Here is an 81,107-nt window from a genome sequence, read left to right as displayed (position 1 = left end):
TTCACCGTCCAAAGCCGCGGGGCGGCCCCTTAACTCCCAATCACCCAACGGGTGGGGGAGATGTCCGGCAGGACAGAGGGGGGCGCCGTAGAGCGCCGACATTATTTTCTGGAACCATCAATTTTGACAACAAACCAGTTGACCACCAGCCCCCTCCTCGACGCCACCGGCGTCGCCAAGAACTACGGCGCGGTTGAAGCGCTTCGCAACGCGTCGCTCTCCGTGCTGCCGGGCGAGGTCCACGCGCTGATGGGCGCCAACGGCGCCGGCAAGTCGACGCTGGTGAAGATCCTGACCGGCGCCATTCCGGCGAACTCCGGCCGCATCCTGATCCGTGGCGAGGCGCGCGACATTCGCTCGCCCGCCGCCGCGCGCCGCGCCGGGCTGCTGCCGGTCTACCAGGAGCCGTCGCTAATCCCCGATCTCGACGTTCTCTCCAATCTCAGGCTCACCGGCACGCCGGTCGAGCCGTTCCGCGCCTGGGTGCGCGAGCTCGGCATCACCGACCTCGATCTGCGCGACACCGCGCGCGACATCCCGCTGGCCGTGCTGCGCGTGCTCGACCTGGCGCGGGCGCTCGCCGTCGAGCCGGACGTGCTGCTGCTCGACGAGATGACGGCGGCCCTGCCCGCCAACCTCGCCGAAAAAGTGCTGGAAGTGGTGCGCCGCCAGGGCGATGCCGGTCGCGCCGTGATCTTCATCTCGCACCGCTTCGTCGAAATCTCCGCACTGTGCGACCGCGCCACCGTGCTGCGGGACGGCGAGACCGTCGGTGTCGTCGACATCGTACCCGGCGTCGAGGAAAAGATCGTCGAGCTGATGCTCGGCACCCGCATCGTGAAAACTCATGTCGCCGCCCGCAGCGCTGCCGAGAAGGCCGCGCCCGCGACCACCCGGCCGCGCATTTCGGTGCGAAACCTGCGCGTCGGCGCCAAGCTCAGCGATGTCTCCTTCGATCTCGCCGACGGCGAAGTCGCCGGCGTCGTCGCGCTCGAAGGCCAGGGCCAGGACGAGTTGTTCGCCGCCCTTGCCGGCTCGATCCGGCCCTCCGGCGGCACGATCGAAGTCAATGGCCAGCCGGTGAAATTCTCGCATCCGATCGACGCCATCCGCGCCGGCCTAGCCTATGTGCCGGGCGACCGCTCCGAGGCGCTCGCCATGCAGCGCTCGGTGCGCGAAAACATCGCCCTGCCTTTCAGCGCTGCCTTGCGCAACTGGGGTCCGATCAACATGCGCCGCGAACGCGCGACCGTGCTCAGCGCGATCGAGCGGCTGCAGATCGACACCCGCGCGCAAGGCGAGGTGCAGCGCCTGTCCGGCGGCAACCAGCAGAAGGTGACCATCGCCCGCTGGATCGCGGCGGATGCCCGCACCATCCTGTGCTTCGACCCGACGCGCGGCATCGATGTCGGCACCAAGCAGGAGATCTACAAGCTGCTGCGCGAACTCGCCGGCAACGGCAAGTCGGTGCTGTTCTACACCTCGGAACTCGAAGAGGTGCAGCGCGTCTGCGACCGCGTCATCGTCATCTTTGGCGGCCGCCTCGTCGACATTTTTCCGGTCGAGGAAGCCGACGAGCCGGCGCTGATGCGCGCCGCCTACGGCCTGCCGCGCGGCGCCAAGGCCGATATCGGCATATTGGCTGATCCGACCGCGAACACTTCGGCTTCGCCGGAGGCCGCGCCATGAGCCATTTCCTGCGCCGCCAAGGCTGGGTCGTCGGCCTGTTCGCCCTGCTCATCGTCCTGTTCATCGCCACCAGGATCATCCAGCCGGCCTATGGCAGCAATGATTTCGGCTCGCTCGCCCGCGCCGTTCTGCCCTATGCCTTCGCAGTCGCCGCGCAGACGGTGGTCGTCATCGCCGGCGGCATCGACCTGTCGGTCGCCGCCATGATGGCGCTGACCAGCGTCACCGCGGCGTCGATGATGAATGGCGCGAGCGAGGAATACGCGCTGTTCGTGGTGCCCTTCGTGCTCGCCATGGGTTTTGCGCTCGGCGCGCTCAACGGCCTGCTCATCGTCGTCACCCGCGTGCCCGACATTGTCGTCACCCTCGCCATGCTGTTCGTGCTGCAGGGCGCCGCCCTGCTGGTGCTCGACGCGCCGGGCGGCGGCATCGCCGAATGGCTGAAGGCGCTGATCTCCGGCACCGTGCCGATCCCCGGCCTGCCCGACGCCATAGACGCCTGGCTGCCCAAGGCCCTGCTGGTGCTGATCGTCTGCCTCTGCGTCATCTGGATACCGCTCAGGCGCTCGCGCCTGGGCCTCTCCATCTACGCCATCGGCTCGAGCGAACTGGCGGGGTTTCGCTCCGGCGTGCCGGTCAAGCGCACCCGCATCATCGCCTATGCGCTGTCCGGCCTGTTCGCCGCCTTTGGCGGCCTGGCGCTGACCATGAGCACCGGCATCGGCGCCCCCATCCCCGGCCCTTATCTCTTGGCCAGCGTCGCCGCCGTGGTGCTGGGCGGCGTCGCGCTCGGCGGCGGCAAAGGCGGCCTGCTCGGCCCCATCGTCGCCGTCTTCGTGCTGAGGCTGGTGCGCACCGACCTGACGCTGCTCGCCATCGACCCCAATGTCACGGCCATCATCGAGGGGCTGATCATGGTGGCGGTGGTGATGTTCGGGGCGTTTATCACGATGCGGGGGCGGCAATGATGGGTGTGCTGTCGCAGAGAGACGTCGGCGTTCCTTCGCGCCCCCCTCTGTCCTGCCGGAAGACATCTCCCCCACGAGGGGGGAGATCAGCTGTCATCGCCGCTTTCGCCAGCCTTCAACGTTGCAAAAAGGAGCGAGGCGCTGGAGCTGCCAATCTCCCCATAAGTGGGGGAGATGGCCGGCAGGCCAGAGGGGGGCGCCGTAGAGCGCCATCCTCGCAGCACACAACACCAAGAGCCGCCCCATGAGCACCACCGCCATCACCCCGGTCCCCTTCGGCCGCCGCATAAAGCGCTTCATGGCCGATCGCCCGCTCATCCCGCTGATCGTCCTGCTCGCCATCCTGGTTATAATCCTGCAGGTCCTGCGCCCCGGCATCGTCAACGAGCGCTGGATCGCCAACACCATCAAATTCGCCATCCCGCTGGCGATCCTCTCGGGATGCCAGACCATAACCATGCTGACCGGCGGCATCGACCTGTCGGTCGGCACGGTGGCGACGATGAGCGCCTTCATCATGGCCACGCAAGTGGTCAACCAGGATCCGGCGGTGGCGTTCCTCCTGGCGATGATGCCGGCGGTGCTGATCGGCCTCGTCAATGGCATCGGCGTCGGCGTCTTCCGCGTCCACCCGCTGATCATGACGCTGGGCACCAGCCTGATCGGCACCGGCTGCCTGCAGGTCTACCAGCGCACGGTGATCGCGTCGGGCGCAAAAATCCCCGACTTCCTGGCTTGGCTCGGCACCGGCGTGACATGGGGCTTCCCCAACGCGCTGCTTTTGTTCGTGCCGCTCGCCGCCCTCATCGTCTTCACGCTCGCCCGCACCGGCTTCGGCCGCCTGCTCTACGCCGTCGGCGACAATGAGCGCGCGACCCGCCTGTCGGGCGTGCAATACTGGCAGGTCATCACCGCGCTCTACGTCACCTCCAGCGTGCTCGCCGGCATCACCGGCCTGCTCTATATCGGCTTGATCAAGGCGCCGTCGCTGTCGCTCGCCGAACCGCTGGTGCTGCCCTCGGTCGCCGCCGCCGTCATCGGCGGCACCTCCATCTTCGGCGGCCGCGGCGGCTACACCGGCACCATCATCGGCGCCCTGATCCTGACCGTGCTGACAACACTGCTGACCATCCTGCAGATGCCGGAGGGGGCACGGCGGATCTTGTTCGGGCTGATCGTGCTGTTCGTGACGGCGGCGTATTTGCGGATTGTGGAGGAGCGGTAGGGGGCCGAGGCCAGCGCCAGCCCCCACTCCGTCTCGGCTCGCCGAGCCACCTCTACCCCCACGTCCGTGGGGGAGAGGAAATGCCAAGCTTTTCGAGCGAAGAAAAAACTCAACACTGTCGAGGCCGCAACCTCGAAAATTAGCGTTTCCTCTCCCCCACGAATGTGGGGGTAGAGGTGGCTCGGCGAAGCCGAGACGGAGTGGGGGGCACCCTAAGCGATTGCCATCACCCTGGGCGCCTGTGCCCACCCAGAGCTCGCCCGCCCCCCTACTTCAACGAAATCGCCATCCCGCTCAAATCTGCATTCACCTGCAGCCCCACCTGCCGGCCCGTAAGCTCGAGCTGGGCGCCCTTGTCGTTGGTCATGACGATCACCTGCGCCCCCTTGCCGAGCGCGCCGCCACCGCCGGCCGCGCCATAAACGCCGGTCGCATCCCGCACCCTGCGGATATGGCGCACGGTGCCCCGGAAATAGGTCTTGGAAACCCCGAAGGCGAAGCCGCCCGAAACGCCGCCGATCGTGATGGGATAGGAGCGGCCGTGGAAGGTCAGCGTCCCCTCGCCGCCGGAACCGCCGACGAAGAAGGCCGCCTTGTAGACGGCAAAGCGGATCGTGCCGCTATCGGCATGCGCGGCGCTGGCAGCGCTGACGGACACAGTTGTGATGGCCGCAACCGCAAGCGAACGAAAGCTGGACGAGATGGTCATGGTGGGAGCTCCTCAAGTGCGCCGCTTGCCCAGCCGGCAGGCGGCGTCGAATTCGTAACCAACTTGAACAATCTAGCCCGTGATTTGGTTCCAGGCAGGCTGTGACAAGATCCGACGAAACGTGACGTGGTGTACTTTCGGGTTGCGGAGGAGGCGGCGCCTATTTTCTCTTCCTGAGCACTTTTCGCAGCATTAACTTCAGCCGCCTCATCTGGTAATGGCGCCGCAACTTGGCCAGCGCCGACTGGTGGGCGGTGTCGATTGCAGCCAGCGAGTCCGCCTCGGTAGCCTGCGGCAGCGCGAGCAGCGCGTCGGCCTGAAGATCGGCAAAGGGCTTGGGGTCATAGCTGGCGAACGGCGTCGGCGGGTCGCTGAGCACGGTGGGGTTGCTGTTGATCTCGAACACCACCAGCCTGCCGTCGACGAATGTGTAGTCGATGCGTCCATACTGCATATGGGCTTTTTCGAAGACCCGCATGACCGCATTGGCGTCAGGATTCGTATCGATATAGGTCCTGATTTCTTCGATATGCGCCGGCAGCAATTGCTCGGGCGAATTCTTGACGAACCACGATTTCGACATGGCGCAATGCTGGCCGTAGATCGTATCGCCGACCCGAAACGCCGCGTACTTCCTGAAATAACCGTCCATTCCGGGGGTGCCGATCATCTCCACCACCATCGGCCGCACTAGATCGCTACCGTCCAGCCGGGCGATCGCGGCGTCCAGCGCCGGCCGGTCGTGCAGCAGCGGCGGCTCCCTGTAGAGTGCGCCCGTCTCGTCGCGGATGAAAACGGGATAGCGTATCGGCTCTTCCAACTCGTCCGGCCTGAACACACGAAAAGCGTTGCTGCCGTCGGCGTGAAGCAGGCGCAGCAGGTCGAAGCGCTGCAGGCTGGCGGTCGGGTGATTGAGCTGCGTCAGGCCGGTGTTGTCAGCCAGTTCGGCGCTGATGCCGGCCGCGCGGCTCAATTCGTCCGATGTCAGCCGGTCCATGTCGGACCAGATGACCACCCCGGCGCGAACGCCGCGCAGCAGCCCGGCATCCTCGTAGCGCACCAGCCGGAACCACGCCTCCAGGTCAGTCCGGTGATACAGAAGCACCACCGCCTGCGTGTAGGCGTGCTCCCGATGCGCGACGTAAAATATCATGCGTTTCCGTTGTCCGTATGTAATTGCAAAGGGGAACCATGATGATTAGACAGGCTTGTGAAAGCCGTGAAATGGTTCTCGATCCGGCATGCGTCAAACAGGAGATAGAACAGGTTGACGTTTCCGTGAAGCTGCAAACCGCATTGGCAAGAAACTGCCATGCGCCATCAACGCGTTAGAAGTCGAGGCAGCCGACACATGAATTTAGACGATGTTGCGATACCCATCCGCCGGTTAGAGCTGGAAGACATGCCGTTGCTGATGGAGCTTGAGGCTGCCGCCTGGGCAGCCCCGCTGCAGGCGAGCGAAACGACCATCCGCCACCGGCTGGCACTCGGACACACCATGTTCGGCGCGATCGATGGCGATCTGCTTGCCGGCACCATCTGCTTTGCCGAGACCAGCCAGGATCCGCTGGTGCGCGCCGATTTCCCCAGGAATTTCGATGCCTATGCATCGCTGCCGCGCAGCGAGCCGGTTTACGCGCTTTACGCCTACAATCTCTGCGTCCGGCCGAGCCATCGCGGCACCAACACGGCGGTGCGGCTCTTGAAGGAGATGGAGAGCCACGGCCGCCGCCTGGGCGCCAGCTGGCTGATCGGCGATGGCCGCTGCTCGTCCTATGCCGGCTCCTCGGGCGACGAGTATGATCATGTCAAGGCCGATGCGCGGTTCCGCGCCACCATCGACCGCTGGAACCAGACCGGCACAAGACCGCCGCTGGAAGAGATCATCCGCGATCCGCTGCTGCGCATGCACTACCGCGTCTACGGATGCGAGTTCCTCTACGTCATGCCGGACTTCTTCCCGCAGGACGCCACGTCAGGCGGCTTCAGGGTCATTTCAGCCAAGAATCTCAAGGCATGAGATTCGAGCCGTCATGACAGCTCCGCATTTCGATCCGTTCGCGCTCGGCGACGACCCGTTTCCGCATTTCGCCCGCATGCGCGCCGCCGGCGGCATTGCGCGCGGCGTCGCGCCCTATCCCGAGCTGGCCGACGCGCATTATGTGTTCAGCCATGAGCTGGTGTCGGGCGCGCTGAAGCATCCCGCTCTTGTTCAGGCGCCGCCGGGTACATATGAAGAGGTCCGCCGCAAGCTCGTCGACCATGCGCCCATGGCTCTGCTCAGCCGCTCGGTGCTGCTTGCCGATCCGCCTCAGCATGGCGCCTTGCGCCGGCCGGTCGCTGGCTTTTTCTCACGGCCGGCCATCGAAGCGCTGACGCAAGGTCTTCGCGCGCTGAGCCACGAGCTGGTCGAGCGTGCGCTGGCGGATGGCCGCGTCGACGCCGTCGCCGGGCTCGCCGTGCCGGTGTCCTTCTGGCTGCTGCAGGAAATCCTCGGCATCGAGATCGAGGACCCTTGGGCGTTGAAATCGGTGACCCGCCGCATGGCCAGCGCATTCGACCTGCGAAGAGCGCAGCCGCCGGCAGCAAGCGCCGAGGCCTATCGCGAATGCCAGGCTTTTGTCGAGGAGCGGCTGGCTCGACAGGCCTACCGGCCGGACGGAATGGTTGCCGGCATGGTGCGGGAGGTTGCGCAAGGCCGCTGGTCGCGTGAGGACATGGTGGCCAACATCGTCTTCATGCTGTTTGCCGGACAGGAGACTGTCGTCGACGCTCTCGGCAACGCAATTGTTGCGCTGGATCGCTTTCCCGAACAGCGCGCGCTGCTCGAGCGCGGCGCTGTCGACTGGAGCAGCGCGGCGGCCGAACTGCTGCGCTATGGCGCCTCGGTGCAATACGCCGTCGCCCGCATCGCGGCGCAGGACATCGACCTCGGCGACGTCAGGATTGCGGCTGGCGAAGCGGTCGTGCCGGTGCTCGGCAGCGGCAATCGCGACGATGCCGTCTTCGCCGATGGCGACCGGCTGGACCTCACGCGCCCGCCAACCATGTCGATGACCTTCGGCACCGGCCTGCATGTCTGCCTCGGGCAGCATGTCGCCCGTATCGAGATCGCGGCGATGATAGAAGCCCTGTTCACCCGTGCGCCCGGATGGCGGCTCGATGCCGCAAATGCCGAGCGCCGCGCCTCGATGTCGTTTCACGGCATGGCTACCGCGCCGCTGATCCTCAACCCCGCTGCGTGAAAAGCGGCCGCGTCTGGGGCATGACCGCCGGGTCGAGCGACCTGACGATTTCCGAAACCTTTGCCCGCAAGGCGCCCACCGTCGCATCGTCGAGCGGATCGAGAATATCGTTCTGATCTCTCGATACCCGGTACTCGTCCAGCGACGGCGCCTCGCTCGACGGCGTGAAGCCGCCGCCGCGGGCATGCTTGTCGGCCAGTTCCTGCCTCGATTTCACGGCATAGTGGCGGATCCAGCCGATCTTCCATTCCATCGGCATGGCCGCCGGGTGCTTGTCGAGCGTCATGCCGTCGACCAGCGTCCTGCGCAGCGAGATGCGGAAACCGTGCGGGTGCGGCATGAACTGCCCGGGATCCCGCAGCGCCTTGCGCAGCACCGAGGACACGCGGGCAAACGACTTCTTCCAGCGCGCGGTCGGGGCGTCATGCGTGCCGCGCCTTTGAAACCGCACCGTCACCAGTTCGTCGTCATAGGCCTCTTTGCCGTCGCTGCCGAAATTCACCCAGCGAAAGGCGACGCTGCGCACGCCCGGGCGGCTCAAAAGCGAGCGGACCAGTTCGGCTCCGCTCCAGGGCGGCGCGTCGAGCGGCTCGAGGAACTCGTCGGCGTCCATGAAGCCCAGATAGCGATAGCCGTGGAGCAATGCCTGCCAGTAAAGATAGGAATAGGCCCGCCGCTGCGGCAGCACCGTGTCGTGTCGCCAGTCGACCAGCCGGATCCAGCCGGCATCGCGCAACGCCTGGAGCACCGCCGTCTGCGGTCCGGCGCTGCAGTTGTCAGCGATCATCAGGTCGAAGCCATGCAGCTTGTGCCAGGCGACCCACTCGATCACATAGGGCTGCTCCAGCTTCATGATCGCGCAGATCACCGGCCTGTTGACGGAAAACGGAATTCTCATCGCAACGCTTTCCCCGCGCCACCGGCTGCTGCTTGAGGCTCGACCTGCCGGAACGGGATCGCGTCGCCATAAAATGCTGCAAGCTGCTCCGAAGAGCCCGTCCAGTCGCCCATGTCGAACTGGTGGAACCGATAGCGGGGGTCGTCAAGCGGCAGCAAGTCGATATCCGGCCTGATGCGCGGGTCGAATATGCCGGCCACCGGCAGATGGATCGTCCGCGCCGAAGACAACCAACCGGCCAGCCAGGAGAAGCTGCTCACCCCCGTGACGAGATGGCTCGCCCGGCGCAGCGTCTCGAAATCCGTCAATGGCGACGCCTTCGGCGCGAAGACAGCATCGGGAAAACGCTGACGCAGGCGCCGGCAATAATCGTTGTCGTCATGGGTCTGGCCGACGAAGACCGGCTTGCGGCCGCTATCCTTGATGAGCGTCTCGAAGAAGCCGAATGGCATCGGGCAATAGTTGCGGTGGAAGCCGTCGAGGATGTCGCCGGCCCGCACATGGATGACGAGAAAATCGTCGCCATGGGTCGGCGCGGCGACGGCACGCCCGTCGAACAGCCCGGAGACCTCGTCCCGGTCATAATAACCCAGCCGCTGCGCGAAGCCCTTGAAGCGGATGCTCCGCGCCCGCCTGTCGCGGAGCGCGGCTATGATCCCGTCGAGGTCGTAGCGGTGATAGCCGTCGACCCGAAGCAGCCGGTATTTCCACAACAAAGGCGGCCGCACCTTGGCAATGGACCATTCCGGCAGGTCGGCGTCGCAGACATAGCCACCGGGGATACGCTTCGCCAGCACATGGCAAAACATGTACTGGAACATCTTGTTCGCCATGCCGCCAAACGGCTGCATCACGATGGGCACTTGCCGCATTGGACCCCTTTCGCCAAAGACGGTCATTGTTACCCGAGCTGCGCGGGCCGGTCGACTGGCCTCTGACGCCAAGGGCGCATCATGATCGCCGCCGGCAAGCCACCCTCAGGGATAATGCGTCGGCTTTGGCGCGTAGATCTTTGGATCGAAGTCCAGATCCCTCGGCAAGGGCAGGCTTGAGCACTGCAAATGCACCTCGCGTGCGAGCAGCCGGCGCCGCTTCTGCTCATTCTCCTTGATGGCCGCAACGAGCCCCATGCTGTAAGGCCCCAGCACGACGCCGGCGGCCCATCCCGGATGCTCCTTCTCGCGCCGGTCGTAGTTCAAGGCATCCGTGCGGGCCTGCTGGCATTCCGGCGTCGCCCATTTCGGGTCCTGCGGCGAGAGCGAGGCTCCATACTGGACCGGAGACGATACGCACCCTGCCACTGTCGCAGTCAACGCGACGACCATTGCAATTCTCATCCGCAAGCCCCTCCTAATGTAGGAGGCGACTACAAGACGATTCCAGCGGGAAAAAGGCAGCTTCAGGATGCGGATTTTGCAGGGCCGCTCACCCCAGCAGGTTGCGCGCCGTGCGCATGAAGATCTTCGAGCCGATCGGGATCAGATCGTCGGGAAAATCATAGTCGGGATTGTGCAATGACGGGGTGCGCTCGCCCGCGCCGAGGAAGAACATCGCCGACTTCGCCTTGTGGCCGAAAATGCCGAAATCCTCCGAGGCGCGCATCGGCAGGGCTTCCTCGCTGCGCGGCACACCCTCTTCGTCCAACGCGCGGTTGAGATGCTCCACCGCATCGGGCGCGTTGACGCTGGCGACGAAAATCTCATGATAATCGCAGTGCACGGAAAGACGGTGCTCGGCCGCGATCCTGGTGGCCAACGCTTCCGCCGCCGCGACCAGTTCCGCCATGCGCTCGTCGCGCCTTGTACGCAGCGTCGCCCACACCTCGGCGTAGCCGGGCGCGATGCCGAACACGGCCTCGCCCATCGTCGCATGGGTGACGGTGACCATGCTGAAATCATCGTCGGCAAAGGTGCCGCGTCCGAGCGCCGGCAGCAGCGGCATGAGCTCGCTCACCGCCAGCATCGGCGATACGCCGGTTTCGGGCATGGACGAATGCGCGGTCTTGCCGTCCAGCACGATGCGGATGCCGCGCGAGGCGCAGTTGACCACGCCGGGCTTGAGGCGAACCTCGCCGAACGGCACGCCCGGCAGATTGTGCAGGGAGAAAGCAAAATCCGGCGCGATCTCGTCAAAGCGCGCATCGGCGACGACGCCGGCCGCGCCATTGCCGGTCTCTTCCGCCGGCTGGAACATCAAGACGACGCGGCCGCGCGCCGGCCGTTCACGCCCGAGCTGACGGCCGAGTGCGGCCAGGATCGCGGTATGGCCGTCATGGCCGCACATATGCGATTTGCCCGGCACCTGCGAGGCATGGTCGACGCCCGAAAGCTCCTCGATCGGCAGCGCATCGATTTCCGAGCGGAACAGCACCGTAGGCCCTGCCTTGCCGCTGTCATACACCGCTGCCACACCATGGCCGCCAAGCCCGGTCAGCACCTTGTCCGGCCCGGTATCGGCGAGAAAGTCGACAACCTCCTTGGCGGTCTTTTCCTCTTCGTTGGAGATTTCCGGCTGCTGGTGCAGCTTGCGGCGCCATGCCGTCAGCTCGATGATATCGCGATTGGTCAGGGTCATGGCTTGGGCTCCGCTTTGGTGCTGCAGGTTACACAAACACGATAGGGTTTTTCTCACGCCGTGCCATACTGATCAATTCCACTAGTCCATCGGCAAATTCCCGAACCCATGGGTCGGTGCTGGATTCGATCAGTCGCAATTCGCGCTCAAGCTCGCCGAAGCTCGGCTCCTCGATGACGTCTCCAACACCGCTGGCTGAAAGGAGGACCATCCGTTCCAGCGCTGACCCTTCGCCGAGAAGACCGGCAATCAGCTCCCCGAGCGCCGCAATGTGGGCTATGTTTCCGACACGCCAGTCACGCGTTGTGACATCGTCCCAGGTGAGAGTCACGTCTTCGGGATGGATCACCTCGCATTCGCCGTTTTCCGGATCCCGCTGAAAGCGATAGCCGGGGAATTCCCGCTCCATGGTCGAAACGCTTTTAAAAACCGCCAAGTCGAGACCCATGCTCCCTCCCGCCTAACCGAAGATCATCCTTACATTCGGCTCCAACAATCGGTCAAAGCTCTTTTGGACCTATTCTCGAAACATTGGAGAAGAGATGGCCGACCGGTTGCACACTAAGGTCGTCAATCTCATCTCCGACATCTGGCGGCCAATCCTGAGGGGCATGGTGCTCGAGTCCGTGCCAATCTTCAGCAACTAGGCTCCATCCACCCGAAGGAACGGTTTCGGAGCAACAATGGCCAGGCGGTTTGCGTTTCTCTTGGTTCGCGACTTCACGCTGTCGCCGCTGTCGCTGTTCATCGACACGCTGCGGCTCGCCGGCGATGAAGGCGACCGCAGCCGCCGGATCGAGTTCGACTGGGAGATCGTCGGCGAGCGTGGCCTGCCGATCCGGGCGAGTTGCGGTGTCGAGCTGCTGCCGACCAAGGCGATCGGCAATCCGCAGAAGTTCGACAATGTCGTCGTGGTCGGCGGCCTGCTCGACACCAACCGCAGCCTCAGCTCCGAAAAGGAGGCCTTCCTCTTGCGGGCGGCCGAAAAGGGCGTGCCGCTGACGGCACTCTGCACCGGCAGCTTCGTGCTCGCGCGCTACGGTCTGCTCGATGGCTACAGTGCCGCCGTCAGCTGATTTCACATCAAGGATTTCCGCAGCCAATTCCCTGATGTGAACGCCCATGCCGACAGCCTGTTTTCCGTCGATAGGGGCCGCTCGACCTGCGCCGGAGGCACGGGTGCGGCCGACCTTGCCGGCCATTTCGTGTCGCAGTTCATCGGCCGCAAGGCTGCGGAAAAGCCGCCAAGATCCTCGTGCTCGACCGCATCCGCTCGACCCTGGATGTGCAGCCCGTCGGCGATCTCTTTCCGGCCGCGTCGAGCCGAGCGGTGAAACGGGCGCTGCTTCTGATGGAAAGCAATCTCCAGGAGACGCTGTCGGTCGCCGAGATCGCGGGCCGGTTGCATTTATCCCGGCGCCAGCTTGAGCGGCTGTTCGGCGCCGAGCTCGGCATCGGCCCGATGGCCGCCTATCTTGCGCTGCGTGTACATCAGGCCAAGTCGCTGCTGGAGGGGAGCGACTTGGCAATCGGCGACATCGCCTACCGCTGCGGTTTTCCCAATGCCGGCCATTTCAGCCGTGTCTTCCGCCATCAGACCGGTATCACGCCGACCCATCTCAGGCATCCGAACCGAATGTCCGGTGTCTTTGCCGACGGCAAGGGGAGCGGTCCCTAAGCCTATATTGGGGCGTGCGATCTCGCCGTTGGTATGATAATATCATACCAACCTGATAGGAGGGATCCATGTCCGCCACCGAAAAACGCACCTTCAGCCTGCCGGCCGAGCAGGCTGCTTTCATCGACCAGCTCGTTCGGTCCGGCACATACGCGACCAGCAGTGAAGTGATCCGCGCCGGTCTTCGCGCATTGCAGGAACGCGACGCCGCCGTGGAGCGCTGGCTGCGTGAGGAGGTCGCGCCGACCTATGATAGGTGGAAGGCAGACCCCTCCCAGGCCATCCCGGCCGACAAGTCTTTTGACAGCATCCGCGCACATCACGCAGCTCGCCTCAAGGGGAACGTGTGAAGCGCCGGCATGTTGTCCTTTTGCCGGAAGCCCAGACGGACCTGTTATGGATATACGATACGGTCGCTCACGCATCCGGCAACCTCACCGCCCTTCGCTACATCGAGCGGATCGAGCGATTTTGCCTGGGTCTCGACCATGCCTCGGAACGCGGAACCCTAAGGGATGATGTGCGGCCGGGGCTTCGCATCGTGGCTTCGAGCGCCGCCTGACTGTGGCCTTCACCGTAGAAGGCGACCAGGTGGTGATTCTCAGGGTGTTCTACGGCGGCGTCAACTGGGAGGACGAGTTGGCGCCTATCGCTCCGTGAACGCCCGCGCGAACGAGTCCAGCATCGGCCGCGCCAGATATTCGAGGAAGGTTCGGTCGCCGGTGCTGATAAACGCCTCGACCGGCGTTCCCGGGTAAAGCTGCTCGGCTTTCACGCCCTGCGGCAGCGTGTCGGTGATCTTCAGCCTGGCGCGGAAATACGCCTCATGCGTGGTTTCATCGATCAGCCGGTCGGCGGAAATTTGCGTCACCGTAGCCGGGACCTCAGGGGTGAGGCGCGCGTTCAGGGCGGACAGCCTGAGCTTCGCCGGCTGGCCGACGCGAACCAGGTCCACGTCTTTCGGCCGCAGCTTCGCGTCGACGATGAGGCCCGACGCGGTCGGCAGGATCTCCATGATCTTCTGCCCCGGCGCAATCACGCTGCCTTTGGAGTTGTAGATCGAGGATACCACGATGCCGGCTGCCGGCGCCTTGATCGTCGTGCGCCCCAGCACCGCCTCGGCTGCGGTGATCTGTTCGCCGATGTCGGCCAGGCTGGTGCGAACCTCGTCGAGCTTGGTCAGCGCGTCCTCGACGCGCTGCGTGGTCGCGCGCTCGACCTGCGCCTGGGCTTCGACGATCTGCGTCTTGGTCGCTGCGATATCCGCCTCCAGCGCGCCGGCCTGGCCGACCAGATCGGCCTCGCTGCGCAGAAGCTGCGAATATTCGCTGCGGTTGGTGAGACCCTTGTCGAGCAGGCCGGTCTTGATGCCGAGTTCCTTCTTCACGATCTCGGCCTGTTGCTGGATGGCGAGTTTCTGCGCCTCCAGTCCCAGCGCCGACTCACGATGCATGGCGACGCGCTGCGCCAGGATCGACTGCTCGGAGCGGAACCGGGCGAGCCTGGCCTCGAACTCCTTCTGCTGTTCGTGCACCAGATTGTCGAAATCGCGCTGGAACGGCGCGGGTGCTGCTTCGGCGATCGGCGCCAGCCTGTCCGATCCGTCGCGCTCGGCCTCAAGTCGCGCGGCACTTGCCCTGAGCGCGATCGTCTGTCTGGTCAGCCGGTTGAGGTCGGTCTCGGCCGCCCTGCGGTCGAGCAGGACCAGCGGTTCGCCTTGTTGCACGCGGTCGCCTTCATGCACCAGCAACTGCTCGATGATGCCGCCCTCGGGGTGCTGGATTAGGATGTTGCCGCCCGTCGCCGAGATCGTGCCGGAGGTGATCACCGCGCCGGAGAGCGGCGCGTTCGCCGCCCAATAGCCGAAGCAGCCGACGAAGAGCGCTATGGCCACGTAGCCGACGACGGCCATGCGGCGGAAGTCGGTGCGCGGTCGACCTTCGAAGGCGAGGCTCTGCTGCATCATCGTCTATGACCCGAAGCGCACGCTGTGCGGGCGCACGGTCGGCACGAACGAGCCTGTCACCACCGCGCTCCCGGCCTTGCCGGCCGCCGGTTGCCTCAGCACCTCGCTCGCAGGGCCGAAAGCTTCGACCATGCCGTTGCGCAGGACCATGACACGGTCGCAGGCCGCGGCGATCGAAGGGCGATGCGTGATGACGACTGTCGTGACGCTTACACTTCGCGCGGCCGAAAGCATCCCTTCGAGCGCCGCCTCCCCACTGCCGTCGAGATGGGCGTTGGGCTCGTCCAGCACCAGCATGCGTGGCTTGCCGTAGAAGGCGCGCGCCAGCCCTATCCGCTGGCGCTCGCCGCCCGACAGCACGGTATGCGACGGGCCTATCATGGTCTGATAGCCGTCGCGCAGCGTGAGAATCAGCTCATGCGCCTCGGCGCGCCTGGCCGCTTCGACGATCGCGGCGTCATCGGCATCGGGTTCGAAGCGGGCGACATTTTGCGCGATCGATCCCGGGAAAAGCTCCACCTCCTGCGCGAGATAGCCGATATGCCTGCCAAGCTGGGTTTCGTCCCAGCTCCTCAGGTCGGCGCCGTCGACCCTGACCGCGCCGCCGGTCGGCTGCAGCGCGCCCACAAGCAATTTCGCCAGCGTCGATTTGCCGGCCCCGCTCGGGCCGACGATCGCCACCGCTTCGCCGGCGCCGATGGCAAAATTCAACCGCTTGAGGATGGGCTCCGTGCCGAAAGCCGCAGTCGGCGCGATGAAGAACAGATCCTGCACCGAAATCGCGCCCAATGGATCGGGCAGTGCGAGCTTGCGCCCCTGCGCTGGTTGCGCCGCAAGGGCGGTGTCCAGCCGCTTCCAGCATCGCTTGGCGTCGACGATCTGCCGCCAGGATCCGATCAGCTGGTCGAGCGGCTGCAGCGCGCGCGAGGACACCAGCGACGAAGCGAAGATCATGCCGGCGGTCATCTGCCCCTGCAGCACCAGCCACGCGCCGGCGCCGAGGATCGCCAGTTGCAGCATCATGCGCAGCGCCCGCGACGTCGCGCTGAAGATCGCATTGGCGCTTCCGGAACGGTCATGCAGGGTCAGCGCCTCAGTGACGTGCTGTCCCCAGACCGCGGCGGCATTTTGCACCATGCCCATGGCGCGCAGCGTGTCGGTGTTGCGGGCAAAGGCCTGCTCCGCCTGGCTGGCCACCGCCGAGCGTTCCGCCGACATGGCATCGTTCCTGCCGATGGCAAGCTGGTTGGCCACAACCAGGAGAAACAGCAGCACGGCGCCGGCGAGCGTCAGCCAGAACAGGACGGGATGGATGAAATAGAGCAAGGCCAGGAAGACGGGCGCAAACGGCAGGTCGAACAACACCGCCACGCCGCGCGACCTGATGAAGGCGCAAGTCGTGGCAAGGTCGTTCAGCGGCGACAGCCCGCTGCCGGCATGTCTGGCGCCAAGCGAGGCGGCGAATGTCCGCGCGCCCAGTTTCAGGTCGACGGTGGCCGCAACACGTTGCGCGTAGATGGCGCGGACCGCGTCCAGCAGGCCGAGGAAGGCGAGCGCGAGGACCGCCATGGCCGAGAGATAAAGCAGCGTCTCGACGCTGGAGGACGGCAACACCCGGTCATAGACCTGCAGCAGATAGAGCGGGATCACCAGGAGCAGGATGTTGATCAGCAACGAAAATATGCCGATATCGGCGATGCCGCGCAGGAAAACCGGGCGCAGGCCGATGGCCGCATCCCTGAGTGGCGCGCGGTCCCGTGACATCTAGACCGCGTGCTCGGCTGTCGTGCTCAGATGGCTCTGCTGCAAATCGTTCAGCGTATAGGCGTGGATATAGTCGATCTTCATTTGCGCGGGCGTCGCCAGATGGTCGGGCGGCGCGCCGGCTTGACCGCCGACCGCAAGGTCGACCAGCATATACATGGGCTTGTTCATATCGGACGGCGTCGCCGCTTCCGCGACCTGGACGCCATCATAGGTCCAGACCAGCTTGTCCGGCGTCCACAACAGGCCATAGGTGTGATAGCCGTCGGTGTTGGAGACATTCACCGTCGACCCGACCGTGGTGTGGGTTCCCGTCTCATTTGTGTGCGCGGTCATGAGAAGCGCATTCGGGTTCTGCCCATACATTTCGATCACGTCGAGTTCCGGGGGCCATGAACCGTCTTCGGGCAGAAGCCAGAAGGCCGGCCACGCGCCGGCATTTTCCGGGAGATCGGCCCGCATTTCGAAATAGCCATAGGTCTGCGAGAAGGTGTCGTGCGTCGTCAGTATGCCGGAAGTGTATTCGTAATTGTTGATCAGCGGCTTGATGTCGTCGGGCGCATGCGCCGCGGTTATGGTGAGCACGCCGCTTGCGACGCTGAACGGATGGACCGAGCTGGTCGGCGCATAATTGGCGTCGATATACCATTGCAGCTCGCCGTTCTGGGGCTGCGAGCTGCCGTTCTGCGCCCCCCACCAGAAATTGGAATCCCAGATGCCGCTCTGGCCGTTCCACAGGCTCAGCGTGTTGAAATCGTCGTTGAAGGACAGCGTCATGCCGGTCTTGTCGATCGGCAGCTCGAACTGGCCGGGCTGAAACTTGTCGATCGTGGTGTTGTGGAACACCAGCACCTCGCTCGAGCCGAGGTTCAGCTGCACGTTCGATCCCACCTGGACCATATTGGCGTGGACGGCCTCGAACGAGGTGAAGGCATAGCCGTTGAGGCGCACCGTGTCGGTCGCGCCGAAATCGGAGATAAGGTCGCTGCCATTGCCCTTGGTGATGATGAAGGTGTCGGCGCCGGCGCCGCCGATCAGCACGTCATTGCCCTTGCCGCCGTCCAGCGTCTGGCTGCCAGCGCCGCCCGTTATGATGTTGTCCTGACCATTGCCGAAGGCATAGTGGCCGTCGCCGGTGACGACGAGGTTCTCGAAATTGGCGGGCAGCTTGTAGCTCATCCAGGTATCGATCGTGTCGACGCCCGCGCCGTAGTTCTCGACCGCTTTGTTGATCGTCGAATAGAGATGGTAATAGTCGTCGCCCGCGCCGCCATACATGGTGACCTTGACGTTGGTGTCGCCCCAGAAGGAATCGTTGCCCGAGGTGCCGTAGCGGTAAGGCGCGCCTCCAGTCGCCGAGAACCAATGGGTGGAAGCGCCGGTATAGGGAAGTGGAATGCCTTTGGCGTTGAGGACTGTGGTCATTCCGACACTCCTTGCGCGTGCTGCCTTGGTCGTTCGACAACCTTCGAGCGACCATTTCGGATCAACTCTTAAATTGATCCGTCGTTCCAGGGAATCATTCTATAGTACACCAAGGAGATCGTCGCCCATCATTTAATAGATAATGCCGAAGGCGTTAAGCTGATCCTAATACAACTTTGTAGGAGAGACTTACAATTTTAATAAATTGTGAGATCCGCGCCGAAAAGTTAGGCAACCTGTCAATGATGCATGCAATTTGACGCGACACGACCGCCTGCCTGAGGCGGCGGTCGAAGTCGCGGGCGGATGGCCGCGGGCAAAGGGCTCAAGAAAATTTGACAGGCTATGTCGGACCGGGTGAGGTTCACCCGTCCTTGGGGCATCGGACAACGAAACCACAAAGGATACCGAAGAGATGCCAAGCACCGTACGTTTGCACCGCGTTCTGACGACCAGCCCGGAGAAGGTCTACCGCGCATTCACAGAAGCCGACGCGCTGGCGAAATGGCTTCCGCCGAACGGCTTCACTTGCACGGTACACAGCTTCGACGCGAAAGTCGGTGGCGCCTTCAAGATGTCGTTCCGAAACTTCACGACGGGCGGCAGCCATTCCTTCGGCGGCGAATATCTCGAACTCGTTCCCGGCGAGCGCCTGCGCTACACCGACAGGTTCGACGACCCCAATTTGCCCGGCCAGATCGAAGTGACCGTGCTCCTGAAGAAAGTGTCGGTCGGCACGGAACTCGACATCACGCAGGCCGGCATTCCGGACGTTATTCCGGCCGAAGCCTGCTATCTCGGCTGGCAGGAGTCGCTGCGCAATCTGGCAAAGCTCGTCGAACCCGAGATCAATCAGTAGAGCCCATCGGATCGGCGGCGCCGCCCAGCCAGTCCGCGCCGCCGACAATGCCGAGCCGAGGACTCATCCCTCACGGCCCGGTGCAGATCGGCAACGGTTGTGGCGCCGGTGGCGGGTTGTCCTTGGCGTATTGCGCGATGATCGGCTCAAGGCTCTTTCGCGGCCAGAATTTCGGCTTGCCGATCTCCTTCAGGCAGGACGCATTCCAATAGGCGCCCGATTTACCAACGGCGGCGATGTCGCGCGATTCCGGGTAGATATAGAGCGTCGTCGGATTGCTCTTCACCATCGAAATGATCTGGTCGGCGTCGGACGGCGACCAGCTGGTGCAGCCATTGCTGCGGCCGCCGGCGTAATCCACCAGCTTGCCGTATGGGACGAAGCCGTCATGGTCGGCATAGGAGCTGTTCGGGTTCTTGCGCAGGCACATGCCGCGCAACAGCCGCGCCGCGTGGCCGCCGATCACCCGCTGCCTGGCATTCGCCGTCTCGCCCTCGCCGTCGAACTGGATGAAGGTGCGCAGCAGCGCCTGGTCCTTTTTTGCGCCGATGCGGTAAAAACCCTTGAATGAGGTCTTTGCCTCGCCGGTCATATAGGCGCCGCCGGTCGTCAAGGACGAGTCCAGCGCATTGCCGAAGTTTTTCGCGCAGCGCTTCCCGTTGGAGAAATCGACCACGCCCTTCAGATTGCGGCCGCCGCCATGGCCCGAGGAGATCGCCCTGAACGACTGCTTGGCCTCGCAAATGACGTAGTAGCGCCGCCCCAGCACGCCATTGCCGAGATCGCCGGGGCGCGTCGCATCCATGGCGAAATAGCAGCCATTGTGGACAGCGCCTTGCGCGACCTTCTTCAGGTAAAGCGCGCGCGCCCGCTCCAGCACCACTTGCGAAATCTCGCCGTCGTCATTGCCGACGTGGGCCTGCAGCCACGCCGGTAAATCGGAGGACGCGGCAAAAGACCGGGCAGACATCGTCAAGGCGATGCCGGCGATGGCGAGGAGGCCAAAGACAAAGACAGCCAGAGATTTCAACCGCACCGGACAACCCTCCCGCCCGAACCGTTCTGCGATTCTCGGAAACCCATCATAAATCGTCGCGCGCCGATCGGCGAAACACATCTTGTTCAGAACCGCGCAAGCAAGTCAGGTAGCTGCCTGTTCGCCTTTCACAGCGCCAGGCTGCCCTGTTCCGCCTCCGCGGCATTGGGGTCGCCCGGCGCCGTCGCCCAGGCGAGCTCGACCAGCGTCACCGTGCGGCGGCCGGTGCCGTCGAGCTGGCAGACGATGAGGCCCTGCTCCTCGATATAGGTGAGCAGCCGCCGGGCGCGCCGCAGCGAATGCGAGCCGTAGGCGCGCGCGATCGCCGCGTCGCTCGGGCACGGCCAGCCCTCCTTGGCGGCGCGGGCGATCATCATGAACACGCCCTGCATGTCCTCGGGCAGCAGCGAGGCGCGCACGGAAACGTCCTGCCAGGCGTCATCGCCTGCCATGTCGGCGCCGAGCCCGGCGCGGGCGCGCGTCAGCATGCGACGGAATTCTGAGAGGTCCGGCACCACCGAAGCGAGGCCTTCGATGCGGCAGCGGACGACGAACTCCTGATAAAGCACGCCGATGACGCGGAAACCCGCATCGGGCTGCGCCAGGATGGCGCGCAGGACACGGTCCACCCGCTCTCGCCGCTCGGCCATATCCTCGGCGCTTACCGCCGGTTCCGCAGGTTCGGGGCGGATGTCCAGCGCCGCCGATTTGGCCGCCATCAGCTGGTCGAGCAGCTCCGGCGACGCCATCCGGCGCGGCGCGCGGATCGTCTCGGGCGGCGGCGCCGCCAGGATGATGGCGCGTGCGTCTTCAAGCGCTGTTTCCGGCATTGCCATCAGCCGCGGCGTACCGTTGCGCGGGCTGGTCTCGGTCTGGCCGATGCGCACGCCGAGCGGGCGGCGCGACAGCGCCGGTCCCAACGCCATGAAGTGCCCGCGCTCCAGGTCTCGAAACGCCTCGGCCTGACGCCGTTCCATGCCCAGAAGGTCGGCGGCGCGCGCCATGTCGATATCGAGGAAGGTACGGCCCATGAGGAAGTTGGAGGCCTCCGCCGCAACATTCTTGGCGAGCTTTGCCAGCCGCTGCGTGGCGATGATGCCGGCAAGGCCACGCTTGCGGCCGCGGCACATCAGATTGGTCATGGCGCCGAGCGAGAGCTTTCGCGCCTCGTCGGACACTTCGCCGGCCACGGCGGGCGCGAACAGCTGCGCTTCGTCGACCACCACCAGCATCGGATACCAATGCTCGCGGGCAACCTCGAACAATCCGCCGAGAAAGGCAGCGGCGCGCCGCATCTGGTTCTCGGCATCGAGCCCTTCGAGATTGAGCACCGTGGAGACGCGGTGGATGCGCGCCCGCTCGCCGGCTGCTTGCAGGCCACGCTCCGTATGCTCCTCGGCATCGATGACCAGATGGCCGTAATGGTCGCCCAGCGAGACGAAATCGCCTTCCGGGTCGATGATGGTCTGCTGCACCCAGGGCGCGCTCTGCTCCAGGAGCCGGCGCAAAAGGTGCGATTTGCCGGAGCCGGAATTGCCTTGCACCAGAAGCCGGGTCGCCAGCAGCTCCTCAAGGTCGAGCGCCGCCGGCGCACCCGCCGTCGTCTGTCCCATCTCGATGGCTACGGTCATGTCACGACTCTCCTTGCGGACAGGGCTTATCAACCCGGCCGCGAGCCGTCGAGCGCGCCATGGCAACTCGCCCGCTGTTCCACACCTATGCTGCCAAAGCGCCACACATCAGCCCATCTGCCCATAGGGAAGGCACATCAAGCGGAGTTGACCGGCGGCAGAAGCGGCGCTTCCAGCCCGTCGAAGGGATCGCGCCAGGCATCGATGGCTTCGAGCCGGCGATACCAACCCAGAACAGAGGGATAGTCCGCCAGCGGCAGGCCGGCTGCATCGTTGAACGGCAAAAACGTCGCCATGCGGAAATCGGCATAGGAGAGCGACTTGCCCACAAGCCATGGCCGCTTGGCGAGCTCCGCCTCGAGAATCGCTGCCGCGATGCGGAACTCCGCCAGCCCCTCCTCGACCTTGCCCTGGTCGACGGGCCCAATCCCGTAGCGCTGCTTGGTTCCGCGCTCGAAATGCACGGTGTCGCAGGCCCGCACGAAATTTTCCTTGCCCCAGCTTAGCCAGCGGATCATGTCGGGTTGGTCGCCGCCGCCGCGCCAGAAATCCGAACCCGCTTCGCGCGACAGAAGGCAGGCTATGGCGTCGGCTTCCCACAGGCTGCCGCCCGGCCATGCCAATATCGGCAGGGTAAGATTGGGATTGAGCTGACGAAACCGCTCAGCCTGCCCGGGCGCCATGGGTGCCGCAAACTCACACTCGACCTTGGCCTGCAGATGACGTGCAGTTGCAACCGCGAGGCGCGGATTGGGATTGCGGCTGAAGTACAGTTTCATGTCCGGTCCTGGATGCTGTGGGCTCGATCCTATCAAACACGCAACCGTGCCCTCCAGGCAATCTGGTCGGACCACGATTCCGCTGGCACACGCCGTCGTTCGGCGTATTATTTCCTTCGGGAGAGGGTTCTTGGCAGGAGGAAGCCATGAACGTAGTGCCGAGCGTACCTGTCATCGACGTGACAACCCAGAACCTTGTTTCCTCTGCGCTTTCCAGATTCCGCGCCGGCGATACCGTCTCGACTAGAGCGGCGCTCGACGCCATCCGCCGCATGGATCCAACCTGTGTCGACAGCGACGACGATCTCGTCGAACTCGTGGTCATGGCGGCAATTGGTAAGACCATGGCGGTCGTGTTCGACCACCGCTCCCGCTAGCCCTGTTGGACGAACCTGTCCCGTTCAACTCGCTTGAGCTCGAGTGAGTTCGGTTGGCGAGCTTTTACAACTGCAGCCCGGGAGGCGCACGTCTTCGTGCGCGAAGGCCGGCAGTAGCATAAGCGGCAAGACTCAGATCCCCAAGGGATGTGGCATGTAGCCGACGAAGCCGCCGATCTTCCAGTGGCCCGCCACCTTCCTGCAAAAATACAGCGTCTGCCATTTCAGCTTGTCGACGCTGCCATCGGCCTTGGCCACCGAGCCGTTGAACTTCTTGTGCAGCACGGCGCGGTCGCCATCGACGTCGATGTCGCGCATGTTGGTGACGCGAAACAGCGCCTCGCGCAGCGGCTCGGCGAATTCGGTCGCCGCCGTCTCCTTGGCCTGGCGCAGCCATTCGTCGCGATAGACGGCAAGGCTCGGGAATTGCAGACGCCAGGCGTCGGCATCGCTGAGGAAATGCGCATGCATGCCGAAGAAGCTGTCGGCGAGGAAATCATCCTCGACCATCGACCAGTCCTGACCGATAAAGGCGTCGATGTCGCGCCGCACCAGCATTTCCCAGAGCGCGTGACGATCGGCATCGCCCTCTGGAAACGGGTTCTTGTCGAAGGTCATTGAAATCTCCTGTCGGGAAAATGCGACGCGCAAGATGCTGGCGAGCCTGCGATAAAGCAACACGCGTTTGGAAAAATGTTGCTTTCCAAAAAGCCCCCTATGAGGATCACCGGGACAGGCGTAGAGCGGTCGGCGAAAACGGGGCGCGGCCCGCCATTCTGAACAGGAGTTTCCCTTGCCCAAAGAGTGTTTTGGAACATCCCACGTGCCGCTGTCGCCGGCCGTGCGCGCCGGGGATTTCGTCTACATCTCAGGTCAGGTGCCGGTCGACGGCGACCGCATTGTGGTCAAGGGCGGCATTACCGAGCAGACCGAGCAGGTGCTGCAGAATGTGAAGGCAGCACTGGCGCTGGCCGGCTGCACCATGGACGATGTCGTCAAGACCACGGTCTGGCTCGAGGACGCGCGCGACTTCGGCGCCTTCAATGCCGTCTACGCCAAGCACTTCCCGAAAAATCCGCCGGCCCGCACCACGGTCGAATCGCGGCTGATGATCGACATCAAGATCGAGGTCGAAGCCGTCGCTTACCGGCCGGTTTGACCAGTCGGGGCATGATCCCGAAAAGTGGAAACCGGTTTTCTCGGACAAACGGAAACCGTTTTGTCCAAAGATCATGCCCCGAAACAAAGAGAGAGGCAGGCGCCGATGCAGTTCGATCTCCTGATCAAGGGCGGCCGCCTGATCGATCCGGCCTCGGGCCTGGACGCGCCGCGCGATGTCGCCGTTGCGGGCGGACGCATCGTGGCCATCGAGGCGGCGATCGATGCCGAGCACGCCACCAAGATAGTCGACGCTCGTGATTGCATCGTCACGCCCGGCCTCATCGACCTGCACAGCCATGTCTATTGGGGCGGCACCTCGCTGGGCGTCGACGCCGACCGGCTGGCGGCCAAGAGCGGAACCACCACCTTCATCGATGCCGGCAGCGCCGGCGCCGGCAATTTTCTGGGCTTTCGCCGCCATGTCATCGAGCGCTCGAAGGTGCGTATTCTCGCCTACGTCAACATCTCCTTTGCCGGCATATTCGGCTTCTCACAAAGCGTCTCGGTCGGCGAATGCAGCGATCTCAGGCTCTGCGAGCCACGCGAGACGGTGGCTGCGGTGCGCGAGCACGCCGATGTCGTCGTTGGCGTAAAAGTGCGCTCCGGTAAGCATGCCGGCGGCGCCAGCGGCATCGCGCCGGTCGATCTCGCGCTGGAAGCCGCCGACCAGGCCGGCCTGCCGCTGATGGCGCATATTGACGAACCGCCGCCCGGCCGCTCCGAAGTGCTGCCGCGGCTGCGCCGCGGCGACATCCTCACCCATTGTTTTCGGCCATTCCCCAATGCGCCGGTGTTCGCTTCCGGCGCGGTGCGGCCGGACATGCGGCTGGCCCGCGAACGCGGCGTCATCTTCGACATCGGCCACGGCATGGGATCGTTCGACTTCGCCGTGGCGAAAGCGATGCTGGCCGAGGGCCTCGCGCCCGACGTCATCTCCAGCGACGTGCATCTCTATTGCGTCGACGGTCCGGCCTTCGACATACTGGTCTGCATGTCGAAGCTAATGGCGCTGGGCATGCCGCTGGTCGAGGTGCTGCGCGCCGCCACGCAAAGGCCAGCCGAGGCGATCGCCAGGCCGGAGCTTGGGACGCTGAAAGTTGGCGGTGTCGGCGATGTCGCGGTGCTGAGACTGCGCCCCGGGCGCTTTACCTTCGTCGATGCGGTCGGTGCGGCGCTGATCGCGGATCAGCGGCTGGTCTCAGAAGGCATTGTTATCGGCGGTGTCTGGTGGCCGAACGAGGCGCCCGACCACAACGAGACCGAGCGCTTCGAGCCGCATGCGGCACATACGCATGTCGAGGTCGCGGCACGGCATTTCGGGCGTGGATAAGCTCCCTCCTTGAGGGGGAGATGGCCGGCAGGCCAGAGGGGGTCGGTTCGACCGGACGCAAGCACCTCGCGGCAGCTGGAGGTCAGCGCTCCACGCGCGGCGACCCCCTCTGTCGCCTTCGGCGACATCTCCCCCACAAGGGGGGAGGAGATCGCTAGCGCCCTGCGTTACTCACCGCCCCAAACACCGGCGTCGCGATCCCCTCCATCCGCGCCTTGATCTGAAGCGCCACATATTTCGAGTAAAACCGCGACAGCGCCAGATTGCCGCCGTGGAACCACAGGGCGTCCTGCGCCGTCGGCTTCCACATGTTGCGCAGCTCGCCTTGCCAAGGACCGGGATCGCCCTTGACGCCGGAGCCGAGGCCCCAGCATGGCCCGACCTTGTCGGCGACCTCACGCGAGACGATGGCTGCCAAGGTCTCGTTCATCGACTGGTAGCCGGTGCAGGCGACGATCGCATCGACGGCCAGCTCGCTGCGGTCGTCGAACAGGATGCCGGTCGGCGTCAATGAACTGATGCCGACGCCGCTCTTCACTTTGATCTCGCCATTGATGATCAGTTCGCAGGCGCCGACATCGATGTAGTAGCCGGAGCCGGTGCGGTAGGCCTTCATCAACAGCCCGGTCTCGTCCTCGCCGAAATCGATGGCGAAGCCGGCGGCGCGCAGCCGGTCGTAGAAGGACGCATCGCGTGCCTTGATCACCTCGTAAAGATCCCGCTGGCCCTTGGGTACAAGCGCGAACGGCGTGGACGCGACGATCAGGTCGGCCTTGTCGGTGCTGATGCCGCGCGCCAAAGCCTTTTCCGAGAAGATCTCGAAGCCGACTTCCATCAGAGTGTCGGATTTCACCACTGTCGTCGGCGACCGCTGGATCATGGTGACGTCTGCGCCGCTCTCCCAGAGGTCGACGCTGACATCGTGCCCCGAGCTTGCCGCGCCGATGACAGCGACACGTCTGCCGCGGAATTTCTCGCCGCTTGCATACTGGCTGGAATGCAGGAGTTCGCCCTTGAAGGTCTCGGCGCCGGGCAGCGCGATCTGGCGTGGCGGGCCATAGGCGCCGGTGGCAAAGACAATGTGCTTCGGCTTCAGCGTGATCTGCCGGCCGACACGGTCGACCACCACAGTCCATACCTTCTCGGTCTCGTCATAGCTGGCGCTGACGCATTTGGTGGCGACCCAGTAGTTGAGCTCCATCACCCTGGTGTACATCTCCAGCCAGTCGCCCATCTTGTCCTTGGGCGTGAACACCGGCCAGTTCTCCGGGAACGGAATGTAGGGCAGATGGTCGTACCAGACCGGATCGTGCAGCACGAGCGAGCGATAACGGTTGCGCCAGGAATCGCCGGGGCGCGCATTTTTCTCGATGATGATTGTGGGCACACCGAGCTGCCTCAGCCGCGCGCCGAGCATGATGCCGCCCTGCCCGCCGCCAATGACCAGGCAATAGGGCTGCTCGGTGGCGCCGAGATCGCGCGTCTCGCGCGCCCGCGCCTCCGCCCAGGTTTCGCGCTTCGGATCGGCCTTGTGACGGATACCAAGCGGCCGCGCCGGTCCCTTTTGTTCCTCGAACCCCTTGAGCTCACGCACCGCCGTGAACAAGGTCCGGCAGCGGCCGTCCGTAAGGCGCACAATCCCTTCGCCCCGCGCGACCGCCGTTTCGAACGTGAACCAGGCCTCGACGGTGCCCTCATCCGAGGTCGCCTCGCCGGACAGCGTCCAGTGTGAGGGCTTCGTTTCCGCCAGCGTCGCTTGCAGCATGTCGCGGATCTCATCGCGGCCTTCCATCGTGGTGATGTTCCAGGTGAAAGCCAGCAGATCGCGCCAGTAGCAATCCTCGACGAACAGGTTGGCGGCCGCCTCGGCGTCATCAGCTTCCAGCGCCCGTGCAAGCGCGCAAAGCCATGTCGCCGCCTGTTTCGATGGTGCCATGTCGAGCATCTGTTTTTCCCTCGTTTTGCGTTCCCATTGTTTCGAAAGACGGAGCCGCCGCAAGAGGGGTCGCGATATCATGGCGTCGGTTTCTAGCGGCCCGGAACGGAGCCATCTCCCGGAAATCTTTATAGGAATTTTATATCTTTCCTCCCGGCCCCGTCTCGAACCTTTATGGCGATCGGGTCCATATTCCATCTCGAGCAAAACGCTGCGGACGCCGTGACCCCAGAGTTACGGCGGGCCGTTCTCATGGAATTTCTGGCTCGCCAGTCGCTGGCGCCAAATACAAGCAGAAGCAAGGACCAACACAAATGGACATCGTCGTCATCGGGATCGAGGTTTTGTTCTTCGGTCTTTCCCTCGCCTACATCAAAGCTTGCGACGCTCTTTAAGCGGAAGGATCGCACCATGCTTGTCGATTACATCCTCGGTGGCGGCGTGACCTTGTTCCTGCTCGTCTACCTGACATACGCCCTCGTTCGCCCAGAACGCTTCTGAAGCAAGGCACGGAAACCCATGACACTCAACGGATGGATACAGATCCTGGTTTATTGCGGGATCGTCGTTTTGCTGGTGAAGCCGCTCGGCGGCTACATGTACCGCGTCTTCAATGGCGATCGCACCTTTCTCTCGCCCATACTCGGGCCCGTTGAGCGCGGCCTCTACCGCATTTCGGGAACCAGCGAGCGCGAGGAGCAGCACTGGACGACCTACGCGGCAGGAATCATCTTCTTCAGCCTTGCCAGCTTCCTGGTGCTGTACTTTCTGCAACGCCTGCAGGGCGTCCTGCCTTACAATCCGGCCGGGATGGCATCGGTCGAACCCAATCTCGCCTTCAACACTGCCGTCAGCTTCGTCACCAACACCAACTGGCAGAATTACGGCGGCGAAAGCACGTTGTCCTACCTCGTGCAGATGGCGGGCCTGACTGTTCAGAACTTCATGTCCGCCGCCGTCGGCATTGCCATTGCGGTGGCGCTGATCCGCGGCTTCGCCCGCGCCTCGGCCAAATCGATCGGCAATTTCTGGGTCGATATGACCCGCTGCACGCTCTCCATCCTGCTGCCGCTCAGCATCGTGCTCACCCTTGTCTATGTCTGGCTCGGCATGCCGCAGACGCTCGGGCCTTATGTCGACGCCACCACGCTGGAGGGCGCCAAGCAGACGCTCGCCCTTGGGCCGGTCGCCTCGCAGGTCGCCATCAAGATGCTCGGCACCAATGGCGGCGGCTTCTTCAACGCCAATGCCGCGCATCCTTTCGAAAACCCCGACGCCATCTCCAACATGATCCAGATGGTGACGATCTTCGCGCTGGGTGCTGCACTCACCAACGTCTTCGGCCGCATGGTCGGCAACCAGCGCCAGGGCTGGGCGATCCTGGCCACGATGGGTGTGCTGTTCATCGCTGGCGTCGTTATCTGCTACTGGGCGGAAGCCGCGGGCAATCCGCTGGTCCATGCGTTGGGCGTCGACGGCGCCAACATGGAAGGCAAGGAGAGCCGCTTCGGCATTGCCGCTTCGGCACTATTCGCCGTCATCACCACGGCTGCGAGCTGCGGTGCGGTGAACGCCATGCATGACTCGTTCACAGCACTTGGCGGCCTGGTCCCGATGCTCAACATGCAGCTCGGCGAAGTCATCGTCGGCGGCGTCGGCGCCGGCTTCTACGGCATCGTCATGTTCATCGTCATCACCGTGTTCGTCGCCGGCCTGATGGTTGGCCGCACGCCCGAATATCTCGGCAAGAAGATCGAGGCCAAGGAGGTCAAGATGGCAATGCTCGCCATCCTCGCTCTGCCGTTGGTCATGCTGGTCTTCACGGCAATAGCGGTCGTGCTGCCAAGCGCCGTCGCCTCGATGGCCAATGGCGGTCCGCATGGCTTCTCCGAGGTTCTTTATGCCTACACTTCGGCGGCGGCCAACAACGGCTCGGCCTTTGGCGGCCTTTCCGGCAACACGCCCTGGTACAACATCACGCTCGGCATCTCCATGTGGGTGGGTCGCTTCTTCGTCATCATTCCAGCGCTTGCCATTGCCGGCTCGCTAGCGACGAAGAAGACGGTTCCGGCTTCCGCCGGCACCTTCCCGACCGACGGCCCGCTGTTCGTCGGCCTGCTCGTCGGCGTCATCCTGATCGTCGTCGGCCTGACCTTCTTCCCGGCACTGGCGATCGGACCGATCGTCGAGCACCTGGCTGCCATCAACGGCCAGACATTCTGAGGCTTGTCATGTCCTGGTTCTACCCAAAACGCATGAAGGCCCGGCCGCGAGCCGGCCCACGAGCCGGCAATGAGGGGGAGGAAACGCCCCCTCCCTTCCCCAGCGTATCTACCTTCCTCGGCCTCGCGGCAGTCATGATCGTGATCTGGCTGCTGGCCTATGGTCCGCCGCCCCTCTTTTCGGCATCCGATCGGTCGGTGCCGGCCAACAGTTCAGATACTGGAGCCACCAAATGAGCCAGTCCAAATCCGCGAGCATCATGGATGCCCGCATCCTGTGGCCGGCCATCGGCGGCGCCTTCAGGAAACTCGACCCCCGCACGCTGGTCAGGAACCCGGTGATGTTCGTCGTCGCCATCGTCTCGCTTCTTACCACGGTCCTGTTCGTCAAGGATCTCGCCACCGGCGGCGGCGATTTCGGCTTTACGCTGCAGATCATCATCTGGCTGTGGTTCACCGTGCTGTTCGCCAACTTCGCCGAGGCCGTCGCCGAAGGCCGCGGCAAGGCGCAGGCCGATTCGCTGCGCAAGGCGCGCACCGAAACCCAGGCCAAGCTGCTTGCCGGCGAAGACCGCTCCAGGTTCAAGCTGGTGCCCGGCACCAGCCTGAAGGTTGGCGACATCGTGCTGGTCGAAGCCGGCGACATCATCCCGTCCGACGGTGAAGTGATCGAAGGCGTGGCCTCGGTCAACGAGGCGGCAATCACCGGCGAGTCCGCACCCGTCATTCGCGAATCCGGCGGCGACCGTTCGGCGGTCACCGGCGGCACGCAGGTTCTGTCCGACTGGATTCGCGTGCGCATATCAGCCGCCTCCGGCCACACCTTCCTCGACCGCATGATCTCGCTGGTCGAGGGTGCCTCGCGCCAGAAGACGCCCAACGAGATCGCGCTCAACATCCTGCTCGTCGGCATGACGCTGATCTTCGTGCTGGCCACCGCCACGATCCCGAGCTTTGCCTCCTATTCCGGCGGCTATATCCCGGTGACGGTGCTGGTCGCGCTGTTCGTCACCTTGATCCCGACCACCATCGGCGCCCTGCTGTCGGCCATCGGCATTGCCGGCATGGACCGCCTGGTGCGCTTCAACGTGCTGGCCATGTCCGGCCGTGCCGTCGAAGCGGCGGGCGACGTCGATACGCTTTTGCTCGACAAGACCGGCACCATCACGCTCGGCAACCGCCAGGCCACCGAATTCCGCCCGGTCAAGGGCGCCACCGAACAGGAACTGGCCGATGCCGCGCAGCTCGCCTCGCTCGCCGACGAGACGCCTGAGGGACGCTCGATCGTCGTGCTGGCCAAGGAGAAATACGCCATCCGCGCCCGTGACATGGCAACCTTGCATGCCAGCTTCGTGCCCTTCACCGCGCAGACCCGGATGAGCGGCGTCGACATCGATGGCTCGTCGGTGCGCAAGGGCGCCGTCGATTCGGTTCTCGCCTATGTCAGCCAGTCGTCATCGGCCACTCACGGCACGCGCCCCGGCAGCGACACCGTCAAGGATCTCCAGGCGATCGCCGACGAGATCGCCAAGTCGGGCGGCACGCCGCTGGCCGTCGAGCGTGACGGCCGCCTGCTCGGCGTCGTCCACCTCAAGGACATCGTCAAGGGTGGTATCCGCGAGCGCTTTGCCGAACTGCGCAAAATGGGCATCCGCACCGTGATGATCACCGGCGACAATCCGATGACTGCGGCGGCGATCGCAGCCGAAGCCGGCGTCGACGATTTCCTCGCCCAGGCCACGCCCGAGGACAAGCTGAAGCTGATCCGCGACGAACAGGCCAAGGGCAAGCTGGTCGCCATGTGCGGTGACGGCACCAACGACGCGCCGGCCTTGGCGCAGGCCGATGTCGGCGTCGCCATGAACACCGGCACGGTTGCCGCCCGCGAGGCCGGCAACATGATCGACCTCGATAGTGACCCGACCAAGCTGATCGAGATCGTCGAGATCGGCAAGGCGCTGCTGATGACGCGCGGCTCGCTGACGACCTTCTCGATCGCCAACGACGTCGCCAAATACTTCGCCATCATCCCGGCCATGTTTGCCGTCTTCTACGTTGCGCCGGGACATACCATCGGCCCCCTGCAAGCGCTCAACATCATGCATCTGGCGACGCCGCAGAGCGCCATCCTGTCGGCCATCATCTTCAACGCGCTGATCATCATCGCTCTGATCCCGCTGTCGCTGAAAGGCGTCAAATACCGCGCCATCGGCGCCGGCGCGCTGCTCAGCCGCAACCTCCTGGTCTACGGCCTCGGCGGCATCATCGTTCCGTTCGCCGGCATCAAGGCGATCGACATGATCGTCACCGGCCTCGGCCTCGCTTAAGGATATCTCCATGCTCTCCCAGATACGCCCCGCAATCACAATGATCGTCTTTTTTACTGTCCTGACCGGCCTGATCTATCCCTTGGGGATGACCGGCATCGCCCAGACGCTGTTTCCGCATCAAGCCAATGGCAGCCTGATCGAGAAGAATGGCACGGTCATCGGCTCCGAACTGATCGGCCAGGGCTTTGCCGACGACAAGTATTTCCATGGCCGCCCCTCGGCTGCCGGCGACGGATACAACGCCGCAGCGTCCAGCGGCTCCAATCTCGGTCCAACCAACCCCAAGCTGATCGACCGCATCAAGGGCGATGTTGCAAAGCTGAAGGCGGAGAACCCGAACCGGCCGGTGCCGATGGATCTGGTGACGACGTCCGGCAGCGGCCTCGATCCCGCCATCAGCCCGGACGCCGCCTATTTCCAGGTCGCTCGGGTGGCTAAGGCCAGGGGCTTCGACGAAGCCAAGGTCAAGGCGCTTGTCGACAGCCATGTCGAAGGCCGCGAACTCGGCTTCCTCGGCGAGCCGGTCGTCAATGTGCTGGCGCTCAACCTGGCACTGGACGATACCAAGCAGTGAGAGACAATCTCTGAAGCCAGGGGCCGGGGATCGACACGATCCTCGGCGCCGTTCATGATCGAGCCTGATGCCGGACGCCAGAAGCAACGATACCAGACCCTCTCCGGACGCGCTGCTCGAGCATGCGGAACGGGAAGAGCGCGGCCGTCTGCGGATATTTCTCGGCGCTGCCCCCGGCGTCGGCAAGACCTATGAAATGCTGATGGCCGGCCGCGCCAGGCTGGCTGACGGCGTCGACGTAGTGGTCGGCGTCGTGGAGACCCACGGCCGCAAGGAAACACTGGCGCTGGTCGAAGGCTACGAGGTGATCCCGCGCCAGAAGGTCGACTACAGAGGCCGCGTGCTGGACGAGATGGACATCGATGCCATTCTCGCCCGCCGGCCGGCGCTGGTGCTCGTCGACGAACTCGCCCACACCAATGCGCCCGGCAGCCGCCACCCCAAGCGCTATCTCGACGTCCAGGAAATCCTGACGCGCGGCATCGATGTCTACACCACGCTCAACATCCAGCATGTCGAGAGCCTGAATGACGTGGTGGCGCAGATCACCCGGGTCAGGGTGCGCGAAACGGTCCCGGACTCCATCATCGACCAGGCCGATGACATCGAGATCATCGACCTCACGCCCGACGACCTGATCAAGCGGCTGAAAGAGGGCAAGGTCTATTTCCCCAACACTGCCCAGCGCGCAGTCGAAAACTATTTCTCGCCGGGCAATCTGACCGCGCTTCGGGAATTGGCGCTGCGCCGCACCGCCCAGCGCGTCGACGAGCAGTTGCTCAACCACATGCAGTCGCACGCGATTCCCGGCCCTTGGGCGGCGGGCGAAAGGGTGCTCGTCTGCGTCGATGCGCGTCCGGGCGGAGCGTCTCGTGTCCGCTATGCGCGCCGGCTGGCCGACCGGCTGCGCGCACCGTGGACGGCGCTGCATGTCGACACGCCGCGTTCGGCCGCCATGTCGGAGGAAGACAAGGACCGGCTGGCCACGCTCTTGCGCCTGGCCGAGCAGCTCGGCGCCGAGGTGACGACCATTCCGGGCCAGAACGTCGCCCAGGACATCGTCCGCCACGCCACAGTGAACAATTTCACCCATATCGTCGTCGGCAGGCCGACCCGCTCGCGCTGGCGCGAACTGATCGAGGGTTCGCTCACCTACGATCTGATCCGCAATGCCGGCGATATCAGCGTCCATGTCATTTCAGGAACGGAGCGCGACAACGAGGCCACGTCGAGGGTCAAGGCGGCGGCCGAGCAGACGCCATTTCAAATCTGGCCTTATCTTTTCTCGACCGTCTATGTCGCCGGCGCGCTTGCCGTCAGCGCCGTCCTCGATCAGTTCCTCGACGTTCGCAACCTTGCCAGCGTGCTGCTGCTGGCGGTGCTGACATCGGCAGTGACCTTTGGCCTGTGGCCGGCGCTGTACGCCTGTTTCCTCAGCGCCATTGCCTTCAACTTCTTCTTTCTCGAGCCGCGCTACACGATGACGATCCGCGATCCGGAGAGCATCGTTGCCTTCGCCGTCTTCCTCGTCGTTGCCGTCATCGCCAGCAATCTGACGGCGCGTGTGCAGCGTCAGGCAGCCGCCGCCCGTTCACGCGCCCGGGCGACCGAGGACATCTACCTCTTTTCCAAGAAACTCGCCGGCGCGGGCACGCTCGACGACGTTTTGTGGGCCACCGCGTTCCAGATCGCCTCGATGCTGAAGCTGCGCGTGGTGCTGCTTTTGCCGGAAGAAGGCACGATCACCGTCAAGGCCGGTTATCCCCCCGACGACACGCTGGCCGAGGCCGACATCGCGGCTGCACGCTGGGCTTGGGAACACAACCGGGCTGCCGGCCGTGGCGCCGATACCCTGCCCGGGGCAAAACGGCTCTACCTGCCCTTGCGGACCGGCCGTACCGCCATCGGCGTCGTCGGCCTCGACAATGACAAGCAGGGGCCGCTGTTGACGCCCGAGCAACAGCGCCTGCTCGACGCGCTGGCCGACCAGGCGGCGGTTGCCATCGAGCGCATCCAGCTGGTCGCCGATGTCGATCGCGCCAGGCTGGCGGCCGAGGCCGACCGCTTGCGCTCGGCACTGCTGACGTCGATCTCGCATGATCTGAAGACGCCGCTGGCGGCCATCATGGGCGCGGCCGGCACGCTCAGGGAATTTGCGCCGGCACTGCCCGAGAACGATCGGGCCGAGCTGCTGACCACCGTGCTCGACGAGTCCGAACGGCTGAACCGCTTCATTGCCAATCTGCTCGACATGACCAAGATTGAATCCGGCGCCATGGAGCCGAATTTTGCTCTCCACTATGTCGGCGATGTCGTCGGCTCGGCCTTGCAGCGGGCACGCAAGATCACTGCCGGGCACAAGACCGAGGTTGATATTCCGGCCGACCTGCCGATGCTGAAGCTCGATCCCGTGCTGTTCGAACAAATGCTGTTCAATCTGCTCGACAATGCCGCGAAATACGCGCCACCGGGATCGACAATCCGGCTGCAGGGCTGGGCCGACAATGGCTCCGTCGTGCTGCAGATCATGGATGAGGGACCGGGCATTCCGCCCGCCGACCTGGAGCGCGTCTTCGACAGCTTTTACCGGGTGCGCAAGCGCGATCAGGTCCAGGCCGGCACCGGGCTCGGCCTGTCGATCTGCCGGGGCTTCATCGAGGCGATGGGCGGCACGATCATGGCGGCGAACCGCAGCGATCGCCAAGGCGCGGTCTTCACCATCCGCATGCCGAAGCCGGCACGATCGCCCGGCCTGGACGAACGGAACGCGGACGGGCAAAACTCTGGTGATCCGGCATGACAAATTCCAACGTCAGCATACTGGTCGTCGACGACGAGCCGCCGATCCGCAAACTGCTGCGCGTCGGCCTCGGCAGCCAGGGCTATGCGGTCAGCGAAGCGCCCAACGCCAAGGCTGCGATCGAACTCGTCGATGCACAAAAGCCGGATCTGATCCTGCTCGACCTCGGCCTGCCCGGCATGGGTGGCCTCGATCTCCTGCGCAAATGGCGCGACGACGGCCTCGACGTGCCCGTGGTCATCCTGTCCAGCCGCACCGACGAAGCCGGCATCGTCGCGGCGCTCGAACTCGGCGCTGACGACTACATCACCAAGCCGTTCGGCATGAACGAACTGGTCGCCAGAATCCGCGTCGCGCTGCGCCACAAATTCCAGCAGCAGGGCGAGAAGCCGGTGTTTCAGACCGGCGATCTCTCGGTCGACCTGGTCAAGCGCATCGTCAAGGTCGAAGGCAAGGAGATAAAGCTCTCCCCCAAGGAGTACGACATATTGCGCATTATGGTGCAGCATGCCGGCAAGGTGCTGACCCACCATTTCATTCTGAAGCAGGTGTGGGGCGATTCGACCGACGTGCAGTATCTGAGGGTCTATGTCCGCCAGCTCCGGCAGAAGATCGAAAAGTCGCCCGACCAGCCGCGCTACATCACCACCGAAACCGGGGTGGGGTACCGGCTGCGCGAGGTTGAGTGACCGGACGTTTTCCGCTCAGTCCGCCGAGAGTTCCGCGGTCCGTGCCAGTGCGCCGCCGAAGCCGTTGAGCGGGATGGTGAAACTCACCGCTTGACCGGTGTCGGCCGCGAAGGCGTCGATCTTCAGCGTGGTGGCTGCCTTGAGCAGCGGCGTGACGCTGGCATCGAACGCCACCGGCACCAGGCAGCCGACGGCCTGGCAGGTGTTGAACGGCAAGCTGCCTTCCAGCTTCTGGTCGTCGATGGTCAGGCTGACGCCTTTGGCGAGCGCCAGGCCGAACGGCAGCGCCAGCGTTCCGGCGGCATCCTCGCCGCTCTTGCTCGACAGCTCGATCGCCAGCAGGCGCTGGTTGGACTGCTTGTTGAACTGCTGATGCGACAGGCTGCAAACCTTGGCCGTGCCGGTTACCTGGCAATTGACCGTCCAGTCGCCATGTGTCTCGGACAGCGCCGAGGCGCCGCCAGGCAATGTCGGGCCGGCAGCAGGGGCGGGCGCTGCGGCGGCAGGCGCCGCCTTGTCGGTCTTGGTTTGCGCCGCGACTGCCACCGGGCCAAGAATACAGATGCTGCCCAGTAGCGCCGCGAAATATACTTGCCTGCTTTTCATCAATATGCTCCCGATTGTGCCTCGAGTCAGCCGCGATTGAGGCCGAGATCCGCGCCCGATAGAGCGGTCAATCGATCTTTTCTGTCAAGTGCGGCCGGGCCGCTTCCTCAGGGATTTCGCCAACCCGTGGCAGATCGGCCCATGGCAGACCGGCCCATGGCAGATCGAGACGAACGCCCTATATAGAGAGGAGGTTATATCTGTACGGGAATGAACTGATGTCGACGCTTCGCCTATCGACAGTTCTCATGTCGGCAATGCTGGCGGCGGCAACGCTCGTCGGCATCATGCAATCTGCTGCGGCTCAGTCCGTCAATCCCAGCGCCAACCGGCTGATCCAGCAGAACCAGCTGCAGCAATTGCGCAACAGCCTGCAGCGGCAGCAGTTCCAGCAACAGCAGCAGCAATATCGCGAGCAGGACCGTCGGATCGTGCCGCAGCCGCGCCCCGAAGTGCCCGTCGTCCGGCAAGCTTGTCCGATTCAGATCGTCAACAACCAGATTGTGCGTGTTTGCCGTTGATATCGGTCGCTTGCGATTTACTTAGTCGACTTATTTACTAAAAATGCTCATTGCCTCGCGGGCATATCAGGGTTTGCAGGCGGCGTGCGGCGGTGCGCCCGCCGACCGGATTTTCAGCACATGGCGACGACGAAGAAAAAGGCGGTACGCAAGGCAAGGCGAGGCGAACGCATTCGCCAGGTCGCCGCCATTCCCTTTCGTCTGGACGTTTCAGGCAATTTCGAAGTGATGCTGGTGACGTCGCGAGCGACGAAGCGCTTTATCGTGCCCAAGGGCTGGCCGATGAAAGGAAAGAGCGGGCGCAAGGCCGCCACCATCGAGGCGCGCGAAGAAGCCGGCGTGCTCGGCAAGACCCGCAAGGCGCCTGCCGGCAGCTATTCCTACTGGAAACGGCTGGAGCACAATTTTGTGCGCGTCGACGTCGTCGTCTATCTGTTGGAGGTGTCCGAGGAACTGGCCAACTGGCAGGAGGCCAAGAGCCGCCAGCGGGCATGGCTCAAGCCGCAGGACGCGGCGTTGCTCATCGATGAGCCGGATCTCTCGACGCTGATGGCCAACCTGGCGCCGCCTCAGCCGGCAGTGCCGGACCCGGCCTGACCAACCTCACTTGCCCTCGTCCCCTTCAGCGGGACCCTCATCCCCCTCAGCGGGAAATGGCCGCAGCGGCGTGCCCGTATAGGCCCACAGCCATTCGCGCGGCAGCGGCCCTTTGTTGCGCTCGCTTTGCTGCGACTGTTCCCATGCATGCGCCAGGATGCCGACCGAGCGCGAGAGCACGAACAGGCCGCGCGTCAACGGCGGCGGAAAGCCGAGCTCGCCATAGATGACGGCGGTGGCGCCGTCGATGTTGAGCGGTATTTTCTTCCCCTTGCGCCGTGCCACCTCTGATTCGACGGCCTCGGCGATGTCGGCAAAGCGTCCGCTGACGACGCCGCGCGCGGCAAACTCGCGCGTCACTGCGATCAGGCGCGGCGCGCGCGGATCGACCGGGTGGAAGCGATGGCCAAATCCCGGCACATAGCCTTTCTCCTCGGCGAAGAAACGGTCGAGCCGTGCGGCTACGGCTTGGTCCAGCGCAACACCCTGGTCAAGTGCCACGGCAATGTCGCCATAGAAGGACAGCGCCTGTTCGCCGGCGCCGCCATGCACGTCACCCAGCACGTTGACGGCGGACGCCATGGCGCTGTTGATGCCGACGCCGCAGGTGATGGCCATGCGGGCAATGGCGATCGACGGCGCCTGCGGCCCGTGGTCGACGGCCGCCCCCAGCGCAATGCCGAGCAGCGCCGCCTGCTCCTCGCTCGGCAATTCGCCGCGCAGCATCAGCCAGATCGTGGCCGGAAAGCTGACGCGGCCGATCAGCTCCTGGATTTCATAGCCGCGCAGCCGGATAATGCCGGGGCTCATCTCGATGATGCCGGTCTGCCACCATTCCTCGCCGCGTTCGCGGCCGGTTTTTCTCTCGCTCACGCGCTTCTCCTGGCGCGCGGCGGCAGGGTGGAAAAAACCTCGTCCATATGCTCGCCCAGCACAGGCGGCGGCAGGACCGGCAAGGGTGCCGCGCCATCGACCATGAAGCCGCCGCGCACCACGGTCAGCGGCTGCGCCATGCCGGGCAGACCCTGGAAACGCGTGGTCATGTCGCGCTCGACCACCTGGCGCTCGCCAAGCACTTGGGGGATCGTCAGCACCCGGCCCGCCGGCACGCCGGCGCGGTTGAATTTTTCCTCCCAGGCTGCGGCCGAGGCGCTCGCCAAGGCCGTCTCGATCAGCACCTTCAGCACAGCGCGGTTCTGCTTGCGCGTCTCGCGCTCGGCAAAGCGCGGATCGTCGGCCAGTTCCGGCTGGCCGATCAGCCGGCAAAGCGTGACGAACTGCTCCTGCTTGTTGGCGGCGATGTTGAGCAGGCCGTCGCCGGTGCGAAACGCGCCGGAGGGCGCAGCCGTCATGTTCTCATTGCCCATCGGCTGCGGCTCGACGCCGGCGGTCAGATAGTTGGACACCGGCCAGCCCAGCGCCGACAGCGTGCATTCGAGCATCGAGACATCGAGAAACGCGCCCTCGCCCGAGGTCTTCTGCTTGACCAGCGCCGCGGCGATGGCGAAGGCCCCGACCAGCCCGCCCAGCGTGTCGGCGACGGGATAGCCGACCCGCAAGGGTGCGGTCTCCGGCGTGCCGGTGATGCTCATGATGCCGGACAGCCCCTGGATGATCTGGTCGTAGGCCGGATTGTCGCGCATCGGCCCGGTCTGGCCGAACCCCGATATGGCGCAATAGACGAGACCGGGGCGGACCGCTTTCAGCACCTCATAGCCGAGACCCAGCCGCCCCATCACGCCCGGTCGAAAATTCTCGACCAGCGCATCGGCGGAGGCGACGAGATCGAGGAAGCGTTCGCGGTCGGCTTCGCTTTTGAGATCCAGCACCACCGATCGCTTGCCGGCATTCTGCGCCAGGAACGACGCGCCCATCCCCGCCTCGTTGAGCGCCGGCGAGGCGCCGAGCTGGCGCGCCAGATCGCCGCCTTGCGGCGTCTCGACCTTGATGACATCGGCGCCGAGCAGCGCCAGCTGGTAGGCACAATAAGGGCCCGCCAGCACATTGGTCAGGTCGAGAATGCGGATGCCGGCAAGCAGATCGGTCATGATGCTCCAGGTCGCTCAGGCATCGCCCGGCACATGCTCGGGTCCGCGCCGGCGCCGATGCTCGATGAAGGCCCAGATATGCGGACCGGCGAGCCCGATGAAGGCGAGGATCAGCAGCACCAGCGACAGCTTGTGTGTGTAGAACACCGACCAGTCGCCGTTCGAGATCGTCATCGCCCGGCGGAACTGCGTTTCGGCAAGCGGCCCCAGGATCATGCCGATGATGACCGGCGCGGTCGGGAAATCGAAGCGCCGCATCAGGAAGCCGGCGGCCCCCAGGAGATAGAGGATGACGAGGTCGATCGGCGATTGCGAGATGCCGTAGGTGCCGACGGTGGCGAACACCAGGATGCCAGCATAGAGCTGCGGCGCCGGGATTTTCAACAGCCGTACCCACAGCCCGATCAGCGGCAGGTTGAGAACGACCAGGATGACGTTGGCGATGAACAGGCTGGCGATCAGGCCCCAGACCAGATCGGCCTGCGTCGTCAACAGCAGCGGTCCCGGATTGATGCCGTAGCTCTGGAAGGCCGACAGCATGATTGCGGCGGTCGCCGAGGTCGGCAGGCCAAGGGTGAGCATCGGCACCAGCACGCCGGCGGCAGACGCATTGTTGGCGGCTTCCGGTCCGGCAACGCCCTCGATGGCGCCGACCGTGCCGAACTCCTCCTTGTGCTTCGACAGCTTCTTTTCGATGGCGTAGGACAGGAAGGTCGGGATCTCGGCGCCTCCGGCAGGCATGGCGCCGATCGGGAAGCCGATGAAAGCGCCGCGCAGCCATGGCTTCCACGAGCGCCCCCATTCGGCCGCGGTCATGTAGAGCGAGCCCTTGAGCGGCACGATCTCGTCCTTGCCGGCATAGCGGCGCGAGGCCATGTAGAGCGTCTCGCCGACGGCAAACAGGCCGACCGCGGCAATGATGACATCGACGCCATCGAGCAGTTCGTTCATGCCGAAGGTGAAGCGCGGCTGTCCCGTCTGCAGGTCGACGCCAATCATGCCGATGACGAAACCGATGAACAGGCTGGTGAGGCCGCGCACGGAGGACGAGCCGAGCACCGCCGACACCGTGATGAAGGCAAGCACCATCAGCGAGAAATATTCGGCCGGCCCGAAGGCCAGCGCGAACTTCACCACCACCGGGGCCAGGAAGGCGACGCCCATCGTGCCGATGGTGCCGGCGACGAAGGAGCCGATCGCCGAGGTCGCCAGTGCCGCGCCGCCGCGACCCGAGCGGGCCATCCTGTTGCCTTCCAGCGCGGTGACGATGGTGGCGCTTTCGCCCGGCGTGTTGAGCAGGATCGAGGTCGTCGAGCCGCCATACATGGCGCCGTAATAGATGCCAGCAAACAGGATGAAGGACGCCTCCGGCGCCACCTGGTAGGTGATCGGCAGCAGCAGCGCGATGGTCAGCGCCGGCCCGAGGCCGGGCAGCACGCCGATGGCCGTGCCGAGCGTGGTGCCGACCAGGCACCACAGCAGGTTCATCGGCGAGAAAGCGACGGAAAATCCGTGGGCGAGATGGCCGAGCGTCTCCATGGCGTCAGCCCCTCGCAGTGGCGATGATCGCGTCGATCACCGTGTTCAGCTGGTTTTCGATGAAGCCGGCGCCAATGTTGACGCCGAGCGCCCTGGCAAAGCCGAAATAGGCGGCAAGCGCCAGGATCAGGCCGGTCAGCGCATCGCGCAGCGTGTGCTTGCTGCCGAAGCCATAACAGACGAGCACGAACATGATGACCGAGGCGGCGGTGAAGCCGAGCGGCTGGATCAGCACCAGATTGGCGACCAGGCCGGCAACGACGATGCCCATGGCCTTCCAGTCGGTCGGCGTTTCCTTTTCCTCCTGCGGCTGCCAGCCGCCGCGCAGCGCGGCGACGATGAGCAGCAGCGAAAGCACGATCATGCCTGTCATGGTGATGTAGGGGAAGACGGTCGGCCCGACCTTGGAATAGAGCGGCGAAACCGGGATCGCCAGGGTCTGCCACGCCACGGCCGCGGCACAGGCGAGAAGCCCGATGCCGATCAACAATTCGGGCATGGCAAGGCGCGGGGGCGCCGGCTGCTGGTCGCTGGTGCTCATCGATGTCCTCCCGAGATGGCCGGCATCCTCCCGCCGGCCGCATCCGCAGTTTCACTCCCAGCGCATGATATGTCCATCTCGCAGGCTAATGTCGGAAGGGGCGGCCGTGGCCGCCCCTGAAGACATCAGGCGAGGCCGAGATCCTTGAGGATCGCGGTGATGCGGGCGGTGTCGTCGACGAGGAATTTCGCATAATCGTCGCCGGTCAGAAGGATGGGGGTCCAGTTGCGGTTCTTGCATTCGGCTGCCCAGGCATCGCTCTTGGCCATGGTCTCGATCATCGTGACCATCGCCGCCTTGTCGGCGTCGGAGACGCCTGGCGGTGCGAATACGCCGCGCCAGTTGAACAGTTCGACGTCAATGCCGGCTTCCTTCATCGTCGGTGCGTCGATGCCGTCCTGGCGCTTGTCGGCGGAGATCGCCAACAGCCGAAGCGCGCCCGCCTTGACCTGCTCGGAGAACTCGCCGAAGCCGGAAATGCCGGCCGCAACCTGGTTGCCGAGCAGCGCCGACAGCGCCTCGCCACCGCCGGCGAAAGGCACATAGGAGAGGTTGGTTGCCGGAACGCCGACCGTCTTGGCGATCAGCCCGAACAGGATGTGGTCGGAGCCGCCGGCCGAGCCGCCGGCCACCGGAACCTTGGTCGGATCCGCTTTGAGCGCCGCAACGAAATCGCCGGCCGTCTTGAACGGCGAATCCGCCGGCACCACCAGCGCCTCGAACTCGCCGGTGAGGCGAGCGATGGGCGTGACTTCGGAGAGGTTGTTGGCTGATTTGTTGGCGATGATGGCGCCGACCATGACCATGCCGGCCACCATCAGCGAATTGCCCTTGCCCTTCCATTGGCTGATGAACTGCGGCAGGCCGACCGTGCCGCCGGCGCCGCCGACATTGGTGATCTGCGAGCCGGAGATCAGTTTTTCACTGCGCAGCACCTGGTCGATGGTGCGCCCCGTCTGGTCCCAGCCACCGCCGGGCGCGGCCGGCACGAAGATCTGGATCTGCGGTGCATCCTGAGCGAGGGCGGGCGTCAAATGCGTTGCAACGAATCCGGCAGCGCCTGCGGCCGCGGTGCTCATCAAAAATCTGCGTCTGTTCAGCATGGGATTCCTCCAAATCACGACACCTCCTCCGGTGCCTGCCAGAAACGTAGCCTGAAAACAGACCCGCTCGGCAAAAATTCATGCCGATTTCGGTGCGTTCTGTCAACAGGAACGCTGTTCTACTAGACAGAACCATGGATGTGCGGCACAATCGCTTCGGCCGGCCTTTGTCCGAGCAGGTAAACTGGAATGAAACTGTTCGTGAGATGACCGAAGCGCGATCCCAGCCGTTGCCGGCCGATGGTGTTGCCGCGCTCGACCGCGCGATTGCCATTCTCGACGCGTTCGCGACCGCCGACCGCTCGCTCAGCCTGGCCGAGATCGCGGCGCGCACCGGGCTCTACAAAAGCACCATTTTGAGGCTGGCGAACTCATTGCTGCGCGGGCAGTTGCTGGAGCGGCTCGACGATGGCCGCTACCGCATCGGACCCGACACCTTTCGGCTTGGCGCGCTTTACCAGCGCTCGGTCGTGGCGGTCGACATCCTGCTGCCGATCATGCGTGATCTTGCCGAACGCAGTTGGGAAAGCGTGGCGTTCTATGTCCGCTCGGGCGACGCCCGCACCTGTCTCTACCGCGTCGAATCCAAGCATCCTATCCGCTACACCATCCGGGAAGGCGACCTGCTGCCGTTGCTCACCGGCTCGGGCGGCCGCGTGCTGGCAGCGTTTTCAGGCCAGCCGGGCGAACCATACGAGACCATCCGCAAGGCCTGCCACTATCTGTCGATCGGCGATCGCGACCCTGAGACGGCGGGCGTCTCGGTGCCGGTGTTCGGACCGGGCCGCGTTCTGCTCGGCGCCTTGACGCTGGCCGGCCCGTCGACACGCGTCGATACGGCGTTCCTGCGCCGCATGACACCGGACCTGCTGGAGGCCGCCGCTCGCGCCACCCGCGCCTTTGGCGAGGATGCCTCGATGCTGGAGCAGGCAGCGCGCCTAGCCGGCGCTGAAACCGTGATCGGCCTCAGTTCGCCTTGACCAGCACCACGCGGCGGTTCTTGGCGCGGCCGGCTTCGTCGTCATTGCTGGCGACGGGCGCCATCATGCCGGCGCCGGCGGCGGTCAGCCGGCCGCCATCGATGCCGTATTTCGAGACCAGCGCCGCCTTCACCGACTGCGCCCGCCGCGACGACAGATCGATATTGTAGTCGAACGCGCCCTGGTTGTCGGTATGACCGACGACGATCACCGCCATGCCGGGCTCGTTGGTCAGAAGCGTCGAGATCTCCTTCAGCGTCGGTTCCGATTCCGGCTTGATGTCGGCCTTGTCGGTGTCGAAGAAGATGCCGTAGAGCGAGATGGAGCCGGTGGCCGACAGCGAATCCGCCATCTTGGCCGCTTCGACCACCACCATCTTCTTGTCGCGCGCCTTGGGCTCCAGCACCTGAACGACGGCAATGGTGCCGCCGTTGAGTTCCTTGCAGTAGAGGTCGTCGATCAGCGAATAGGCCTGAACCGTGACATAGGCGTCGCCGCCGTCCTGCGGCAGCTTGGCGGCGAAGAAGCGCTGGTCGTTGATACCGGTGGTTACCGCACAGGCGCCATTGGAAAAGGCCGCGTCCTTGACGTCGCTTTCATGGAAGAAATACATCATCAGGCTCATGTCGCCGCCGCCACCGCTCGACGACCGGTCGGCGGCGCCGCCGCACTCTTCCTTCTTGCATTCGAACAGGACTTCGCCGCCGGCGGCCGCGATCACATCCTGGTAGTTGCGCAGCACTTCGAGCGGGGAGCGCTCGGCCGGCAGCACATAGGCGATGCGGGTCAGCGCGCCTTCGACCTCAGCCTTCTTGTCCGGCGCGAACACACGGTTGTTCATCGTGTCACGGGCATCCGGATCGGCGCTCGGCTTCAGCGGCGACAGCGGCACTGTAAAATCGGTATAGGCGAATTTTTCGTAGGAGACGATGAACGACCCCTCGTAGCGCTTGGCCAGATGATTGTCGGCACCGCCCTCGATGTCGGCGGTCGGTACCGTCGCATCGGCGCCCGCCAGTTGCACGGCCGCCAGGAGCAGCAGCCCCGCCCAGAAAAGCTTCAGAAATATCGCATTGATCGCACGCATGGTCGGCTCCCCCAAAGGGCAATTCCAGGAAAAGTGTGAGCGGTTTTCCCACAGGAATTGCGTAGCTAGATTAGAATAGCCAACCCTGGCAGAACGTGGAAATTGCGTCGATGAAGCGCCTCACACCCGCCGTTCGAGCAGGATCGTCAGCCCGTCGTGATAGGTCGTTTCCAGGACCTTGGTGTAGCCGCACTTTGCCGCAACGTTCAACGAGCCGGTGTTTTCCGGATCGATGATGCAGACGGTTCTCGCGCCGGCAAAGGTTTCGTCGCCCCAGGCCAGGGCCCTTCTGACGACTTCGCTGGCAAGACCCTTGCCATGTGCTTGGGGCGCCAGCGCCCAGCCGGCTTCCGGAATGCCCTCGAGCGACGGCTCGATGTCGCGCTTCAGATCGTGGAATCCGGCCTCGCCGATGAAGCGACCGCTGGCCTTGTCCTCGACCGCCCAGAAGCCGTAGCCGAGCAGCGACCACAGGCCGGCATGCCGCAGGAACCGCATCCAGCTTTCCTCCCGCGTCCGCGGCTTGCCGCCGATGAAACGGGTGGTGACGGGGTCGGCCCACATGACGGCATAGTCGTCGAAATCTTCGATCCGGTGCGCCCGCATGATGGTCCGTTCCGTTTCGAGAACCGGGACGCCGGCTGTTTTTGGACTGCCCATGAAACTCTGCCTCCGTTGACGGTCAGCGCTTAGCAAACCAGCGCGCCCGGACAAGGGCCAAGCCGGATCATCATTCAGCCAGGGAAGCTTCCGAACGGCCTGGCGCGACCAGGCGGTCGAAGCGAACAGCGTCGGCTTACTTTCAGCCGTGCCAGACCATCTTCATGTAGAGCCCACCGCGCCGCAATTCGTCCAGCATCTGGTCGAGCCGCTTCTGCCTGGTGTCGCTGCGTTTGGCGCGGGCGACCCAGCCGAGATAATCGTTCTTCTGGTAGTCCGGCCGCGCCTCGTAGGCCGCTGTCAGTCCTTTTTCGGTCAGGGCGATGCGGATGTCGTCCGGCATCGGGTTCAGGGCGCGCTTCAGTCCGGCCATTTCAGAAAACCCCAGCTGTCAGGATGGCGACGCCGATGGTCCAACCCAGGTCCGCCTCTGGGAATTCTGCCGAACGGTGCTACCTTTCGCAACCGGTCCGGCAAGGGCCGGTCTCGATACCGCCAATGGGAGGAGAACGCCATGGACACCACCGATCTCGTGCTTGCCATTTTCCATCATCTGCTGGTGTTCTCGCTGGCCGGCATCATTGGCGCCGAATTTGTCCTGATCCGCGGCGACCTCTCCGCCGCCACGCTGAAGCGGCTTGCCGGCATCGACCGCCACTACGGCATCCTCGCGATGTCGATCATCATCGTCGGCATCGGCCGCGTCGTCTACGGCCTGAAGGGCTGGGAGTTCTATGTCTACAACTGGGTGTTCTGGGCCAAGATGGCGGCGTTCGGCATCGTTGGCCTGCTGTCGATCATCCCGACCATCCGCTTCATCTCCTGGAACCGGCAAGCCAGCGCCAGTCCCGGCTTCCAGGTGCCGGCGGCGGAACTCGCCTCGGTGAAGACCTATGTGCGCGCCGAGGCCTTCATCTTCCTGCTGATCCCGGTCTTCGCGGCGGCGATGGCGCGCGGCTACGGTTATTGAAGCAACGCCAACACGAAACCCCATCTTCGCCGGGCATACTCCCCCTGATTGCCATGGTTGCGCACGACTGTATTTTGCAGTTTGCGTCAGGCGACAATCTGTTAGCTTGCCTTTGTTGCACCCTGCTGCCTGACCTGCACAGCGATCGGAGATTGATATCCTGGGAGGAGAATTACGATGAGGAAAATTGTAGCCGCCCTGGCCGCCGCCGCGGCCGTCACGCTTTATTCGTTCACCGCCAGCGCACAGACCTATCCCGAGCGCACCATCACCGTCGTCGTGCCGTTTGCGGCCGGCGGTCCGACCGACACGGTTACGCGGCTCGTCGCCGAAGCCATGTCGAAGGATCTCGGCCAGCAGATCATCGTCGAAAATGTCGGCGGCGCCGGCGGCACGCTGGGCGCCGGCCGCGTCGCCAACGCCGACCCGGATGGCTACACGCTGCTCCTCCATCACATCGGCATGGCGACCAGCGCGACCCTCTACAGAAAACTCGCCTACGACACGCTGAACGCCTTCGAGTATGTCGGCCTCGTCACCGAGGTGCCGATGGCCATCGTCGCCCGCAAGGACCTGGAGCCGGCCGACCTGAAAGGGCTGGTCGAATACGCCAAGACCAACAAGGACACCATCACCGTCGCCAATGCCGGCATCGGCGCTGCCTCGCATCTGTGCGGCATGCTGTTCATGAGCGCCATCGGCACGCCGCTGGTCACCGTGCCCTACAAGGGCACCGGTCCGGCCATGACCGACCTTCTCGGCGGCCAGGTCGACATTATGTGCGACCAGACCACCAACACCACCAAGCAGATCCAGGGCGGCACGATCAAGGCCTATGCCGTCACCACGCCGGAGCGCCTCGACGTGCTGAAGGACGTGCCGACGACCATCGAAGCCGGCCTGCCCGCGGTGCAGGTCGGCATCTGGCACGGCCTCTATGCGCCGAAGGGCACGCCGGCCGAGATCACCGGCCGACTGTCGAAATCGCTCCAGGTCGCGCTGAAGGACCCCAACGTCATCGCCCGCTTCGCCGAACTCGGCACCAAGCCGTCGTCCGAGGCCGACGCGACGCCGGCAGCGCTGAAGGCCAAGCTGGAAGGCGAGATCATGCGCTGGAAGCCGATCATCGAAGCCGCCGGCCAATACGCCGACTGAGGCTTGAACGGGGCGCTGCCGGCGCCCCGTTTTCGCTTCGACGTCCGTTTTCACATTTGCAACGGCAAGCCCGTTGCAAGGGTCAGGGGAGGACCGCCATGAAACCTTTCGCCATCGACAGGGCAAACGGCCTGTGCGCCGCGCTGTTCATCTTTTTCGGCGCCTTTTTCGCGATACAATCGCTCGGCCTCGAAATCGGCACCGCCTTCCGCATGGGACCGGGCTTTTTCCCGCTGGTGCTGGCGATCGTGCTGATCGTGCTCGGCGCCATCATCCTCGTCCAGGCGGTGCGCGTCGAGGGCGAGCCGATCGGCCCCATTGCGTGGCGCGGCATGCTGTTCATCCTGCCGGCGCCGATCTTTTTCGGCATGACCGTGCGCGGCCTCGGCTTCGTCCCGTCGATCTTCCTGACGGCGCTGATCGCCTCTTTTGCCAGCGCCCGCATGAAGCCGCTGACGGCACTTCTGCTGTCGGCCGGCCTGACGCTGTTTTCGGTGCTGGTCTTCAGCTACGCGCTCGGGCTGCCATTCCAGCGCTTCGGCCCCTGGTTGCCCCAATGGCTGGCATTGTGAGGCGCTGAGATGGACCTCCTCAGGAACCTCGAACTCGGCTTTTCGACGGCCACCACGCCGGCCAATCTGGGTTTTTGCCTCATCGGCGTTCTGCTCGGCACGCTGATCGGCGTCCTGCCCGGCATCGGCGCCACCGCAACCATCGCCATGCTGCTGCCGATCACCTTCCAGATCGGCGACCCGGTCTCGTCCCTCATCATGCTGGCCGGCATCTACTACGGCGCCCAGTATGGCGGTTCGACCACCGCCATTCTCATCAACATGCCCGGCGAATCCTCCTCGGCCGTGACCGCCATCGACGGCTACCAGATGGCCAGGAACGGTCGCGCCGGGGCGGCTCTGGCGATCGCCGCGATCGGCTCGTTCTTCGCCGGCACGGTGTCGACCTTCCTGGTCGCCGTCTTTGCCCCGCCGCTGACGGCAATAGCCCTGCAATTCGGCGCGGCCGAATATTTTTCGCTGATGATCGTCGGCCTCGTCTCCTCCATCGCTCTCGCCCATGGCTCGATCGTCAAGGCGCTGGCGATGGTCGTGCTCGGCCTGCTGCTCGGCATTGTCGGCACCGACATCTACACCGGCACGCCGCGCTTCACGCTCGGCATCCGCGAATATGCCGACGGGCTGAACTTCGTGGCGGTGGCGGTCGGCGTCTTCGGCGTCGCCGAGATCCTGCGCAATCTCGAAAACGAGCACGAGCGCTCGGTGATGATCAAAAAAGTCTCCGGCCTGATGCCGACCCGCGACGACTTCAAGGCGATGGCAGCACCCATCGTGCGCGGCACGATCATCGGTTCGGCGCTCGGCATCCTGCCCGGCGGCGGCGCGGTGCTTGCCGCCTTTGCCTCCTACACGGTCGAAAAGCGCGTGTCGAAACACCCGGAGGAGTTCGGCAAGGGCGCCATCGCCGGCGTCGCCGGACCGGAATCGGCCAACAATGCCGGCGCCCAGACCTCCTTCATTCCGATGCTGACGCTGGGCATTCCGGCCAATCCGGTCATGGCGCTGATGATCGGCGCCATGATAATCCAGGGCATCGTGCCCGGCCCCAATGTCGCGATCGAGCAGCCGGCGCTGTTCTGGGGCATCATCGCCTCGATGTGGATCGGCAATCTGATGCTGATCGTGCTGAACCTGCCGCTGATCGGGCTATGGGTGAAGCTGCTGACGATCCCCTATTATGTGCTCTTCCCGATCATCATGGCGTTCTGCTCGATCGGCGTTTACAGCGTCAACACCAACGCCTTCGATCTCTACGCGGTCGCATTCTTCGGCCTGCTCGGCTACATCCTGACCAAGCTGCGCTGCGAACCCGCACCCCTGCTGCTCGGCTTCGTGCTCGGCCCGCTGCTCGAGGAAAACCTGCGCCGCGCCATGATCCTGTCGCGCGGCGACCCCTCGACCTTCGTGACGCGGCCGATCAGCGCCGGCCTGCTGCTCGTCGCACTGGCCGTGCTCGTCGTCGTCTTCCTGCCGTCGGTCAAGAAGAAGCGCGAAGAGGTGTTCGTGGAGGAAAGCTAGTTGTCGGGACGCCGGGCGCCGCGATTTCCACGAGCGGCGCCGGCACGTCTGTCGTCTTCACCTCGGCCTTGCAGAGATCGGCGATGACGCAGGCCGGGCAATCGGGCTTGCGCGCCTTGCAGACATAGCGGCCATGCAGGATCAGCCAGTGATGCGCATGGCGCATATACTCGTCCGGGATGATCCGCAGCAGCCCTTGCTCGACCTGTTCGGGCGTCTTGCCTGGCGCCAGGCCGAGGCGGTTGCCGATGCGGAAAATATGGGTGTCGACCGCCATCGTGTGCTGGCCGAACGCCATGTTGAGCACGACATTGGCGGTCTTGCGCCCGACCCCCGGCAGCTTGACCAACTCATCGCGCTCGCTGGGCACCTCGCCGCCGTAATCGCGTATCAGCGCCTCCGAGAGCGCCACGACATTCTTGGCCTTGTTGCGCCAGAGTCCGATGGTGCGGATGTACTCGCCAACCCTGGCTCCGCCCAGCGCCAGCATCTTTTCAGGTGTGTCGGCGACCTTGAACAACGCCCGCGTCGCCTTGTTGACGCCGGCATCGGTCGCCTGCGCCGACAGCACCACGGCCACCAGCAGCGTGAAGGCGTTGACGTGCTCGAGCTCGCCCTTCGGCTCGGGCCGCTGCACCGAAAACCGCCGGAAGATCTCATGCACCTCGGCGGCGCTGTAGAGCGAACGGAGCCGCGCCGGCCGCGGTCGCGGCTTGGCATTCGAGCCGTCGCGCCGCCCGGGCGGCAGTTCACTTTTGGATAGGGAAAGATTTTTGGACTTGGGGCTGGCCATTTCCCTCCTATAATATCCTGGGATGAGCGACACAAACGCCTCGTTTCAGGCCGACGAGCCATTCTTCCAGGCGCTGCTGACACCGCACCGCTCGCTGGGCCGCACCGGCTTTGCCGTGCTGATGGGCGCGCTGCTGTTCGGCTGGGTGGTGACCGGGGCGTTTTTCCTGTCGCGCGGCGCCTGGCCGGTGTTCGGCTTCTTCGGCCTCGACGTCATCGCCGTCTACATCGCCTTCCGCGCCAACTATCGTGCCGCCCGTGCCCGCGAGGAAGTGTCGGTGTCGCGCACCAGCCTCGACATCCGCAAGACGGCGCCCTCGGGAAAGTCGGAAGCGCATCGCTTCAACCCGTTCTGGGCGCGCTTTTCCGTCGCTCGCCATGCCGAGATCGGCATCACCAGGATGACGGTGGAAGCACAAGGACAGAATGTGCCGATCGGGTCATTCCTGGACCCTGACTCCCGCGAGAGTTTTGCCACTGCATTTTCACGTGCTCTGACAAAAGCCAGGACGCGTTAGAGTCGGCGCGTCAGAACCGGTAGCGTAAAATCCTGCCGACCTTGCGCAATGCGGGAATGTGTCTCCAGAGCCCGATGAACAGTTTTGCGGACCAGCTCATATGCGCTGTGCGTTCCGCGCTGTAGGCCGAGATATCGTCGACAAAGCGCAGCTTCGGAACGGCACGCTCCAGTACCTGCGGGTCGTCGATCGCCCAGTGAACCTCGGCGCCCGTCGCCCTGATGGTCGGATTGAGGCGCAGCATCTTCAGGCCGAAGTGGCTGTAGGCGTCGAACATCAGCTCGCCGCCGGCAAGATGCGCGACAAGGCGTGACAGCAGCCGTGGCCCCTCCTCTACCGGGAGATAAGGCGTCAACCCCTCCATCACCACGACGGCCGGACGATTGCTCGGCACTTCTGCCAGCCAGTCCGGGTCGGTTACCGAAGAGCCGACGAGGTGGTAGTGGTCCCGGGACGGGTAAAGCTTGCGCCGGAGCGCGATGACATCCGGAAAATCGACATCGAACCACTCCACGCCTTCGGGTGGATCGACACGGAAAATGCGCGTATCGAGCCCGCAGCCGAGATGCAGCACGATGGCGCCGGGATTTCTGGCGATGAAGTCCTGAACGCGGACATCATACGTCTTGGCCCGGATCGCCAGGCCGATGCCGAGATTGGTGTCGACCTTGAGGCGCGAGAAATCATAGTCGATCTTGCGCACGGCCTCGTCGGCGAAGCGATCCCCGAGCAGCGAATGCGGCAGCCGGCTTTCCAGTGCCTTGCCATAAAGCGTCATCAGCAAGGTCTCCCTTGCTCCGCTCAGATTCACCCTTTCGCCGGCCATTGGCATCTCCCGGGGCGCAATCCAGTATTTATCTGGGAACAGGCGGCACAAGGCAAGTTTCGGGTGGTTGCAAGGGGCGGAAAGACCGATATTCGCGGTCAAGGAGATATTGCCATGAACGCCCAGATGACCACGAATACGCAGATGAAACCGACAGCGATCCTGCAGCACGACATCACCCCCGAGGGCAGCGACTACGAGGTCGTGCGCCGCGCCATCGAGAAGATCAGCCTCGACTATCGCGACCAGCCCTCGCTGGAAGCCCTGGCAGCCGATGTCGGCGAGACACCCACGGGCCTGCAAAAGCTGTTCACCCGCTGGGCCGGCCTGTCGCCAAAAGCCTTCCTGCAGGCGGTCACCCTCGACCATGCCCGCAAACTGCTCGATTCCGGCATGCCGCTCCTCGAAACATCGTTCGAACTCGGCATGTCCGGCCCCGGCCGGCTGCACGATTTGTTCGTCACCCACGAGGCGATGTCGCCGGGCGACTACAAGACGCGCGGCGCGGGCCTGACCATCCGCTACGGCTACCACATCTCGCCCTTCGGCATCGCCCTGATCATGGTCACCGACCGTGGCCTTGCGGGGCTCGCCTTCAACGATCCGGGCGGCGAGCGGGCGGCTTTCGCCGACATGTCGGGCCGCTGGCCGAACGCCACCTATGTCGAGGACATGAGCGCCACCCAGCCCTATGCGGCGCGCATCTTCGATCCGACATTGTGGCGCGCCGACCAGCCGCTGCGCGTGGTGATGATCGGCTCCGACTTCCAGCTGCGCGTCTGGGACGCGCTGCTCAGGATCCCGATGGGCAAGGCCTGCACTTATTCTTCGATCGCCTCCAGGATCGGCGCGCCAAACGCCAGCCGGGCGGTGGGGGCGGCGGTCGGCGCCAACCCATTGTCCTTCGTCGTCCCTTGCCATCGGGCGCTGGGCAAGTCCGGCGCACTCACCGGCTACCACTGGGGCCTGACCCGCAAACGCGCCATCCTCGGTTGGGAAGCGGGCCAGACCGCGTCCTGAAGCTGCCCGCATCAAACAACACCGGCGAAATCCCTTCGCCGGTGTTTTTCTTTTTGCGAGCTCCCGGCGCAAAACATCCGCACGCTCTGGCAAGCCGCCGGCTTACAGGTTAGCTTCCCGCGCATTCCGCAGGAGGCTTTCTTGATCATCGTTGTCGGCTCGATCAACCTCGACCTTATCGCCAATGTCGACCGCCTGCCTTCGCCGGGCGAGACGGTCCGCGGCTCCGGCTTCACCACCGCGCCCGGCGGCAAGGGCGCCAACCAGGCGCTGGCTGCGGCGCGCGCCGGCGCCAAGGTGCGCATGGTCGGCGCCGTCGGCAAGGACAATTTCGCAACCGAAGCCCTCGCTTTGCTCGTGGCCGGCAAGGTCGATCTCTCCGGCGTCGGCCAGAGCTTCGCCTCCACCGGCACGGCGCTGATCCTCGTCGGCGCCGATGGCGAGAATGTCATCGCCGTCGTGCCGGGCGCCAATGATTCGGTGCTGCCCGGCGATCTCGCCAAGGCTTTCCTTGCGAAGGGCGACGTCGTCCTGCTGCAGCACGAGATCCCGTTGCAGACTGTCGGTGCAGCGCTTGACGCCGCACGCGCCGCCGCCGCGGTCACCGTGCTCAACACCGCGCCGTTCCGTAGCGAGGCGGCAGCGTTGCTCGGCAAGGCCGACTACGCCGTCGCCAACGAAACCGAATTCGACCTTTACGGCGAGGCGCTGTCGCTGAAAGGCCGAGACCGCCCGGCGCGCATGCGCGACTTCGCCGGCAAAACCGGCCGCACCATCGTCGTCACGCTCGGCGGCGACGGCGTGCTGGCGGCGACCCCGGAGGATTTCCTGACCGTGCCGGCGCTGAAAATCACGCCGGTCGACACGGTCGGGGCCGGCGATACTTTTTGCGGTTATCTCGCTGCCGGGCTGGCGTCCAACCTGCCGCTGGAGCAGGCTCTCACCCGCGCCGCAGCCGCCGGCTCGCTCGCCTGCCTGAAGCCCGGCGCCCAGCCGGCCATCCCGCTGGCGGCGGATGTCGACACCGCCCTGCGCAACAACGCCGGATGACAGCCCTGCGCCCCGCAACGAAGCACGCCGTGCCCCCCGCCGGCGACATCTGCCAGATGTCCGCTGTCGACCTGGCCGAGGCGATCCGGCTGCGCCGCCTGTCCGTGCGCGAGTTGGTCGCCGCATTCCTCGACCGCATCGACGCGGTAAACCCGCTGGTCAACGCCATCGTCTCGTTGCGCGAGCGCTCCGACATCCTGCGCGAGGCCGACGCGGCGGACGCGCATCTAGCGCAAGGCGGGCCGGCCGGCTCGCTGTTCGGCCTGCCGATGGCGATAAAAGACCTCGCCATGACGAGCGGCTTGAGGACCAGTTTCGGCTCGCCGATCTTCGCCGATTTCGTGCCGCAGGAGGATGAATTCTTCGTCGAGCGCATCCGCAAGGCCGGCGCCATCATCATCGGCAAGACCAATGTTCCCGAATTCGGGCTGGGATCCAACACCTACAACAACGTGTTCGGCCCGACGCTGAACGCCTTCGATCCGGCGCTCACCGCAGGCGGGTCGAGCGGCGGCGCTGCGGTCGCCCTTGCACTCGACATGGTTCCGGTCGCCGACGGCAGCGATTTCGGCGGCTCGCTGCGCAATCCGGCGGCGTGGAACAATGTCTATGGCTTCCGCCCGTCGCAGGGCCTTGTCCCCGGAGGGCCGGACCTGGAAGTCTTTCATGCTCAGATGGGCATAGACGGGCCGATGGGCCGCAGCATCAGCGACATGGCGCTGCTGCTCGACGTGCAGGCGGGCTACCATCCGCATGCGCCCTTGTCCTGGGAAAAGCCTGGTTCATTCCTCGAAGGGCTGGCAACGCCGGCAAGCGGCGGCCGCGTCGGCTGGCTCGGTGATCTAGGCGGTCACCTGCCGGTGGAGCCTGGCATCCTCGATCTGTGCGAGGCCGCACTCGGCCGCTTCGCGGAGGCATCCTTCCTGACCGAGCCCTTGCTGCCGGATTTCGATTTCGAGGCACTGTGGCAAGCCTTCGTGACGCTGCGGCAGGCGAGCAGCGGCTCGGCGCTGAAAGTCCATTATGACGACCCGCACAAGCGCGCCCTGCTGAAGCCGGAAGCCGTCTGGGAGGTGGAGAACGCCATGCGGCTGACGGCGCCGCAGATCCGCGCGGCCTCGGTCATCCGCACCTCCTGGCACCGGACGCTGCTGTCGCTGTTCGAGCACTTCGATCTCATCGCGCTGCCGACGGCGCAGGTCTTTCCTTTCGAAGTCGGCACGCATTGGCCAAGTGAGGTCGCCGGACGGACGATGGACAGCTACCATCGCTGGATGCAGGTTTCGGCCTTCGCCACGCTCGGCGGCTGTCCGGCCCTCAACGTGCCCGTCGGCTTCGACGACAAAGGCCGCCCCTTGGGCATGCAGCTGATCGGCCGGCCGCGCGGCGACCTCGCCGTGCTCAGGGCCGGAGCGGCCTATGAGGCGACCTTGCCTTGGCAGGCTGGGGCGTCCTGACGCGAGGGGCGGCCGGTCTGCGACCGGCTTGCACCAGCCCCGCCGCCATGCATTGATTGCAGCCAGCCGCCTAAGCGCATCCTCGAGGAAGTCCCCATGTCGCTGGAACTCTACGCCGCCTATGTCCTTGCCTGCATCGTCATCATCCTGGTGCCCGGTCCGACTGTGACGCTGATCATCGCCAACAGCATCCGCCATGGCTACCGCGCCGGGCTTGCCAATGTCGCCGGCACGCAGGCCGGGCTTGCCATCATGATCGCCATCGTCGGCATCGGCCTCAACACGCTGATCGCGGGCATGGGCCACTGGTTCGAATGGGTGCGTCTGATCGGCGCCGCCTATCTGATCTGGATGGGCGTGCAGATGTTCCGCGCCAAGGGCACGCTGAACGGCGACGGCACGGCGAGAAAGCCGCGTGGCGGCTTCTTCCTGCAGGGTCTGCTGGTGGCGCTCAGCAACCCCAAGACCCTGGTGTTCTTCGGCGCCTTCTTCCCGCAATTTATCGCCCCGCAGGGCAATTACACGCTACAGATCGTCGTCATGGGCCTCACCGCGATGATCTTTGCCGCCGTCTCGGATTCCACCCATGCGCTCGCCGCCAGCCGCGCCGGACGCCTGCTCTCGGCCAGCCGCATCAAGCTGATGTCCAGGATCAGCGGCAGCTTTCTGGTCGGCGGCGGCCTGTGGCTGGCGTTTTCCAAGGCGAAGTGACGACCGCCAACGGTCGTTCCCAACGGAGCCGGTACGTGAAGCCTGATTGAAAGTCAGCTTTCGCGCCACCACATGAATCCGCGTTAGGGGATTCACGTCGATGTCATGGACTTACGCTGGCATAAAAAGGAACGCGCCCGGCGTGATTCTGACCGCCGCCCTGTTCGCGGTGATGGTTCCTTCGGCTCTCTACAAATGGACGAATGATGCGAGCGCTATCCGGTCAGTCGAGCCAATCGACGCAACAGTCAAAAGCGCCCATTCGGACCACGACCGCACCCTTTATCTGGTTGCTCTCGAAACCGGTTCGTCCATTCTTGTCGATGACGATCGTCCGCATCTGATCGGTGCGCCGGCAAAGTTGGAGCGCGTCACGCGTGATAATGGCTTCGTCTTCTACCGGTTTCCAGAATGACCCGCCTTGCACAAGCACGCTTGGCTCTCGCCTTGCCAATTCTGCGAGAAAACGTCTGGGGCATCGCTTTTGCTGCCGTGCTGCTTGGCGCGTGCATTTTTGCAATCATGAGGCCTGCCGCCGGACACAGCAGCCCGATCATCAGCCTGGGACGGGCGACAGGCACGGTTGTCAGTGTTCTCGATGCCTCGCCGAACCCAAAGGGCTGGATCAACGGTGGGTTTCGTTACCTGTATGGTATCCGTCTCAGCGAAAACGACCTGATTTTCGTATACGGCCATGCGGAAACACCACGAGCCATGGGTTCGCAAGTTCCGGTCGAGCAACAGCATAGGCAGGATGGCAGCGAAACCTATCGGCTGCTCGACGAGTAAGCAGCCGATATCGCCCAGAGGCGCTAGGCCCTGGGCGAACGATCTGCGTCAAGGCAGGCTTAAAGCCGCCCCAGCCTCTCCACCAGCAGCGCAAAAAAGGCGTCATGGTCGATGTCGCGCATCACCATGGCGTTCTTCGGCCGCTTGGTCACGCCCCACCAGTCGATGACGGTCATGCCCATGGTGAGCTCGGAGGTGGTTTCCACGGTGACGTTGCAGTTGCGGCCCTTGAACAGCTCCGGCTTCAACAGATAGGCGATGACGCACGGGTCGTGCAGCGGGCCGCCATCGGTGCCGTATTTCTCCTCGTCGAAGCGCTCGAAGAACTCCAGCATCTCGGCCGTCGCGGTGCCGACCCGGGTGCCGAGCTGGCGGATGGCCTGCGTGCGCTTGGCCGTGGTCAGCGCCTTGTGGGTGACGTCGAGCGGCATCATGACGATCGGAATGCCGGATTTGAACACCAGGTCGGCGGCCTGCGGATCGACATAGATGTTGAATTCTGCGGTCGGCGTGACATTGCCGCCTTCGAAGAAACCGCCGCCCATCAGTACGATTTCCTTGATGCGCGGCGCGATCTTCGGCTCACGGATCAGCGCCAGCGCGACATTGGTGAGCGGGCCGAGCGCGCACAGCGTGATCGTGCCGGCCTCTTCCTTCATCAGCGTCTCGACGATGAAGTCGACCGCATACTGGCCCTGCAGCTTCATCTTCGGATCGGGCAGTTGCGGGCCGTTGAGGCCGGTCTTGCCATGCACTTCCTCGGCGGTGACCAGCTCGCGCGCCAACGGGCGGATGGCGCCTGCATAGACCTTGATGTCGGGCCGGCCGGCCAGTTCGCAGATTTTCCTGGCGTTCTTTTCGGTCAATTTCAGCGGCACGTTGCCGGCAACAGCAGAGATGCCGACGATCTCCAGCTCGGCGCTGCCGAGCGCCAGCAATATGGCGACGGCATCGTCCTGGCCGGGATCCGTGTCGATGATGATCTTGCGGGTCTGGGGCATTTCATTTCCTTATGCGGGGGAGTCTTTTTGGCGGGGGTGTTCGGCGGCTTGAACTTGGCCGCGGCGCGGACCATATCAAGACCATCGGGAAAAATGCCATCCGGGTTTTTCCAGTTTATGTCGCTCCAAAGAGGACAGTGTAACATGAGCCGAATGACGCCCTTCTCCAGCCCGCTTCTCCTTGGTTTCGATGCCATGGAAAAGACCCTGGAACGACTGGCGAAATCCGGTGACAGTTATCCTCCCTACAACATCGAGCGCCTCAGCGGTGCTGACGGCAAGGCCGAAAGGCTGCGCATTACGCTGGCTGTCGCGGGTTTCGCCGAAAGCGATCTCGATGTCACCACGGAGGAAAACCAGTTGGTCGTGCGCGGCCGTCAAACCGACGACACCGAGCGCGAATTCCTCCACCGCGGCATCGCCGCGCGCCAGTTCCAGCGCTGTTTCGTGCTGGCCGACGGCATGCGGGTGATTGCAGCGGAACTGAAGAACGGCCTTTTGTCGATCGATCTCGATCGGCCGGATACCGAACGGCTGGTACGGAAAATAAATATATCGGTGAAAGACTGATCTTTACCGATGGCTCTCATGCGGGATGGCCTTGAGCGGCGTCCTCGCGCCAAGGAGGCTTGAAATGACCAGAACTGACGAAACCATCACCATGACCAGCGGCGAATTCGCCCATCTCGGCGAAGGCTCGGTCGCTTATCTCCGCAAGGTCTCGAGCGACGAGCTGCTCGGGCGCTTCCCCAACCTCGGCGAAATAGCGCCTGGTATGGTCCTGTGGGCCCTGTTTGCCGCCAACGGCCAGCCGATCCTGCTTTCGGATGCGAAAGACCGGGCTTTGGCCGGCGCCATGGAAAACGACCTGACCACTGTCGCCATTCACTAAGGCGACTGCTGGCGGTTGAAATGGAGAGGGCCGCCTTCGGCGGCCCCTGGAAGACTTAAATCCGAAGAACTTCAGGCGGCGTGCGAGGCCTGCGTGTCCGAAAGCAGCGCGTGGATGGCGACCGCGTCGCGCGTACCCCTGATCTTGGCCACCGTGTCGGCGTCGCGCAAAACCCTGGCGATGCGCGACAGTGCCTTGAGGTGATCGGCGCCGGCGCCTTCCGGGGCCAGCAGCAAAAACACCAGATCGACCGGCTGGTCATCCAGGGCCTCGAAATCGACCGGCGTCTCCAGCCGGGCAAAGACGCCGGCGATGCGCTTCACCCCGGCGAGCTTGCCGTGCGGAATGGCGATGCCGTTGCCGACGCCGGTGGAGCCCAGCCGTTCGCGCTGCAGGATAGTGTCGAACACTTCGCGCTCCGGAATGCCGGAAATCGCCGCCGCTCTCTCGGACAGCAACTGCAGAAGCTGCTTTTTGGAGTTCGCCTTCAACGCCGGCAAGATCGCCGGAACGTTGAGAAGATCGCTCAGATCCATATTTGAAATCCCTTATTCGCCTGCCGTCACCAGTCCTCGCCCCTCGCGCGGCTGGCTATCATCTCTGTGCGACCATTGTCGTCACCTGTGCGACCATTGTCGTTGTCGTCACGCCTGTGCGACTTTGGTCGTCGACGGGTCGATCCAGCCGATATTTCCGTCCGGCCGCCGATAGACGATGTTGAGGTGGTCGTTTCCGGCGTTGCGGAAGACGAAAACCGGGCTGTCCTTGGTGTCGAGTTCGATGACCGCCGACGCGACCGACATGGTCTGCAGCGTCATGGTTGATTCGGCGACGATGGCCGGGGCGTAGTCCTCCGGAATGTCCTCATCGTCATCAGTCAGCGGCGCCATTACCGTATAGGCGATGTCGGTGATTTCGCCATTTCCATTGCCTGAATTGTGCGATTTCAGACGGCGTTTGTAGCGCCGCAGCCTGGTTTCGAGGCGGTCCGCGGCCGCCTCGAAGGCAAGTGTCGGATCCTGGGAATCGCCGGTTGCCTGCAGCGAAGCGCCGGAATCCAGCCTGATCATGCAATCGGCCGAGTAACGCGACCCCGATTTGATGACCGTGACGTGCCCTGAAAAACCGCGATCGAAATATTTTCCAATCGCCTCGCCGACACGATCGGTAATGCGCGTACGCAACGCATCGCCGATATCCATGTGTTTACCCGATATGCGCAATTTCATCTGAAAACTGACCTTCCTTGCTCAGGCTTCAAACTGGCCAGAGTTTATACTCGTGATCCGTGCGCACAAGCTTTGCGGCGTCAACTCGCGCCGATTTTAGATCCGAACTTTCCGGTTGATCACAATCCGCCTTCTTGGCCGTCCCGTGGCCTTCATCGTGACGGACCATCCGCATGCGGGCCGCGAGCCCGTCTCATGCGGGCGGGCTTCTAGACACTTCATTGCAGCTTGTCAATTAATGCATGTCGCCCAGAAGTGCGCTGCGGTTCTGGGACAACGACATGCATCAAAACAAAGACTTAAAGCGCGTCGTATGAATCCGTTTCAGCGCGATGCGCTTTAAGGTCGGAAAGTTGTGGAATCCAGCCATAGCAAAAGCCTTGCCGGGCAAGCAGCCTAGCGCCCCGCGCTCGCCAGAGCGCGCTTTTCACGCCGCCGCTGCACCGACGAGGGAATATTCATACCCTCCCGGTACTTGGCCACCGTGCGCCGGGCAATATCGACGCCGCTTTCCTTCAACATATCGACGATTGCGTCATCGGACAGCACATCGGCGGGCTTTTCCTCGTCGATCAGCTGCTTGATGCGGTCGCGCACCGCTTCCGAGGAATGCGCATCACCGCCGCCCGACGCCGCGATCGAAGCCGTGAAGAAATAACGCAGCTCGAACACGCCACGCGGCGTCAGCATGTATTTGTTGGCCGTCACCCGGCTGACGGTCGATTCATGCATGCCGATGGCATCGGCCACCGTGCGCAGGTTGAGCGGCCTGAGCTGACGCACGCCATGGACGAGAAAAGCGTCCTGCTGGCGCACGATTTCCGACGCCACTTTCAGGATCGTCTTTGCCCGCTGGTCGAGACTGCGCGTCAGCCAGTTGGCATTCTGCAGGCATTCGGCCAGGAAATCCTTCTCCGCCTGATTCTTCGCATGCGGCGAGACCTGGGCGAAATAGATGTGATCGACAAGCACGCGCGGCAGCGTCTCGGCATTGAGCTCGACCGTCCAGCTGCCGTCATTGGCGGCGCGGACTTCGACATCGGCGACGATGGCGTCGCTGGCGCCGCCCGAAAACGCCATGCCCGGGCGCGGGTCGAGCGCGCGGATTTCGGCCAGCATGTCGAGGAGATCCTCCTCGTCGACCCCGCAAAGCCGCTTCAGCGTCTGGAAATCGCGCCGCGCCAGGAGTTCTAGGTTGCCGATCAGCGTCTTCATCGCCGGATCGAGACGATCGCGCATGGCAAGCTGCAGCGACAGGCATTCGGCAAGGTCGCGCGCAAACAGGCCGACCGGCTCGAATGTGTGGCAGGCTGCCAGCACATTGGCCACCATCGCCTGATCGGCGCCGAGCCGTTTGGCGATCTCGGCGGGATCGGCGCGCAGATAGCCGGCCTCGTCCAGGCCGTCGGCCAGTTCGGCTGCGATCAGCCTTGCGGCCGGATCGGCAAAGGCAAGCGCGATCTGCTCGCCAACATGCTGGCGCAGCGTGATCGCTGCGGCTGCCATGTCGCCGACGTCGAAGCCTTCGGAAGAACCGGACGAACTATTGCCGGTGGCCGACTTCCACTGCGCCGTCAGGTCCGGGCCGAGCCGCTCGCTGGTGCCGGGATCGTCGGGGAACAGATTTTCCAGCGAGCTGTCGAGCTTGTCGGAGATCGCTTCGGCGCTCCACGCCGTCTCGTTTTCGAACCAGTCGCCATCGGCGGCAGGCTCAGGAGCGGCATCGCCCTTCTGCACCTGGTCGCTTGCGGCGTCATCCTGGGGCTCGGCGCGCTCCAGCAGCGGATTGCGCTCGATCTCGTCGTCGATGAAGTGGTCGAGCTCGACATGGGTGAGCTGCAACAGCCTGATCGACTGCATCAGCTGCGGCGTCATCACCAGCGACTGGGATTGTCGTAGCTGTAGTTTCGCCGCCAACGCCATGGTTCGGTTTCAAACGCCCTTCTGCACCCGGAAGCCTACACATCAGAAGCTGCCGGAAAATGAATTTTTCCGACCTTCCATAGAAACTGGCCCGGCTTTTGCTTGTCAAGGCGAACGATGGCAAAAGGCCCCTACCGAAGCATTATCTCACGCAAAATCGGAGAAAAAAGCCCGGCGGGGCGGCAAAAATCACGTCAGGAAACAAATTTCACGCTCAGAGCGTGAAACCTTCCCCGAGGTAGAGCCGGCGCACATCGGGGTTCGCCACCACCTCGTCGGCACGGCCATGAGTCAGCACCTGGCCGGCATGGATGATGTAGGCGCGGTCGATGAGGCCGAGCGTTTCGCGCACATTGTGGTCGGTAATCAGCACGCCGATGCCGCGCGCCGTTAGATGACGAACCAGCTGCTGGATGTCGGCGACGGCAATCGGGTCGATGCCGGCGAACGGCTCGTCGAGCAGCATGTAGGCCGGGCGCGTCGCCAAAGCTCGGGCGATCTCAAGACGCCGCCGCTCGCCACCCGACAGCGACATGGACGGCGACTTCCGCAGATGGCTGATGTGAAATTCCTCGAGCAGTTCGTCGAGATTGCGCTCGCGCACCTTGCGGTCCTTCTCAACCACTTCGAGCACGGCGCGGATGTTCTGCTCGACATTCAGGCCGCGGAAGATCGAGGCTTCCTGCGGCAAATAGCCGATGCCGAGGCGGGCGCGGCGGTACATCGGCATCGAGGTGACGTCGAAACCGTCGATCTCGATCGTGCCCTCATCGACCGGCACCAAGCCGGTGACCATGTAGAAACAGGTGGTCTTGCCGGCTCCGTTCGGCCCGAGCAGCCCGACAGCCTCGCCGGCGCGCACGCCGATGGTGACACCGCTGACCACCTTGCGGCCCTTGTAGCTCTTGGTCAGACCCTTGGCGATCAGGGTGCCCTTGAACTTCGAGGAATCAACGGTGACTGTGGCCGGTGCTGCAAGTTTACTGGCCGCCCGTCCCGGAAGGCGGGTCAGCAGCGAAGACACGCCAGTCATTCGGGCTTCGGGGCCTCGGATTTCGGTGGCGGCGTCATCGACATGATGACGCGCCCGCCGCAGCCATCGACCTGAGCAAGGCCGCTTTTCATCTGCACGGTGAGCTTGCAGCCCTTGAGGACGTTGGGTCCTTGGGACAAGACGACCTCCTTGCCCGACAGAACTAGCACCTGCGTCTTCATGTCGAACGTGGCGTTGTCGCCGGTGGCGATCTGGTCATTCGACTTGATGTAGACTTTGTTCTTGACCACCAGATGGTCGATATTGGCCGAACCGGTCATCGCCGAAGCGCCGGCGGCAGCACCTTTGGCGGCGTTGGGGTCCTTGACGTAGTAGACCTCCATGCTGCCGGCCTTGAGCAGCGTTGGCCCTTGCGTGACGGTGACGTTGCCGCTGAACAGCGCCATGCTGTCGGCCTGGCGGACCTCAAGTTTGTCGCTCTCGATCTGGATCGGCTGGTCGCCCGACAGTTTGAGCCCGGACTGGCTGCTGGCGCTGGACTGAGCCCAGGACGGCGCCATACCCAGCAACAGCAAGGCCGAAGCTGCGGCGACAAGCCGTGCCGAATTACTGGGACGCATTCGTTTCTCCGCTCTTTGCCTCTGCCGCCTTCATAGTGGCCGGATCGATGTGAACGCTTACCTTGTTCTCGAAAACGATGACCTTGCCATTGTCTTCGACCGACATTGAACCCGCGGTGATCCGCGAGCCGTTACGGCTGACATCGACCGCATCACCTGTCTTCATAGAGCCTTTGCCCATATCGAGGAAGACCGATTTGAAGATGGCAGCGACGCCGTCGGTGGTGGTGACGGTAACGTCGCTGGTCATGTCCATCGTGTTGGCGTTTCTGTTGTAGATCCCGCGCTTGGCGTCGACGGTCGCCACATTGTCGGCCGTCAGCGGCAATTTGGCATGGATGCCTTCGAGTTCGATGATGTCCTGCTTGCCGACATCCTGGATGGCGCGCAAGGCCGTCAGCGAATAGGGCAGCTTGTCCTTGGTGAAGCCGTTGAGCTTCGGATTGGCCATCACCAGCTTGCCATCCGCGAAAGCGGTGCCGTCTGCCTGTATCGAAATATTGATCGGCGCCGCCAGATAGGAATAGACCGGAAACGCAACCGCGATCCCGGCGGCAAGCACCGGCACGGCAAACTTAAGCACGCGCACGCGGCGCGAGTGGCGCTGGGCGCGGTCGAAGGCGTCGCCGCGCGTGCCCGCTGGCGCCGTGGGCGCCAAGGCCGCATCGGCATTGGTCGGTTCGTTCGATCGCGCAAGCATGACTGACTTCTAATAAACCCTTGTCCGCCAAAACACCTGCTATAGGTGGGTTGCCGGCCCCCGCAAGCAAGCACAAGCGGAGGAAAACCGCAAAAATGTGACGGCCGCTGTTTTACAAACGGAAATCAGGCGACACAATTTCGTCACTTCATAGCAGAAACGAACGCGCCGCGTCATTTTTTCCTGAAATGCCTCCGTCGTGAAGGTCGCTTCGTCGCAGGCTCTTGAGGAAGAGGTAGCCGGGCGCGGACGCTTGCTTTAAAAGCATCGCTTCCCACCGACTGTGAGGCAGACCATGGCACTGAGAGCCGACGACCTGATCGACCGCCGCCGCTTGCGGCGCAAGCTGACCTTCTGGCGCGGCGCCGCCATTGCCATCGTGGCCCTTGGGGTGATTGCGCTTGCAAGCTGGTTCTATGGGGGCGACCTCGGCGGTTCTTCCGTCGACCACATCGCCAAGGTCAGGATCGAAGGCACCATCACCGAGGACGAGGAACTGATCAAGCGGCTGGAAACCATCCGCACGTCCTCGCAGGTCAAGGGCGTCATCCTGGCGATCGATTCGCCTGGCGGCACAACGGTCGGCGGCGAATCGATCTACGAGGAGGTGCGCAAGCTTGCCGCCGACAAGCCGGTGGTGGCCGAGGTCGGCACGCTGGCCGCATCGGCCGGCTACATGATCGCCAGTGCCAGCGACCATATCGTTGCCCGCAAGACGTCGATCGTCGGCTCGATCGGTGTGCTCATCCAGTATCCCGATGTCAGCGGTCTGATGGACAAGGTCGGCATCAAGCTCGAGGAAGTGAAATCCTCGCCGCTGAAGGCATCGCCCTCGCCCTTCAAGCCGACCAATGAAGACGAGCGAGCCATGGTCCGCAAGCTCATCCTCGACAGCTATGACTGGTTCGTCGGCATCGTCGCCGAGCGCCGCAAAATGACCCGCGATCAGGCACTGGCCCTTGCCGACGGCTCGATCTTCACCGGCCGCCAGGGCCTTGCCAACGGTCTGATCGACGCTGTCGGCGGCGAGAGCGTGGCGATCGACTGGCTGGCGACCAAGGGTGTCGACGCCAAGCTCAATGTGGTGGAATGGAAGGACACCGAGCGGCGTGGCGGCTTCCTGTTCTCGAAAGCAATAGCGCGCAGCGTCGGCAGCGCGCTCGGCCTGTCGGAGGCCGGCAGCGACGTGCTTCACGAAATTGGCGCGGATCGCTTGTTTCTTGACGGTCTCGTTTCCGTCTGGCACCCTTGATCTGCCGGTTGGGGCGAGTAAAAAAGCAAATAAAATCATCCTGATAATTTGACCGCAGCGCTTTCACGGGGACCTTTCTGATGATCAAATCCGAGCTTGTGCAGATCATTGCCACGCGCAACCCGCATCTTTTCCTGCGCGACGTCGAAAACATCGTGGGAGCGATCTTCGACGAGATCACCGATGCCCTGGCGGAAGGCAACCGGGTCGAATTGCGCGGCTTCGGCGCTTTTTCGGTGAAAAATCGCCCTGCCCGCACCGGCCGCAACCCGCGCACCGGCGAATCCGTCGAGGTCGAGGAGAAGTGGGTGCCGTTCTTCAAGACCGGCAAGGAATTGCGTGAAAGGCTGAATGGCGGCAAGTAGGCGCGGACCACGCGCCGACCTTATCAAGGCCTGCCTTCTCCAGGGAATCTCTATGTTGAACCGCTTCATACTTATCGTGGTCTTCGTGCCGCTCGCCGTCATCCTGATTGCGCTGGCCGTCGCCAACCGCGAGCTGGTCGCCTTCACGCTCGACCCGTTCAACCCCGGCAATCCGAAACTGACGCTGACCTTGCCGCTGTTCATCTTCCTGTTCGTGGCGCTCGCCATCGGCATGGTCGTCGGCAGCCTGGCGACCTGGGTCAAGCAGGGCCGCTACCGCAAGCTGGCGCGCCAGCGCGGGGTCGAGGCCGAGAATTTGCGCCAGGCGGTCAGCCGTATACCCGCCGTGCAGCAGGGCGCGGCCACCGGGCCGGCGCTGCCGAAGCCAACGGCCTGAAGCCGGCGCTTTTATCTTCGCGGAGTTTTGCATGCTGACCATTTCGGCCGACGCTGTCGACCAGGCGCTGACCTTTCCCGGGCTGGTCGAGACATTGCGCGCGGCCTTCCGCGAGGGTGCTGTGCAACCCGTCCGCCATCATCACGGGGTCGAGCGGCCCGACGGTGCCACATCCACGCTGCTTTTGATGCCGGCGTGGACCGACTTCCATGCGGCCGGCACGTCGGTCGGGGGTCATATCGGCGTCAAGATCGTCACCGTATCGCCCGACAACAACGCCATCGGCAAACCGGCGGTGATGGGGCTCTACCTCCTGCTCAACGGCAACACCGGCGAGCCCGAAGCGCTGATCGACGGCCAACGGCTGACACAGTGGCGCACCGCTTGCGCCTCGGCGGTGGCGGCCTCCTATCTCGCCTGCGAGGACGCATCGCGGCTTCTGGTGGTCGGCGCCGGCGCGCTCTCGCCGTTCCTCGCCAAGGCGCACTCCGCGGTGCGGCCGATCAAGACCATCCGCATCTGGAACCGCACGCCCGCCAATGCCGAAAAGGTCGCGGCTGATTTGCGCGCGGACGGTTTCAACGCCGAGGCCGCAAGCGATCTCGACGCCGAACTCGCCGAGGCCGACATCGTCTCATCGGCGACGATCACGACGACGCCACTGGTCAAGGGTGCGCTGCTCAAGTCGGGCGCGCATGTCGATCTGGTCGGCGGCTTCACGCCGACCATGCGCGAGAGCGACGACGACGCGATCGCGCGCGCCCGCGTCTATGTCGACACCCGCGCCGGCGCCACCAAGGAAGCCGGCGACATCGTCCAGCCGCTCGCCTCCGGCGTGCTGAAGCCGGAAGCCATCGTCGCCGATCTGCATGAGCTGGCGCGCGGGGAAAAACAGGGCCGGCAGAGCCCCACTGAGGTCACGCTGTTCAAGTCGGTCGGCGCCGCGCTTGAGGACCTTGCCGCCGGCATTGCCGTCTACAACGCGCTCAAGCAGTAGCGTCTGCCTGCACCGGCGCCGGCGCCGTTCCTGAGACCAAACTTCCTGACCGCTTCCGCGCTGCCCGCGCCTTGGTCCCATCCAAACATTAGGCGTAGGAGACCAAGCGACTGAGAAGCGTGGGGAAGCGGAACGGCGGCTTTCGGGCCAAATCGCCGCTTCGCGTACGTCAGTGGTGACCGACAAATCTACGGGCGTTTGAAAGAAACTAGAATTGTGAAAGCGAGGAGACCCAACCCAACGCTTATTGGTACGGCTCTTGGCGAAATCCAGTCCATGAGTGACCCGGTTCCAGTCGATCCCATAACGCTGCCTATGGAGTAGGCCAAAGAAAAGCTGGCAGTTCCGGCTACTAGCATCCCGCCCTCGAAGCGCTCGCCCAAGATTGTGAGGGCACAAGTGCTCAAGGCGAATGTTGCAACGCCGATTATAGCGAACACCACCAGGATAGCGGCCTCGGATTGCAAAAACGGGATTGCCAGGAACGCGACCGCTCCTAAAAGGCCGCAGCAGATCGTCACACCGGCACGCGATGTCTTGTCCAGCAACCATCCGACCAGAGGCTGGGCAAACGCGGTGGGAAGTGACAGCACGGTAATGGCATATGCTGCGAAAGCTTCGGAGTGGCCGACGCGAACGAAGTAGACCGCCATGCCTGAAATCGCAGCAATATCGGCAAAGCCGAAGGCCAATTCTATCAGAACCAGAATGGGTGCGGCGCTGATAAATCGGAGCAGCGCGCCTGCCGGCGCGCGTTCAGGCGATGTGCGGGTACTGCCGGTAAAGGCTGCGCAAGCAAAGCCAATCAATGCAATGTAACCGGCCACCAAGGCAAAAGCAGAACCGTTAGACGTGCCGACAAGCGGAATGGCCAATGGTCCGATGGCAAAGCCAGCGCACATGCCCGCTCCGTAGAATCCGGAGATACGCCCACGTATCCGGTCGGGACTCGCAGTATTTAGCCACGCTCCGCTTAGAATCGAGATCAAGCTCGCGCAGAAGCCGATCAAGAAGCGCGCTATGAACCAGATAGGCAAATAGTCAATTGTCGCGAATGTCGCCAAGCTGATCGAGCAGATAAACAGGGCCGCTACGATCAGCCTGTTTCCGCGAAACCGAGCTGTGAGCTGATCAATCCACAGGACGGCGACGATAGCTCCGGTCGCGTAGGCAGCGGCATTTAGCCCTATCAGGCTTCCGGCCACGCCCCTTCTTTCCAGCACAAGAGAGATGAGCGGAAACGTCAGGCCTTGGGCAACCGCAAAAGCCGTAACGCTCAATATGACTATCACGATAGCAGCCCAATCCGGGGCATCGACTTCATGCGTTCTCGTGGCGACCATGGCTGCTGCTCTCCGTACATTTTATCAGCGCGGTCGGCCAGCTTAGGAGATATTGTTGTGTCTTAATGTCGATGATACGTTTATGAATATCTAGGATTCGTCACACCGCTGGTTGTTTACAAGATGATGCATCCAGGAGCGCATCCTCGATATATCCGCGAAATCGAAAGCCAAGAGATTGGTCAGGATCTCGGCTGGCACACTCATGATTTCGGGCAGTTCTTTTCCGCCATTCGCGGATCGATATACGTTGGCACGCGCAACCGCGTTCTCTTGCTAAGCCCAGCCATGGCTGTGTGGATACCGCCAGATGTGGAACACTGGCTGCGATATGTTACGGGCAACGAAGTTCTTTATGTCGACGTCAACCGCGCGGAGTCAGGTAAGTTGGGCGCAGCGCCCCGTATCGTGCAGATGACGCCGCTTCTTCATGCTCTGATGCACGCCATTCCAGACAACAACGCCTCAAGTCTCCCAAAACCGCATGAGGCAGCTCTACACGAACTGCTTTTTCACGAAATTCTGGCGGCAAGGGATGTGCCGCTTTCAATCGCGATGCCCAAAGACAAGCGGATTTCCGATCTAGCGCATTCCGCCATGGACGATCCGGGTTCGATTGTCTCTGTTGATGAATGGCTCACCGGCGCTTCGGCCAGCCGAAAGACCATCGAACGCCTGTTCATAGCCGAAACCGGAATGCCGCCTTCGCGGTGGCTAAGACACGCCCGCATTCTCCAGGCCATCTCACAGCTCTCTGCTGGCAAGAAAATCAGCTCTGTTGCATTCGATCTCGGGTACGAATCCCCAAGCGCGTTTACCTACATGTTTCGTAGCGCTATCGGCTTGAGTCCACGCCGCTTCGTGCGGTCAGGAAACAACGTCGGCTAAAGTTCCCGGCGATCCGCCGCTTTGGGTCAACGGCAGAGCATCTCGAATGTCTCGGAAGCTGCCGCTACCTCTCATGGTAGGAATGGCCGGTCAGTCGGCCTTCATGGCAGCGCCCATCGCCTCGGCGATCAGCGCGAAATCATGCGCCGTAATTTCGAACAGCCCAAAGCGCAGTTGATAACCCCAGTTCGATTTGCCCGCGGTGAAGTCGAGCTGCTCGAGCAGCGGCTTGATCGGCGCTTCCTCGGCCTTTGCCCATTCGACATCCCTGCGGAACGGCGTGAAGCCACCGCCCATGTCGCCCTGGTAAGGCTCGCCTTCGCGCACCGTGCCGATTGCCGTGAAAGCCTGCAGGCCGTCCTTCTCGCGCAGAATTGTGGTCGGCGAATAGTAGATAATGCCGTCGCCGGGCTTGATGCGGCGCAAAGGTGCCGCCTTGCCGTGGTTGACCTGCATGAAGCCGGCCTCGCGGCCGCGCCGGACATGTTCGGCGGAAGCGACCGCGATCCAGTGCGCACTCATTTCTGTTCTCCATTGGCCTGTTCCCCATTGGCCTGTTCTCCGTCGTTCAGCCAGTAGACGCGCAGCCGGTGCTTGTCGGGATCGAGCGCAACGAAGGTGCGGCCGAAGTCCATGTCGGTCGGCGTCTGCAGGATGGTCAAGCCGCGTCCTGCCCAGTCCGTGTGGGCGGCGTCCACCGCGTCAGGCCGGTCCAACGCGAAGACGAGCTCCGCACCGCCGCCCGCGGCCGCGGCCGACGGCTCCACCGTGTGGCGCGACCACAGGCCGAGCTTGAAGCCATTGTCGAGCACGAACAGCACGAAGGTCGGCGACGTCTCCATCGGCTGGCGTCCCAGCAGCGCACCGTAGAAGGCGCCGCTCCGCTCCGGGCTGTCGACATAAAGGATGACGAAATTGGGGGTGTTCATGTCTGCTCTCCAGGGTTTCGATTGGAGGAGCATAGGTGACCCCACTGTCAGATTCTGGCAGCAGCGTCTTGTGAGCGCGTGGAAAGGAGCATTAAGCGCCAGGCTGGCGCTTCGGTGCGTCCAGCGTCGCGCGCCATTCCTTCAGCAGCGCCTGCCGACGACGCGGATAGCGGATATCCGTGGTGTTGAGCCCCGACATCCGGTCGGCGCGAAAATGTCTGAAATCCTGCCGCATCTCGCACCAGGCCACCACCACCCGCAGCTTGTCGAAAAAGCCGAGCGCGAATGGCCAGATCAAGCGCTCGGAGGCGGCGCCGCCGGCGTCGCGGTAAAGAAAGCCGAGTTTTCTCTCGTTGCGGATCGCCTGGCGCACCAGGCCAAGGTCGATGCTTTCGACAGCATCGCCGTGCGGCCCGACCAAAAGCGCGGTCGCATCGAGATCCTCGCGCAGATCATCCGGCAGCACAGCGGCGATCTTGGCCAGCGCGTCGGTGGCGGCGGCCGACAGCCGCTTGTCCGGTTGTCTGGCAACCCAACGCGATCCCAGAACGATGGCCTCGATCTCCTCGTCGGTGAACATCAGTGGCGGCAGCATGAAGCCGGGTTTCAGCACATAGCCCAGCCCAGCCTCGCCCTCGATCGGCGCGCCTTGCCCCTGCAGCGTGGCAATGTCGCGGTAGAGCGTTCGGATCGAAACGTCCATCTCGCCGGCAAGCGTGCGACCGCTCACCGGCCGGCGATGCCGGCGCAGGATCTGGATCAAGTCGAGCAGGCGTTCGGAACGGGACATGATTCGAGATTTGCCTGTTTCCTCAGCGAGGTCCACCACCTCAGACATTCGCACGCTGGACCATTTTGTTTGCGCAGCCGGTGACCCTATGTCAAAAGCGGCCTGCCGCCTCCGGAGACGCTCCTGCTTGAAGTCCTTTCGCGACAAACGCCGCGACAACCGTCCGCCCGCAAAGGGCAGGACCGAACAGGCGCGGCCGCAGCCGGGCACCGTACCAGTCCGACCCGAAGCCAGACAACAACGCCACGAAACAAAACCGGACGACCGGTCTGATCCGAAGCCCGCCCCCCGTATCCTGGCGCGTCGCGAAGGCGTCCTGCCCACTGAGCGCCTGCCGGTGATCCTCGAAGTGGCGCCCAATCAGGATTATGCACTGCTCGACTGCGGTGCCGGCGAGAAGCTCGAACAATACGGCCCCTACCGCATCGTGCGGCCCGAGGGACAGGCGATCTGGCAAAAGGCCTTGCCCGCCAGGGACTGGGACCGAGCCGACGCCATCTTCACCGGCGACACCGACGAGGAAGGCATCGGCCGCTGGCGGTTCCCGAAGGTACCGCTGGGCGAGACCTGGCCGATGAAGCATGACGGCATCGACTATCTCGGCCGCTTCACCTCGTTTCGCCATGTCGGCGTCTTCCCCGAGCAGGCTTCGCACTGGGACCATATGGCCAGCCTGATCGCGGCGGCCAACCGCCCGGTCAAGGTGCTGAACCTGTTCGGCTATACCGGGCTCGCGTCTCTCGTAGCCGCCCGCGCCGGCGCCGAGGTCACCCATGTCGATGCCTCCAAGAAGGCGGTCGGCTGGGCGCGCGAAAACCAGGAAATGGCTGGTCTCGGCAGCAAGCCGATCCGCTGGATCGTCGACGATGCTGTGAAATTCGCCGAGCGCGAAGAGCGCCGCGGCAGCCGCTACGACATCATCCTGTTCGACCCGCCCGCCTATGGCCGCGGCCCCAAGGGCGAGGTCTGGCAATTGTTCGAGGACCTGCCCGGCCTGACCGATCTTTGCCGCGCGATCCTGACGCCGAAACCGCTCACCGTGGTGCTGACCGCCTATTCCATCCGCGCCTCCTTCTTCGCCATCCATGCCTTGATGCGCGACACCTTTGCCGGCATGGGCGGCACGGTTGAATCAGGCGAACTGATCATCCGCGAGCAGTCCGCCGGGCGGGCGCTGTCGACATCGCTGTTTTCGCGCTGGGTGGCCTGAATGCCCCGGAGACCTGAATGCCCGGGAGTCCCGAATGAATGAGCGGCACATCGGCGCGCCCGGGCAGGTCAAGGAAGTCACCAGCCTTGCCAATCCGCTGATCAAGGACATCAAGGCGCTCGCCCAGAAGAAATTCCGCGACCAGCAGAACGCCTTCATGGCCGAAGGGCTGAAGCTGGTCATCGACGCCCTCGACCTCGGCTGGTCGATCAGGACGCTGGTTTTCGCCAAGGCCGGACGCGGCAATGCGGCGGTCGAAAAGGTGGCGGCGCGCACGGTTGCCGCCGGCGGCACCGTGCTCGAAGTGTCCGAAAAAGTGCTGGTCGCCATCACCCGCCGTGACAATCCGCAAATGGTGGTCGGCGTCTTCCGGCAAAAACTGCTGCCGCTAAGAGACATCCGCGCTCACGACGGCGACGTCTGGGTGGCGCTCGACCGGGTGCGCGATCCCGGCAATCTCGGCACCGTCATCCGCACCGTCGATGCCGTCGGCGCCAAGGGCGTCATCCTGGTCGGCGAGACTACCGATCCTTTTTCTGTCGAGACCGTGCGCGCCACCATGGGCTCGATCTTCGCCGTGCCGGTGACCAAGGCGACGCCGGAAGCATTTCTGGCTTGGCGAAACAGCTTCTCGGGCCTGGTGGTCGGCACCCATCTGAAGGGTGCGGTCGACTACCGCTCGGTCGATTTCTCCCGAGGACCGGTGCTCTTGATGATGGGCAATGAGCAGCAGGGCCTGCCCGACAATCTGGCGGAAAGCTGCGACCGGCTGCTGCGGATTCCGCAGGCCGGCCGCGCCGATTCACTCAATTTGGCGGTCGCCACCGGAATCATGCTGTTCGAGATCCGGCGCGGCGCGCTGAAACTTGCCCCCGAGGACGCCACATCGTGAAATCATGGTCTCCCTATGCGCTGCTGGTGGTGGTGGCAATCGCGCTCGACCAGTGGATAAAGCATCTGATCGAGACCGGCCTCGGCTTCCAGGAAAAGCTCGACATGGTGCCATTCCTGGCGCTGTTTCGCACCTACAATACCGGCATCGCCTTCTCGATGTTCTCGTCCTTCGGCGACACCGGCCTGGTCGTCATCGCGGTCGTGGTCGTTGCCTTTGTGCTTTACCTCGCAACGCGCACCCCCGCCGGCCATGTGCTGGCCCGCATCGGCTTTGCATTGATCATCGGCGGTGCGATCGGCAATCTGATCGACCGCGCCGTCTACGGCCACGTCATCGACTATATATTGTTCCACACGCCGGTATGGTCCTTCGCCGTCTTCAACCTCGCCGATGCCTTCATTTCGGTCGGCGCGGCGCTGGTCGTCTTCGACGAGTTCATAGGCTGGCGGCGCGAGGCCAAGCCGCAAGGCCCAGAAGCCTGACGGCCCGACTCTTTTGACCAATTGACCTCGCCGGACGGTCGCCGCACAGTTCGGCCAGAGCCAGCCAATGCCGACCGCCAGCCTTTGCGAAGCCGAGGAGAAGAGATGCCTGAAACCTTCAAAGCCATCCTCGTTTCGCGCGACGCCGAAAAGAAACAGTCGGTGGAGGTCGTCGATTTCGGCGAAGCCGATCTGATGGAAGGCGACGTAACCGTCGCCGTCGAGGCGACGACGGTCAACTACAAGGACGGGCTGGCCATCACTGGGAAAGCGCCAGTGATCCGCCGCTGGCCGCTGGTGCCGGGCATCGATTTCGCCGGAACCGTCCTCTCCTCATCGCATGCCGACTGGCGCAAGGGCGACAAGGTCATCCTCAATGGCTGGGGCGTCGGCGAGACGCATTTCGGCGCCTATGCCGGGCGCGCCCGCGTCAACGGCGACTGGCTGGTGCCGTTGCCCGACGGCATCAGCGCCCACGATGCGATGGCGGTCGGCACCGCCGGCTATACGGCCATGCTCAGCGTCATGGCGCTGGAGCGGCACGGCATCCTGCCGGATCGCGGCCCGGTGGTGGTGACGGGTGCAGCCGGCGGCGTTGGGTCGGTCGCGGTCTCGATCCTGTCCAGCCTTGGCTATCACGTCATCGCCTCGACCGGCCGCAACGCCGAAAGCTCCTATCTGATCGACCTCGGTGCCGCCGAAGTGATTTCGCGCGAGGAACTCTCCCAACCGGCCAAGCCGCTGGCCAAGGAGCGCTGGGCCGGCGGCATCGATGCCGTCGGCAGCCACACGCTGGCCAATGTGCTGTCGATGACCGCCTATGGCGGCGCGGTCGCCGCCTGCGGCCTGGCGGGTGGCATGGATCTGCCGTCGAGCGTCGCCCCGTTCATCCTGCGCGGCGTCTCGCTGCTCGGCATCGATTCGGTGATGGCGCCCAAGGCCGTGCGCCTCGAAGCCTGGCGCCGCATCGGCAGCGATCTCGATCCGCAAAAGCTCGCCGGCCTGTCGACGACCATCGGCTTCGACGGCATCATCACCGCCGCCCATGACATCGTCGAGGGCAAGATCAGGGGCCGCGTGGTTGTCGATATGTGAGGCTCCCGAAGCATGATCCGAAAAGTGGAATCCGGTTTTCGGAAAAGATCATGCGATGCGGAAAACCGCCAAAAATGCATGACCGCTAAAATTCGAACGATCCGCCGCGCTTTTCCATAATCTCTATCTGGCAAGGAGTTCCGCATGATCGCGGAGTCCGCCAGGAAAGAGAAGAGCCGTGCCGAAAGCGTCGACGGGCCGAGTCCGGCGACGGCGAAGCGGCAGCGTGTTGCGCCGCCGCCTCTGGCGCCGGATTTGCCGCGCGCCACGTCCGAGGGCCTGCCGTTCCTGACGGTGGTCGCCAGTGTCGTGCTGGCGGGCCTCTCCCACCTCACCGGTGCGCCGATCTTCATCACCCTCGGCCTGCTGGCGACAGGCCTTACCGGCGTCGCCATGCACCTGCGCAGCCGGCGCACCGTCCGCCGCGCGGCGGCCTTGCTCGACGAAACCGCGGCCCGTAGCCGCGCCGAAATCGAGACGCTGGCCGACCGCATGTGGGAGATGCAGGAGAGCGAGGAGCGTTTTCGCGGGCTGATCGATGCGCTCGGCGATCTCGTCGTCCACCGCGACCGCGACGGCCACATCGTCTATGCCAACATGGTTTTCGCCGGCCTCGTCGGAACCGATCAGCGCGACCTTGCCGGCAGGACTCTGGCCGACCTCGGCATCGATGTCGGTATCGTTCCCGACGCCGCCTTTTCGGATCACGAATGCCTGAGTTCCACCGACGTCTCCATCCGCACGCCGAACGGTCCGCGCTGGTTTTCGTGGATCGAACTGTCGGTGCGCGACAAGGATAGCGGCGCCGTCTCGCACCGGGCGATTGCCCGTGACATCACCGCCCGCAAGCGCGCCGAATCCTCGTTGATCACCGCGCGCGAGCGCGCCGAATATGCCAGCCAGGCCAAGTCGCGCTTCCTCGCCACCGTCAGCCATGAGATCCGCACGCCGATGAACGGCATCATGGGCATGGCCAAGCTACTGGCCGACACCAATCTGTCGCCCGAGCAGCGCACCTATGTCGGCGCCGTCTCGACCTCGGCCAGCGCCCTTTTGGCGCTCATCGAGGATTTGCTCGACTATTCCAAGATAGAGGCCGGCCGTTTCGACCCGGAGCCGCAGCCGACATCGCTGCGCGAAATCGCCGACAACATCGTCGAACTGATGGCAGCGAAAGCCTTCGCCAAGAACATCGGCCTCGGCTGTCATGTCGAGCCCGACGTGCCGCAGATGATCATGGCCGATCCCGGCAGGGTCAGGCAGGTGCTGCTCAACCTGATCGGCAATGCGATCAAGTTCACCGACACCGGCGGCGTGCTGGTCTCGATTGCGCGCGCCCGCACCGATACCAGCGACCGCATCTGCTTCACCGTTACCGACACCGGCCCCGGCCTGCACGAAGACGACATGGAGCGCATCTTCGAGGAATTCGAACAGTCCGACGGCACCTCGACCCGCACCCATGGCGGCGCCGGCCTCGGTCTTGCTATCTCAAGGCGGCTGGTGACCGCCATGGGCGGTGCCATTTCGGTGTCGAGCCGGCTTGGCGAGGGATCGGAATTCGTCTTCGAGATCCCGGCCGCAGGAGCAACCGAAGCACCGCAGAACCGGCAGAACATCCTGGCCGGCCGGCGCGCCGTGATCGTGTCGAAGAACGCCGTCGAGGCGGACGCCATCGCCCGCACCATCCGCGCCCATGGCGGCGCCGTCGACGTCGCCGCAACCGCTTCCCAGGCGACGCCCTTCGCCGAACATTGCGATGTGCTGTTGATCGACGCGGCCCTGGAGGACGGCGACGGCAGACTGCTCAAGCGCCTGCGCCAGAGTGGCTTTGCCGATTGCGAGGCGATCACGCTGATCGCGCCGACCGACCGCGGCATGCTTGGCGAATTCCGCACCAGCGGCTACGCCACCTTCTTGGCGAGGCCGGTGCGCGGCGAAACCCTGCTGCGCGTGCTGCTGACCAGTCATGCCCCTGCCCTGCCGCCGCCCAAGCCGGAAAAGACCGGCGCGTCCTCGCTTCGTGCCCATGGCGGGCGCCAGCAAGGTTTGTCGGTGCTGATCGCCGAAGACAACGACATCAACGCCATGCTTGCCCGCGCCATGCTTTTGAAGGCGGGACATCGCGTGAAAGTGGTCGGCAATGGCAAGGCCGCGGTCGAGGCGGTGACCGAAGCCGGGCTGAAAAATCGCTTCGATGTGGTGCTGATGGATTTGCACATGCCGGTCATGGACGGGCTGGACGCGATCGCCGCCATCCGCCGCCACGAGGAGGAAATGGCTGTGCCGCCGGTTCCGATCATGGTGCTTTCGGCCGACAGCCAGGAAAAGACCCGCCACACCGTGCTCGCCCATGGCGCCAGCGGCTTTGTCACCAAGCCGCTCGATCCCGACGCGCTGGTCCATGCCGTCGAGGGCCAGGTGGCCGCCTGAATTCATGTCGCTCAAAAGTGGCCCGGGTTTTGAGAAGACGACATGCACAAAACAAAGACTTGAAGCGCGTCGCGTGAATCGTCCCAGCGCGACGCGCTTCAAGGCGACGCTGGCGCAATCCTCGCGTCACGTAGGTAGCCGAATGAGGGTTTTCGCCAGCCGACGAAGTATTGCCCGTCGCGCCGTATCACGGTACTGTCACAATCCTGTTGCACCTACACCGTATCCCCGTGCCAAGAGGGATGGCTCGAAGGAGAATCACTCGTGCATACAGTTATGCCGGAATGTGACACTCGGCCCAGCGCAGGCGGCGCTTTGCTCGCCGCGCGGAACGCCGATGCCGTCGCAACAGGCGCACCGCTGGGCCGTATCGGCAATCTCGAAGTGCGGCTTGCCCGCAATGAGGCCGAAATCGCCGCCGCCCAGGAAGTGCGCTACCGGGTGTTTTATGACGAGCTTGGCGCCAGGAAGGACCTGTTCCAGGCGCAGGACCGCCGCGACGCCGACCGCTTCGACCCGCTGTGCGACCATCTCCTCGTGCTGGACACTTCGATCTCCGGCCCCGAGCATCGCCGCATCGTCGGCACTTACCGCCTGCTGCGGCAAGAGATTGCCGCGACCGCCGGCGGCTTCTATTCCGAAGGCGAGTTCGAACTGACCAAGCTGATCGCCCGCCATCCTGGCCAGCGCTTCCTTGAGCTCGGCCGCTCCTGCGTGCTGCCGGAATACCGCTCGAAGCGCACCATCGAGGCGCTGTGGCAAGGCATCTGGGCCTACATCAACCACTATGAGATCGGCGTGATGACCGGTTGTGCCTCGTTCCCTGGCACGGTGCCGGCTGCGCATGCCGAGGCGCTCACCTACCTTGCCCATCACTGCCGGACCAACTCCGCCTGGGATGTGCGGGCGGTCTCCGGGCGCTATTGCTCGATGGACCTGATGCCGATCGAGGCGGTCAACGCCAAGGCGGCGATTGCGGCCATGCCGCCGTTGGTCAAGGGCTATCTGCGCGTCGGCGCCCGCATCGGCGACGGCTGCGTCATCGACCGTGAGTTCTCCACCGTCGATGTGTTCGTGGTGATGCCGGTCAAGGAAATCGGCGCCCGCTACGTCAACTATTATGGCGGGGAAGCGCAGCGCTTTGCGGCGTGAGGCAGTAGGCAGTAGGCAGTAGGCAGTAGGCAGTAGTGAAGGCTGCCGCGAATTGCTGACTATTCCCTATTCCCTATTCCCTATTCCCTATTCCCTATTCCCTCTCCCTACGGAATATCCTCCGGTCGCCGTCCCGGGCGGCTCTTGTAGGACGGAAAGGTCCAGCCGAATTTCAGCGCGCCGCCGCGCACCAGGAAAGCCGCGACGAAGCCGGCAATATCCGAGGCGAGCGGCGGCAGGCCGGCAAGATCGCCAAGTGTGTAGAGGCCGGCGCCCGCGAGTGCGGCGGTGACGTAGATTTCGGGCCTGAGCAGCACCGATGGCTCGCCGGCCAGCAGATCGCGCAGGATGCCGCCAAATGTGGCGGTCAACACGCCCATAACAACGGAGACGACCGGCGAGCCGGTGATGGCCAGCCCCTTGGCCGCGCCCATTACGGAAAAGGCCGCCAATCCGATGGCGTCGAGCCAGAGCAGCCATTTCCAGCGGGATTCGACGCGGTGGGCGATGAAGAAGACCAGCACCGCAACCGCCGCGCAAACCAGCACATAGCCGGAGTTGGCGACCCAAAAGACGGGCAGGTTGAGGATGACGTCGCGAAGCGTGCCGCCGCCAATGCCGGTGACGCTGGCCAGAAACAGGAAGCCGATAATGTCGAGCTGCTTGCGCGAAGCCGCCAACGCCCCGGTCGCGGCAAAGACGGCGACGCCGGCATAGTCGAGGAGGTCGATGGGTGTCAGGGACATGAGGTAGTAGGGATTGGGAATTAGGGAAAGTATGAATAACACGAAGCCGCGCGATTGATACGCCTGCCTATTCCCTATTCCCTATTCCCTATTCCCTATTCCCTATTCCCTATTCCCTACTGCCTACCCTACTCACGCATCCTTCTCGGCCTGCTCGTTCACCGGCCCCGGCTCGACCGGCGCTTCGGTGGCCGCGATCTTGGGGCCGCCCTTGGCGACCCCGACCATGGCCGGCCGCAGCACGCGCTCGCCGATCGAATAGCCCGGCTGCACGACCTGGACGACGGTGTTGGCCGGCACATCGGGATTGGGCACTTCGAACATCGCCTGGTGGAAATTCGGGTCGAACTTCTCACCTTCCGGTTCGAGCTTCTTCACCCCATGCCGTTCCAGCGTCGACAGCATGGCGCGCTCGGTGATCTCGACGCCGTCGATCAGCGCCTTGAAGCCGGCATCTCCGGCCGCTTTCGCCTCGGCGGGGATAGCATCGAGCGCGCGGCGCAGATTGTCCGACACCGACAGCATGTCGCGGGCGAAATTGGCCACCGCATAGGCGCGCGCATCATGCACGTCGCGGGCGGTGCGGCGGCGCAGATTCTCCATCTCGGCTGCGACGCGCAGCGCGCGGTCCTTCAGCTCCTCGTTTTCCTTCAGCAACCGCACCAGCGCTTCATAGTCGCCGTCGATGCCGCCTTGCGTGCGCTCGGCCTCGGCCGTTTCGATATCCTCGGGCGCGCGTTCGTCTTTTGTCTGGTCGCTCATCGCCATTTCCCGTCATTCGAATGGTTTGGATTTGCGCCCGATATCGAGGTTTGGCGGCCAAAAATCAAGGGGCAAGCCCAGGAGGACGCCCCAGCAGGCAATGTTGCGGGCAGCCCGTCGGACTTGGTGCGGGGCGCAAGGACGTTCAAAATTAATTCAAACTTTACCGTAACGGCAGCCTTTGCTTGCCAATACCCCGCTATGGGGAACCATTCAAAGCTTGGAGGAGTTTTGAAACCGACACAGGATTTGAGACAATGGACCGCAATACTGGCAACAGAAGCGAAGAGCTCGCCGCCGACATCAGGCGCCAGTTCGGCACCGAGGCGACGACGCGCTTCTTGCGCACCTTGCCGGCCTTCCGCACCGAGGCCGACATTCCCGCCCGTTTCCGGGATCTGCTCGACCGGCTGGACGGCATAGAAGCCAGCATGGCCGGCGGCCAACGCCGTCAATAGCGATGCTATCGCGCGACAATTACGCGCAGTAATTTTGCGTGAGCTTTTCCTTGCGGCAGCGGGACGCCCCGCCTATGCTTCCTGATGAACATGATTTCCCCCGAGACGGCCGCCAACAGCAAGCGCGCCTGGTTGAAGATCCTGGCGCGCTACAAGAAGCCCGACCGGCGACGCAGCACTCTTGAACTCGCCATCACCCTTATTCCTTTCGTTACGCTGTGGGCGCTGTCTTCGGCAGCCTATTCCTATGGCCACTGGTGGGGCTTGATCCTGATCCTTCCCGCCGCCGGTTTTCTGGTGCGGATCTTCATGATCCAGCACGATTGCGGCCACGGCTCCTTCTTCGCCAACCGCACTGCCGACGACTGGATCGGCCGCGCGCTCGGCGTGCTGACGCTGACCCCTTACGATTGCTGGCGGCGCGCGCACGCCACCCATCACGCCAGCGCCGGCAATCTTGACGAGCGCGGCATGGGCGATATCAGGACGTTGACGGTTGCTGAATACCGGCAGCTGTCTTGGCGGGGACGCCTTGCCTATCGTCTCTACCGCCATCCCCTGGTGATGTTCGGCCTTGGGCCGATCTGGCTGTTCATCTTCGAGCAGAGGCTGCCCGTCGGCATGATGCG

General features: G+C 64.0%; 87 protein-coding genes (1 of these 87 only partly in view). 48 read left to right on the top strand and 39 right to left on the bottom strand.

Annotation, left to right across the window (positions count from 1 at the left end; translation table 11 throughout):
• Positions 1-138: 138 nt before the first annotated feature.
• The 3 genes from NKI37_RS25305 to NKI37_RS25295 all read left to right on the top strand — a co-directional run bounded on the left by NKI37_RS25305 (position 139) and on the right by NKI37_RS25295 (position 3,882).
• Positions 139-1,689 carry a sugar ABC transporter ATP-binding protein gene (locus NKI37_RS25305; RefSeq protein ID WP_352788445.1) on the top strand — a complete coding sequence of 517 codons (1,551 nt, stop codon included), beginning with the start codon at positions 139-141 and terminating at the stop codon, positions 1,687-1,689.
• A complete protein-coding gene (locus NKI37_RS25300) occupies positions 1,686-2,657 on the top strand; it encodes an ABC transporter permease (protein ID WP_023825533.1) in 972 nt (323 codons plus the stop codon). Before NKI37_RS25305 ends, NKI37_RS25300 begins: the two co-directional genes overlap by 4 nt.
• Before the next feature lie 244 nt (positions 2,658-2,901).
• Positions 2,902-3,882 (top strand): ABC transporter permease, encoded by a 981-nt coding sequence (locus NKI37_RS25295; RefSeq protein ID WP_023704177.1) that lies wholly within the window; start codon positions 2,902-2,904, stop codon positions 3,880-3,882.
• A 268-nt stretch (positions 3,883-4,150) separates the two neighbouring features.
• Here the strand turns inward: NKI37_RS25295 and NKI37_RS25290 are convergent, their stop codons facing one another.
• Both NKI37_RS25290 and NKI37_RS25285 read right to left on the bottom strand, forming a co-directional pair.
• On the bottom strand, positions 4,151-4,591 hold the full coding sequence (locus tag NKI37_RS25290; protein ID WP_023686526.1) for a lipid-binding SYLF domain-containing protein: 441 nt from the start codon (positions 4,589-4,591) through the stop codon (positions 4,151-4,153).
• 160 nt (positions 4,592-4,751) lie between these two features.
• On the bottom strand, positions 4,752-5,744 hold the full coding sequence (locus NKI37_RS25285) for a hypothetical protein (RefSeq protein WP_023710848.1): 993 nt from the start codon (positions 5,742-5,744) through the stop codon (positions 4,752-4,754).
• Positions 5,745-5,942: 198 nt separating this feature from the next.
• Between NKI37_RS25285 and NKI37_RS25280 the strand changes: the two genes are divergently transcribed.
• Both NKI37_RS25280 and NKI37_RS25275 read left to right on the top strand, forming a co-directional pair.
• Entirely contained in the window at positions 5,943-6,611 is a 669-nt protein-coding gene (locus NKI37_RS25280) for a GNAT family N-acetyltransferase (protein ID WP_031199642.1), read from the top strand.
• A gap of 13 nt (positions 6,612-6,624) precedes the next feature.
• On the top strand, positions 6,625-7,836 hold the full coding sequence (locus NKI37_RS25275; protein ID WP_023710847.1) for a cytochrome P450: 1,212 nt from the start codon (positions 6,625-6,627) through the stop codon (positions 7,834-7,836).
• Here NKI37_RS25275 and NKI37_RS25270 read toward each other — a convergent pair.
• The 5 genes from NKI37_RS25270 to NKI37_RS25250 all read right to left on the bottom strand — a co-directional run bounded on the left by NKI37_RS25270 (position 7,820) and on the right by NKI37_RS25250 (position 11,756).
• The gene (locus tag NKI37_RS25270) at positions 7,820-8,734 is read right to left on the bottom strand and encodes a glycosyltransferase family protein (protein ID WP_023710846.1); all 915 of its coding nucleotides are present in this window, start codon (positions 8,732-8,734) and stop codon (positions 7,820-7,822) included. The genes NKI37_RS25275 and NKI37_RS25270 overlap by 17 nt on opposite strands.
• A complete protein-coding gene (locus NKI37_RS25265; RefSeq protein ID WP_352788483.1) occupies positions 8,731-9,585 on the bottom strand; it encodes an alpha-1,2-fucosyltransferase in 855 nt (284 codons plus the stop codon). The genes NKI37_RS25270 and NKI37_RS25265 overlap by 4 nt, the downstream gene beginning before the upstream one ends.
• Positions 9,586-9,711: 126 nt before the next feature.
• The gene (locus NKI37_RS25260) at positions 9,712-10,071 is read right to left on the bottom strand and encodes a hypothetical protein (RefSeq protein WP_023710844.1); all 360 of its coding nucleotides are present in this window, start codon (positions 10,069-10,071) and stop codon (positions 9,712-9,714) included.
• A gap of 88 nt (positions 10,072-10,159) precedes the next feature.
• Positions 10,160-11,308 (bottom strand): amidohydrolase, encoded by a 1,149-nt coding sequence (locus tag NKI37_RS25255; protein WP_023747058.1) that lies wholly within the window; start codon positions 11,306-11,308, stop codon positions 10,160-10,162.
• Positions 11,309-11,336: 28 nt separating this feature from the next.
• A complete protein-coding gene (locus tag NKI37_RS25250; RefSeq protein ID WP_023683109.1) occupies positions 11,337-11,756 on the bottom strand; it encodes a hypothetical protein in 420 nt (139 codons plus the stop codon).
• Positions 11,757-11,991: 235 nt separating this feature from the next.
• On the opposite strand from NKI37_RS25250, the gene NKI37_RS25245 reads away from it, so the two are divergent.
• The 4 genes from NKI37_RS25245 (at position 11,992) to NKI37_RS25230 (ending at position 13,548) form a co-directional block, all read left to right on the top strand.
• Positions 11,992-12,384 (top strand): AraC family transcriptional regulator, encoded by a 393-nt coding sequence (locus tag NKI37_RS25245; protein WP_245272515.1) that lies wholly within the window; start codon positions 11,992-11,994, stop codon positions 12,382-12,384.
• A gap of 179 nt (positions 12,385-12,563) precedes the next feature.
• Positions 12,564-12,986 carry a helix-turn-helix domain-containing protein gene (locus NKI37_RS25240; protein WP_352788443.1) on the top strand — a complete coding sequence of 141 codons (423 nt, stop codon included), beginning with the start codon at positions 12,564-12,566 and terminating at the stop codon, positions 12,984-12,986.
• Positions 12,987-13,054: 68 nt separating this feature from the next.
• Positions 13,055-13,336, top strand: a complete 282-nt coding sequence (locus NKI37_RS25235) for a type II toxin-antitoxin system ParD family antitoxin (RefSeq protein ID WP_023669694.1) — start codon at positions 13,055-13,057, stop codon at positions 13,334-13,336.
• A complete protein-coding gene (locus NKI37_RS25230; RefSeq protein WP_348528155.1) occupies positions 13,333-13,548 on the top strand; it encodes a type II toxin-antitoxin system RelE/ParE family toxin in 216 nt (71 codons plus the stop codon). Before NKI37_RS25235 ends, NKI37_RS25230 begins: the two co-directional genes overlap by 4 nt.
• Positions 13,549-13,632: 84 nt before the next feature.
• Here the strand turns inward: NKI37_RS25230 and NKI37_RS25225 are convergent, their stop codons facing one another.
• The 3 genes from NKI37_RS25225 to eglC are packed head-to-tail and all read right to left on the bottom strand — an operon-like array spanning position 13,633 to position 18,141.
• Positions 13,633-14,952: an HlyD family type I secretion periplasmic adaptor subunit gene (locus NKI37_RS25225; RefSeq protein ID WP_023735099.1), complete on the bottom strand. Its 1,320-nt coding sequence runs from the start codon at positions 14,950-14,952 to the stop codon at positions 13,633-13,635.
• Positions 14,953-14,955: 3 nt separating this feature from the next.
• On the bottom strand, positions 14,956-16,716 hold the full coding sequence (locus tag NKI37_RS25220) for a type I secretion system permease/ATPase (RefSeq protein ID WP_023683104.1): 1,761 nt from the start codon (positions 16,714-16,716) through the stop codon (positions 14,956-14,958).
• Positions 16,717-18,141, bottom strand: a complete 1,425-nt coding sequence (eglC, locus tag NKI37_RS25215) for an endo-1,3-1,4-beta-glycanase EglC (protein ID WP_033001007.1) — start codon at positions 18,139-18,141, stop codon at positions 16,717-16,719.
• Positions 18,142-18,556: 415 nt separating this feature from the next.
• Between eglC and NKI37_RS25210 the strand changes: the two genes are divergently transcribed.
• Positions 18,557-19,000: an SRPBCC family protein gene (locus tag NKI37_RS25210; protein ID WP_023683102.1), complete on the top strand. Its 444-nt coding sequence runs from the start codon at positions 18,557-18,559 to the stop codon at positions 18,998-19,000.
• Between the two features lie 70 nt (positions 19,001-19,070).
• Here the strand turns inward: NKI37_RS25210 and NKI37_RS25205 are convergent, their stop codons facing one another.
• The 3 genes from NKI37_RS25205 to NKI37_RS25195 all read right to left on the bottom strand — a co-directional run bounded on the left by NKI37_RS25205 (position 19,071) and on the right by NKI37_RS25195 (position 22,446).
• Positions 19,071-20,036: a hypothetical protein gene (locus tag NKI37_RS25205; RefSeq protein ID WP_352788441.1), complete on the bottom strand. Its 966-nt coding sequence runs from the start codon at positions 20,034-20,036 to the stop codon at positions 19,071-19,073.
• 128 nt (positions 20,037-20,164) lie between these two features.
• The gene (locus NKI37_RS25200) at positions 20,165-21,667 is read right to left on the bottom strand and encodes a helicase HerA domain-containing protein (protein WP_352738198.1); all 1,503 of its coding nucleotides are present in this window, start codon (positions 21,665-21,667) and stop codon (positions 20,165-20,167) included.
• 137 nt (positions 21,668-21,804) lie between these two features.
• Positions 21,805-22,446 (bottom strand): glutathione S-transferase family protein, encoded by a 642-nt coding sequence (locus NKI37_RS25195; protein ID WP_023710834.1) that lies wholly within the window; start codon positions 22,444-22,446, stop codon positions 21,805-21,807.
• A gap of 146 nt (positions 22,447-22,592) precedes the next feature.
• Between NKI37_RS25195 and NKI37_RS25190 the strand changes: the two genes are divergently transcribed.
• Entirely contained in the window at positions 22,593-22,823 is a 231-nt protein-coding gene (locus NKI37_RS25190; protein ID WP_023669703.1) for a hypothetical protein, read from the top strand.
• A 132-nt stretch (positions 22,824-22,955) separates the two neighbouring features.
• Here the strand turns inward: NKI37_RS25190 and NKI37_RS25185 are convergent, their stop codons facing one another.
• Positions 22,956-23,441, bottom strand: a complete 486-nt coding sequence (locus NKI37_RS25185; RefSeq protein ID WP_023686540.1) for a hypothetical protein — start codon at positions 23,439-23,441, stop codon at positions 22,956-22,958.
• A 175-nt stretch (positions 23,442-23,616) separates the two neighbouring features.
• Here NKI37_RS25185 and NKI37_RS25180 point away from each other — a divergent pair, with 175 nt between their 5' ends.
• Together NKI37_RS25180 and NKI37_RS25175 are read left to right on the top strand one after the other, a co-directional pair.
• On the top strand, positions 23,617-23,982 hold the full coding sequence (locus NKI37_RS25180) for a RidA family protein (protein ID WP_023683098.1): 366 nt from the start codon (positions 23,617-23,619) through the stop codon (positions 23,980-23,982).
• Between the two features lie 105 nt (positions 23,983-24,087).
• Positions 24,088-25,314, top strand: coding sequence for an amidohydrolase/deacetylase family metallohydrolase (locus NKI37_RS25175; protein WP_352788439.1), 1,227 nt, complete (start codon positions 24,088-24,090; stop codon positions 25,312-25,314).
• Positions 25,315-25,468: 154 nt separating this feature from the next.
• Here NKI37_RS25175 and NKI37_RS25170 read toward each other — a convergent pair whose 3' ends face one another.
• Positions 25,469-27,259, bottom strand: coding sequence for a flavin-containing monooxygenase (locus NKI37_RS25170; protein WP_352788436.1), 1,791 nt, complete (start codon positions 27,257-27,259; stop codon positions 25,469-25,471).
• Between the two features lie 402 nt (positions 27,260-27,661).
• Between NKI37_RS25170 and NKI37_RS25165 the strand changes: the two genes are divergently transcribed.
• From NKI37_RS25165 to NKI37_RS25140, 6 genes are all read left to right on the top strand, one after another.
• On the top strand, positions 27,662-27,751 hold the full coding sequence (locus tag NKI37_RS25165) for a K(+)-transporting ATPase subunit F (protein ID WP_023669708.1): 90 nt from the start codon (positions 27,662-27,664) through the stop codon (positions 27,749-27,751).
• 18 nt (positions 27,752-27,769) lie between these two features.
• Positions 27,770-29,473 (top strand): potassium-transporting ATPase subunit KdpA, encoded by a 1,704-nt coding sequence (kdpA, locus tag NKI37_RS25160; RefSeq protein ID WP_352788434.1) that lies wholly within the window; start codon positions 27,770-27,772, stop codon positions 29,471-29,473.
• A gap of 232 nt (positions 29,474-29,705) precedes the next feature.
• A complete protein-coding gene (gene kdpB / locus NKI37_RS25155) occupies positions 29,706-31,799 on the top strand; it encodes a potassium-transporting ATPase subunit KdpB (protein ID WP_352788432.1) in 2,094 nt (697 codons plus the stop codon).
• 10 nt (positions 31,800-31,809) lie between these two features.
• Positions 31,810-32,376: a potassium-transporting ATPase subunit KdpC gene (gene kdpC, locus NKI37_RS25150; RefSeq protein ID WP_352788430.1), complete on the top strand. Its 567-nt coding sequence runs from the start codon at positions 31,810-31,812 to the stop codon at positions 32,374-32,376.
• Between the two features lie 67 nt (positions 32,377-32,443).
• Positions 32,444-35,176: a DUF4118 domain-containing protein gene (locus NKI37_RS25145; RefSeq protein ID WP_352788428.1), complete on the top strand. Its 2,733-nt coding sequence runs from the start codon at positions 32,444-32,446 to the stop codon at positions 35,174-35,176.
• The gene (locus tag NKI37_RS25140; RefSeq protein ID WP_023733578.1) at positions 35,173-35,865 is read left to right on the top strand and encodes a response regulator transcription factor; all 693 of its coding nucleotides are present in this window, start codon (positions 35,173-35,175) and stop codon (positions 35,863-35,865) included. The genes NKI37_RS25145 and NKI37_RS25140 overlap by 4 nt, the downstream gene beginning before the upstream one ends.
• Before the next feature lie 15 nt (positions 35,866-35,880).
• Here NKI37_RS25140 and NKI37_RS25135 read toward each other — a convergent pair whose 3' ends face one another.
• Complete coding sequence (locus tag NKI37_RS25135; protein WP_023669715.1) at positions 35,881-36,471, bottom strand: invasion associated locus B family protein; 591 nt, start codon at positions 36,469-36,471, stop codon at positions 35,881-35,883.
• Between the two features lie 218 nt (positions 36,472-36,689).
• Between NKI37_RS25135 and NKI37_RS25130 the strand changes: the two genes are divergently transcribed.
• Both NKI37_RS25130 and NKI37_RS25125 read left to right on the top strand, forming a co-directional pair.
• The gene (locus NKI37_RS25130) at positions 36,690-36,992 is read left to right on the top strand and encodes a hypothetical protein (protein ID WP_352788425.1); all 303 of its coding nucleotides are present in this window, start codon (positions 36,690-36,692) and stop codon (positions 36,990-36,992) included.
• Between the two features lie 120 nt (positions 36,993-37,112).
• Positions 37,113-37,589 carry an NUDIX hydrolase gene (locus NKI37_RS25125; RefSeq protein WP_023669717.1) on the top strand — a complete coding sequence of 159 codons (477 nt, stop codon included), beginning with the start codon at positions 37,113-37,115 and terminating at the stop codon, positions 37,587-37,589.
• Between the two features lie 6 nt (positions 37,590-37,595).
• On the opposite strand, the gene NKI37_RS25120 is transcribed toward NKI37_RS25125, so the two are convergent.
• The 5 genes from NKI37_RS25120 to NKI37_RS25100 form a co-directional block, all read right to left on the bottom strand.
• The gene (locus NKI37_RS25120) at positions 37,596-38,462 is read right to left on the bottom strand and encodes a citryl-CoA lyase (protein WP_031196006.1); all 867 of its coding nucleotides are present in this window, start codon (positions 38,460-38,462) and stop codon (positions 37,596-37,598) included.
• Positions 38,459-39,637, bottom strand: coding sequence for a CaiB/BaiF CoA transferase family protein (locus NKI37_RS25115; protein WP_352788424.1), 1,179 nt, complete (start codon positions 39,635-39,637; stop codon positions 38,459-38,461). Before NKI37_RS25115 ends, NKI37_RS25120 begins: the two co-directional genes overlap by 4 nt.
• Positions 39,638-39,652: 15 nt before the next feature.
• On the bottom strand, positions 39,653-41,176 hold the full coding sequence (locus tag NKI37_RS25110) for a tripartite tricarboxylate transporter permease (protein ID WP_023686551.1): 1,524 nt from the start codon (positions 41,174-41,176) through the stop codon (positions 39,653-39,655).
• A gap of 4 nt (positions 41,177-41,180) precedes the next feature.
• Positions 41,181-41,717, bottom strand: a complete 537-nt coding sequence (locus NKI37_RS25105) for a tripartite tricarboxylate transporter TctB family protein (protein WP_023683087.1) — start codon at positions 41,715-41,717, stop codon at positions 41,181-41,183.
• A 125-nt stretch (positions 41,718-41,842) separates the two neighbouring features.
• Positions 41,843-42,820 (bottom strand): Bug family tripartite tricarboxylate transporter substrate binding protein, encoded by a 978-nt coding sequence (locus tag NKI37_RS25100; protein WP_023686552.1) that lies wholly within the window; start codon positions 42,818-42,820, stop codon positions 41,843-41,845.
• A 206-nt stretch (positions 42,821-43,026) separates the two neighbouring features.
• Here NKI37_RS25100 and NKI37_RS25095 point away from each other — a divergent pair, with 206 nt between their 5' ends.
• Positions 43,027-43,800: an IclR family transcriptional regulator gene (locus tag NKI37_RS25095; RefSeq protein WP_352788422.1), complete on the top strand. Its 774-nt coding sequence runs from the start codon at positions 43,027-43,029 to the stop codon at positions 43,798-43,800.
• On the opposite strand, the gene NKI37_RS25090 is transcribed toward NKI37_RS25095, so the two are convergent.
• The 3 genes from NKI37_RS25090 to NKI37_RS25080 all read right to left on the bottom strand — a co-directional run bounded on the left by NKI37_RS25090 (position 43,787) and on the right by NKI37_RS25080 (position 45,920).
• Entirely contained in the window at positions 43,787-44,887 is a 1,101-nt protein-coding gene (locus tag NKI37_RS25090) for an OmpA family protein (protein ID WP_352788421.1), read from the bottom strand. The genes NKI37_RS25095 and NKI37_RS25090 overlap by 14 nt on opposite strands.
• A 120-nt stretch (positions 44,888-45,007) precedes the next feature.
• Positions 45,008-45,547 (bottom strand): GNAT family N-acetyltransferase, encoded by a 540-nt coding sequence (locus NKI37_RS25085; protein ID WP_023686555.1) that lies wholly within the window; start codon positions 45,545-45,547, stop codon positions 45,008-45,010.
• A 142-nt stretch (positions 45,548-45,689) separates the two neighbouring features.
• A complete protein-coding gene (locus tag NKI37_RS25080) occupies positions 45,690-45,920 on the bottom strand; it encodes a YdeI/OmpD-associated family protein (protein ID WP_352788419.1) in 231 nt (76 codons plus the stop codon).
• A 141-nt stretch (positions 45,921-46,061) separates the two neighbouring features.
• Between NKI37_RS25080 and NKI37_RS25075 the strand changes: the two genes are divergently transcribed.
• The 4 genes from NKI37_RS25075 (at position 46,062) to NKI37_RS25060 (ending at position 49,762) form a co-directional block, all read left to right on the top strand.
• Entirely contained in the window at positions 46,062-46,517 is a 456-nt protein-coding gene (locus NKI37_RS25075) for a DUF2214 family protein (protein ID WP_023700090.1), read from the top strand.
• Positions 46,518-46,694: 177 nt separating this feature from the next.
• Complete coding sequence (locus tag NKI37_RS25070) at positions 46,695-47,672, top strand: tripartite tricarboxylate transporter substrate-binding protein (protein WP_023683081.1); 978 nt, start codon at positions 46,695-46,697, stop codon at positions 47,670-47,672.
• A 98-nt stretch (positions 47,673-47,770) separates the two neighbouring features.
• A complete protein-coding gene (locus NKI37_RS25065) occupies positions 47,771-48,244 on the top strand; it encodes a tripartite tricarboxylate transporter TctB family protein (protein ID WP_352788417.1) in 474 nt (157 codons plus the stop codon).
• A gap of 9 nt (positions 48,245-48,253) precedes the next feature.
• On the top strand, positions 48,254-49,762 hold the full coding sequence (locus tag NKI37_RS25060) for a tripartite tricarboxylate transporter permease (RefSeq protein WP_023683079.1): 1,509 nt from the start codon (positions 48,254-48,256) through the stop codon (positions 49,760-49,762).
• Here NKI37_RS25060 and nth read toward each other — a convergent pair.
• Complete coding sequence (gene nth / locus NKI37_RS25055) at positions 49,722-50,555, bottom strand: endonuclease III (protein ID WP_023683078.1); 834 nt, start codon at positions 50,553-50,555, stop codon at positions 49,722-49,724. The two genes, NKI37_RS25060 and nth, sit on opposite strands and share 41 nt — an antisense overlap.
• A gap of 22 nt (positions 50,556-50,577) precedes the next feature.
• Between nth and NKI37_RS25050 the strand changes: the two genes are divergently transcribed.
• Complete coding sequence (locus NKI37_RS25050; protein WP_023669732.1) at positions 50,578-51,072, top strand: DUF2244 domain-containing protein; 495 nt, start codon at positions 50,578-50,580, stop codon at positions 51,070-51,072.
• Between the two features lie 10 nt (positions 51,073-51,082).
• Here NKI37_RS25050 and NKI37_RS25045 read toward each other — a convergent pair whose 3' ends face one another.
• A complete protein-coding gene (locus NKI37_RS25045) occupies positions 51,083-51,898 on the bottom strand; it encodes a class I SAM-dependent methyltransferase (RefSeq protein ID WP_023737543.1) in 816 nt (271 codons plus the stop codon).
• 114 nt (positions 51,899-52,012) lie between these two features.
• Between NKI37_RS25045 and NKI37_RS25040 the strand changes: the two genes are divergently transcribed.
• The 6 genes from NKI37_RS25040 to NKI37_RS25015 all read left to right on the top strand — a co-directional run bounded on the left by NKI37_RS25040 (position 52,013) and on the right by NKI37_RS25015 (position 56,925).
• The gene (locus NKI37_RS25040; RefSeq protein ID WP_031203907.1) at positions 52,013-52,918 is read left to right on the top strand and encodes a methylated-DNA--[protein]-cysteine S-methyltransferase; all 906 of its coding nucleotides are present in this window, start codon (positions 52,013-52,015) and stop codon (positions 52,916-52,918) included.
• A gap of 141 nt (positions 52,919-53,059) precedes the next feature.
• Positions 53,060-53,968, top strand: a complete 909-nt coding sequence (locus tag NKI37_RS25035) for a ribokinase (protein ID WP_023683075.1) — start codon at positions 53,060-53,062, stop codon at positions 53,966-53,968.
• Positions 53,965-55,425, top strand: coding sequence for an amidase (locus tag NKI37_RS25030; RefSeq protein ID WP_352788414.1), 1,461 nt, complete (start codon positions 53,965-53,967; stop codon positions 55,423-55,425). The genes NKI37_RS25035 and NKI37_RS25030 overlap by 4 nt, the downstream gene beginning before the upstream one ends.
• A gap of 96 nt (positions 55,426-55,521) precedes the next feature.
• Complete coding sequence (locus tag NKI37_RS25025; protein WP_352788411.1) at positions 55,522-56,136, top strand: LysE family translocator; 615 nt, start codon at positions 55,522-55,524, stop codon at positions 56,134-56,136.
• 100 nt (positions 56,137-56,236) lie between these two features.
• On the top strand, positions 56,237-56,551 hold the full coding sequence (locus NKI37_RS25020) for a hypothetical protein (protein ID WP_023714116.1): 315 nt from the start codon (positions 56,237-56,239) through the stop codon (positions 56,549-56,551).
• Positions 56,548-56,925 (top strand): hypothetical protein, encoded by a 378-nt coding sequence (locus NKI37_RS25015; protein ID WP_023691959.1) that lies wholly within the window; start codon positions 56,548-56,550, stop codon positions 56,923-56,925. The genes NKI37_RS25020 and NKI37_RS25015 overlap by 4 nt, the downstream gene beginning before the upstream one ends.
• A gap of 59 nt (positions 56,926-56,984) precedes the next feature.
• On the opposite strand, the gene NKI37_RS25010 is transcribed toward NKI37_RS25015, so the two are convergent.
• Positions 56,985-57,926, bottom strand: coding sequence for a nucleoside hydrolase (locus NKI37_RS25010; RefSeq protein ID WP_023691960.1), 942 nt, complete (start codon positions 57,924-57,926; stop codon positions 56,985-56,987).
• Positions 57,927-58,070: 144 nt separating this feature from the next.
• Between NKI37_RS25010 and NKI37_RS25005 the strand changes: the two genes are divergently transcribed.
• The gene (locus NKI37_RS25005; RefSeq protein ID WP_023669741.1) at positions 58,071-58,496 is read left to right on the top strand and encodes an Hsp20 family protein; all 426 of its coding nucleotides are present in this window, start codon (positions 58,071-58,073) and stop codon (positions 58,494-58,496) included.
• Positions 58,497-58,560: 64 nt separating this feature from the next.
• Positions 58,561-58,818 (top strand): BQ00720 family protein, encoded by a 258-nt coding sequence (locus NKI37_RS25000; RefSeq protein ID WP_023683072.1) that lies wholly within the window; start codon positions 58,561-58,563, stop codon positions 58,816-58,818.
• A gap of 71 nt (positions 58,819-58,889) precedes the next feature.
• On the opposite strand, the gene ptsN is transcribed toward NKI37_RS25000, so the two are convergent.
• From ptsN to lptC, 6 genes are all read right to left on the bottom strand, one after another.
• Positions 58,890-59,354, bottom strand: a complete 465-nt coding sequence (ptsN, locus tag NKI37_RS24995) for a PTS IIA-like nitrogen regulatory protein PtsN (RefSeq protein WP_023669743.1) — start codon at positions 59,352-59,354, stop codon at positions 58,890-58,892.
• Positions 59,355-59,462: 108 nt separating this feature from the next.
• Positions 59,463-60,047: a ribosome hibernation-promoting factor, HPF/YfiA family gene (gene hpf / locus NKI37_RS24990; protein WP_023751408.1), complete on the bottom strand. Its 585-nt coding sequence runs from the start codon at positions 60,045-60,047 to the stop codon at positions 59,463-59,465.
• A 396-nt stretch (positions 60,048-60,443) separates the two neighbouring features.
• Positions 60,444-61,970 carry an RNA polymerase factor sigma-54 gene (rpoN, locus tag NKI37_RS24985; protein ID WP_023683070.1) on the bottom strand — a complete coding sequence of 509 codons (1,527 nt, stop codon included), beginning with the start codon at positions 61,968-61,970 and terminating at the stop codon, positions 60,444-60,446.
• A gap of 214 nt (positions 61,971-62,184) precedes the next feature.
• The gene (lptB, locus tag NKI37_RS24980; RefSeq protein WP_023669746.1) at positions 62,185-63,003 is read right to left on the bottom strand and encodes an LPS export ABC transporter ATP-binding protein; all 819 of its coding nucleotides are present in this window, start codon (positions 63,001-63,003) and stop codon (positions 62,185-62,187) included.
• Positions 63,000-63,584, bottom strand: a complete 585-nt coding sequence (locus NKI37_RS24975) for an LptA/OstA family protein (protein ID WP_023683069.1) — start codon at positions 63,582-63,584, stop codon at positions 63,000-63,002. Before NKI37_RS24975 ends, lptB begins: the two co-directional genes overlap by 4 nt.
• A complete protein-coding gene (gene lptC / locus NKI37_RS24970) occupies positions 63,571-64,284 on the bottom strand; it encodes an LPS export ABC transporter periplasmic protein LptC (protein ID WP_023669748.1) in 714 nt (237 codons plus the stop codon). Before lptC ends, NKI37_RS24975 begins: the two co-directional genes overlap by 14 nt.
• Before the next feature lie 295 nt (positions 64,285-64,579).
• Here lptC and sppA point away from each other — a divergent pair, with 295 nt between their 5' ends.
• The 4 genes from sppA (at position 64,580) to lhpI (ending at position 67,295) form a co-directional block, all read left to right on the top strand.
• Positions 64,580-65,536 carry a signal peptide peptidase SppA gene (gene sppA / locus NKI37_RS24965; RefSeq protein WP_023733587.1) on the top strand — a complete coding sequence of 319 codons (957 nt, stop codon included), beginning with the start codon at positions 64,580-64,582 and terminating at the stop codon, positions 65,534-65,536.
• A gap of 80 nt (positions 65,537-65,616) precedes the next feature.
• On the top strand, positions 65,617-65,901 hold the full coding sequence (locus NKI37_RS24960; RefSeq protein ID WP_006200394.1) for an integration host factor subunit beta: 285 nt from the start codon (positions 65,617-65,619) through the stop codon (positions 65,899-65,901).
• Positions 65,902-65,953: 52 nt separating this feature from the next.
• Positions 65,954-66,298: a lipopolysaccharide assembly protein LapA domain-containing protein gene (locus NKI37_RS24955; RefSeq protein ID WP_023691965.1), complete on the top strand. Its 345-nt coding sequence runs from the start codon at positions 65,954-65,956 to the stop codon at positions 66,296-66,298.
• A gap of 31 nt (positions 66,299-66,329) precedes the next feature.
• Positions 66,330-67,295 carry a bifunctional Delta(1)-pyrroline-2-carboxylate/Delta(1)-piperideine-2-carboxylate reductase gene (gene lhpI / locus NKI37_RS24950; RefSeq protein ID WP_352788406.1) on the top strand — a complete coding sequence of 322 codons (966 nt, stop codon included), beginning with the start codon at positions 66,330-66,332 and terminating at the stop codon, positions 67,293-67,295.
• 188 nt (positions 67,296-67,483) lie between these two features.
• Here lhpI and NKI37_RS24945 read toward each other — a convergent pair whose 3' ends face one another.
• On the bottom strand, positions 67,484-68,638 hold the full coding sequence (locus NKI37_RS24945) for an MFS transporter (RefSeq protein ID WP_352460468.1): 1,155 nt from the start codon (positions 68,636-68,638) through the stop codon (positions 67,484-67,486).
• Between the two features lie 123 nt (positions 68,639-68,761).
• On the opposite strand from NKI37_RS24945, the gene NKI37_RS24940 reads away from it, so the two are divergent.
• Complete coding sequence (locus tag NKI37_RS24940; protein ID WP_352788403.1) at positions 68,762-69,526, top strand: helix-turn-helix domain-containing protein; 765 nt, start codon at positions 68,762-68,764, stop codon at positions 69,524-69,526.
• A gap of 90 nt (positions 69,527-69,616) precedes the next feature.
• On the opposite strand, the gene NKI37_RS24935 is transcribed toward NKI37_RS24940, so the two are convergent.
• From NKI37_RS24935 to NKI37_RS24925, 3 genes are all read right to left on the bottom strand, one after another.
• Positions 69,617-70,048: an EVE domain-containing protein gene (locus tag NKI37_RS24935; RefSeq protein ID WP_023698201.1), complete on the bottom strand. Its 432-nt coding sequence runs from the start codon at positions 70,046-70,048 to the stop codon at positions 69,617-69,619.
• On the bottom strand, positions 70,045-70,455 hold the full coding sequence (locus NKI37_RS24930; RefSeq protein WP_352794583.1) for a VOC family protein: 411 nt from the start codon (positions 70,453-70,455) through the stop codon (positions 70,045-70,047). Before NKI37_RS24930 ends, NKI37_RS24935 begins: the two co-directional genes overlap by 4 nt.
• A 91-nt stretch (positions 70,456-70,546) precedes the next feature.
• Positions 70,547-71,245 (bottom strand): helix-turn-helix transcriptional regulator, encoded by a 699-nt coding sequence (locus tag NKI37_RS24925; protein WP_352788401.1) that lies wholly within the window; start codon positions 71,243-71,245, stop codon positions 70,547-70,549.
• Between the two features lie 127 nt (positions 71,246-71,372).
• Between NKI37_RS24925 and NKI37_RS24920 the strand changes: the two genes are divergently transcribed.
• From NKI37_RS24920 to olsB, 6 genes are all read left to right on the top strand, one after another.
• Positions 71,373-72,455: an RsmD family RNA methyltransferase gene (locus NKI37_RS24920; RefSeq protein ID WP_352788399.1), complete on the top strand. Its 1,083-nt coding sequence runs from the start codon at positions 71,373-71,375 to the stop codon at positions 72,453-72,455.
• A 34-nt stretch (positions 72,456-72,489) separates the two neighbouring features.
• Positions 72,490-73,347, top strand: a complete 858-nt coding sequence (locus tag NKI37_RS24915) for a TrmH family RNA methyltransferase (RefSeq protein WP_023733590.1) — start codon at positions 72,490-72,492, stop codon at positions 73,345-73,347.
• Positions 73,344-73,832 carry a signal peptidase II gene (lspA, locus tag NKI37_RS24910; protein ID WP_023712332.1) on the top strand — a complete coding sequence of 163 codons (489 nt, stop codon included), beginning with the start codon at positions 73,344-73,346 and terminating at the stop codon, positions 73,830-73,832. Before NKI37_RS24915 ends, lspA begins: the two co-directional genes overlap by 4 nt.
• A 105-nt stretch (positions 73,833-73,937) precedes the next feature.
• Positions 73,938-74,927, top strand: a complete 990-nt coding sequence (gene acuI / locus NKI37_RS24905) for an acrylyl-CoA reductase (NADPH) (RefSeq protein WP_352788397.1) — start codon at positions 73,938-73,940, stop codon at positions 74,925-74,927.
• A gap of 144 nt (positions 74,928-75,071) precedes the next feature.
• A complete protein-coding gene (locus tag NKI37_RS24900) occupies positions 75,072-77,360 on the top strand; it encodes a response regulator (RefSeq protein ID WP_352788395.1) in 2,289 nt (762 codons plus the stop codon).
• Positions 77,361-77,636: 276 nt separating this feature from the next.
• Positions 77,637-78,512, top strand: a complete 876-nt coding sequence (gene olsB / locus NKI37_RS24895) for a l-ornithine N(alpha)-acyltransferase (RefSeq protein ID WP_023683057.1) — start codon at positions 77,637-77,639, stop codon at positions 78,510-78,512.
• 107 nt (positions 78,513-78,619) lie between these two features.
• Here olsB and NKI37_RS24890 read toward each other — a convergent pair whose 3' ends face one another.
• Together NKI37_RS24890 and grpE are read right to left on the bottom strand one after the other, a co-directional pair.
• Positions 78,620-79,252 (bottom strand): trimeric intracellular cation channel family protein, encoded by a 633-nt coding sequence (locus NKI37_RS24890; protein WP_023683056.1) that lies wholly within the window; start codon positions 79,250-79,252, stop codon positions 78,620-78,622.
• A 138-nt stretch (positions 79,253-79,390) separates the two neighbouring features.
• Positions 79,391-80,020 carry a nucleotide exchange factor GrpE gene (gene grpE, locus NKI37_RS24885; RefSeq protein WP_023691975.1) on the bottom strand — a complete coding sequence of 210 codons (630 nt, stop codon included), beginning with the start codon at positions 80,018-80,020 and terminating at the stop codon, positions 79,391-79,393.
• A gap of 257 nt (positions 80,021-80,277) precedes the next feature.
• Here grpE and NKI37_RS24880 point away from each other — a divergent pair, with 257 nt between their 5' ends.
• A complete protein-coding gene (locus tag NKI37_RS24880) occupies positions 80,278-80,478 on the top strand; it encodes a hypothetical protein (protein ID WP_023669766.1) in 201 nt (66 codons plus the stop codon).
• Between the two features lie 84 nt (positions 80,479-80,562).
• Positions 80,563-81,107, top strand: the 5' portion of a protein-coding gene (locus NKI37_RS24875) for a fatty acid desaturase (RefSeq protein ID WP_023691976.1). 478 nt of this gene lie beyond the right edge of the window; the window shows 545 of its 1,023 coding nt (coding positions 1-545); the start codon lies at positions 80,563-80,565; its stop codon lies beyond the right edge, outside the window.

The organism is Mesorhizobium sp. M0626 (assembly GCF_040320665.1).
GTDB lineage: Bacteria > Pseudomonadota > Alphaproteobacteria > Rhizobiales > Rhizobiaceae > Mesorhizobium.
The sequence above is the reverse complement of the archived record's forward strand: the minus strand, read 5'-3'. Positions and strand labels throughout refer to the sequence as shown.

Bases quoted from the DNA above. Each gene is read 5' to 3' on its own strand.
- NKI37_RS25300 (WP_023825533.1), top strand. From the start codon at position 1,686: ATGAGCCATTTCCTGCGCCGCCAAGGCTGGGTCGTCGGCCTGTTCGCC.
- NKI37_RS25295 (WP_023704177.1), top strand. From the start codon at position 2,902: ATGAGCACCACCGCCATCACCCCGGTCCCCTTCGGCCGCCGCATAAAG.
- NKI37_RS25290 (WP_023686526.1), bottom strand. From the start codon at position 4,591: ATGACCATCTCGTCCAGCTTTCGTTCGCTTGCGGTTGCGGCCATCACA.
- NKI37_RS25285 (WP_023710848.1), bottom strand. From the start codon at position 5,744: ATGATATTTTACGTCGCGCATCGGGAGCACGCCTACACGCAGGCGGTG.
- NKI37_RS25280 (WP_031199642.1), top strand. From the start codon at position 5,943: ATGAATTTAGACGATGTTGCGATACCCATCCGCCGGTTAGAGCTGGAA.
- NKI37_RS25275 (WP_023710847.1), top strand. From the start codon at position 6,625: ATGACAGCTCCGCATTTCGATCCGTTCGCGCTCGGCGACGACCCGTTT.
- NKI37_RS25270 (WP_023710846.1), bottom strand. From the start codon at position 8,734: ATGAGAATTCCGTTTTCCGTCAACAGGCCGGTGATCTGCGCGATCATG.
- NKI37_RS25265 (WP_352788483.1), bottom strand. From the start codon at position 9,585: ATGCAGCCGTTTGGCGGCATGGCGAACAAGATGTTCCAGTACATGTTT.
- NKI37_RS25260 (WP_023710844.1), bottom strand. From the start codon at position 10,071: ATGAGAATTGCAATGGTCGTCGCGTTGACTGCGACAGTGGCAGGGTGC.
- NKI37_RS25255 (WP_023747058.1), bottom strand. From the start codon at position 11,308: ATGACCCTGACCAATCGCGATATCATCGAGCTGACGGCATGGCGCCGC.
- NKI37_RS25250 (WP_023683109.1), bottom strand. From the start codon at position 11,756: ATGGGTCTCGACTTGGCGGTTTTTAAAAGCGTTTCGACCATGGAGCGG.
- NKI37_RS25245 (WP_245272515.1), top strand. From the start codon at position 11,992: ATGGCCAGGCGGTTTGCGTTTCTCTTGGTTCGCGACTTCACGCTGTCG.
- NKI37_RS25235 (WP_023669694.1), top strand. From the start codon at position 13,055: ATGTCCGCCACCGAAAAACGCACCTTCAGCCTGCCGGCCGAGCAGGCT.
- NKI37_RS25225 (WP_023735099.1), bottom strand. From the start codon at position 14,952: ATGATGCAGCAGAGCCTCGCCTTCGAAGGTCGACCGCGCACCGACTTC.
- NKI37_RS25220 (WP_023683104.1), bottom strand. From the start codon at position 16,716: ATGTCACGGGACCGCGCGCCACTCAGGGATGCGGCCATCGGCCTGCGC.
- eglC (WP_033001007.1), bottom strand. From the start codon at position 18,141: ATGACCACAGTCCTCAACGCCAAAGGCATTCCACTTCCCTATACCGGC.
- NKI37_RS25210 (WP_023683102.1), top strand. From the start codon at position 18,557: ATGCCAAGCACCGTACGTTTGCACCGCGTTCTGACGACCAGCCCGGAG.
- NKI37_RS25200 (WP_352738198.1), bottom strand. From the start codon at position 21,667: ATGACCGTAGCCATCGAGATGGGACAGACGACGGCGGGTGCGCCGGCG.
- NKI37_RS25195 (WP_023710834.1), bottom strand. From the start codon at position 22,446: ATGAAACTGTACTTCAGCCGCAATCCCAATCCGCGCCTCGCGGTTGCA.
- NKI37_RS25190 (WP_023669703.1), top strand. From the start codon at position 22,593: ATGAACGTAGTGCCGAGCGTACCTGTCATCGACGTGACAACCCAGAAC.
- NKI37_RS25185 (WP_023686540.1), bottom strand. From the start codon at position 23,441: ATGACCTTCGACAAGAACCCGTTTCCAGAGGGCGATGCCGATCGTCAC.
- NKI37_RS25175 (WP_352788439.1), top strand. From the start codon at position 24,088: ATGCAGTTCGATCTCCTGATCAAGGGCGGCCGCCTGATCGATCCGGCC.
- NKI37_RS25170 (WP_352788436.1), bottom strand. From the start codon at position 27,259: ATGCTCGACATGGCACCATCGAAACAGGCGGCGACATGGCTTTGCGCG.
- NKI37_RS25165 (WP_023669708.1), top strand. From the start codon at position 27,662: ATGCTTGTCGATTACATCCTCGGTGGCGGCGTGACCTTGTTCCTGCTC.
- kdpA (WP_352788434.1), top strand. From the start codon at position 27,770: ATGACACTCAACGGATGGATACAGATCCTGGTTTATTGCGGGATCGTC.
- kdpB (WP_352788432.1), top strand. From the start codon at position 29,706: ATGAGCCAGTCCAAATCCGCGAGCATCATGGATGCCCGCATCCTGTGG.
- kdpC (WP_352788430.1), top strand. From the start codon at position 31,810: ATGCTCTCCCAGATACGCCCCGCAATCACAATGATCGTCTTTTTTACT.
- NKI37_RS25145 (WP_352788428.1), top strand. From the start codon at position 32,444: ATGCCGGACGCCAGAAGCAACGATACCAGACCCTCTCCGGACGCGCTG.
- NKI37_RS25140 (WP_023733578.1), top strand. From the start codon at position 35,173: ATGACAAATTCCAACGTCAGCATACTGGTCGTCGACGACGAGCCGCCG.
- NKI37_RS25135 (WP_023669715.1), bottom strand. From the start codon at position 36,471: ATGAAAAGCAGGCAAGTATATTTCGCGGCGCTACTGGGCAGCATCTGT.
- NKI37_RS25130 (WP_352788425.1), top strand. From the start codon at position 36,690: ATGTCGACGCTTCGCCTATCGACAGTTCTCATGTCGGCAATGCTGGCG.
- NKI37_RS25125 (WP_023669717.1), top strand. From the start codon at position 37,113: ATGGCGACGACGAAGAAAAAGGCGGTACGCAAGGCAAGGCGAGGCGAA.
- NKI37_RS25115 (WP_352788424.1), bottom strand. From the start codon at position 39,637: ATGACCGATCTGCTTGCCGGCATCCGCATTCTCGACCTGACCAATGTG.
- NKI37_RS25110 (WP_023686551.1), bottom strand. From the start codon at position 41,176: ATGGAGACGCTCGGCCATCTCGCCCACGGATTTTCCGTCGCTTTCTCG.
- NKI37_RS25105 (WP_023683087.1), bottom strand. From the start codon at position 41,717: ATGAGCACCAGCGACCAGCAGCCGGCGCCCCCGCGCCTTGCCATGCCC.
- NKI37_RS25100 (WP_023686552.1), bottom strand. From the start codon at position 42,820: ATGCTGAACAGACGCAGATTTTTGATGAGCACCGCGGCCGCAGGCGCT.
- NKI37_RS25095 (WP_352788422.1), top strand. From the start codon at position 43,027: ATGACCGAAGCGCGATCCCAGCCGTTGCCGGCCGATGGTGTTGCCGCG.
- NKI37_RS25090 (WP_352788421.1), bottom strand. From the start codon at position 44,887: ATGCGTGCGATCAATGCGATATTTCTGAAGCTTTTCTGGGCGGGGCTG.
- NKI37_RS25085 (WP_023686555.1), bottom strand. From the start codon at position 45,547: ATGGGCAGTCCAAAAACAGCCGGCGTCCCGGTTCTCGAAACGGAACGG.
- NKI37_RS25080 (WP_352788419.1), bottom strand. From the start codon at position 45,920: ATGGCCGGACTGAAGCGCGCCCTGAACCCGATGCCGGACGACATCCGC.
- NKI37_RS25075 (WP_023700090.1), top strand. From the start codon at position 46,062: ATGGACACCACCGATCTCGTGCTTGCCATTTTCCATCATCTGCTGGTG.
- NKI37_RS25070 (WP_023683081.1), top strand. From the start codon at position 46,695: ATGAGGAAAATTGTAGCCGCCCTGGCCGCCGCCGCGGCCGTCACGCTT.
- NKI37_RS25065 (WP_352788417.1), top strand. From the start codon at position 47,771: ATGAAACCTTTCGCCATCGACAGGGCAAACGGCCTGTGCGCCGCGCTG.
- NKI37_RS25060 (WP_023683079.1), top strand. From the start codon at position 48,254: ATGGACCTCCTCAGGAACCTCGAACTCGGCTTTTCGACGGCCACCACG.
- nth (WP_023683078.1), bottom strand. From the start codon at position 50,555: ATGGCCAGCCCCAAGTCCAAAAATCTTTCCCTATCCAAAAGTGAACTG.
- NKI37_RS25050 (WP_023669732.1), top strand. From the start codon at position 50,578: ATGAGCGACACAAACGCCTCGTTTCAGGCCGACGAGCCATTCTTCCAG.
- NKI37_RS25045 (WP_023737543.1), bottom strand. From the start codon at position 51,898: ATGGCCGGCGAAAGGGTGAATCTGAGCGGAGCAAGGGAGACCTTGCTG.
- NKI37_RS25040 (WP_031203907.1), top strand. From the start codon at position 52,013: ATGAACGCCCAGATGACCACGAATACGCAGATGAAACCGACAGCGATC.
- NKI37_RS25030 (WP_352788414.1), top strand. From the start codon at position 53,965: ATGACAGCCCTGCGCCCCGCAACGAAGCACGCCGTGCCCCCCGCCGGC.
- NKI37_RS25025 (WP_352788411.1), top strand. From the start codon at position 55,522: ATGTCGCTGGAACTCTACGCCGCCTATGTCCTTGCCTGCATCGTCATC.
- NKI37_RS25020 (WP_023714116.1), top strand. From the start codon at position 56,237: ATGTCATGGACTTACGCTGGCATAAAAAGGAACGCGCCCGGCGTGATT.
- NKI37_RS25015 (WP_023691959.1), top strand. From the start codon at position 56,548: ATGACCCGCCTTGCACAAGCACGCTTGGCTCTCGCCTTGCCAATTCTG.
- NKI37_RS25010 (WP_023691960.1), bottom strand. From the start codon at position 57,926: ATGCCCCAGACCCGCAAGATCATCATCGACACGGATCCCGGCCAGGAC.
- NKI37_RS25005 (WP_023669741.1), top strand. From the start codon at position 58,071: ATGAGCCGAATGACGCCCTTCTCCAGCCCGCTTCTCCTTGGTTTCGAT.
- NKI37_RS25000 (WP_023683072.1), top strand. From the start codon at position 58,561: ATGACCAGAACTGACGAAACCATCACCATGACCAGCGGCGAATTCGCC.
- ptsN (WP_023669743.1), bottom strand. From the start codon at position 59,354: ATGGATCTGAGCGATCTTCTCAACGTTCCGGCGATCTTGCCGGCGTTG.
- hpf (WP_023751408.1), bottom strand. From the start codon at position 60,047: ATGAAATTGCGCATATCGGGTAAACACATGGATATCGGCGATGCGTTG.
- rpoN (WP_023683070.1), bottom strand. From the start codon at position 61,970: ATGGCGTTGGCGGCGAAACTACAGCTACGACAATCCCAGTCGCTGGTG.
- lptB (WP_023669746.1), bottom strand. From the start codon at position 63,003: ATGACTGGCGTGTCTTCGCTGCTGACCCGCCTTCCGGGACGGGCGGCC.
- NKI37_RS24975 (WP_023683069.1), bottom strand. From the start codon at position 63,584: ATGCGTCCCAGTAATTCGGCACGGCTTGTCGCCGCAGCTTCGGCCTTG.
- lptC (WP_023669748.1), bottom strand. From the start codon at position 64,284: ATGCTTGCGCGATCGAACGAACCGACCAATGCCGATGCGGCCTTGGCG.
- sppA (WP_023733587.1), top strand. From the start codon at position 64,580: ATGGCACTGAGAGCCGACGACCTGATCGACCGCCGCCGCTTGCGGCGC.
- NKI37_RS24960 (WP_006200394.1), top strand. From the start codon at position 65,617: ATGATCAAATCCGAGCTTGTGCAGATCATTGCCACGCGCAACCCGCAT.
- NKI37_RS24955 (WP_023691965.1), top strand. From the start codon at position 65,954: ATGTTGAACCGCTTCATACTTATCGTGGTCTTCGTGCCGCTCGCCGTC.
- lhpI (WP_352788406.1), top strand. From the start codon at position 66,330: ATGCTGACCATTTCGGCCGACGCTGTCGACCAGGCGCTGACCTTTCCC.
- NKI37_RS24945 (WP_352460468.1), bottom strand. From the start codon at position 68,638: ATGGTCGCCACGAGAACGCATGAAGTCGATGCCCCGGATTGGGCTGCT.
- NKI37_RS24940 (WP_352788403.1), top strand. From the start codon at position 68,762: ATGATGCATCCAGGAGCGCATCCTCGATATATCCGCGAAATCGAAAGC.
- NKI37_RS24935 (WP_023698201.1), bottom strand. From the start codon at position 70,048: ATGAGTGCGCACTGGATCGCGGTCGCTTCCGCCGAACATGTCCGGCGC.
- NKI37_RS24930 (WP_352794583.1), bottom strand. From the start codon at position 70,455: ATGAACACCCCCAATTTCGTCATCCTTTATGTCGACAGCCCGGAGCGG.
- NKI37_RS24925 (WP_352788401.1), bottom strand. From the start codon at position 71,245: ATGTCCCGTTCCGAACGCCTGCTCGACTTGATCCAGATCCTGCGCCGG.
- NKI37_RS24915 (WP_023733590.1), top strand. From the start codon at position 72,490: ATGAATGAGCGGCACATCGGCGCGCCCGGGCAGGTCAAGGAAGTCACC.
- acuI (WP_352788397.1), top strand. From the start codon at position 73,938: ATGCCTGAAACCTTCAAAGCCATCCTCGTTTCGCGCGACGCCGAAAAG.
- NKI37_RS24900 (WP_352788395.1), top strand. From the start codon at position 75,072: ATGATCGCGGAGTCCGCCAGGAAAGAGAAGAGCCGTGCCGAAAGCGTC.
- olsB (WP_023683057.1), top strand. From the start codon at position 77,637: ATGCCGGAATGTGACACTCGGCCCAGCGCAGGCGGCGCTTTGCTCGCC.
- grpE (WP_023691975.1), bottom strand. From the start codon at position 80,020: ATGAGCGACCAGACAAAAGACGAACGCGCGCCCGAGGATATCGAAACG.
- NKI37_RS24880 (WP_023669766.1), top strand. From the start codon at position 80,278: ATGGACCGCAATACTGGCAACAGAAGCGAAGAGCTCGCCGCCGACATC.